The organism is Trebonia kvetii, assembly GCF_007827045.1.
In the GTDB taxonomy this organism is placed as follows: Bacteria; Actinomycetota; Actinomycetes; order Streptosporangiales; family Streptosporangiaceae; genus Trebonia; species Trebonia kvetii.
Genome location: NZ_RPFW01000003.1, coordinates 629,108 through 741,719 on the forward strand (window position 1 = coordinate 629,108; position 112,612 = coordinate 741,719).

General features: G+C 69.6%; 110 protein-coding genes, 2 tRNA genes and 2 pseudogenes (2 of these 114 cut by a window edge). 71 read left to right on the plus strand and 43 right to left on the minus strand.

Translation table 11 applies throughout. The features are described 5' to 3' along the window. The 3 genes from EAS64_RS17705 to EAS64_RS17715 form a co-directional block, all read right to left on the minus strand. Positions 1-124, minus strand: partial view of an anti-sigma factor family protein gene (locus EAS64_RS17705; protein ID WP_145854094.1) — the beginning only. Its footprint begins 542 nt before the window's first position; the window shows 124 of its 666 coding nt (coding positions 1-124); it begins with the start codon at positions 122-124; the stop codon falls past the left edge of the window. Next, complete coding sequence (locus EAS64_RS17710; RefSeq protein WP_246115735.1) at positions 121-627, minus strand: sigma-70 family RNA polymerase sigma factor; 507 nt, start codon at positions 625-627, stop codon at positions 121-123. The genes EAS64_RS17705 and EAS64_RS17710 overlap by 4 nt, the downstream gene beginning before the upstream one ends. Before the next feature lie 216 nt (positions 628-843). Then, the gene (locus EAS64_RS17715) at positions 844-1,437 is read right to left on the minus strand and encodes a hypothetical protein (protein ID WP_145854095.1); all 594 of its coding nucleotides are present in this window, start codon (positions 1,435-1,437) and stop codon (positions 844-846) included. Between the two features lie 278 nt (positions 1,438-1,715). Between EAS64_RS17715 and EAS64_RS17720 the strand changes: the two genes are divergently transcribed. From EAS64_RS17720 to EAS64_RS17730, 3 genes are read left to right on the plus strand one after another with little or no spacing between them, the layout of a single operon-like run. Further along, on the plus strand, positions 1,716-2,378 hold the full coding sequence (locus tag EAS64_RS17720; RefSeq protein WP_145854096.1) for a DUF1707 SHOCT-like domain-containing protein: 663 nt from the start codon (positions 1,716-1,718) through the stop codon (positions 2,376-2,378). A 24-nt stretch (positions 2,379-2,402) separates the two neighbouring features. Next, positions 2,403-2,648: a hypothetical protein gene (locus EAS64_RS17725; protein ID WP_145854097.1), complete on the plus strand. Its 246-nt coding sequence runs from the start codon at positions 2,403-2,405 to the stop codon at positions 2,646-2,648. Further along, positions 2,645-3,085: an SRPBCC family protein gene (locus EAS64_RS17730; protein WP_145854098.1), complete on the plus strand. Its 441-nt coding sequence runs from the start codon at positions 2,645-2,647 to the stop codon at positions 3,083-3,085. Before EAS64_RS17725 ends, EAS64_RS17730 begins: the two co-directional genes overlap by 4 nt. On the opposite strand, the gene EAS64_RS17735 is transcribed toward EAS64_RS17730, so the two are convergent. Further along, the gene (locus tag EAS64_RS17735; RefSeq protein ID WP_145854099.1) at positions 3,072-3,833 is read right to left on the minus strand and encodes an SDR family oxidoreductase; all 762 of its coding nucleotides are present in this window, start codon (positions 3,831-3,833) and stop codon (positions 3,072-3,074) included. The genes EAS64_RS17730 and EAS64_RS17735 overlap by 14 nt on opposite strands. Positions 3,834-3,946: 113 nt before the next feature. On the opposite strand from EAS64_RS17735, the gene EAS64_RS17740 reads away from it, so the two are divergent. Then, a complete protein-coding gene (locus EAS64_RS17740; RefSeq protein ID WP_145854100.1) occupies positions 3,947-4,783 on the plus strand; it encodes a helix-turn-helix transcriptional regulator in 837 nt (278 codons plus the stop codon). Positions 4,784-4,914: 131 nt separating this feature from the next. Here the strand turns inward: EAS64_RS17740 and EAS64_RS17745 are convergent, their stop codons facing one another. Next, complete coding sequence (locus EAS64_RS17745; protein WP_145854101.1) at positions 4,915-7,038, minus strand: MMPL family transporter; 2,124 nt, start codon at positions 7,036-7,038, stop codon at positions 4,915-4,917. A gap of 195 nt (positions 7,039-7,233) precedes the next feature. Further along, the gene (locus EAS64_RS17750) at positions 7,234-7,857 is read right to left on the minus strand and encodes a TetR/AcrR family transcriptional regulator (RefSeq protein WP_145854102.1); all 624 of its coding nucleotides are present in this window, start codon (positions 7,855-7,857) and stop codon (positions 7,234-7,236) included. 85 nt (positions 7,858-7,942) lie between these two features. Between EAS64_RS17750 and EAS64_RS17755 the strand changes: the two genes are divergently transcribed. Both EAS64_RS17755 and EAS64_RS17760 read left to right on the plus strand, forming a co-directional pair. Continuing rightward, complete coding sequence (locus EAS64_RS17755) at positions 7,943-8,857, plus strand: aldo/keto reductase (RefSeq protein WP_145854103.1); 915 nt, start codon at positions 7,943-7,945, stop codon at positions 8,855-8,857. A gap of 82 nt (positions 8,858-8,939) precedes the next feature. Further along, positions 8,940-9,338 (plus strand): annotated as a pseudogene (locus EAS64_RS17760) (nuclear transport factor 2 family protein); the annotation flags it as partial. A 45-nt stretch (positions 9,339-9,383) separates the two neighbouring features. Here EAS64_RS17760 and EAS64_RS17765 read toward each other — a convergent pair. The 4 genes from EAS64_RS17765 to EAS64_RS17780 form a co-directional block, all read right to left on the minus strand. After that, positions 9,384-11,171: an Ig-like domain-containing protein gene (locus tag EAS64_RS17765; protein WP_145854105.1), complete on the minus strand. Its 1,788-nt coding sequence runs from the start codon at positions 11,169-11,171 to the stop codon at positions 9,384-9,386. 106 nt (positions 11,172-11,277) lie between these two features. Then, positions 11,278-11,991, minus strand: a complete 714-nt coding sequence (locus tag EAS64_RS17770) for a class I SAM-dependent methyltransferase (protein ID WP_145854106.1) — start codon at positions 11,989-11,991, stop codon at positions 11,278-11,280. Between the two features lie 128 nt (positions 11,992-12,119). Then, positions 12,120-12,320 (minus strand): FBP domain-containing protein, encoded by a 201-nt coding sequence (locus tag EAS64_RS17775; protein ID WP_342782051.1) that lies wholly within the window; start codon positions 12,318-12,320, stop codon positions 12,120-12,122. Positions 12,321-12,413: 93 nt separating this feature from the next. Beyond that, on the minus strand, positions 12,414-12,950 hold the full coding sequence (locus EAS64_RS17780) for a MarR family winged helix-turn-helix transcriptional regulator (RefSeq protein WP_145854107.1): 537 nt from the start codon (positions 12,948-12,950) through the stop codon (positions 12,414-12,416). 51 nt (positions 12,951-13,001) lie between these two features. On the opposite strand from EAS64_RS17780, the gene EAS64_RS17785 reads away from it, so the two are divergent. Beyond that, on the plus strand, positions 13,002-13,751 hold the full coding sequence (locus tag EAS64_RS17785) for an SDR family NAD(P)-dependent oxidoreductase (protein WP_145854108.1): 750 nt from the start codon (positions 13,002-13,004) through the stop codon (positions 13,749-13,751). A gap of 229 nt (positions 13,752-13,980) precedes the next feature. On the opposite strand, the gene EAS64_RS17790 is transcribed toward EAS64_RS17785, so the two are convergent. From EAS64_RS17790 to EAS64_RS17800, 3 genes are all read right to left on the minus strand, one after another. Beyond that, positions 13,981-14,637 (minus strand): peroxiredoxin, encoded by a 657-nt coding sequence (locus tag EAS64_RS17790; protein ID WP_145854109.1) that lies wholly within the window; start codon positions 14,635-14,637, stop codon positions 13,981-13,983. A 103-nt stretch (positions 14,638-14,740) separates the two neighbouring features. Then, a complete protein-coding gene (locus EAS64_RS17795; RefSeq protein WP_222849383.1) occupies positions 14,741-16,672 on the minus strand; it encodes an ATP-binding protein in 1,932 nt (643 codons plus the stop codon). 193 nt (positions 16,673-16,865) lie between these two features. Further along, positions 16,866-16,937, minus strand: a tRNA-Arg gene (locus tag EAS64_RS17800). Between the two features lie 143 nt (positions 16,938-17,080). Here EAS64_RS17800 and EAS64_RS17805 point away from each other — a divergent pair. The 24 genes from EAS64_RS17805 to EAS64_RS17920 all read left to right on the plus strand — a co-directional run bounded on the left by EAS64_RS17805 (position 17,081) and on the right by EAS64_RS17920 (position 40,815). Beyond that, a complete protein-coding gene (locus tag EAS64_RS17805) occupies positions 17,081-17,455 on the plus strand; it encodes a response regulator transcription factor (RefSeq protein ID WP_145854866.1) in 375 nt (124 codons plus the stop codon). A gap of 76 nt (positions 17,456-17,531) precedes the next feature. After that, positions 17,532-18,665: a hypothetical protein gene (locus EAS64_RS17810; protein WP_145854111.1), complete on the plus strand. Its 1,134-nt coding sequence runs from the start codon at positions 17,532-17,534 to the stop codon at positions 18,663-18,665. Between the two features lie 26 nt (positions 18,666-18,691). Then, a complete protein-coding gene (locus EAS64_RS17815) occupies positions 18,692-19,762 on the plus strand; it encodes a DALR anticodon-binding domain-containing protein (protein WP_145854112.1) in 1,071 nt (356 codons plus the stop codon). 64 nt (positions 19,763-19,826) lie between these two features. Next, positions 19,827-21,215 carry a diaminopimelate decarboxylase gene (gene lysA / locus EAS64_RS17820; protein WP_145854113.1) on the plus strand — a complete coding sequence of 463 codons (1,389 nt, stop codon included), beginning with the start codon at positions 19,827-19,829 and terminating at the stop codon, positions 21,213-21,215. After that, positions 21,212-22,525 (plus strand): homoserine dehydrogenase, encoded by a 1,314-nt coding sequence (locus EAS64_RS17825; RefSeq protein WP_145854114.1) that lies wholly within the window; start codon positions 21,212-21,214, stop codon positions 22,523-22,525. The genes lysA and EAS64_RS17825 overlap by 4 nt, the downstream gene beginning before the upstream one ends. Next, on the plus strand, positions 22,522-23,607 hold the full coding sequence (gene thrC, locus EAS64_RS17830; protein WP_145854115.1) for a threonine synthase: 1,086 nt from the start codon (positions 22,522-22,524) through the stop codon (positions 23,605-23,607). Before EAS64_RS17825 ends, thrC begins: the two co-directional genes overlap by 4 nt. A 74-nt stretch (positions 23,608-23,681) precedes the next feature. Next, positions 23,682-24,662: a homoserine kinase gene (thrB, locus tag EAS64_RS17835; protein ID WP_145854116.1), complete on the plus strand. Its 981-nt coding sequence runs from the start codon at positions 23,682-23,684 to the stop codon at positions 24,660-24,662. Between the two features lie 415 nt (positions 24,663-25,077). After that, positions 25,078-27,168: a transcription termination factor Rho gene (rho, locus tag EAS64_RS17840; protein WP_145854117.1), complete on the plus strand. Its 2,091-nt coding sequence runs from the start codon at positions 25,078-25,080 to the stop codon at positions 27,166-27,168. A gap of 250 nt (positions 27,169-27,418) precedes the next feature. Continuing rightward, positions 27,419-27,661: a 50S ribosomal protein L31 gene (gene rpmE / locus EAS64_RS17845; RefSeq protein ID WP_145854118.1), complete on the plus strand. Its 243-nt coding sequence runs from the start codon at positions 27,419-27,421 to the stop codon at positions 27,659-27,661. Between the two features lie 124 nt (positions 27,662-27,785). Beyond that, positions 27,786-28,853, plus strand: coding sequence for a peptide chain release factor 1 (gene prfA / locus EAS64_RS17850; RefSeq protein ID WP_439333606.1), 1,068 nt, complete (start codon positions 27,786-27,788; stop codon positions 28,851-28,853). A gap of 3 nt (positions 28,854-28,856) precedes the next feature. Beyond that, positions 28,857-29,735, plus strand: coding sequence for a peptide chain release factor N(5)-glutamine methyltransferase (gene prmC, locus EAS64_RS17855; protein WP_145854119.1), 879 nt, complete (start codon positions 28,857-28,859; stop codon positions 29,733-29,735). Positions 29,736-29,745: 10 nt separating this feature from the next. Next, a complete protein-coding gene (locus tag EAS64_RS17860) occupies positions 29,746-30,597 on the plus strand; it encodes an L-threonylcarbamoyladenylate synthase (protein ID WP_145854120.1) in 852 nt (283 codons plus the stop codon). A gap of 12 nt (positions 30,598-30,609) precedes the next feature. Then, positions 30,610-32,268, plus strand: a complete 1,659-nt coding sequence (locus EAS64_RS17865; protein ID WP_222849386.1) for an MraY family glycosyltransferase — start codon at positions 30,610-30,612, stop codon at positions 32,266-32,268. Positions 32,269-32,450: 182 nt separating this feature from the next. Then, positions 32,451-32,855: a Cg1360 family ATP-synthase-associated protein gene (locus tag EAS64_RS17870; RefSeq protein ID WP_145854121.1), complete on the plus strand. Its 405-nt coding sequence runs from the start codon at positions 32,451-32,453 to the stop codon at positions 32,853-32,855. A 7-nt stretch (positions 32,856-32,862) separates the two neighbouring features. Further along, positions 32,863-33,159, plus strand: a complete 297-nt coding sequence (locus tag EAS64_RS17875; RefSeq protein ID WP_222849460.1) for a hypothetical protein — start codon at positions 32,863-32,865, stop codon at positions 33,157-33,159. Next, positions 33,156-33,956 carry a F0F1 ATP synthase subunit A gene (gene atpB, locus EAS64_RS17880; protein ID WP_145854123.1) on the plus strand — a complete coding sequence of 267 codons (801 nt, stop codon included), beginning with the start codon at positions 33,156-33,158 and terminating at the stop codon, positions 33,954-33,956. The genes EAS64_RS17875 and atpB overlap by 4 nt, the downstream gene beginning before the upstream one ends. Positions 33,957-34,055: 99 nt before the next feature. Next, positions 34,056-34,310 (plus strand): ATP synthase F0 subunit C, encoded by a 255-nt coding sequence (gene atpE, locus EAS64_RS17885; protein ID WP_145854124.1) that lies wholly within the window; start codon positions 34,056-34,058, stop codon positions 34,308-34,310. A gap of 40 nt (positions 34,311-34,350) precedes the next feature. After that, positions 34,351-34,884 (plus strand): F0F1 ATP synthase subunit B, encoded by a 534-nt coding sequence (locus tag EAS64_RS17890; protein ID WP_145854125.1) that lies wholly within the window; start codon positions 34,351-34,353, stop codon positions 34,882-34,884. Beyond that, complete coding sequence (locus tag EAS64_RS17895) at positions 34,884-35,693, plus strand: F0F1 ATP synthase subunit delta (RefSeq protein WP_145854126.1); 810 nt, start codon at positions 34,884-34,886, stop codon at positions 35,691-35,693. The genes EAS64_RS17890 and EAS64_RS17895 overlap by 1 nt, the downstream gene beginning before the upstream one ends. A 119-nt stretch (positions 35,694-35,812) precedes the next feature. Further along, on the plus strand, positions 35,813-37,471 hold the full coding sequence (atpA, locus tag EAS64_RS17900; RefSeq protein ID WP_145854127.1) for a F0F1 ATP synthase subunit alpha: 1,659 nt from the start codon (positions 35,813-35,815) through the stop codon (positions 37,469-37,471). A gap of 8 nt (positions 37,472-37,479) precedes the next feature. Continuing rightward, positions 37,480-38,391, plus strand: a complete 912-nt coding sequence (locus EAS64_RS17905; RefSeq protein ID WP_145854128.1) for a F0F1 ATP synthase subunit gamma — start codon at positions 37,480-37,482, stop codon at positions 38,389-38,391. Continuing rightward, positions 38,391-39,839: a F0F1 ATP synthase subunit beta gene (gene atpD / locus EAS64_RS17910; protein ID WP_145854129.1), complete on the plus strand. Its 1,449-nt coding sequence runs from the start codon at positions 38,391-38,393 to the stop codon at positions 39,837-39,839. The genes EAS64_RS17905 and atpD overlap by 1 nt, the downstream gene beginning before the upstream one ends. Continuing rightward, entirely contained in the window at positions 39,839-40,252 is a 414-nt protein-coding gene (locus EAS64_RS17915) for a F0F1 ATP synthase subunit epsilon (RefSeq protein ID WP_145854130.1), read from the plus strand. Before atpD ends, EAS64_RS17915 begins: the two co-directional genes overlap by 1 nt. 20 nt (positions 40,253-40,272) lie before the next feature. Further along, entirely contained in the window at positions 40,273-40,815 is a 543-nt protein-coding gene (locus EAS64_RS17920) for a DUF2550 domain-containing protein (RefSeq protein ID WP_145854131.1), read from the plus strand. A gap of 2 nt (positions 40,816-40,817) precedes the next feature. On the opposite strand, the gene EAS64_RS17925 is transcribed toward EAS64_RS17920, so the two are convergent. Further along, a complete protein-coding gene (locus EAS64_RS17925; protein ID WP_145854132.1) occupies positions 40,818-41,426 on the minus strand; it encodes a cob(I)yrinic acid a,c-diamide adenosyltransferase in 609 nt (202 codons plus the stop codon). A 212-nt stretch (positions 41,427-41,638) separates the two neighbouring features. Between EAS64_RS17925 and EAS64_RS17930 the strand changes: the two genes are divergently transcribed. Continuing rightward, positions 41,639-43,282 (plus strand): GMC family oxidoreductase, encoded by a 1,644-nt coding sequence (locus tag EAS64_RS17930; protein ID WP_145854133.1) that lies wholly within the window; start codon positions 41,639-41,641, stop codon positions 43,280-43,282. A gap of 22 nt (positions 43,283-43,304) precedes the next feature. Here EAS64_RS17930 and EAS64_RS17935 read toward each other — a convergent pair whose 3' ends face one another. Next, entirely contained in the window at positions 43,305-44,861 is a 1,557-nt protein-coding gene (locus EAS64_RS17935) for an aldehyde dehydrogenase family protein (RefSeq protein ID WP_145854134.1), read from the minus strand. A 142-nt stretch (positions 44,862-45,003) separates the two neighbouring features. Here EAS64_RS17935 and EAS64_RS17940 point away from each other — a divergent pair, with 142 nt between their 5' ends. Both EAS64_RS17940 and EAS64_RS17945 read left to right on the plus strand, forming a co-directional pair. Then, positions 45,004-45,684, plus strand: a complete 681-nt coding sequence (locus EAS64_RS17940) for a RibD family protein (RefSeq protein ID WP_246115737.1) — start codon at positions 45,004-45,006, stop codon at positions 45,682-45,684. A 127-nt stretch (positions 45,685-45,811) separates the two neighbouring features. Next, the gene (locus tag EAS64_RS17945; RefSeq protein WP_222849387.1) at positions 45,812-47,710 is read left to right on the plus strand and encodes an FHA domain-containing protein; all 1,899 of its coding nucleotides are present in this window, start codon (positions 45,812-45,814) and stop codon (positions 47,708-47,710) included. Between the two features lie 13 nt (positions 47,711-47,723). On the opposite strand, the gene EAS64_RS17950 is transcribed toward EAS64_RS17945, so the two are convergent. Together EAS64_RS17950 and EAS64_RS17955 are read right to left on the minus strand one after the other, a co-directional pair. Next, positions 47,724-48,431 carry an alpha/beta hydrolase gene (locus EAS64_RS17950; protein WP_145854874.1) on the minus strand — a complete coding sequence of 236 codons (708 nt, stop codon included), beginning with the start codon at positions 48,429-48,431 and terminating at the stop codon, positions 47,724-47,726. A 34-nt stretch (positions 48,432-48,465) separates the two neighbouring features. Then, on the minus strand, positions 48,466-48,738 hold the full coding sequence (locus tag EAS64_RS17955; protein ID WP_187365985.1) for an Rv1322 family protein: 273 nt from the start codon (positions 48,736-48,738) through the stop codon (positions 48,466-48,468). 89 nt (positions 48,739-48,827) lie between these two features. On the opposite strand from EAS64_RS17955, the gene nucS reads away from it, so the two are divergent. Continuing rightward, entirely contained in the window at positions 48,828-49,502 is a 675-nt protein-coding gene (gene nucS, locus EAS64_RS17960) for an endonuclease NucS (RefSeq protein ID WP_145854135.1), read from the plus strand. A gap of 118 nt (positions 49,503-49,620) precedes the next feature. On the opposite strand, the gene EAS64_RS17965 is transcribed toward nucS, so the two are convergent. Next, a complete protein-coding gene (locus EAS64_RS17965) occupies positions 49,621-50,949 on the minus strand; it encodes a DivIVA domain-containing protein (RefSeq protein WP_145854136.1) in 1,329 nt (442 codons plus the stop codon). A gap of 262 nt (positions 50,950-51,211) precedes the next feature. Then, complete coding sequence (gene mce / locus EAS64_RS17970; RefSeq protein WP_145854137.1) at positions 51,212-51,628, minus strand: methylmalonyl-CoA epimerase; 417 nt, start codon at positions 51,626-51,628, stop codon at positions 51,212-51,214. Between the two features lie 72 nt (positions 51,629-51,700). Here mce and EAS64_RS17975 point away from each other — a divergent pair, with 72 nt between their 5' ends. After that, entirely contained in the window at positions 51,701-52,882 is a 1,182-nt protein-coding gene (locus EAS64_RS17975) for an acetyl-CoA C-acetyltransferase (protein ID WP_145854138.1), read from the plus strand. Between the two features lie 59 nt (positions 52,883-52,941). Further along, the gene (gene meaB / locus EAS64_RS17980; RefSeq protein ID WP_222849444.1) at positions 52,942-53,871 is read left to right on the plus strand and encodes a methylmalonyl Co-A mutase-associated GTPase MeaB; all 930 of its coding nucleotides are present in this window, start codon (positions 52,942-52,944) and stop codon (positions 53,869-53,871) included. A gap of 11 nt (positions 53,872-53,882) precedes the next feature. On the opposite strand, the gene EAS64_RS17985 is transcribed toward meaB, so the two are convergent. Further along, positions 53,883-55,607, minus strand: coding sequence for a hypothetical protein (locus tag EAS64_RS17985; RefSeq protein WP_145854140.1), 1,725 nt, complete (start codon positions 55,605-55,607; stop codon positions 53,883-53,885). Positions 55,608-55,770: 163 nt separating this feature from the next. On the opposite strand from EAS64_RS17985, the gene EAS64_RS17990 reads away from it, so the two are divergent. Continuing rightward, positions 55,771-56,280, plus strand: coding sequence for a MarR family winged helix-turn-helix transcriptional regulator (locus EAS64_RS17990; protein ID WP_145854141.1), 510 nt, complete (start codon positions 55,771-55,773; stop codon positions 56,278-56,280). A gap of 14 nt (positions 56,281-56,294) precedes the next feature. On the opposite strand, the gene EAS64_RS17995 is transcribed toward EAS64_RS17990, so the two are convergent. Together EAS64_RS17995 and EAS64_RS18000 are read right to left on the minus strand one after the other, a co-directional pair. Then, positions 56,295-57,833: a beta propeller repeat protein gene (locus tag EAS64_RS17995; protein WP_145854142.1), complete on the minus strand. Its 1,539-nt coding sequence runs from the start codon at positions 57,831-57,833 to the stop codon at positions 56,295-56,297. After that, positions 57,823-58,557, minus strand: a complete 735-nt coding sequence (locus EAS64_RS18000) for an RNA polymerase sigma factor (protein ID WP_222849389.1) — start codon at positions 58,555-58,557, stop codon at positions 57,823-57,825. Before EAS64_RS18000 ends, EAS64_RS17995 begins: the two co-directional genes overlap by 11 nt. A gap of 349 nt (positions 58,558-58,906) precedes the next feature. Here EAS64_RS18000 and icmA point away from each other — a divergent pair, with 349 nt between their 5' ends. After that, positions 58,907-60,562: a coenzyme B12-dependent isobutyryl-CoA mutase large subunit gene (gene icmA, locus EAS64_RS18005; RefSeq protein ID WP_145854144.1), complete on the plus strand. Its 1,656-nt coding sequence runs from the start codon at positions 58,907-58,909 to the stop codon at positions 60,560-60,562. A gap of 170 nt (positions 60,563-60,732) precedes the next feature. Then, the gene (locus EAS64_RS18010) at positions 60,733-62,661 is read left to right on the plus strand and encodes a serine/threonine protein kinase (protein ID WP_145854145.1); all 1,929 of its coding nucleotides are present in this window, start codon (positions 60,733-60,735) and stop codon (positions 62,659-62,661) included. Between the two features lie 63 nt (positions 62,662-62,724). Here EAS64_RS18010 and EAS64_RS18015 read toward each other — a convergent pair whose 3' ends face one another. Next, entirely contained in the window at positions 62,725-63,117 is a 393-nt protein-coding gene (locus tag EAS64_RS18015) for a type II toxin-antitoxin system VapC family toxin (RefSeq protein ID WP_187365986.1), read from the minus strand. Next, positions 63,114-63,503, minus strand: coding sequence for a type II toxin-antitoxin system Phd/YefM family antitoxin (locus EAS64_RS18020; protein WP_145854147.1), 390 nt, complete (start codon positions 63,501-63,503; stop codon positions 63,114-63,116). The genes EAS64_RS18015 and EAS64_RS18020 overlap by 4 nt, the downstream gene beginning before the upstream one ends. A 126-nt stretch (positions 63,504-63,629) precedes the next feature. Between EAS64_RS18020 and EAS64_RS18025 the strand changes: the two genes are divergently transcribed. After that, positions 63,630-64,595 carry a tetratricopeptide repeat protein gene (locus tag EAS64_RS18025; protein WP_222849390.1) on the plus strand — a complete coding sequence of 322 codons (966 nt, stop codon included), beginning with the start codon at positions 63,630-63,632 and terminating at the stop codon, positions 64,593-64,595. 23 nt (positions 64,596-64,618) lie between these two features. Here EAS64_RS18025 and EAS64_RS18030 read toward each other — a convergent pair whose 3' ends face one another. Further along, a complete protein-coding gene (locus EAS64_RS18030) occupies positions 64,619-65,110 on the minus strand; it encodes a MarR family winged helix-turn-helix transcriptional regulator (protein ID WP_145854148.1) in 492 nt (163 codons plus the stop codon). A 222-nt stretch (positions 65,111-65,332) separates the two neighbouring features. Here EAS64_RS18030 and EAS64_RS18035 point away from each other — a divergent pair, with 222 nt between their 5' ends. The 5 genes from EAS64_RS18035 (at position 65,333) to EAS64_RS18055 (ending at position 70,555) form a co-directional block, all read left to right on the plus strand. Beyond that, positions 65,333-66,745 (plus strand): NAD-dependent malic enzyme, encoded by a 1,413-nt coding sequence (locus tag EAS64_RS18035; RefSeq protein ID WP_145854149.1) that lies wholly within the window; start codon positions 65,333-65,335, stop codon positions 66,743-66,745. A 69-nt stretch (positions 66,746-66,814) separates the two neighbouring features. Next, positions 66,815-67,555 carry a YqgE/AlgH family protein gene (locus tag EAS64_RS18040; RefSeq protein WP_439333607.1) on the plus strand — a complete coding sequence of 247 codons (741 nt, stop codon included), beginning with the start codon at positions 66,815-66,817 and terminating at the stop codon, positions 67,553-67,555. A 67-nt stretch (positions 67,556-67,622) separates the two neighbouring features. Then, positions 67,623-67,886, plus strand: a complete 264-nt coding sequence (locus EAS64_RS18045) for a DUF3039 domain-containing protein (RefSeq protein ID WP_145854150.1) — start codon at positions 67,623-67,625, stop codon at positions 67,884-67,886. Next, positions 67,886-69,706, plus strand: coding sequence for a DEAD/DEAH box helicase (locus EAS64_RS18050; protein ID WP_145854151.1), 1,821 nt, complete (start codon positions 67,886-67,888; stop codon positions 69,704-69,706). Before EAS64_RS18045 ends, EAS64_RS18050 begins: the two co-directional genes overlap by 1 nt. A 150-nt stretch (positions 69,707-69,856) precedes the next feature. Beyond that, positions 69,857-70,555 (plus strand): GPR1/FUN34/YaaH family transporter, encoded by a 699-nt coding sequence (locus EAS64_RS18055; RefSeq protein ID WP_145854152.1) that lies wholly within the window; start codon positions 69,857-69,859, stop codon positions 70,553-70,555. Positions 70,556-70,561: 6 nt separating this feature from the next. Here the strand turns inward: EAS64_RS18055 and EAS64_RS18060 are convergent, their stop codons facing one another. After that, positions 70,562-71,122, minus strand: coding sequence for an isochorismatase family protein (locus EAS64_RS18060; protein ID WP_145854153.1), 561 nt, complete (start codon positions 71,120-71,122; stop codon positions 70,562-70,564). 276 nt (positions 71,123-71,398) lie between these two features. Continuing rightward, complete coding sequence (locus EAS64_RS18065) at positions 71,399-72,703, minus strand: nicotinate phosphoribosyltransferase (RefSeq protein WP_246115770.1); 1,305 nt, start codon at positions 72,701-72,703, stop codon at positions 71,399-71,401. Between the two features lie 94 nt (positions 72,704-72,797). On the opposite strand from EAS64_RS18065, the gene clpS reads away from it, so the two are divergent. The 8 genes from clpS (at position 72,798) to rdgB (ending at position 77,835) form a co-directional block, all read left to right on the plus strand. Then, positions 72,798-73,088: an ATP-dependent Clp protease adapter ClpS gene (clpS, locus tag EAS64_RS18070; RefSeq protein WP_439333608.1), complete on the plus strand. Its 291-nt coding sequence runs from the start codon at positions 72,798-72,800 to the stop codon at positions 73,086-73,088. 5 nt (positions 73,089-73,093) lie between these two features. Continuing rightward, on the plus strand, positions 73,094-73,741 hold the full coding sequence (locus EAS64_RS18075; protein ID WP_145854156.1) for a DUF2017 domain-containing protein: 648 nt from the start codon (positions 73,094-73,096) through the stop codon (positions 73,739-73,741). A 25-nt stretch (positions 73,742-73,766) separates the two neighbouring features. Continuing rightward, on the plus strand, positions 73,767-74,174 hold the full coding sequence (locus EAS64_RS18080) for a M67 family metallopeptidase (protein ID WP_145854157.1): 408 nt from the start codon (positions 73,767-73,769) through the stop codon (positions 74,172-74,174). A 59-nt stretch (positions 74,175-74,233) separates the two neighbouring features. Then, on the plus strand, positions 74,234-74,506 hold the full coding sequence (locus EAS64_RS18085) for a MoaD/ThiS family protein (RefSeq protein WP_145854158.1): 273 nt from the start codon (positions 74,234-74,236) through the stop codon (positions 74,504-74,506). Between the two features lie 120 nt (positions 74,507-74,626). Further along, positions 74,627-75,574: a PLP-dependent cysteine synthase family protein gene (locus EAS64_RS18090; protein ID WP_145854159.1), complete on the plus strand. Its 948-nt coding sequence runs from the start codon at positions 74,627-74,629 to the stop codon at positions 75,572-75,574. A gap of 72 nt (positions 75,575-75,646) precedes the next feature. Continuing rightward, positions 75,647-76,396, plus strand: a complete 750-nt coding sequence (locus EAS64_RS18095; RefSeq protein WP_145854160.1) for an MBL fold metallo-hydrolase — start codon at positions 75,647-75,649, stop codon at positions 76,394-76,396. Between the two features lie 43 nt (positions 76,397-76,439). Continuing rightward, positions 76,440-77,174 (plus strand): ribonuclease PH, encoded by a 735-nt coding sequence (gene rph / locus EAS64_RS18100; protein ID WP_145854161.1) that lies wholly within the window; start codon positions 76,440-76,442, stop codon positions 77,172-77,174. Continuing rightward, positions 77,167-77,835 carry an RdgB/HAM1 family non-canonical purine NTP pyrophosphatase gene (gene rdgB, locus EAS64_RS18105; protein WP_246115738.1) on the plus strand — a complete coding sequence of 223 codons (669 nt, stop codon included), beginning with the start codon at positions 77,167-77,169 and terminating at the stop codon, positions 77,833-77,835. The genes rph and rdgB overlap by 8 nt, the downstream gene beginning before the upstream one ends. Before the next feature lie 117 nt (positions 77,836-77,952). On the opposite strand, the gene EAS64_RS18110 is transcribed toward rdgB, so the two are convergent. Further along, positions 77,953-78,855, minus strand: coding sequence for an SCO4651 family lipoprotein (locus EAS64_RS18110; RefSeq protein WP_145854162.1), 903 nt, complete (start codon positions 78,853-78,855; stop codon positions 77,953-77,955). A gap of 236 nt (positions 78,856-79,091) precedes the next feature. Here EAS64_RS18110 and bcp point away from each other — a divergent pair, with 236 nt between their 5' ends. Beyond that, positions 79,092-79,553 carry a thioredoxin-dependent thiol peroxidase gene (gene bcp / locus EAS64_RS18115; RefSeq protein ID WP_222849445.1) on the plus strand — a complete coding sequence of 154 codons (462 nt, stop codon included), beginning with the start codon at positions 79,092-79,094 and terminating at the stop codon, positions 79,551-79,553. Between the two features lie 74 nt (positions 79,554-79,627). Then, positions 79,628-79,710 (plus strand) — tRNA-Leu (locus tag EAS64_RS18120). Between the two features lie 353 nt (positions 79,711-80,063). Here EAS64_RS18120 and EAS64_RS18125 read toward each other — a convergent pair. From EAS64_RS18125 to EAS64_RS18135, 3 genes are all read right to left on the minus strand, one after another. Further along, on the minus strand, positions 80,064-81,563 hold the full coding sequence (locus EAS64_RS18125; RefSeq protein WP_145854164.1) for a potassium/proton antiporter: 1,500 nt from the start codon (positions 81,561-81,563) through the stop codon (positions 80,064-80,066). A 41-nt stretch (positions 81,564-81,604) separates the two neighbouring features. Continuing rightward, complete coding sequence (locus EAS64_RS18130; protein WP_145854165.1) at positions 81,605-82,705, minus strand: ABC transporter substrate-binding protein; 1,101 nt, start codon at positions 82,703-82,705, stop codon at positions 81,605-81,607. A 463-nt stretch (positions 82,706-83,168) separates the two neighbouring features. Then, positions 83,169-84,215, minus strand: coding sequence for an ABC transporter substrate-binding protein (locus tag EAS64_RS18135; RefSeq protein ID WP_187365987.1), 1,047 nt, complete (start codon positions 84,213-84,215; stop codon positions 83,169-83,171). 310 nt (positions 84,216-84,525) lie between these two features. Between EAS64_RS18135 and EAS64_RS18140 the strand changes: the two genes are divergently transcribed. Further along, positions 84,526-84,789 carry a DUF3618 domain-containing protein gene (locus tag EAS64_RS18140; protein ID WP_145854167.1) on the plus strand — a complete coding sequence of 88 codons (264 nt, stop codon included), beginning with the start codon at positions 84,526-84,528 and terminating at the stop codon, positions 84,787-84,789. Positions 84,790-84,856: 67 nt separating this feature from the next. Here EAS64_RS18140 and gcvH read toward each other — a convergent pair whose 3' ends face one another. Together gcvH and gcvT are read right to left on the minus strand one after the other, a co-directional pair. Then, on the minus strand, positions 84,857-85,246 hold the full coding sequence (gene gcvH / locus EAS64_RS18145) for a glycine cleavage system protein GcvH (RefSeq protein WP_145854168.1): 390 nt from the start codon (positions 85,244-85,246) through the stop codon (positions 84,857-84,859). A gap of 2 nt (positions 85,247-85,248) precedes the next feature. After that, positions 85,249-86,361 (minus strand): glycine cleavage system aminomethyltransferase GcvT, encoded by a 1,113-nt coding sequence (gene gcvT / locus EAS64_RS18150; RefSeq protein ID WP_145854882.1) that lies wholly within the window; start codon positions 86,359-86,361, stop codon positions 85,249-85,251. A gap of 27 nt (positions 86,362-86,388) precedes the next feature. Between gcvT and EAS64_RS18155 the strand changes: the two genes are divergently transcribed. From EAS64_RS18155 to ispG, 5 genes are all read left to right on the plus strand, one after another. After that, positions 86,389-86,667, plus strand: a complete 279-nt coding sequence (locus EAS64_RS18155) for a 4a-hydroxytetrahydrobiopterin dehydratase (RefSeq protein WP_145854169.1) — start codon at positions 86,389-86,391, stop codon at positions 86,665-86,667. 588 nt (positions 86,668-87,255) lie between these two features. After that, complete coding sequence (locus EAS64_RS18160) at positions 87,256-89,511, plus strand: hypothetical protein (RefSeq protein WP_145854170.1); 2,256 nt, start codon at positions 87,256-87,258, stop codon at positions 89,509-89,511. Between the two features lie 135 nt (positions 89,512-89,646). After that, positions 89,647-90,825 carry a 1-deoxy-D-xylulose-5-phosphate reductoisomerase gene (dxr, locus tag EAS64_RS18165; RefSeq protein ID WP_222849446.1) on the plus strand — a complete coding sequence of 393 codons (1,179 nt, stop codon included), beginning with the start codon at positions 89,647-89,649 and terminating at the stop codon, positions 90,823-90,825. Between the two features lie 31 nt (positions 90,826-90,856). Next, entirely contained in the window at positions 90,857-92,056 is a 1,200-nt protein-coding gene (locus tag EAS64_RS18170) for a M50 family metallopeptidase (protein ID WP_145854172.1), read from the plus strand. Positions 92,057-92,227: 171 nt separating this feature from the next. Then, a complete protein-coding gene (gene ispG, locus EAS64_RS18175; protein ID WP_145854173.1) occupies positions 92,228-93,388 on the plus strand; it encodes a flavodoxin-dependent (E)-4-hydroxy-3-methylbut-2-enyl-diphosphate synthase in 1,161 nt (386 codons plus the stop codon). 9 nt (positions 93,389-93,397) lie between these two features. Here ispG and EAS64_RS18180 read toward each other — a convergent pair whose 3' ends face one another. Next, positions 93,398-94,165 (minus strand): DeoR/GlpR family DNA-binding transcription regulator, encoded by a 768-nt coding sequence (locus EAS64_RS18180; RefSeq protein ID WP_145854174.1) that lies wholly within the window; start codon positions 94,163-94,165, stop codon positions 93,398-93,400. 327 nt (positions 94,166-94,492) lie between these two features. Here EAS64_RS18180 and EAS64_RS18185 point away from each other — a divergent pair, with 327 nt between their 5' ends. Continuing rightward, the gene (locus EAS64_RS18185) at positions 94,493-96,136 is read left to right on the plus strand and encodes an alpha/beta hydrolase (RefSeq protein ID WP_145854175.1); all 1,644 of its coding nucleotides are present in this window, start codon (positions 94,493-94,495) and stop codon (positions 96,134-96,136) included. Positions 96,137-96,191: 55 nt separating this feature from the next. Next, entirely contained in the window at positions 96,192-97,046 is an 855-nt protein-coding gene (locus EAS64_RS18190; protein ID WP_145854176.1) for a GNAT family N-acetyltransferase, read from the plus strand. A 105-nt stretch (positions 97,047-97,151) separates the two neighbouring features. On the opposite strand, the gene EAS64_RS18195 is transcribed toward EAS64_RS18190, so the two are convergent. Next, positions 97,152-97,655: a MarR family winged helix-turn-helix transcriptional regulator gene (locus EAS64_RS18195; protein WP_145854177.1), complete on the minus strand. Its 504-nt coding sequence runs from the start codon at positions 97,653-97,655 to the stop codon at positions 97,152-97,154. A gap of 97 nt (positions 97,656-97,752) precedes the next feature. Between EAS64_RS18195 and EAS64_RS45930 the strand changes: the two are divergent. Then, positions 97,753-98,895: pseudogene (locus EAS64_RS45930) on the plus strand (acyltransferase family protein); the annotation flags it as partial. Positions 98,896-98,963: 68 nt separating this feature from the next. On the opposite strand, the gene EAS64_RS18205 reads toward EAS64_RS45930, so the two are convergent. Continuing rightward, entirely contained in the window at positions 98,964-100,034 is a 1,071-nt protein-coding gene (locus tag EAS64_RS18205; RefSeq protein ID WP_145854179.1) for a LysR family transcriptional regulator, read from the minus strand. Positions 100,035-100,347: 313 nt separating this feature from the next. On the opposite strand from EAS64_RS18205, the gene EAS64_RS18210 reads away from it, so the two are divergent. Beyond that, positions 100,348-100,812, plus strand: coding sequence for an Lrp/AsnC family transcriptional regulator (locus EAS64_RS18210; RefSeq protein WP_145854180.1), 465 nt, complete (start codon positions 100,348-100,350; stop codon positions 100,810-100,812). A gap of 17 nt (positions 100,813-100,829) precedes the next feature. Further along, positions 100,830-101,015, plus strand: a complete 186-nt coding sequence (locus EAS64_RS18215; RefSeq protein WP_145854181.1) for a hypothetical protein — start codon at positions 100,830-100,832, stop codon at positions 101,013-101,015. A 75-nt stretch (positions 101,016-101,090) separates the two neighbouring features. On the opposite strand, the gene EAS64_RS18220 is transcribed toward EAS64_RS18215, so the two are convergent. Further along, entirely contained in the window at positions 101,091-102,086 is a 996-nt protein-coding gene (locus EAS64_RS18220) for a LacI family DNA-binding transcriptional regulator (RefSeq protein WP_145854182.1), read from the minus strand. A gap of 287 nt (positions 102,087-102,373) precedes the next feature. On the opposite strand from EAS64_RS18220, the gene EAS64_RS18225 reads away from it, so the two are divergent. Next, a complete protein-coding gene (locus EAS64_RS18225) occupies positions 102,374-103,084 on the plus strand; it encodes an SDR family NAD(P)-dependent oxidoreductase (protein ID WP_145854883.1) in 711 nt (236 codons plus the stop codon). Positions 103,085-103,106: 22 nt separating this feature from the next. Here EAS64_RS18225 and EAS64_RS18230 read toward each other — a convergent pair whose 3' ends face one another. The 3 genes from EAS64_RS18230 to EAS64_RS18240 all read right to left on the minus strand — a co-directional run bounded on the left by EAS64_RS18230 (position 103,107) and on the right by EAS64_RS18240 (position 107,088). Beyond that, positions 103,107-103,406, minus strand: coding sequence for a DUF3349 domain-containing protein (locus tag EAS64_RS18230; protein WP_145854183.1), 300 nt, complete (start codon positions 103,404-103,406; stop codon positions 103,107-103,109). Between the two features lie 59 nt (positions 103,407-103,465). Beyond that, positions 103,466-104,398, minus strand: a complete 933-nt coding sequence (locus EAS64_RS18235; RefSeq protein ID WP_145854184.1) for a response regulator — start codon at positions 104,396-104,398, stop codon at positions 103,466-103,468. Positions 104,399-104,526: 128 nt separating this feature from the next. Continuing rightward, on the minus strand, positions 104,527-107,088 hold the full coding sequence (locus EAS64_RS18240; RefSeq protein WP_145854185.1) for a sensor histidine kinase: 2,562 nt from the start codon (positions 107,086-107,088) through the stop codon (positions 104,527-104,529). A gap of 224 nt (positions 107,089-107,312) precedes the next feature. On the opposite strand from EAS64_RS18240, the gene EAS64_RS18245 reads away from it, so the two are divergent. Beyond that, positions 107,313-107,648, plus strand: coding sequence for an antibiotic biosynthesis monooxygenase family protein (locus EAS64_RS18245; protein WP_145854186.1), 336 nt, complete (start codon positions 107,313-107,315; stop codon positions 107,646-107,648). 13 nt (positions 107,649-107,661) lie between these two features. Next, positions 107,662-108,480 (plus strand): class I SAM-dependent methyltransferase, encoded by an 819-nt coding sequence (locus EAS64_RS18250; RefSeq protein ID WP_187365989.1) that lies wholly within the window; start codon positions 107,662-107,664, stop codon positions 108,478-108,480. Between the two features lie 38 nt (positions 108,481-108,518). Here the strand turns inward: EAS64_RS18250 and EAS64_RS18255 are convergent, their stop codons facing one another. Further along, positions 108,519-108,776, minus strand: coding sequence for a hypothetical protein (locus EAS64_RS18255; RefSeq protein WP_145854188.1), 258 nt, complete (start codon positions 108,774-108,776; stop codon positions 108,519-108,521). Continuing rightward, positions 108,769-109,689: a hypothetical protein gene (locus tag EAS64_RS18260; RefSeq protein ID WP_145854189.1), complete on the minus strand. Its 921-nt coding sequence runs from the start codon at positions 109,687-109,689 to the stop codon at positions 108,769-108,771. The genes EAS64_RS18255 and EAS64_RS18260 overlap by 8 nt, the downstream gene beginning before the upstream one ends. Positions 109,690-109,793: 104 nt before the next feature. Between EAS64_RS18260 and EAS64_RS18265 the strand changes: the two genes are divergently transcribed. Beyond that, positions 109,794-110,303: a GNAT family N-acetyltransferase gene (locus tag EAS64_RS18265; RefSeq protein ID WP_145854190.1), complete on the plus strand. Its 510-nt coding sequence runs from the start codon at positions 109,794-109,796 to the stop codon at positions 110,301-110,303. Between the two features lie 314 nt (positions 110,304-110,617). Here the strand turns inward: EAS64_RS18265 and EAS64_RS44815 are convergent, their stop codons facing one another. Then, positions 110,618-112,612: the 3' portion of a serine/threonine-protein kinase gene (locus EAS64_RS44815; RefSeq protein ID WP_222849392.1), read on the minus strand. The gene runs 3 nt beyond the window's last position; 1,995 of the gene's 1,998 nt are visible here — the last part of the coding sequence; its start codon lies off the right edge, out of view; its stop codon occupies positions 110,618-110,620.

The following is a 112,612-nucleotide window of genomic DNA, read 5'->3' on the forward strand; positions in this document are numbered from 1 at the left end:
CGAGCTCACCACGGCACGCGTCACAGGTCGCGAGGTGCGCTTCAAACGCCGCCCTGTCCTGGTCTTCCAGCAGGCCAAGGGCGTAGGCGCCCACATCTGTGTGTTCGCTGCTGATGGTCGTCATGCTAGCACGCCACGTTCCGAGAGAACCACGTGCAGCGCGCGCAGTGCGTAGTAGACACGGGACTTGACGGTGCCGACCGGCAGGCCGAGCACCTCGGCCGCCTGGTTGACCGTCCGGTCGTTCAGGATGGTCGCGTTGAGTATCTCGCGGTGCGCGGGAGACAGTTCGCGCATCGCGTCGGCGACCATCACGCGCAGGATCGTGGCCGATGTGTCGTCATCGACAGGCATCTCGGCGACCACGCCCTCCCCGGTCTCCGCCGGCCGCACCTGCCTTCTGCGATGCTCGTCGATCACGATCCGCCTGGCCACGGTGGCCAGCCAGGGCATGAGCGACGGACCGCTCAGGTCGAGGCGGCTGGCCTCGCGCCAGGCGCGAACCAGCGTCTCCTGAACCACGTCCTCGGCATGCTCCCGGTCGCCTGCCGTCAGCCTCAGCACGAAGCCGAGCAGCGGCTCACGGTAAGTACGGTAGAGCGCGCTGACGATCGCATCGTCATCCACGCCTACCCGCCCTATCCGGCTGGCGCCGGACTCCCCTCCTAAACGCGGCACGGCGACATTCAACCACGGTCTCCTTAGCCGATATAGAGTTACTTCTTAGTAACTTCTTAATTGCTGGTGAACGCGGCCAAGGCCGCCGGAACGCGCGAGCGCATTCCGGCGGCCTTGTTGCCTTATGGGCTTATTCCTCTTGTCTTGCTGTCGTTTTCTGGCGGGCTAGCGCGTGACCTTAGAAAGCGGTCCCTTATTAGCCGGGAAATTGGCGGTGTTGACCACCTGGATGCCGGCGTGCTGCTCGCCGTTGAACGGCGTCACGATAGGCGACTTGGCGGCGGGCTCGCAGCCGAGCTTGAACGGCAGCTTCGGGTCGTTGAACCAGACGCCGAGGTGGAACTGGTGGGTGGGCTTGAACGTCACGGTGCCGCCCGGCGACACCGAGAACGTCTCCTTGTCGAAGATGCCCTGGACGGTCGCGACGCCGGTGCCGCTCTTGTTGACGTTGATGTCCGACTGGTACCAGGAGACACCGAACGGCTTGTTGGGAGTCTGGATGACGAACAGGTCGAACTGGGCGTTGGCCGGCATGCCCCACAGCTGCACCTTCATGGTGTCGTTCAGCGAGTGCGGGGTGATCCAAGCCTGGCCGCGCGCCTTGGGCAGGCACTTGGCGATGCCCGGCGAGGCGATCAGCTTGAACGTGAAGGTGCCCGTGTACCGGGGGGCGGCGCTTGCGGCCGACAGGCCGTAGCCGGTGAGCCCGAGGGCTAGCGCCGAGCATGCCGCGATCGTCGCGGTGGTCCGCCTGGTCATGCGTCGGATTGGGAGCAGGGGTATGCGCATCGCTGGTTCTCCTTGCCTTGATGCTTTCCTTGCTTGCCTTGTCTTTGCCAGGGGGCGTCCAGGAGCACCTGGCCGCCCCCCGGTCGTTGACTCCCCGCCGGCTGGGTGCTGTCGTCCTGCTGTACGCGCGGTCGGCCGCGGAAGGTTCAATGGGCCGGCGTGTCGCCGGTTGGCCGGTGTGTCGCGTTGGTCGGCGCTCACCGCCGGCAGCTTGCGACATATCTCGTTTGGCGCTTACCATGTCGGGCATGAGCGAAGCACTCCACGAGCACCTGCCCGCGCGAGACACGCTGCGGGTCCGCGACAACGAGCGGTCTGACCTGCGGGCCTCGGACGCCGACAGGGACCAGGTGGCGGCCGTGCTCGGCGGGGCACTGGCCGTCGGCCGCCTGACGAGCACCGAGTACGCCGAACGGCTGGACGCCACCTATGCCGCGCGCACCGTGGGCGAGCTGGCGCCGCTCATCCGCGACCTGCCCGCCGACGAAGCCGGCGATGGCGGCCTCGCGGCAGCGGAGCGCGCGGTGGTGTCCGCGCGGTTCAGCAAGCTGATCCGCTCCGGCCGGTGGGTCGCCGGGCGGCGCACCCGGCTCACCGTGCGCTTCGGCGCGCTGATCATCAACCTCGCCGAGGCTGTGCTGCCCGGCCGCGAGGTCACCGTGGAGGTCGACGCCTTCTGCGGCAAGCTGATCATCGTCGTGCCGCCCGGCGCGCACGTGATCGACGAGGGCGGTGCGCTGTTCGCCAAGCGGGCCATCTACGGCCGCGACCCGGGCGACGCCGCGGACGGCCCGGTGATCAGGCTGGTGGGCGACGCGCGGTTCTCCAAGGTTGCCGTCTTCCGGGGCCGCATCGACCCGGCCGCCCCGTGGCAGCACCACCTGCAGCAGTGGCAGCACATGCGAGGCTAGCTCGTTATCTGGTACATTGGTAACATGGTAACAGTTGAGCGAGTGCAGACCGGACTCCGCATCGAGCGCAACACGCTGAAGGTGCTCAAGGGCCTGGCCGAGTACCTGGACCTGTCGCTCGGCGACCTGGTCGAGGGCATAGTGCTGCACTCATTCGAGGGCAAGGCGCCGTTCGGCGCGCCGACGCTGGCAAAGATCGGCCAGCTCAGAGAGGTCTACGGACTCGAACTGACCGCCGCCGACGCGCACAAGCTGGAGGAACGGCCGTGACCGAGACGCGGCGGCTCACCGGCCGCCTGCACGTCGGCCTGCCGCCCGCCGAGGCATTCCGGCTGTTCACCCCGCGCGGCGAGCAGGACTGGGCGCACGGCTGGCAGCCGCACTTCCCCGCGCCGGCACCCGACGACACCGAGCCGGGCACCGTCTTCGAGACATCGGCGCACGGGCAGCACACCATCTGGCTGGTGACCGAACGGGAGCGTGGCTGTCGCATTGGCTACACCAGAGTCACTCCGGGGCACCAGGCGGGAAGGGTGACCGTCCGTCTCACCGCCGCGGGCGACGGCAGCGAGGTTGAGGTCACCTACCAGCTCACCGCGCTCAGCGAAGCTGCCGGGCGGCACCTCGCCGACTTCGCCGACGGCTACGACGGCTACCTGCGGTCCTGGGAGGAAGCGATCGACGCGCTGCTCGCTACCAGGGGATGACCCCGTAGCCGCCCTCGCCCTCGCCGGCCCAGACGTAGCCCCAGTGGATGCCGCTTGGACCGTCGTCCGGCAGCGTGGCGAGGTAGACGCTTGGCTCGGCGCCGCCCGCCGCGGTGCGGAATCCGCGGTGGTCGTTGAAGTCGGTGTCGGTGAAGCCGGGGTTGGCCGCGTTGACCTTGACTTGGGTGTCCCGCAGTTCCTTCGCGTACATGACGGTGATCATGTTCAGCGCGGCCTTCGACGACGGATACTGCACCGAGGCGGGCATCTGGCCCAGCGGGTGGGACGGGTCGCTCTGCATCGCGATCGAGCCGACCTCGCTCGACACGTTGACGATCCGGGCCGCGGGAGAGCGGCGCAGCAGCGGCAGCATCGCGTTGGTCACCGCTACCACGCCGAAGACGTTGATCTCGTACACCGCCCGCATGTCGTCCAGCGAGGTCTGGCTGGCCGTCGCGCGTTGCCGGGACACGGTGGCGGTGCCCGCGTTGCTGACCAGGACGTCCAGGTGCCCGTACTCCTTGTCGATCCATTCCGCGGCGAGCTCGACGGACTTGCCGTCGGTGACGTCGAGTGACACGAACCGTGCGTCGGCGCCGCCGTCGCGCAGCGCGCGCTCCGCGTCGCGGCCGCGTTCCTCGTCCCGCGCGCCGACCAGGACGGTCATCCCCAGCGCGCCAAGCTGGCGGGCCGTCTCGAAGCCGATCCCCTTGTTGGCCCCGGTGATCAGGGCGATCTTCGTCGTCATAACCTCACGCTATGACGCGGCCAGCCGGACGGGGGAGAGACCGCCCGAGGCTGGGACTGGCGGTACCACCCTGGGCGGCCCTTGCTTCCGCTCGCCGGTGGCAAGCTTGAGTCATGACCACGGTGAACCGCCCGGACCTCGCGGCGTTCCTGCGGGCCAGGCGGGCACGGCTGACGCCGCGGGACGCCGGCCTCCCGGAGACCGGGAGGCGCCGCACACCCGGGCTGCGCCGCCAGGAGGTCGCGCAGCTCGCCGGCATGTCCGTCGACTACTACATCCGGCTCGAGCAGGGCCGCGGGCCGCGGCCGTCGCGGCAGGTGCTCTCCGCGCTGGCGCGGGCGCTGCTGCTCAACGGCGACGAGCGCGAGTACCTGTTCCTGACGGCGGGCGAGTCGCCGCCGCAGCCGGCCAGGCCGGGACGCCAGATAACCCCGGGCATCAGGCACCTGCTCGACGGAATGCCTGCCACTCCCGCCTACGTGGTGGACGCCGCCTACAACATCCTGGCCTGGAACCGGCTCGCCGTGCCCTTCATCGGCTATCACGCCGGGAGGGAGACGGACAGGAACATGATCCGCTGGATGTTCGGCCGTCCGGCTACCGACGCGATCTGGACCGACGCGGACTCTCTGCGCTTCACCAGGTCCACGGTCGCTGACCTGCGCGCCAGTTACGCCCGCTACCCGGGCGATCAGGAGATCGAGAGCCTGGTCGGCGAGATGCTCGCGCTGTCACCGCTGTTCGCGGAGATGTGGTCGACCTACGAGGTGGAGGTCCGCGGGCCGATGCTCAAGCGGATCAGGCATCCGCGACTTGGACTGCTCGAGTTCGAGTGCCAGGTGCTGCACATCGCGGAGACCGGCCAGCGGATCATCGTGTACTGCGCGGCACCAGGCTCGGCGACCGAGTCCGCGTTCATCGCGCTGGCCGGGCAGCCCGCGGGCGGCTAGCGCCGCGGGCTGCCGGCGCCGCGCGGGCGGCGTGGCCGATGACGAAGCCGCCCGCCCAGGCCATGACTGGCCTGGGCGGGCGGCTTGCGTGCGAGCCGGCCTGCGGCTGGCCGGCCCGCGTCTCGGCGGGATCAGGCGTTGCTTGGCACGCTCGGCCGCGCGGCGTCCCTGAAGTCCTCCAACTCGGGTGCGGGCTGGCGGGCGAGCCTGCCCGGCCACCAGACCCAGCGGCCCAGGTCGAGGTTGAGCGCCGTGACAAGCACCGAGCGCACGATGATCGTGTCGAGCAGCACGCCGAACGCGACCGCGAACCCGAGCTCGGTGAGGAAGGTGACCGGCAGCGTGCCGAGCGCCGCGAACGTGCCCGCCAGGACCGCGCCCGCGGAGGTGATCACCCCGCCGGTCGCGGCAAGGCCGGTGACCGCGCCGGACCTGGGGCCCTGCCGTTGCGCCTCCTCCCGCACCCTAGTCATCAGGAAGATGTTGTAGTCGATGCCGAGTGCGACGAGGAAGACGAACACGAACAGCGGGAACGACGTGTCTTCCGCGCCGAAGTTGAACACGTTGTTGAAGAACAGCGCGCTCACCCCGAGGGCGGCCGCGAAGGACAGCACCACGGTGGCGATCAGCATGACGGGCGCGACGAACGCTCGGAGCAGCAGCATCAGGATGACGAAGACCACGGCGAGGGTGATCGGGATGATCAGCGTCCTGTCGTGTGCCGCCGCCCGCTGGACGTCGAGGTTGATCGCGGTATTACCGCCGACGAGCGCGTGCGCGCCCGGGACGGCGTGCACCGCGGTGCGCGCCTTGTCGATGGTCGTGTAGGCGGCCGTGCTGTCCGGCGCGGTGGTGAGAGTGGCCTCGAGGTAGGCGTGGCCAGCGACCGTCGTCGGGGTAGTGACAGCGGTCAGTCCCGGCACCGACTTGAGTGCACTGGCGATCGCGGGGCCTGAACCTGGATTGCCGAATACCTGGACAGGCTGACCGGCGCCGGCGGGGAAGTGCGCGTCGATCACGGTCTGCCCGGTGACGGAGTCGGGCGTGCCGCGGAACGACTGCGCGCTGGTGAGCCCGCTCGCGTGCAGCCCCGCCAGCCCGGCCGCCATCGCGCCGAGGACGATCACGGTCCCGACCCACACGCCGCGCGGCCGCCGGCCGATGCGGCGCCCAAGCCGCGCCCAGAAACCGGTCGCGGTCGGCTCCGGCGTGCCGAACACGGGCTTGACCGGCCAGAACACCCACCGCCCAGTTGCCACGAGCAGCGCGGGCAGCAGGGTCATCATCGACGCGAGCGCGACCGCGACGCCGATCGCGAGCACCGGCCCCATGGACTTGGTGGAGTTGAGCGTGGCAAGGGAGAGGGTCAGCAGCGACACGATCACCGTTCCGGCGCTCGCCACGATCGCGGGGCCCGCCCGGCGTATCGCGACCGCCATCGCGGTATGCCGGTCCTCATGACGGCGCAGTTCTTCCCGGTACCGCGCGGTGAGCAGCAGCGCGTAGTCGGTTCCCGCGCCGAACACGAGCACGTCGAGGATGCCCGCGGACTGGGCGTTCACGGTCAGCCCCGCGTGCGCCGCGAGCAGGTAGATGACGGCTTGTGAGGTGGTCAGCGCCACGCCGGCGGAGACCACGGGGAGCAGCCAGGCGATCGGGCTGCGATAGGTGATCAGCAGCAGCACGATGACGACGCCGAGCGCCGAGAAAAGCAGCGTGCCGTCAATCCCCTTGAACGCGTTGCCGGAGTCGGCGGCGCTGCCAAGCGGCCCGGTGACGTGCACCGCCATGCCGTTCGCGCCGGACTCCCCGATGGATCTCATGTCGCTGGCGATGGGGCCCGCCGCGCTCCAGCCCTTGCTGCCCAGGTTGACCTGGACGATGGTCTCCATCGCGCGGTTGTCGTGGGCGATGATCGGGCCGGTGACCGTCCCCGGCACCGCGCCGTCCATCTTGGCCAGCTTCGCCGCGTCCGCGGTGGCCTTGGCCTTGTCCGCCGCCGTGACCCCGGAGGGCCGGTCGTAGACCAGGACACCCGGGTACACGTTCGGCGAGATCGCACTCGACCTCAGGTTCAGCACTTGCGTGGACTCAGCCGCTGGCGGCAGCCACGACGAGCTGTCGTTCTTCTCGGCCCCGGTGAGCTTTCCGGAGAGCGGCCCGGCGACCACCACGAGGATCAGCCAGAACAGCACTACAAGCCATTTGGTCCGGCGTCCTGCCGGAGCATAGAGAAACGCGCGTATCGCAGACATGTTCCCCGTTTTCCTTCCTGTCCCGTTACACAGGGGCAGACTCCCCGACGCGCCGTGAGTCATCGGAACGGCACGAAGCACTTATGCATGAGATATATCGCGTTCCTTGAAAGATTGGCAAGGCCTTTTCAGCGAACTCTCAGGAAACGCGGCGCCCATGAAGACTTGACGCCGCGGTCTCGGCACGGAAGGCGGTCAGCCGTTGCGGACCCTGATGGCGTCCATGAGCAGGTCGAACATCCGCTCAAGCTGCTCGCGGCCGCCCGCGATCGACGTGGCGGTGAAGATCCCCACGATCATCGCGACCACGTCCTGCGGCCTGACGCCCGCGCGCAGCGTCCCGTCCGCCGCGCCTGCGTCGAGTATGGCCTGCACGGCCTCGGCCAGTTCCTCCCTGGCCTGGGAGACCGTCACGGTGCCCGAGGCGAAGACGGCCCTGATCGCGTCCGCCATCTCTCGCTTCGCCGCCACGTAGTCGGCGAACCTGCTCATCCAGGCGCGCAGCGCGGCGTCGGGGGAGCGCGTCTTGAGCAGGTCGCCCGCGCTCGCGCACAGGTCGCCGAGCTCCTTCCGGTACAGGGCCTCGACCAGTGCCTCGCGGGTGGGGAAGTGCCGGTAGAGCGTGCCGATGCCGACACCCGCGTCCCTGGCGATCTGGTCGAGCGTGACCGTGTCCTGGCCGGACGCGAACGCCGCCCGCGCTGCGTCGAGCAGCCGGGTCCGGTTGCGCTCGGCGTCCGCGCGCGGACGCCTCGCCTGCGCGGGTTGCGCCGGCTGTGCGGGTTGCGCCGGCTGCGTTGCTTGCGTCGGGTCGGCCATAAAACCGGAGGATCCTCCGTTTTGTTTGCTACGCTGAACGAAGAACCGGAGGAAGCTCCGGTTCTTCTCCTCATGCTACGTCGGTATGACTCTAGACAGGAGGATCCACGATGACAGCAGCGAACCAGCAGACCGCTTCCGGCCCCCGGGCCCCAGTCTCCGCGCCGGGCGGCACCGCCGCGCTGGCCGGGCGGCCGGCCGGGACACCGCGCTCGCTATCCTGCGCCAGGCCGTTCGCGCGGGCGTCAACCACATCGACACCGCGCACTTCTACGGCGAAGCCAACGGCCTGATCCGCGACGCGCTCGCTCCCTACCCCGGCGATCTGGTGCTGGCGACCAAGGTGGGGGCGGACAGGGACGCGGGCGGCAAGCTGATTCCTGCGCAGCGGCCGGATGAGCTGCGCGCACAGGTCGACGCGAACCTCGCCGCCCTTGGCGTCGAGCAGGTGGGCGTGGTCAACCTGCGGCGCGTCGACGCACCCCCAGGCATCGTCGCCGCGGGCGAGCAGCGGGTAGACCTCGACGACCAGCTCGCCGAGCTCGCCGCGCTGCGCGACGCGGACAAGATTGGCGGCATTGGCCTGAGCAACGTCTCCGCCGGGCAGCTCGCCCAGGCGCTTCCTGCCGGGATCGCCTGCGTGCAGAACCTCTACAACATGCTGGACCGTACCGCCGAGTCTGTCCTCGAGGCATGCCGTCACCACGGCGTCGCCTGGGTCCCGTTCTTCCCGCTCGGCTCGGGGATGACGGGGCGGCCGAAGGTTTCTGACAACCCCGCCGTGCTCGCCATCGCCGCGGAACTCGGCGTCACCGCCGGACAGGTCGCTCTCGCCTGGCTGCTCGCCAGCTACGACGAGACCCTGCTGATCCCCGGCACGTCGTCCGCCGCCCACCTGGCGGAGAACCTCGCCGCGGGCGACGTCACCCTGCCGGAATCCGCGATCGCCACGCTCGACCGCCTCGCACCAGATGTTCCGCGGAAGGAATCTCAGCCATGAGCAGCGCAACGCCCAGCCCCGCCAGCCCGGCAAGCTCCGCCATCCCGGCCAGCCCGCGCCAGACCGTTGAGCGTTCCTCGCCGCCGTCGTCAGCCCGTCCCCCGGCGACATCGCCGACTGCTACGCCGACCGGGTCGTCATCGAGATGCCGTTCGCGGCGGGCATCGCGCCGGAGCGCACGGAGACCACCCGCGAGGAACTCCGCGCCCGCTTCGCGGCAGGCGCCGCCGCACGCCGATATACCGCGGTCCGCGACGTGCGCATCCACGACACAGCCGATCCGGACGTGATTGTGCTCGAATACCGCATCGACGGCACGCGGCTCGCCGACGGCGAGCAGTTCACCATGGGCTTCGTCATGGTGCTGACCTTCAGCGACGGCCTGATCGCCAACTCTCGCGACTACACCGACCCGATCGCCGGCGCCCGCGCCCTCGGCCGCCTGGCCGACCTCGCCGCCACCCTTGCCACGAAACCCTAACGAAACCGCCCAACCGCGTCGCCGCGATTCTCCGCTCGCCAGGGCCTAGTACGGCTCCCAGCGCCAGCCGTTGTTGTCCTCGCAGATGATCCGCTCCCCGTCGCCGGCGATTCCGGTCTTCCCGTGGTCGGCTGTGCGGCAGAACTCGCCCGGCTCGTAGCAGGTTCCCTCGTTGCTGAGCGGGTAGCAGGCCGGCTTCGGCGGCGGAGGCGAGGCCACCGTGAGGGACTTCTTCGCGGAAGTCGCGGAGCCGAAGTTGGCGCTGCCCGCGTAGCTGGCCACCAGCTTGTACTGGCCGGCCGCGAGTCGCTTCGCGGACAGCGTGAGGCTGCCCGTGCCCGACTTGAGCTTGATCACGGCGAGCGTGCTCCCGTTGGCCCTGACCGTCACCGTTCCGCCCGGCATCCCCGCGTACTGCGGTGCCACCCGCACCGAGATCTTCTCCGCTCCCTCGCTGCCGTAGGTCACCTTCGCCTTGGACAGGGTCAGCGTGGTCGTGGCCGCCGCCTTGACAATGCTCAGGGTTTTCGCCGCCGACGCCGACGGGTTAACGCCGCCGCTGCCGCTGTAGCTTGCGGTGATCTTGTAGCGCCCGGCGGCCAGCCTGGTTGCCGCGGGAGCGCAGGCGCCCTTGGCGGACTTCAGCGTGATCACGCAGAGCGTGGTCTTGCCGGCCCTGACCGTCACGTGCCCCGCCGGGATGCCGCCGAGGGCAGGCCTTACCGCCACCGAGAAGCGCTCGCGGTGCTCGGCTCCGTAGCTGACCTTCGCTGCGGACAGGAGCAGCGCGGTCTTCGACGATTCCCTGGCGATGGCCAGCTTCTTCGCCGCGGACGTCGAGCCGGCGAAGTCCGCGTCGCCCGAGTAGGAGGCGGTCAGCGTGACGGTTCCGCCGGCGAGGCTCGCGGCGGACAGCGTGTAGCCGCCCTTGCCCGCGGACAGCGCGATGACCCGGATCGTTTTACCGCCGGACTTGACCGTAACGTGCCCGGTCGGCGTGCCGCCGAAGGCGGGCTTGACCGTCACGGAGATGTGCTCGTGCTGCTCGGCTCCGTAGCTGACCTTTGCCGCGGACAGGGCCACGGCCGTTGCCGTCGGTTCCTTGGCGACCGTGAGCGGCGCGACGGCCGAGGCTGAGGCCGCAAAGGACGCGTCGCCCGGATAGGCGGCCGTGAGCTTGGCCGTGCCAGGCGGCAGCGCCGTGGCCTTGAGCACGCAGGACCCGGCGCCAGCCGCGAGGCCGATGGTGCAGATTGCGGCGGTGCCGGCCGAAACGGTGACCGTGCCGCCGGGAGTAGCTCCTCCGTCGCCGGGGGCGGCGACCGTCACCGAGATCGTTTCCGCCTGCTCGTCGCCGTAGCTGACGGCGGCCTTGGACAGCTGCATCGTGGTGGTCGTCGCCGGGGGCGGTGCCGGTGCGGGGCTCGTGACCTCGAGGCTGACGGCCGGCGAAACCGACGAAAGGAAGTCACCGTCGCCCGCGTAGGTGGCGGTGAGCATGACCTGGCCGATGGGGAACTCCTCGGCCGTCGGCGCGCAGTTGCCAGTGCCGCTGGCCAGGGCGATCGTGCAGACGGTGTCGGTTCCGTCGGAAATGGCCACCGTCCCGGTCGGCGTGCCGGCGGCACCGGAAACGGTAACCGTGAGCGTCTCGCCCTGTTCATCCCCGAAGGCAACGGTCGGCGCGGTCAGGGCCAGCGCCGTCTGCGACGCTCCCGCCACCGCAGGAGCGGGGCCGGGCGCCGGAGTCGCGGCCGACGCGACTCCGGCGCCCGCCGCGCAGAAGCTGGCGAGCAACGGCAGGGCGGCAAGCGCAAGGGTATAACGACGCAACAAAGGTCCCCCGGTCCTCAGATAGCGGAAATCGCGGCCAAGTATTGTGAAGCCGGCCGGAAAAAGCAACCTGAGCGCGTCCGCGCGAAATCCAGTGAGGTGGGAATTACGCTGTGCCCTTCTTGACGCAGGTATAGGTGCCGTAAAGCCGGCCCTCGAACTTCACCTCGGCGATGTCAAAGCCCGCCGCGTGGATGATCGGCTCGAACAGCCAGCGGTAGGTGCTGTGCTCGGTGCGGATGTGCACCGCGTAGTCCTCCGCGGTGTAGCCCTCGGCCGGGTCGTCGGCCGCGTTGGCGAACCAGCCGGCGAAGATCTCCGGCGCCTCCTCGGGCCCGAAGTCGTAGATCAGGTCGCGTAGCCGCAGCACTCCGCCTGGCCGGAGCATGCCGGCGATGCGGCGCAGCGCGATCGCCTTCCAGAAGTCGGGGATCTGGTGCAGCCCGTGCCTGGTGTACACACCGTCGACCGGGGCGGCGGGGGTGTAGCTGAGGAAGCCGCCGCGCACGCACTCCAGCCGGTTCGCCGCGGCACCGGGAGCCGCCGCGGCCTTGGCGCGGACTGCGGCGATCATCGCGGGCGACACGTCCACCGCGGTCACAAGGCCGAAGCGCCGTGCCGCCGGGATGGCGAACTGGCCCGTTCCGGTGGCGAAGTCGATGACGGTCGATGTGCCGTCTAGGCCGTGCGCCTCGAAGGCGAGGATGTCCGGTTCGGGGTCGGGGTATCCCTGCTTGCGGTCGTAGCCCGCGATGAAGTCCTCGTCGAGGTGCTCGTCACCCGCGTGCGCCAGTTCGTCGATCATCCACGTTTCGTCCACGCGTGCGATCGTCCGCCATCGACGTGGCCCGGGCAAGCCAATTAACCGGCGGACCGCCCGTCAGGCCGTGACCTTCGCCACGAAGGCGGTCAGGTTCGCCATCGTCCGCTCGACCTGCTCTTCCAGCGTCAGCGGTTCCTTGAACCGACCGCCGAGACCCACCACCGGCTTCTTTCCGCGCATGTACAGCGAGCAGGCTCCGCGACCAGGTAGGCCCGCTCGGGCGACTGCTGGTCTCGCCAGCCGAGGAAGTCCAGGTCCTCCCAGGGCAGCTCGGCCAGGTCGCGCGGCACGTTCAGCCGCTTGGCCTCGCCCTTGGTGCAGTTCACGAAGGCGGCACGGATCTCGGACTCGGTTAGCGGTCACGCCCGGCAGGGTAACCGGCCTGGTGCGGCAGCGGCAATCGGATAACAGCCCGGGTATCACCCGGTCAGCGCGCGTTCGAGTATGGCCAAAGAGCTAGCGAGTTCTGTCCGTTCTTGCTCGGGGAGCGCGGCCACCAAGTCCGCCTCGTGGTCGAGAAGCTGGCGCACCGTGGTCTCGATAAGCACGTGGCCCGCCTCGGTCAGCCGGACGGAGACGGCCCGTCGCGACCGCGACGACGGTGCCCGCGCCACCAGCCCGGCCAGCTCGGCGCGGGCCACCCGCTGGGAGACGGCGCCCGCGGTGATCAGCGTCCGGCGGGTAATCTCTCGCGTGGTGAGCTCGTACGGCGGCCCTGACCGCCTGATCACGCTGAGCAGGTCGAGGGTGGCGGAGTCGATGCCGAGCGCGGTGAGGGTGCGGCGGCGGTCATCGGCGAGCACCTTCGCGATCCGCCACAGCGGCGTGATGATCTCGATCGACTCGGTACGCACGCCGGGCAGTTCCCGCTGCCAGGACGCGGCGATGTCGGCCGCGGGCCAGCGGGCCGTCCCGTCTAGCGGGTAGTCATCCGTGGCGGGATCGTTCGACACCATCCGCCTCCTTCGCTACGTTTAGAGCTAAACATATCTGCGCGAGGAGGAGCCGTGAACCGTATCGTGCTGGTCACCGGGGGAGGAGCCGGGCTCGGCAAGGTCGTGGCCGCCCGGTTCCGTGCCGACGGGGACACCGTGATCATCACCGGTCGCAATGAAGCCAGGCTCGTGAGCGCCGCGGCGGAGATCGGCGCGCTGCCCATCACCTGCGACGCGACGGATCCAGGGCAGGTGGCGGCGATGGCCGCCGCGGCCGGGCCCGGCCTGGACGTCCTGGTCAACATGGCGGGCGGCAACACTGACTTCGCAAGGCCCCCGAGGCAGGACACGGAGCAAGGCCCCGTGCACGAGGGCGATCTTAAGGATGTCGCCGCCGCCTGGCGGGCGAACCTGGACGCCAACCTGCTCAGCGCCGTGCTCACCACCACCGCCGTGCTCGGCGGCCTGCGCGCCGGCGGGTCCATCATCAACGTCGGCTCCATTGGCGCCGAGTACGCGTCAACCTCATACGGCGCGGCCAAGGCGGCACTTGCCGCGTGGACCGCGGGCCTGTCCGCGGTGGTCGGCCCCCGGGGCCTGACCGCCAACGTGATCTCGCCCGGCTACATAGCGGGCACGGACTTCTTCCGCGGCAGGCTCACCGAGCAGCGGCTGACGACCCTGATCGGCGCCACCCATGACGGCCGCGCCGGCCAGCCGGGCGACATCGCGGAGACGGCCTGGTTCCTCGCCTCGCCGGGCGCCCGCCACATCACCGGCCAGACCCTGCACGTCAACGGCGGCGCCCACACCACCAGGTGAAAGGCCGAGAAGTCGAAACGGCCGGCTGCTTCGCATGATCGCGGAAGCAGCCGGCCGTTTTCGGCGAGCCACGTTCAGTAGGCTGTCCAGTCGCGGCCGAACCAGCGCCTGATCCGGCTGGTGCCGAATTCGGCCTTGTGGTCAGCTCGAGGCCGCCGAAGCCGGCGCCGAGAACGAGAATTCGCATTGCCTTCCGCACTCCGTAAAGTGATCCGTGAAGCGACCGGTGTCAGGACGGCTGCGGGACGATCCGGATGTACGGCTTCGGCTCGGCCCAGCTGCCGAAGATCTCCTTGGCCTGGTCGTTGGAGACCGAGCCGGCGATCACCACGTCCTCACCCTGCTTCCAGTTCACCGGCGTAGCGACCTTGTGCTTCGCGGTCAGCTGCAGGGAGTCGATCACCCGCAGGATCTCGTCGAAGTTGCGGCCGGTCGTCATCGGGTAGAGCATGATCATCTTGATCTTCTTGTCCGGGCCGATCACGAACACGCCGCGCACGGTCTGGTTGTCCGCCGCGGTGCGGTCGGCCGGGTCGCCGCTGACGTCGGCGCCGAGCATCCCGTAGGCCTTGGAGACGGTGAAGTCGGCGTCGCCGATCATCGGGTAGTTCGGGGCGGTGCCCTGGGTCTCCTCGATGTCCGCGGCCCAGGCGGCGTGCTTGTCGACCGGGTCGACCGACAGCGCCATGATCTTCACGCCGCGGCGGTCGAACTCCGGCTTGATCTTGGCCATGTAGCCAAGTTCGGTGGTGCAGATCGGGGTGAAGTCCTTGGGGTGCGAGAAGAGCACGGCCCAGGAGTCGCCGATCCACTCGTGGAAGCTGACCGGGCCGTCGGTGGTGGCGGCGATGAAGTCCGGTGCGGTGTCACCGATTGTCAGGCTCATTCTTAGTCTCCATTTCAGAGAAAGGGGCCGGCGCCCCTGTGGCGTCCGGCCTCGCTGTCATCACAGACGTTACGCACGCGGCGTTCCCTGAGCGTTCCCTCGGCTAATTCGCCGCACTCATTGCGCTCAGCTGAGCCGACGTCCGCTCGGCCCAGAAGGTGTGACCTGCCTTTTCATACAGCGCTATCGCGGAGCCGAACCGCTGCCGCGCCGCGGTCAGGTCACCGTCGGCGATCGCGGCGCTGGCTGCCGCCGACTCGGCCATCGCGCTCCACGCGGAGCTGGCGAAGGAGGCCGCGAGCTGCGCCGCGACCTCAGCGAGCGCCTGCGCGCCCTCGACGTGACCGACAAGGGCGAAGGCCTGCGCGCCGACCGGGTTGAGCAGCGCGCTGCAGGTCGGGCAGTCGCCGTAGCGGGCCGCCGCGCTCTGGGTGGCGCGCACCGAGCGGATGACCAGTTCCGGCTCGCCCCGTTCCATGGCGGCGAGCGCCGCGGTGGCGTGCAGCCGCGCCCACGCGTGCCGCGCCATGGGTGTCACGGTGGCAATCGCGGACGCTCGCTTCAGGTACGCCGCGGCCTCGTCGTGCGCGCCCACGCAGGCCGCGAGTTCCGCGCGCCGCAGCCACGGCAGCGCCACGGAGCGGCTGCCGAGCGGCGCGTAGAGTTCGCAGCTGCGTTCCAGGCAGGCGGCCGCCTCGTCCCACCGGGCGCGCACCAGCAGCGACTCGCCGAGCAGGCACCAGGCGAACGCCTGGGCGGGCACGGCGTCCGCCCGCTCGGCGACGGCCAGCGTCTGACGCGCGTAGTCCTCGACGTCGTCGGCCAGTCCGTCCCCGTAGAGCTGGTACTGCCCGAGGCAGTGATTGAAGTCACAGAAGCGCGCGACACGAAGCCCGAGGCCCACCCCGGCCAGGCCCTCGATCTGCGCCTGCAGCCCCGGCCGCCAGGCCCCCTGGACGTGGGCGATGAACGCGAGCGCCTCAAGCGCCGCCGCCACGTCGTCGGCGTCGCCCTCGGCGAGGGCGATCGCGTGCGCCTGCTCGGCGAGGCGGCGGGCAGCGACGAGATCCCCTCGTTCCCGGGCGAGGTTCGCCCGCAGGCAGGCGAGACGTCCCCTTTCCGCGGCGTCGGGCGACAGGCCCTCCGCGATTTCCAGGTGGGGTTCCGCCTCGTCCGCCATGTGCTGCATCAGCCAGGCGCCGGCCCGCTTGCGGTGGATCCGGCCGGTCACCTGCTCGGCAGCCGCGGTGGTGAGTGCCTGGCCGAACGCCTTCGCGGCGCCCGTCGGGTCGCCCGACTGCACGCGTAGATCGCCGACTCGCTCCCACAGGTCGCTGGTCAGCTCGGGCTCGGCGGTCTGGTCGCTGCTGATCTCCGCGAACTGGCGCTGGGTCGCGGGACTCGGCTCGACGCCCAGTTCGCCGGCGAGCGCCTCACGCAGCCGCGCGTACTGACGCCGCGCCTCGTCGCGACGGCCGGCGAGCGCGTACAGCCGCATCAGCCACGCGTGGTTCTCTTCCCCGAGCGGTTCCGCGGCTACCAGCCGCTGCACCGCACGGGCGGCGCTGTTCAGCTCGGCCCGCGCCTCAAGCAGCCCGGCGAACTCCCCGACGAGCGCCAGCCAGTCGGCCTGCAGTTCCTCGCGCAGTGCTGCCGCCCAGTCTTCGTAGCGGTCCTCGGGCAGCAGGCCGTCCTTGTAGACGTCGATCGCGCGGCTGTAGGTGCCCGCGTTGCCTGTCCTGCGGGCCGCGCGCACCAGCGACCAGTAGTCGTCGACATCGACCGTCAGTTCATCGGGCGGCAGGCAGACCAGGTCGCCTGCGGACACGATCAGTCCGGCGCCCTCGCCCCCGTCAAGGCTGCGCCTGGCCGAGTGCAGTGCCTTGCGCAGATTCGCCGCAGCCGCCTGCGGATCGAGTTCCGGCCACAGGGCATCCATCGCCTGCTCACGGCGAAGCCGATGCCCGGGAGCCAGCGCGAGCAGCTTGACAAGCGCGGCAGGCTTGCGCTGCGACCACGCCTTCGGCGCCACCACCCGGCCGTCAACCGTGACCCTGAACCCGCCAAACAAGTCAATACAAAGAGTCACTCAGCCGCCCCGCGAAGTCCCCGTCAGCTCCAAGCGCAAGCTATCACGGGCGGCTACGAAAGGGATCTTGCCGCCCGCCCGCGGGGCAAAAGACAAAACACCGCGAACCCGCTGCCTGTTCACGGTGTCATCAAACGGGTGCCCCCAGAAGGATTCGAACCTTCGCACCTGGCTCCGGAGGCCAGTGCTCTATCCCCTGAGCTATGGGGGCTCAGCAACGGAGCAAGGCTACCAGTCCGCGGCGGCTCTTGTGACAAGCGCACGCGGCCAGGCCCGGGTAACCCATCGCCGGAGGGGAGCTGGCTTAGCAACATACGCCGAAAGGCGGTAGCCTCACCGAGTGTGACGCAAGGTTTGGGCCGTGTACTCGTCGTGGATGACGATGAGGTGATCCGGCAGCTTATCGCGGTGAACCTCACGCTTGAGGGGTTCGACGTGGCGACCGCTGTCGACGGCCAGGACTGCCTCGACAAGGTTCGGGCCATCCAGCCGGACGTGATCACCCTCGACGTGATGATGCCGCGCCTCGACGGCTGGGAGACCGCGGTACAGCTCCGCAAGATGCCGGAGGCCGCGCACATCAAGGTCGTGCTGATTACGGCGCGCGCCCAGGAGGACGACATCGCCAGGGGGGCCAACGTCGGTGCCGACGCCTACCTGACCAAGCCCTTCGACCCGGGCGAGATGATCCGGGTCGTCCGCGAGCTGGCCGGCGTCAAACCCGCCTAACCGCGTCGGGAGCGCAACCGTTCCGCCGCGCCGTCGTCTTAGCAGACGTAGGGTCCGCCCACGGATTGCGGAAGAGATGACGGCCATGAAGCGCCTGCTGTCCCGGATCTGCGTAATCGCCGCGATCACCGGAATCACCGTCGCCGCCCTGGCCATCGTCGCGGGCACGCCAGGCCACGCAAGCTCGCCACAGAAGGCCAGCTCTCCAGCGGTGCACAAGCCCGCCTGGCATTTCATCTTCGCCATACCGAACGGCAACGCCACCACCCACTTCAACGCCTTCACCGCGGTCGTCGCCACGGGGAAGACCGCGGGCTGGGCGTTTATGGAGAACGCGCCCTACGCCTACGAGCGCACCGGACCCAGGACCTGGAAGAAGGTCCCGTTCCCCGGCAAGAACGGCAACGTCGCGCTCGCGGCGGTCGCGTCGGACGGCAGGGGCGCGGTATGGGCCGGCTACTTCACCGCCAGCGGCACGCAGCTCGACCGGTGGACTGGGACGAAATGGGAAGTGGCCAGGACCTTCCCCGGTTACCTCAGCGGCCTGACGGTCCTCGCCAGTGACGACGTGTGGGTATTCGGCGGTACCGGGCAGCAGCAAAGCCACGGCGTGTTCCACTACAACGGCCGCACCTGGACCGAGGTGGCAAGCACCCCGCAGGGCGGCGCCGCACTGAGCGACACGAACGTCTGGGCGTACAGCGGCCAGCTGATCGACCACTTCAACGGCAAGCGGTGGACGTCGGTGAACGTAGCGAAGCTCCTCCCGCCAAGGAACAGGCAGGCACTGGCAGGCGTCAAGCCGTTCCTGACCGGCATCAGGGCGCTGTCCGCCGCCGACGTCTACGCGACGGGCGAGGGCACCGATCCCCCGCACGGCGGCCCGCTGGTCTTGCTGCACTTCAACGGCCATGCCTGGAGCCGGGTCTTGCTCGCGAAAAACAACACAAGCCCCAGTGGGCAGCGCATCGTCCCGGACGGCAAAGGCGGCCTGTGGATCCCGGGCGGTGACGGTGCGCAAAACCCGGCTTTGCTGCACTACTCGAACGGCAAGCTGACCACGGTGACCCTCCCGGCCGAAGCCACCTGGGTGCCCACCATCGCCGACTCCCTCGCCCGCATCCCCGGCACCAGCGAAATGCTGGCGGGCGGCGTCCAGTACACAGACGGCAACAACAAGACGAACTCGGTGATTCTCCAGTACTCCTAACGGGAAGCGGCCCCTAGCCTGGGTGCGTGATCACCAGCGACCTGCGCCGGGCGCTGGCAGGCGCGGTCGCCGCGGCCGGCCTCCCGCCGGGAGCCGATCCTGGCCTGCGCCCGGTCGGCGGACCCGGTCGGCCAGGCCGGTACGCGGCGAGCGTCGCGCTGTCACTCGGCCCCGACCCCCGCGCGATCGCGCGCGCCCTGGCGGAAACGCTCGCCGTCGAGCCCTGGATCGAGAAGGCCGAGGTCACCGGCCCCGGCTACCTGACGATCACCGTCACAACGGAGGCGCTGGCCGGCCTCGCCGACCGCATCACCCGCGCCGGCCCCGCGTGCGCGACGAGCGAGGCGCTGGCCGGCCGGACCGTCGCCGCCCCGCCGCAAGGCGACCCGCTGGCCGCCGCCAGCTGGGAAAAGGCAAGGGCCGCACTAGCCGCGCAACTGACCGCCCGTCTCGCCGCCGCGGCGGGCGCGACGGTCACGGACTCCACTGACCCCGAACGGTTGCGTGTTCCACCCCCCGCGCGCAGCGACTCGGAACCGGGCGAAGCCCGCACCCGTTCGGACGATTCCCGGCAGGTACCCGGCGCGGACCCGCGGCGGCAGGAGACCCCGGCCACCGCCGTCTCGTTCGCGGGCCGCGACGCCGTCCTGTTTACGCTGGCCAGAGCCATCCCTGGCCGCCCGTTGGCGGTCGGGGAGCCGATAATCGCGAGGCATGTCCCCGGCAATCCCGCCTATGCTGTGAGGTATGCGCACGCCCGAGCCGCGTCCGGGGTGCGCTGGGGAGAGATTGCCGCCCTGCGGTGCCTGCCCGCTGACCCAGCGGAGCTTGCGCTGCTTGACGTGCTGTCGTGGCTACCGGAACGGGTCGCCACCGCCGCGCGCCGCGACCGGCCCGACGAGTTCGCCCGCTACCTGGAGGATCTGGCCAGCGTCACCATCGACGTCCTGACTACCCCGCGCAACCCCGGCTGTGCCGCAGACCCGGGGCGAGCGCCGGCTCCGGGAAGTGACAGACTTTCCCTGGCCAGCGCGGCGCGGACAGGTCTTGCCGCAGGACTTGGCCTGCTTGGAGTGAGCGCGCCTGACCGCCTATGAAGTGATGTCCCCCCGGACCGTGACCGGAGGGTTACGGGGGCTGGTCCCCCGGAAGGAGACAGCTGTGAGCCGTGTCGCCCACCCGGCTGGCCCTCGGCATGCGGACGTGCTGCCCGCCGACTATCCGCCGGTGCCTCCCGAGGACCTGAACGCGCTGCACCCGGCGATCTGGCCGCGCGGCGCGCACCGGTCAGGCGGCGCGCTCACGCTCGGCGGCATCGACGTCCGCGACCTGGCGGCCGAGTTCGGCACGCCGGCGATGATCATGGACGAGGCGGACGTGCGCAGCCGGGCGCGCGAGTACGTCGACGCGTTCGGCGAGGACGGGCAGGTCTATTACGCGTCCAAGGCCTTCTGCTCGCGTGCCGTGCTTCGCTGGGTCGCGGAAGAGGGTCTCGGCGTCGACGTCTGCACCGGCGGCGAGCTCGCGGTCGCCCTGTCGGCCGGGATCGACCCGTCGCTGATCACGCTGCACGGCAACAACAAGCTCGCCGCCGAGCTCGAGCAGGCGGTGGCCGCCCGCGTCGGGCACATCGTGGTCGACTCGTTCGAGGAGATCGCCAGGCTCGGCTACCACGCGGAGGCGGCTGGCACGCGGCCGCGGGTGCTCGTCCGGGTGACGACCGGGGTCGAGGCGCACACCCACGAGTTCATGGCTACCGCGCACGACGACCAGAAGTTCGGCTTCTCGCTCGCCTCCGGCGCCGCCGACGAGGCGGTCCGCCGTGTGCTCGGGCTGCCGCAGCTGGAGTTCGCCGGGCTGCACTCGCACATCGGCTCGCAGATCTTCGACACCGGCGGCTTCGAGGTGGCGGCCCACCGGGTGCTCGAGCTCGCCGCGCGCATCCATGCCGAGCACGGCGTGCACGTCGCGGAGCTCGACCTGGGCGGCGGGTTCGGCATCGCGTACGTGCCCGACGACGACGCGCCCGAGATCAAGACGCTCGCGTCCGGCCTGCGGTCCATTGTGGCGTCGCAGTGCCTGGCGTTCGGCATACCGCAGCCCAGGCTGACGATCGAGCCGGGCCGCGGCATCGTCGGCCCGTCCACGGTGACCCTCTACGAGGTCGGCACGATCAAGGACGTCGACGGGATCAGGACCTACGTCAGCGTCGACGGCGGGATGAGCGACAACGTGCGCACCGCGCTGTACGACGCCTCCTACACCTGCGTGCTCGCGTCGCGCGCCTCGTCGGCGCCGCCGATGCTGACCCGGGTGGTCGGCCGGCACTGCGAGAGCGGCGACATCGTTGTCAGGCACTGCTACCTGCCGTCCGACCTCGGGCCTGGCGACCTGCTGGCCGTCGCGGCGACCGGGGCGTACTGCCGGTCGCTCGCCTCGAACTACAACCATCTCCCGCGCCCCGGCGTGGTGGCGGTGCGGGACGGTGCGGCCCGCGAGATCGTCCGCCGCGAAACGCTTGATGACCTGCTGCGATTGGACGTCGGATGAGCGTAGTTGAAGACAAACCTGGCAAGGTCCTGCGAGTAGCGCTGCTCGGCTGCGGCGTCGTCGGCACCCAGGTCGCGCGGCTGCTCGCCGAGCAGGCCGATGACCTGGCGGTGCGCACCGGCGCGCGGCTTGAGCTGGCAGGCATCGCCGTGCGCAGGCTCGCGCACGCGCGGCCAGGCGTCGACCAGGCGCTGCTCACCACCGACGCGATGGCCCTGGCCACCAGGCCCGACGTGGACGTCGTCATCGAGGTGATCGGCGGCATCGAGCCCGCCCGTTCGCTGATCCTGGCCGCGATGGAGCACGGCAAGTCCGTGGTCACCGCCAACAAGGCGCTGCTCGCCGAGCACGGCGAGCAGGTCCACGCGGCGTCGCGTGCCTTCGGCGCCGACCTTTACTACGAGGCCGCGGTGGCGGGCGCCATCCCGATCCTCCGCCCGATGCGCGAGTCGCTGGCCGGCGACACGGTGCACCGGGTGCTCGGCATCGTCAACGGGACCACCAACTTCATCCTCGACCGGATGGACGGCTCGGGCGCGGACTTCGGCGACTCCCTCGAGGAGGCGCAGGCGCTCGGCTATGCGGAGGCCGACCCGACCGCCGACGTGGAGGCGTTCGACGCCGCCGCGAAGGCCGCGATCCTGGCCGGCCTCGCGTTCCACACCCGGGTTACCGCTGCCGACGTCTACCGCGAGGGCATCACCGAGGTGACCGCGGCCGACATCGCCTCGGCGAAGACACTCGGCCGGACCGTCAAGCTGCTGGCGATCTGCGAGCGGTCCGGTGACGGCGTCGCGGTGCGCGTCCACCCGGCGATGATCCCGCGGTCGCACCCGCTCGCCGCGGTCGGCGGCGCGTACAACGCGGTGTTCGTCGAGGCGCAGTCGGCGGGACGGCTGATGTTCTACGGCGCGGGCGCCGGCGGCACGCCTACCGCGGCCGCGGTGCTCGGCGACGTGGTGGCGGTCGCGCGCAACCGCCTGGCCGGCACCAGGGGACCAGAGCTTTCCACCTACGCGGAGCTGCCAGTGCGGCCCATGGGCGATACGCTGACCAGGTATCACGTCTCCCTAGACGTAGCGGACAAGCCGGGCGTGCTCGCCCCGGTCGCGGAGGCCTTCGCCAGCCACGGCGTCTCCATCCAGGCGGTGCGGCAGACGAGCAGGGGCGACGACGCGCTGCTCATCATCGTCACGCACGAGGCGCGCGACGCGGACCTCGCGGCGACCATCGCCGAACTCCAGGCGCTGCCGGTCGTCCGGGCGGTGGCGAGCGTGATGCGGGTCGAAGGAGAGGAAGACCAGTCATGAACACCGCTGCCGTCACGACCGGGGCGCGCGCGCCGTGGCGCGGCATCATCACCGAGTACACCGACCGGCTCCCGATCACCGCGGGCATGACCCCGGTCACGCTCCAGGAGGGCGGCACGCCGCTGGTGCCCGCGCCGGTGCTGTCCGCGCGCACCGGCTGCGACGTGTACCTGAAGGTGGAGGGCCTCAACCCGACCGGCTCGTTCAAGGACCGCGGCATGACGACCGCGATCACCGTGGCCGCCGCGCAGGGCGCGCAGGCCGTCATCTGTGCCTCGACGGGCAATACCTCCGCGTCCGCCGCGGCCTACGCGGCGCGGGCCGGCCTGACCTGCGCGGTGCTGGTGCCTAAGGGCAAGATCGCGATAGGCAAGCTGGCGCAGGCGCTAGTGCACGGCGCCAAGCTGTTGCAGGTGGACGGCTCCTTCGACGACTGCCTCGAGCTTGCCCGCAAGCTATCCGTCGACTACCCGGTGGCGCTGGTCAACTCGGTCAACCCGGACCGCATCCAGGGCCAGAAGACCGCCGCGTTCGAGATCGTCGACGCGCTCGGCGACGCGCCGGACATCCACTGCCTGCCCGTCGGCAACGCGGGCAACATCACCGCCTACTGGATGGGTTACCAGGAGTACTTCGGCCTCGGCCTGGCCACGAGGAAGCCCCGGATGTTCGGCTTCCAGGCCTCGGGGGCCGCGCCGATCGTGGACCGCGCGCCGGTGGCGCATCCGCAGACGATCGCGACCGCGATCAGGATCGGCAACCCGGCCTCGTGGACCCTGGCGGAGCAGGCGAGGGACGAATCGGGCGGCCTCATCGACAAGGTCACCGACAGGGAGATCCTCGCGGCCTACCGGACGATCGCCCGCGACGAGGCGGTGTTCGGCGAGCTCGGCTCGTCCGCCAGCGTGGCGGGCCTGCTCGCGGCGGCGGCGGACGGGCGGATACCCGCGGGCTCGCGGGTGGTCTGCACGATCACCGGCAACGGCCTCAAGGACCCGGACTGGGCCCTGTCCGGCGCCCCCGCCCCCACGACGGTCCCCGTCGACGCCGAGTCGGCGGCGGCCGCGCTCGGCCTCGCGTGATGGGGCCCTGCGTGATGGGGCACTGCGTGTGCCGGCCTGGGCTCGTGCTGCCCCGTGCAATGGAAGCAGCCTGAATGGGGCTCGCCGAGGGACCGGTGCTTGTCCGGGTGCCCGCCACGAGCGCGAACCTGGGGCCGGGATTCGACGCGCTCGGCCTGGCGCTCGCGCTGCACGACGAGATCGAGGTGCGGGTCGCAGGCTCGGGGCTGTCGCTTGAGGTGTCGGGCGAGAGCGCGGACGACGTCGTGGGCGCGGGGGAGCGGCACCTGATCGTCCGCGCGATGCGGGTCGCGTTCGACGCCCTGGACGTCGCGCAGCCCGCTGGCCTCGCGCTGCGCTGCGTGAACCGGATACCGCACGGACGCGGGCTCGGCTCGTCGGCGGCCGCGATCGTGGCGGGCCTGCTCGCCGCCCGCGCCCTCGCGGGCGCGAGCGTCGCGCCGGGCGACGTGCTGCCACTCGCCAGCGAGCTTGAGGGACATCCGGACAACGTGGCTCCGTGCCTGCTCGGCGGGCTGACGATCGCCTGGACGGCCGAGAGCAAGGACGAGGGGCTGGCCGAGGGCGCAACGCTTCCCCCGGTCCCTTGCGCGCGGGCCGTACGGCTCGAGCCGCTGCCCGAGGTGCGTCCCGTCGTGTTTGTCGCGCCCGAGTCGGTGTCCACCAAGGTCGCGCGCGGGCTGCTGCCCGCGGCCGTGCCGCACGGTGACGCGGCGCGCAACGCCGGCCGCGCCGCGCTGCTCGTCGCGGCCCTGACGAGCAGCCCTGGCGCGCTGCTCGACGCGACAGAGGACTGGCTGCACCAGGATTACCGCGCTCCGGCGATGCCGCAATCGCACGAACTCGTCATCCGGCTGCGGGCGGCCGGCGTGCCCGCGGTCATCTCCGGCGCGGGGCCGTCGGTTCTCGCGTTCCTCGCGGGGAATTCTGGTCGCGATGATGCGAGTCGGCTGGATTCAATCGCGGGAGAAACGGGTATCGACTGGCGCATAAGCCCGCTAGCCGTCGAGCGACGTGGCGCCAGCGTGGTACCCCGTGTTTCGAGTGCCCGGTGATGGTGAACATGCCTCGCCTGGCCGGTTAGTCCCCCTTTTCCGCAACATGGATGGCTGCAAAGGAATCCCGTGGGCGCTGTCGGTGTTAGGCTGTGTACAGCATCTATAGCCCCGCGTCGGGGCGGGTGCTGTTCATCCACGCGTCGCCTGGGCGGTAACGTATACCTGCCCAGGGATCGGGCTCTTGGCGTTTCCCCAGGAGAGCGGTACGTTCCTCTGAGCGCCACCCCGTGCACATCTTCACGCCGGCGGCCCCGTCGATGGCCCGCGAAATCGGACAAAAACGACATGCCGGCCGAGATGGCGAGTGTAGTTGCGAGTGTCATGCTCTCGTGAGGGTCTCGCGAGCGATACGGATCGGGTCTGGCTCAGGCGAACCGGGGTCGAGAAGACACCCAGGCGGCCGAGGATCATAATGGAAGGACCATTAGTGAGCGACACCACCGAAGTCCTCAGTGGCGCGGCCCCCGCGTCCGGGGAATCCCCCACCGGTCACCCGGCCGCCGACCCCGCCGGTGCCGCGCCACGGTCGTCGGGCCGTAGCGGCGGCGACCTGTCCAAGCTGCTCGTCTCCGACCTGCAGCGGATTGCCCAGGAGCTGGGCATATCCGGGACGGGGCGGATGCGGAAGGGGGACCTCGTCGCGGCCATCCAGGAGCGGACCGGCGGGTCGCGCCCAGCCGCGCGCGGTGCCGGCACTAGGGGACGTACTGAGAGCCTCGACCAATCAGCCACGCGGGGTACGTCTGCGGGAGCCGGCGCGCCTCGCCCCCTGAATCAGGACGCTATGGAAGCAGACACATCCGTCCGGCCTGGCATTGGCGAGGCCGCCCCCGTGACGGGCGGCGGCATCGGCGATGCGCCGGCGAGCGCCGGCCTGGCCGGCGTGGGTGAGGCCGTCCGCACGGCCACCGTGGCCGCACCCCAGACGGCATCCGCTGCCGTCTCCGCCGACCAGCCGTCCGCTGATGCGGGCGACGGGTCGTCCGCCCAGGACGTCCGCCGCGAGCGCAACCGCAACAGGCGCGAGCAGGGCAGCAACCAGCGCAGGGACAGCCGCGAGGGCCGAGACAGCCGCGAGACCCGTGAGCCCGCGGCGGCGAGCGCTGGCCGCAGCGGCCAGAACAGCCAGAATGGCCAGAGCGCCGGCCCGGGCGGCCAGGGCGGCAACAACCGCCAGGACAACCGCGCGGACAGCCGTCAGGACAACCGCCAGGACAGCCGTCAGGACAACCGCCAGGACAACCGCGCGGACGACGATGACGACCTGCGCGGCGGACGGCGCGGCCGTGACCGGTTCCGCAACCGCAACCGGCGCCGGGGCGAACGGCAGGGCGGCGAGCCCGAGGCGGTGATCGGCGAGGACGATGTGCTGATCCCGATCGCGGGCATCCTGGACGTGCTCGAGAACTACGCGTTCGTGCGGACGACGGGCTACCTGCCCGGGCCGAACGACGTCTACGTCTCGCTTTCCCAGGTTCGCAAGCACGGGCTGCGCAAGGGCGACATCGTCGAGGGCGCGGTGCGCCAGCCGCGGGACGGCGAGCGCAGGGAGAAGTTCAACGCGCTCGTCCGCCTGGACAAGGTGAACGGGCTCGACCCCGAGGCGTCGGTGGGCCGGCCGGAGTTCTCCAAGCTGGTGCCGCTGTACCCGCAGGACAGGCTGCGCCTGGAGACCGATCCGACCAACATGGTCACCAGGATCATCGACTTGATCTGCCCGATCGGCAAGGGGCAGCGCGGCCTGATCGTGTCGCCGCCCAAGGCCGGCAAGACGATGATCCTCCAGGCGATCGCCAACGCGATCACCAAGAACAACCCGGAGTGCCACCTCATGGTCGTCCTCGTGGACGAGCGTCCTGAGGAGGTCACCGACATGCAGCGCACGGTCAAGGGCGAGGTTATCCACTCGACGTTCGACCACCCGGCCGACGACCACACCACGGTCGCCGAACTGGCCATCGAGCGGGCCAAGCGCCTGGTCGAGATGGGCCACGACGTGGTCGTGCTGCTCGACTCCATCACCCGGCTCGGCCGCGCCTACAACCAGGCGGCGCCGGCCAGCGGCCGCATCCTGTCCGGTGGTGTCGACTCGACCGCGCTCTACCCGCCGAAGCGGTTCTTCGGCGCGGCGCGCAACATCGAGAACGGCGGCTCGCTGACCATCCTGGCCACGGCCCTCATCGAGACCGGGTCCCGGATGGACGAGGTCATCTTCGAGGAGTTCAAGGGCACGGGCAACATGGAGCTGCGGCTGCGCCGCGAGCTCGCCGACAAGCGCCTGTTCCCCGCGGTCGACGTGGACGCGTCGTCCACCCGTAAGGAAGAGATCCTGCTCGCGCCGGATGAGCTCAAGATCACCTGGCAGCTCCGCCGGGTGCTGCACGCCCTTGAGGCGCAGCAGGCGCTCGAACTGCTCATGGAGCAGCTGCGCAAGACCCGCAGCAACGCCGAGTTCCTGATGCAGGTCCAGAAGACCACCCTGGGCACCGAGCGCGACCGCTAGGCGCCGAATGCCTTGATGTGAGTACCGTTAGGCCGGCGAGAGCCGGCCTAACGGTACTCACATACCTAGCCCGCCTCGCATTCACCCGGGGAGCGGGCGGGAATGCAGGGCTGTCACATGTGGTTTCTTGCGTGTGGCAAACTTAAAGCCGCTTAGATGCGCGGTTCCGGTTCACGTCGAAGCCCCTCGCGGGCGCTCCACGGTGAGTGTGACGACCCGGCGGCCGCTTGAGGCAAGGAGCCAGCAGCAAATGAAGCCTGAGATTCACCCGGCCTACGAGGCGACCACCGTGACCTGCGGGTGCGGCGCCACGTTCGTGACCCGGTCCACCGCGAAGAACGGCGTCATCCACACCGACGTCTGCTCGAACTGCCACCCGTTCTACACCGGCAAGCAGAAGATCCTCGACACCGGAGGCCGCGTGGCCCGCTTCGAGGCCCGCTTCGGCAAGGGCAAGGTCGCGGGGACTGCCGGCAAGGCCGGCAAGAAGTAGCGATGCTCAAGCGCCCGCGTGCCCCGGACGGGGACGCGGGCGCTTCGCTATGTTGGCTAAGGGGATCAAACCCCTTGCGCGGGGGGTGCAGGGGTCGTCCCCCCGCGGGCAATACAGAGAGGTCTTGGTTCTTTTGTTCGAGAAGCTCGGCGATCTGGCCAGCGAGCATGCGGAGCTTGAGCGTGCACTCGCCGATCCCGGCGTGCACGCGGACCAGGATCAGGCGAGGACGCTCGCCAAGCGCTACTCGGAGCTGACCCCGGTCGTCAACGCCTTCCGTGAGTGGCAGCAGACGAGCGAGGACGAGCAGGCCGCCCGTGAGCTCGGGGAGGAGGACGCCGCCTTCGGCCAGGAGGCGGACGATCTGGCGAAGCAGCGCGAGGAGCTCGAGGAGCGGCTGCGCAAGATGCTCGTGCCCAAGGACCCGAACGACGACCGCGACACGATCGTGGAGGTCAAGGCGGGCGAGGGCGGCGAGGAGTCCGCGCTGTTCGCGGGCGACCTGCTGCGCATGTACCAGCGCTTCGCCGAGCGGCACGGCTGGAAGACGGAGATCATCGACTCCACGCTGACCGGCCTCGGCGGCGTCAAGGACGCCACGATGGCGGTCAAGGCGGGCAAGGGCGGCAACGGCGCCTGGTCGCGGCTGAAGTACGAGGGCGGCGTGCACCGGGTGCAGCGGGTGCCCGTCACCGAGAGCCAGGGCCGCATCCACACCTCGGCCGCGGGCGTGCTCGTGACCCCCGAGGCCGACCCGGTGGAGGTGCAGGTGAACGACAACGACCTGCGCATCGACGTTTACCGTTCCAGCGGCCCTGGCGGGCAGTCGGTCAACACCACCGACTCGGCGGTGCGCATCACGCATCTGCCGACCGGGATCGTGGTCTCCTGCCAGAACGAGAAGAGTCAGCTCCAGAACAAGGAGCAGGCGCTGCGCGTGCTGCGGTCGCGGCTGCTCGCCGCGGCCGAGGAAGAGGCGAACGCGAAGGCGAGCGCCGAGCGCAAGGCACAGGTCCGGACGGTGGACCGGTCCGAACGGGTGCGGACCTACAATTTCCCCGAGAACCGCATCTCCGACCACCGGGTGGGCTTCAAGGCCTACAACCTGGATCAGGTGATCGACGGTGACCTTGACGCGGTGATCGACGCCCTGGCCGCCGCCGACCTGGAAGCGAAACTGGCAGAACAGTAGGCCATGTCACTCCTGCTCGATGAGATAGCGATCGCCACGGCCCGGCTTGCCGAGGCGGGGGTGGACTCGCCGCGCACCGACGCCGAGCTCATCGCGGCGCACGTGCACAACGTCAGACGCGGCGAGCTGCACACGGTGCCCGATTCGGAGTTCGACGCGCGGTACTGGGCCGACATCGGCCGCAGGGAGAACCGCGAGCCGCTGCAGCACATCACGGGCAAGGCGTACTTCCGCTACCTGGAACTCGATGTCGGCCCCGGCGTGTTCGTGCCGCGGCCGGAGACCGAGGTGATGACCGGGTGGGTGATCGACCGGCTGCGGGCGATGAACGTGGCGGAGCCGGTCGCTGTCGACCTTGGCACCGGTTCCGGCGCGATCGCGCTGTCGATCGCCCAGGAGGTGCCGAGGGCCACCGTGCACGCCGTGGAGGGCGATCCGCTTGCCAGGTCCTGGGCGGAGCGGAACATCACCAGGTACGTGGACGGCTACACCGCGGGCCGGGTGCTGCTTCACGAGGGTGACTTCGTGTCGCCGGATCCGTCGGCCGGGCTCAAGGAGCTGGCCGGGCTGGCTGGCACCGTGGACGTGGTGGTCTCCAACCCGCCGTACATACCGCTCGGCGCGGTGGTGCCGCCCGAGGTGCGGGAGTACGACCCGCCGGCCGCGCTGTGGAGCGGCGGCGACGGGCTGGACGCGGTCCGGGCGGTCGAACGCGTTGCCCGCTGGCTGCTCCGGCCCGGCGGCCTCGTCGCCGTCGAGCACGGCGCACCCCAGGGCGCCGCCGTGTTCTGGGTATTTCCCGAGGAGGCCGGCTGGCGGGACACCGCCAACCACCGGGACCTCGCACGCAAGGACAGGTTCGTAACGGCCATGTGGCCCTAGGATGGAAGCGATGAGCGCTCGATACGACTGCGCCGACACGCAGCAGCGGGAAGAGGGCCTGGCCGCGGCGGTCGGCGCCGTGCAAGAGGGCCAGCTTGTGGTGCTCCCCACCGACACCGTCTACGGCGTCGGCGCGGACGCGTTCAACGCGGCCGCGGTCACCGCGCTGCTCGCCGCCAAGGGGCGGGGCAGGAACATGCCGCCGCCGGTGCTCGTCGGCAGCGTGGCGGCGGCGGCCGCGCTGACCGAGTCGCTCGGGCCGTTCGGCCAGGACCTGATCGACGAGTTCTGGCCAGGGCCGCTGACCCTGGTGTTCCATGCCAGCGCGACCCTGATGTGGGACCTGGGCGAGACGATGGGCACGGTCGCGGTCCGCATGCCGCTGCACCCGGTCGCACTCGACCTGCTGCGCCGCACCGGCCCGATGGCGGTGTCAAGCGCGAACAGGCACAGCCTGCCCGCCGCCACCACCGCCGCCGAGGCGGAGAACCAGCTCGGCGACGCCATCTCCGTCTACCTGGACGGCGGCGCGTGCGCGGACAACGTGCCCTCCACGATCCTCGACCTGACCGGCACCGTGCCGCGGATGCTGCGGGCCGGCGCGCTGTCCATCGATGAGCTGCGCAAGGTCGTCCCGGTGATCGACCTGCCCGTGCCGGAGCCGGAGCCGGAGCTGAGCCCCGCCGACCGCCGGGCCGCGGAGGCCATCGCCGCCGCGAAGGCGGCAATGACCGATACCGCCGCGAAGGCGGCATTGGCCGATACCACCGCGAAGGCGGCGGTAAACGAGACCGCCGCGGATACGTCCGCCGGCTCGCCCGCGGACGATCCGTCCCAGGACCCTGTTGGACCGGACGACTGACCGCCCGCTGCCATGCGCGAGTATCTTTACATCCTGATCATCGCAGCGGTGGTGACCTACCTACTCACCCCGCTGGTACGGCGGGGCGCGATTGCCATGCACGCGCAGCACGCGGCGCGCGGCCGGGATGTGCACAAGGAGCCGACCCCGCTGCTGGGCGGCCTGGCGATGTACGGCGGCCTGGTCGCGGGACTCCTTGTCGCATACCGGCTCAGCTACCTGGCGCAGGCCTTCCCCTCCGGGCGCACCGTCAATGGGCTGCTGCTCGCCGGGGGGCTGCTCGTCGTCATCGGCATCGTCGATGACCGGTGGGGGCTCGGCGCGGTCTCTAAGCTGGCCGGCCAGATCGCGGCGGGCGGCATCGTGGTGTGGTCCGGGGCATATCTGCCGTGGATTCCGTGGCCGGGCAGCGTGAAGACGATCTCGCTCGAGCCCGACCTGAGCTACACGATCACGATCCTGATCATCGTCGCCACGATCAACGCGGTGAACTTCATCGACGGCCTCGACGGCCTGGCCGCCGGCATCGTCGGGATCTCGGCGCTCGCCTACCTGGTGTACTCCTACACGCTGACCAACTCGATCGGCATTCCCTCGCAGTCGGTACCCGCCGTGGTGTCCGCGGTGCTGGCGGGCATCTGCATCGGCTTCCTGCCGCACAATTTCAATCCGGCGCGGATCTTCATGGGCGACACGGGCGCGATGCTGCTCGGCCTGCTGCTCGCATACATGCCGATCTCGTCCACCGCCTCGCTTGACCCCAACATCCTGGTCAGCTACGGAACCCTGCACCCGCTGAACCGGTTCCCGACGATCCTGCCGGTGCTGATCCCGGTGGCGATCTGGCTCATCCCGTACACCGACATGCTGCTCGCGGTGGTGCGCAGGACGATGCGCGGCATGTCACCGTTCGACGCCGACCGGCAGCACCTGCACCACCGGCTGCTCAACATGGGCCACTCGCACCGTCAGTCGGTGCTGCTGATGTACCTGTGGGCGGCGCTGTTCGCGGGCCTGGTGGTCGGCCTGTCCTCGGTGCGGATCAAGCTGATCTGGTTCGCGATCATCACCGTGGCGGCCATCGTGGCACTGCTGTTCGCGACGGCGCCGAAACTGCGCCTGTGGGTGAACAGGGGAAAGCGTGCGCGTGGCAGAGGAAGCCGCACCCGTTCTGCGGAAGCTGCCACCGTCACCCCCGATCTCGCCGTGCCGGCCAGCGGGACGGTACCCGGCGTCCTGCCCGCGCCTCCTGCCGACTTCCCCCGGGCTGCCGACTTCCCCCGGGCTGCCGACTTCCCCCGGGCTGACGACCTCCCCAGAGCTGGCGGCGACTTCCCCAGGAACGGCGACTTCTCCAGGAACGGCGACTTCCCCAGGACTGGCGATTTCCCACGGGCTGCTGACTTTCCGCAGGCCCCGGGCCTCGCCGAGCCCGACGGCCTGCCTCGGCCCGATTTCCCCGCGCCCGACGGTGTCCGCAGGCCCGCCGACTTCGAGGCACCGTCGCCGTGGCCCCGGGCCCCGAAGACACCGCCGCGCCGCGTGCAGGGCAAGAGTGGCGATCTGTGGTTATTCTGCTGTAACCTGCGGGAACACTGCCCCGTTAAGGGGCACCCCCCGAAGCGGTTCTTCGGGCTGGGTATGAGCCTTCTCGCCGGTGACGGTGCCTGAGCTTCAAGTTTGGGCCCCGGGACACCGATCGCAGGTTCTGGTTGGCGGCTGCCACACGTTCGCCGGGGGCCCCTCGTGGTCGCCGGCGATGGTCATGTAAAGTCGTCAATCAGGTAAAGTTAAAGTCAAGAAGTTTGTGATACGCTTCACAAGCGTTCAGCTAACCCGCAGGAGCCAAGTCGATGGGGACGCAGTATTCCCGCGTTGTGCGGTGGTCGGTGGCGATGACCAGTGTGGTCGCCGCCGTCGCCGTCCTCATCTGCGCTGTCATCGGCGGTGCCAAGGGCGCCTATGGCGCGCTGATCGGCGTGGGCGTCGTCACGGTGTTCTTCGGGCTCAGCATCCTGGTGGTCGGCAGGGCCGCACGGATCAGTCCGGCGGCCATGATGGTGGCAGCGCTGGGCACCTTCCTCGTGAAGATGGTCGCCTTCGCGATCGTGCTCGTCGCCATCGGCCATTCCACCGCCTTCAACGGCCGGATGCTCGGGTTCACCGCGCTTGCCTGCATTCTCGCCTGGTCCGCATCGCAGATCATCACGTCGATGCGGCTCAAGCTGCTCTATGTCGAGCCGGACGGGAAGAGCTGAGGACATCGTGATCACTGGGATGCGCAGCTCGCGACGGCCGGACAGGGCCGCCGCGCTCGGGCGGCTGACCGACCGGGCCGGTGAGCACATCACCGCGGGCACCGGCTGGAACGTCTTCAGCTACCTGATCGCCGGCATGCTCTGCTACGGCGGCATCGGCTGGCTGATCAGCCACTTTACGCATATTTCACTGTTTTTCCCGATCGGCATGCTGGTCGGGCTCGCGATCTCGGTCGGCTGGATCATCTACCGGTACGGCAGGCCATTCGAGCAGGGGAACCCCCCGAAGGGAGATGATCGGTGACCGGACACCTCGCGGCCGCCGCGGGAGGCTGCCACATTTTCACCGGGTGCGGCTATCCCGCGCCCGGCCTGGACAGTTTCGATTTCGCGCCGCTGTTCACCATCGGCTCGTTCAACTTCACCAAGCCCATGCTGCTGGCGATTCTGTCCGCGCTCGCGGTGATCGTGTTCTTCTGGGCGGCGTTCGCCAAGCCGAAGCTGATCCCGGGCCGGACACAATCGCTGGGCGAGATGGGCCTGCTCGCGGTGCGGGACCAGATCCTGCGCCCGGCGCTTGGCAAGAAGGGCGACACGTACCTGCCCTTCATCATCTCGCTGTTTTTCTACATCCTGGTCTGCAACCTGATGGAGCTGATACCGCTCCTTCAGTTCCCGGTGATGGCACGCATCGGCTTCGTGTGGCCGCTCGTCTTCATGATGTACGGGCTCTACTGGTACCTGGGCTTCAAGGCCAAGGGCTTCTTCGGCTACTTCAGGTCCTGGGTACCCGCGGCCCCGTGGCCGATCCTGATCATCCTGATCCCGGTCGAGATCCTGAAGTACGTCGTCGTCCAGCCGTTCACCCTGGGCGTCCGGCTCTTCGCGAACATGTTCGCCGGCCACCTGCTGCTGAGCATTTTCATGGTCGCGACCTGGTACCTGGCGAGCTTCTCGATCGGCCTGCTGTACGCCGCCGGCTCGCTGTTCATGGTGTTCTTCGTCTTCCTGCTCGAGCTTCTTGTCGACCTCCTGCAGGCGTTCATCTTCACGACGCTGATCTCCACCTACATCGCAGACTCGCTGGAGCACCAGCACTGAGCCCGGCAGGCTCACCACCTGACCACCCTTAGCCAGCACGTTTTACCAGCTAGCCAGCCCGGCGGCGCGACCGCCGGACCGACCGCAAAGGAAGAAAGAATGTCAGCTCTCGCCGCTATCGCCGCAAGCAGCCCGCAGATCCTGAGCATCAACATCGGCGCCGTCGGCTACGGCCTCGCGGCCATCGGCCCGGGCGTCGGCATCGGCTTGGTCTTCGGTCACGCGATCGAGGCCATGGCGCGGCAGCCGGAAGCCTCCGGCCGTATCTCGCTGTACATGTGGATCGGCTTCGCGCTGACCGAGGCGCTCGCGCTCATCGGCCTCGTCGCGCCGTTCATCTTCAAGTACAGCTGATCCAGGTACCACTTGGCCTTTAGAAGGAAGTGAGTACCTGATGGGCATTCTCGCTGCATCGCAGCAGAACCCGCTGCTGCCGTCCTGGCCCGAGTTCATCATCGGGACAATTGTTTTCATCATCGTGTTCGGCATCCTCGGCAAGATGCTCCTGCCGCGGATCCTGAAGACGCTCGCCGAGCGCGAGGACCAGATCGAGGGCGGCCTCAACCGTGCCGACGAGGCGCAGGCCGAGGCGGCCGCGGTGCTGCAGCAGTACCGCGCGCAACTCGAGGACGCCAAGCACGAGGCTTCGCGGCTCCGTGAGGAAGCCCGTGAGCAGGGCGCGCAGATCATCGCCGAGATGCGCGAGCGCGCCGAGGCGGAGGCGCGCCGGATCACCGAGGCCGCGCAGTCGCAGATCGAGGCGGAGCGGCAGCAGGCGCTGACCTCGCTGCGTGCCGAGGTCGGCACGCTGGCGACCGAGCTTGCCAGCCGCATCGTCGGCGAGTCGCTCACCGACCACGCACGGCAGTCGCGGATGGTCGACCGGTTCCTCGACGGTCTCGAGGCGCCGTCAGGGGCAGCACAGTAATGCGCGGCGCCAGCAGGGCGTCCTACGCCGAGCTCCGTGACCGGCTTGTCGCGCTCGCTCCCGACCCGGTGACCGCGCAGCAGATCGGCGACGAGCTGTTCGCCGTCGTCCGGCTGCTGGACGCGGAGCACGGGCTGCGCCGGGCACTGGCGGACGCGACCAAGCCGTCGGCGGAGAAGTCCGCGGTGGTCAGGCGGCTGCTGACCGGCAAGGTGTCGCGGGCGTCCGAGGACCTGGTCGCCGACGCCGCCGCGGCGCGCTGGGCGACGTCCGGCGACTTCGCCGACGCGCTCGAGCAGCTCGCCATGGAGGCGCTCACGCTTGCCGCGCAGTACGCCGGCACGCTTGACGACCTCGAGGACGACCTGTTCCGGTTCGGCCGCGTGGTCTCCGGTCAGCCGGGGCTGCGCGGGGCGCTGATCGGGCCCGCCCCGACCGCGGCGAAGTCGAACCTGCTGGCCAACCTGCTGTCACAGAAGGTCAGCGGGCCATCGCTGAGCCTGATAACCCAGGCGCTCACCCACCCGCGCGGCCGCTCCCCGCAGGCGGTGCTCGACCTGGCGGCCGGCATCGCCGCGCACCGTCGCGAGCAGCTCGTCGCGGTGGTCCGGGTCGCCACCGAGCTGTCTGCCGCGCAGCGGCAGCGGCTCCTGGCGGCGCTTACCGAGGCGTACGGCCAGGGAATTCACCTGAATGTGGTGCACGATCCGACGGTTGTCGGTGGTGTGTCCGTCCAGATCGGTGATGAGCTGATTGACGGGACGGCGGCCAGCCGTCTCGCCGCAGTCCGCCGGAGACTCGCGGGCTGACGACCGAACCTTATTCTTTTTGCCAAGCCCGCAAGGTTAACCGGACAGAACGATCAAAAAGAATAAGGTTCGCGTTCCCCGTAAACCGCGACTTATATTTCACGAACGGAATGAGGAAGATGGCGGAGCTGACAATCCGGCCGGATGAGATCCGCGAAGCGCTGGCACGGTTCGTCGAGGAGTACGAGCCAAGCGGCGTCGCGCGCGAAGAGGTCGGCACGGTCGTCGAATGTGGCGACGGCATCGCGCGTGTCGAGGGCCTGCCCTCGGCCATGGCGAACGAGCTTCTTGAGTTTGAGAACGGCGTCCGCGGCATCGCGCTGAACCTCGATGTGCGCGAGATCGGCGTCGTCATCCTCGGCGAGTACTCGGGCATCGAGGAGGGCCAGCGGGTCAAGCGAACCGGGGAGATCCTGTCTGTCCCGGTCGGCGACGCGTTCCTCGGCCGCATGGTCGGCGCGCTCGGTGAGCCGCTCGACGGCCTCGGTCCGATCGAGAGCACCACGGAACGCGCCCTGGAAATCCAGGCGCCCACGGTGGTCCAGCGGCAGCCGGTGTCCGAGCCGATGCAGACCGGCATCAAGGCCATCGACGCGATGACGCCGATCGGCCGCGGCCAGCGGCAGCTGATCATTGGTGACCGGCAGACCGGCAAGACCGCGATCGCGATCGACACGATCATCAACCAGAAGGCCAACTGGGAGTCGGGCGACCCGACCAGGCAGGTGCGCTGCGTCTACGTCGCGATCGGCCAGAAGGGCTCGACGATCGCCGGCCTGCGGCAGTCCCTTGAGGAGGCCGGCGCGCTCGAGTACACCACGATCGTGGCCGCGCCCGCGTCCGACCCGGCCGGCTACAAGTACATCGCCCCCTACACCGGCAGTGCCATCGGCCAGCACTGGATGTACGGCGGCAAGCACGTCCTGATCATCTTCGACGACCTGTCGAAGCAGGCCGAGGCCTACCGCGCCATCTCGCTGCTGCTGCGCCGCCCGCCGGGCCGCGAGGCGTACCCGGGTGACGTCTTCTACCTGCACTCGCGCCTCCTCGAGCGCTGCGCGAAGCTGTCGGACGAGCTCGGCGCCGGCTCGATGACCGGACTGCCGATCGTCGAGACCAAGGCCAACGACATCTCGGCCTACATCCCGACCAACGTCATCTCCATCACCGACGGGCAGATCTTCCTCGAGACGGACCTGTTCAACTCCGGTGTCCGCCCGGCCATCAACGTCGGCCTGTCGGTCTCCCGAGTCGGCGGCGCCGCCCAGATCAAGGCGATGAAGCGGGTCGCGGGCCAGCTCAAGCTTTCGCTCTCGCAGTTCCGTGACCTGGAGGCGTTCGCGGCGTTCGCGTCCGACCTGGACGCGGCGTCCCGCGCCCAGCTCGAGCGCGGCGCGCGGCTGGTCGAGCTGCTCAAGCAGCCGCAGTACTCGCCGTCCCCGGTCGAGGAGCAGGTCGTGTCGATCTGGGCGGGCACCACCGGCCAGCTCGACGACGTGCCCGTCGAGGACATCAAGCGGTTCGAGTCCGAGTTCCTCGACGACCTGCGCCGCAGTAACGCCGGGCTGCTCACGTCGATCAGGGAGACCAAGAACCTGACCGACGACGACATTACCGTGCTCAAGGACGCGATCGACCGGTTCCGCCGCACCTTCGAGGTGACCGGCGGGAAGCTGCTCGTCGCCGACGAGGACGAGGTCCCCGAGCTCACCGAGGGCGAGGTCGGCCAGGAATCCGTCGCCGTCTACGCACCGCCGGCCCCGGCCGAAGGGGAGTAGACAGCGCCATGGGAGCACAGCTTCGCGCGGTCCGGGCGCGGATCAGGGCGGTCAAGTCGATCGCCAAGATCACCCGCGCCCAGGAGCTGATCGCGTCGTCGCGGATCGTCAGGGCGCAGCAGCGCACGCGCGCGGCAGAGCCGTACGCGCGCGAGCTCACCCTGGCGGTCGAGGCGGTGGTGAGCAGGTCGACCAACGTCACTCACCCCATGATCACCGAACCGCAGAGCATGAAGCGGGCCGCGGTGCTCATCCTCACCAGCGACGGCGGGTTCTGCGGCGCATTCAACGCCAACACGCTGCGCGAAGCCAGCAGGCTCCGGCAGCGCAACACCGACGACGGCGTCGTCACGCTCAACTACGTCGCGGGGCGTAAGGGCATCGGCTGGCACCGCTTCCGCGAGCTGCCGCTTGAGGCCGAGTGGAGCGGGTTCTCCGCCCAGCCGACCTACGCGGCCGCTGAGCGGATCGCCTCCGCGCTGCTCGACGCGTTCGAGCTGGACACCGCGGACGGCGGCGTGGACGAGATCTACCTGGTCTCCACCGAATTCGTCTCGATGCTGACGCAGCGGCCGGCGGTTCGCCGTCTGCTGCCGATGCAGATCGAGGAGAAGGAGGGGGAGCGGCCGGGCGGCGCGCTACCGTCGTATGAGTTCGAGCCTTCCCCCGACGTGGTGCTCGACGCCCTGCTGCCGCAGTACGTGGCAAGCCGGATCTACTACGCCATGCTTGAGGCGGCGGCCTCCGAGCTCGCCGCACGGCGGCGGGCCATGAAGGCCGCCACGGACAACGCGAACGACCTCATCGACCGGCTCACCCGGGAAGCGAACAATGCCCGGCAGGCCGAGATCACCCAGGAAATCAGCGAAATCGTCGGCGGAGCGAACGCGCTCGCTGAGACGAACGCAGGGAGTGAATAATGACCGCGCCAGTAAATGACCTAGCAGAAAACGAGACCGCGACCGGGACTGGTCGCGTCGCCCGGGTCATCGGCCCGGTCGTCGACGTGGAGTTCCCGGCCGAGGCGATGCCGGAGATCTACTTCGCGCTGCACGTCGACGTCACCTACGGCGGCGAGACCAAGACCCTTACCCTCGAGGTCGAGCAGCACATCGGCGACAACATGGTGCGCGCGATCTCGATGCAGCCGACCGACGGCCTGGTCCGCGGCGCCGAGGTGGTCTCCACCGGCTCCCCGATCACGGTGCCGGTGGGCGACGTCTCCAAGGGGCACGTGTTCAACGCGCTCGGCGAGCCGCTCGACGTGCCCGCCTCCTCGCTTAAGGTCACCGAGCGCTGGCCGATCCACCGCCTGGCCCCGCCGCTCGACCAGCTCGAGTCCAAAACGGAGATGTTCGTCACCGGTATCAAGGTCCTCGACCTGCTCACCCCGTACGTGCGCGGTGGCAAGATCGGCCTGTTCGGCGGCGCCGGCGTCGGCAAGACGGTGCTCATCCAGGAGATGATCCGCCGTGTCGCGCAGAACTTCGGCGGCGTCTCCTGCTTCGCGGGCGTCGGCGAGCGGACCCGTGAGGGCAACGACCTGTTCCTTGAGATGACCGAGTCCGGCGTCATCAAGGACACCGCGCTGGTCTTCGGCCAGATGGACGAGCCGCCGGGCACCCGGCTGCGGGTCGCGCTGTCCGCCCTGACGATGGCGGAATACTTCCGCGACGTGCAGAAGCAGGACGTGCTGCTGTTCATCGACAACATCTTCCGGTTCACCCAGGCGGGCTCCGAGGTCTCCACGCTGCTCGGCCGCATGCCGTCCGCGGTGGGTTACCAGCCCACCCTGGCCGACGAGATGGGCCAGCTCCAGGAGCGGATCACCTCCACCCGCGGTCACTCGATCACCTCCATGCAGGCGATCTACGTGCCCGCGGACGACATCACCGACCCGGCCCCGCACACGGTGTTCGCGCACCTCGACGCCACCACGGTGCTGTCGCGGGCGATCACGGAGAAGGGCATCTACCCGGCCGTGGACCCGCTGGACTCCACCTCCCGGATCCTGGACGCCAAGTACATCGGCCAGACGCACTACGACGTCGCCCGGACCGTGCAGTCGATCCTGCAGCGCTACAAGGAACTCCAGGACATCATCGCGATCCTCGGCATCGACGAGCTGTCCCAGGAAGACCAGATCACCGTGCAGCGCGCGCGGCGCATCGAGCGCTTCCTGTCGCACCCGATGTACGTGGCCGAGCAGTTCACCGGCCAGCCCGGCGCGTTCGTCCCGCTCGAGGAGACCATCTCCTCGTTCAAGGCGATCTGCGAGGGCAAGTACGACCACGTTCCCGAGCAGGCGTTCTTCATGTGCGGCGGCATCGAGGATGTCGAGCGCAAGGCCAAGGAACTGGAGCGCTAGTGGCCACACTGCACGTCGAGCTGCTGATGCCGGACCGGTCTCTCTGGTCCGGCGAGGCAGGCATGGTCATCGCGAAGACCATTGACGGCGACATCGGCATCATGCCGGGGCACTCGCCGGTGTTCGGCATCCTGTCCCCCGGCAGCCTGGTCAGGATCCGCGAGGTGCCCGGGGATGACAGCCCGGGCGACGCGGTCCGCGCCGCGGTCAGGGACGGGTTCCTGTCCGTGACCAACGACCGGGTGTCGATCCTCACGTCGACCGGCCAGATCGCGGCCGACGTGGACGTCCCGGCGGCGAGGTCCGACCTGGACAGCGCCACTAACGCGGCCGGCGCGGCTGCGGCGGTGGAGGAGTCGGTGGACGTCAGGTACGCGCGCGCCCTGCTGCGCGCCGCGGACCAGCAGGCCTGACGGGCCGGCGGGGCGGCTAGGTGGGGAGAGCGATCACGGACGCGGTATGGATCTTCGCCGCCGTCCTCGCGCTCCTCGTCATCGCCGCCGCCGTCCTCGCCTCCCGCCGCTACTTGCTTGAGCGCACCGGCGGGACCGTGGAGTGCGCCGTGCGTCAGCCAGCGGAAAGCGGCACCTGGCGCCTTGGCGTGCTCTCTTACCAGAACGACGCGCTGTGCTGGTACGGCGCGCTGGGCGTGTTGCTGCGCCCGGAGCACATCTACACCAGGCGCGCGCTCAGCGTGGTGTCGCGCCGGGCCGCGCTCCCGTCGGAGGCGGTCGTACTCGGGGCGGACCGGATCGTGGTGGAACTTGCCACCGGGGCCGGGGCAGGCGGACCGGGCTTGCCCCCTGGCGGGGGCGCGCAGCGCGTCGAGCTCGCCATGACGGAGCAGGCCCTGACCGGCTTCCTCGCCTGGATCGAGGCCGCACCGCCCGGCTCGCACCTCGGCGAGATCTTAAGCCCCCATGGGCGTTCAGCGAGGGCCAGCGACCGCCGCACAGGGTCGGCGCATGCCGCATAAGGTCAGCGGTCGCCGCCGGGACGCCACAGCACGTCGCCGGTGCCCGCGTCGCCTTCGTTGGCTGCCCGGGCCAGGATGAACAGCAGGTCGGACAGCCGGTTCAGGTACCTGGCCGGCCAGGGGCTCATCGGGTCGCCCTGGTCGGCGACAGCGGCCCAGGCGGTCCGCTCGGCGCGCCGGACGACGGCCCGCGCCGTGTGCAGCAGCGCGGCGCCCGGTGTGCCGCCGGGCAGCACGAACGACCGCAGGACGGGCAGGTCCGCGTTCCACTCGTCGCAGGCCGACTCGAGCGCGGTCAGGTAGCTCTCGTCGATGCGCAGCTGCGGGTACTGCGGCGGCGTCTCCGGCAGGGGAGTGGCCAGGTCGGCGCCGCAGTCGAAGAGCTCGTTCTGGATCCTGCGCAGCAGCGTGACCATCTCGCCGGGTAGTGCGCCGAGGGTGACCGCGGCGCCGATGGCGCAGTTCGCCTCGTCCGTCTCGGCATAGGCGGCGAGGCGGCTGTCGGTCTTGGCGACCCGCGAGCCGTCGTTGAGTCCCGTGGTGCCCTCGTCGCCGGTCCTGGTGTAGATCCTGGAGAGCACGACCGGGGTGTCGCGGCTGTCGTCGGTCATGGAGCCACCGTAGCGTAGTTACGCTAAGTAATCTGAAGTCATGTGTGATCCCTGCATTTACCTGGGTATAGAGCCGGAGGTACATACAAGAGGGCAATGAAAGTGACACTCGGTAGTCACATGCGCCAACACCGGGGTCCGGCGGTTCTCGGGGGCCCGCCGGACTCCGGTTCTTCGCATAGGCCCTCGTTTCGCCCGATAGGGTTTCTTCTGTGTTCGACTACGTGATCGTCGGCGGCGGTAGCGCGGGCTGCGTGGTGGCCGCGCGGCTCGCCGAGGACCCGGGCACCCGGGTGCTGCTTCTCGAGGCCGGGCCGGAGGCCACCGCCATCGACGAGGTGCACATCCCCGCGGCCTACAGCCGGCTATTCCGCAGCCAGTACGACTGGAACTACGTGACGCTCCCGCAGGAGCGCGCGGACGGACGCCCGGTCTACTGGCCGCGCGGCAAGGTGCTCGGCGGTTCATCGGCGATGAACGCCATGATCTACATCCGGGGCAACCGGGCGGACTACGACACCTGGCGCGACGAGTACGGGTGCACCGGGTGGGGCTTCAGGGACCTGCTGCCCTACTTCCTGCGCGCGGAGGACAACGCACGCGGCGCGAGTGCCTATCACGGCACCGGCGGCCCGCTCGCGGTGCAGGACCTGCGGCACAAGTCGGCGCACGCCGAGAACTTCATCGAGGCGGCCACCAGGCGCGGCGCGCTGCGCAACGACGACTTCAACGGGCCGCAGCAGGACGGCGTCGGCTTCTACCAGGTGACGCAGCGGGACGGCAGGCGGTGCAGCGCGGCCGACGCCTACCTGGCCACCCGCCCGCAGAACCTGACCGTGATCACCGGCGCGTTCGTCACTGGTCTTGTCATCGAGGGTGGCCGGGCCGCGGGGGTGACCTACCGGCACGAGGGCCGGGAGGAGACGGCGCGCGCCGAGGCCGAGATCGTGCTGGCCGCGGGCGCGATCGGCACGCCGCAGCTGCTGATGCTCTCCGGCATCGGCCCGGCCGATCAGCTGCGCGAGCATGGCGTCTACGTGATCGACGACATGCCCTCGGTGGGCGCCAACCTGATCGACCACCCGGGCGTGCCCGTCCTGTGGTCCACACCGGGCGTCAAGGGGCTGTGGGAGTCGACGGGCAACGGCGGTGTCGCCCGCTGGAAGTTGACCCGCAAGGGGCCGCTCACCTCGAACATCGCCGAGGCCGGCGGCTTTGCCCGCAGCGACCCCCGGCTGTCCGCGCCCGACCTGCAGTGGCACGTGCTGCCGGTCGGCTACCGCGAGCAGGGGCTGACCGACCCGGCCCGGCGCGCGATGACGGTGCTTGTCACGCTGGTCGACGTGGCGAGCAGGGGGAGGATCAGGCTCGCGTCGCGCGACCCGCGGCACCGGCCGCTTATCGACCCCGGCTACCTGTCCGACGTACGCGATCTCAACGCGCTCGCGGTCGGCGTCCGGATGGCCCGCGACTACGGCACCGCCGCGCCGCTGTCCAAGATCTGCACGGCCGAGCTGGCGCCGGGCGACGGCGTGAACACCGACCACGAGATGCGCGACTACATCCGCGGCTCGGTGGTCACCGTCTATCACCCGGCGGGCACCTGCGCGATGGGCGGCGACGTGGCGAAGTCGGCGAGCGGCTACGACAGCGTGACCGACCCGCAGCTGCGCGTCCGCGGCATTAACGGCCTGCGCGTCGTCGACGCGTCGGTCATGCCGACCCTGCCGCGCGGCAACACCAACGCCCCGGTGATCGCGATCGCGGAGCGGGCGGCCGACCTCATCGCCGGCCGTGCCCCGCTTGCACCGCGAGACCCGGAGACAGTACCGGCGGCCCCGTCCGCCGCGGGCTAAGCAGCAACCGCTTATCCGCGCCTTACCCGCGCCGCCTCTTCGGCTGGTACAGGCGGCCGTGCAGCACGGTGACCAGCTTGACGATCCGGTCCATGTCGTCCGATGTCCGGCGGAAGCTGGTGGTGAGCACCACCGGCTTCATCCACTGCCTGGTGATCGACTTGGCCCGGGAGAACTCGCGCAGGCCGTCGGCGCCGTGGATCCGGCCGAACCCGGACTCGCCGCTGCCGCCGAACGGCAGTGCGGGCACCGCGGCGAACGAGATCACCGAGTTGACCGAGGTCATGCCCGACCGCAGGGCGCGCGCGGCGCGCAGCCCGGCCCGGCGCCCCTTGGTGAACACCGAGGACCCGAGCGCGTACGGCGATGCGTTGGCGAGCCGCACGGCGTCGTTCAGCGACGCCACCGGGGTGACGGTAACCACCGGCCCGAAGGTCTCCTCGCGCTGCGCTGCGCTCTCCTCTGGCACGTCCACGAGCACCACCGGCGTGACGTACGGCGCGCGCACCGAGTCGAGCCCGCCGTACAGTGCGCGGCCCCCGCGTGCCGTCGCGTCGGCCAGGTGCCGTTCCACCACGTCGACCTGCCCGGGCAGCGTCATCGGCCCGTAGGTGGCGGACGCGTCGTCGCCGGGCCGCAGCTTCGACACCCGGTCGGACAGCTTGTCGAGGAACGCGTGGTACACCGACTCGACCACGTAGACCCGCTCCACGCCGACGCAGGTCTGCCCGGCGTTGGACATGGCTCCCCAGGCCGCGGCGTCCGCGGCGGCGTCCAGGTCGGCGTCGGCCGCGACGAGCAGCGCGTCCTTGCCGCCGCACTCGGCGAGCACCGGGGTCAGGGTCTCCGCGGCGGCGGCGAGCACCTTGCGCGCGGTGGGCGCGGACCCGGTGAACGCCAGCTTGTTCACGCCCGACTTGGCCAGCTCCGCGCCAGTGGCGCCGAGCCCGGTGACGAGCTGCAGCACCGGCTCGGTGTCGCCGAACACCTCGGAGAGCACCTCGCCGAACGACTGCACCAGCCATTGCCCGACACCGGTGGTCAGCTCCGACGGCTTGAACACCACGGCGTTGCCCGCGGCGAGCGCGTACCCGATCGAGCCCATCGGGGTGAACACCGGGTAGTTCCACGGCCCGATCACGCCGACCACGCCGAGCGGCTGGTATTCCACGGAAGCCGACTGGTTGAGCATGGCGATCCCGGTGGACACTCGACGGGGCTTGAGCACGGACCGCGCGTGCTTGGCGGCCCAGTCCAGGTGCAGGATCGTGTTGACGATCTCCAGCGTGGCGTCGTCCAGCGGCTTGCCCGTCTCGTCGTGCACCAGCTGCGCCAGACGCCCCATGTACCGGGTGAGGTGCGACTTCCACGCCAGCAGCCGCAGCCGCCGGTCCGCGTAGGACAGCCCGCCCCACCAGGCCGCCGCCGACCGGGCGCGGCGCACCGCGAGGGCGACCTCACGTTCACCGTCTATCCCGTAGGTGGCGAGAACCTCGCCGGTCGCCGGGTTTACCGACTCGAACGTCTCACGCACCGTGCCCCACGACGGAACCGTGGGCGAAACCGCAGAACCTGCCATGTCCCCAGTATCTCCCGGGGGACGACCCCCCGTACCCCCCGCTGTTCACCCGAGCGGGGCCGATCGCAACAAACGCGAGTGTATCGGCCCCGCCCGGGCGAACAAGAGCAGCTCGTGGGACGCCCGGAGTACCGTAAGGACCGTGCCCGACCGCCCGTACACGATCGTGAGCTGCGCCGTTTCCGTCGACGGCTGCCTGGACGACGGATCGCCAGAGCGGCTGATCCTGTCCGGCCCGGAGGACCTCGACGAGGTGGACGAACTGCGCGCCCGCGCCGATGCGATCCTGATCGGCGCCGGCACGATCCGCGCCGACAACCCGCGACTGCTGGTCCGCGACCCCGCGCGGGTGGCCGCACGGGAGCGGGCGGGCAGGCCGCCGCACCCGCTGCGCGTCACGCTGACCACGACCGGCGACATCGACCCGGCCGCCCGCTTCTTCGCCGGCCCAGGCACTCCCCTCGTCTACGCCGCGTCCGCCGCCGTGCCGGCGGCGAAGCGGAATCTCGGCGGTGCGGCGGTCGTCATCGACGCGGGCGCGGAGCCGTCCGTCGCCGCCGTCTTGGCCGATCTTCATTCCGAACGGTTGGTGGCTACTCTCCTCGCGGAACCCGGCGCCATAATGGCGCGCGACCTGCTGGCGGGAAACTTGGCCGACGAACTCCGGCTGGCGATCGCCCCATTCCTCGTCGGCGACAAAACGGCACCGCGATTCGCCATGCCCGCACATTATCCGCAGAATCCCGACGCTCCGATGACCCTGGAAGACGTCCGCCGCCTCGGCGATCTCGTGATCATTCGCTACCGGATAATGCGCGCGTAACAGGGTGTTCGACGGCGGGATATTGACGCGGAAACGAGACATCGTAAGCATGGAGACGGGCGGACGCGGGCGATACCGTACCGGCGGGAAATATCGGGCGTGCTAACCGGCGGACGGGAGATGCGCGGTGAAAGCTACTGTCGTTGGAATCCATGGCGATCTTGCCGGACAGCGATTTCCTGTCGGCGACTCGCCGGTCACCTTCGGGCGCGGCGAGGATAACGACATCGTCATCTCCGATCCCGCGGTCTCCCGGGTGCACGCGGAACTGCGCCAGGAGGCCGACGGCTTCGTGGTCGCCGACCGCGGCAGCGCCAACGGCACCCGGGTGAATGGCGTGCTCATCACCGGCGCTGAGCGGCTGCGGCCCGGCGATGAGATCGAGATCGCGCACCACCGGTTCACCTTCGAGGCGATCGACGCGGGCGCGGTGACCGTGGCGGCGAACACCAAGCGGATCACCGAGGCGGTCAAGTCGGAGCCTGTCCTGCGGGTCACGGTCAGCGGCGGCGGGCCTGTCGGCCTGGCCTTCGCGCTGATCCTCGCCGACCTCATGGGTCCCAAGGTGGCGATCAGGATATACAACGGCCGCTGGAAGCGGGACGGCCGCAAGGTGGTATGGAAGGGTCACGACGAGGGCAACGTCCGCCGCATGCAGGTGGTGACCATCCAGAGCCGCCAGTTCCTCAAGATGCCGCAGGAAATGCAGGACTGCCTGTTCACCCCGGGCAACTACACCGAGATGTGGCCGTCGGGGCCGGACTCGGTCAACAATGTCGGCCCGCGCAACATCCGCATCGCCTACATCGAGGACCAGCTGCTCGAGCTCGCCAACAAGAAGCGCGGCCAGATCGAGCTCATCCCCGAGCCCTACGACGCGGAGTCGGCCGCCAGCGAGACGGTCAAGCAGCACGTCCTGGCGATCTGCGAGGGCAGCAGGTCGCGGACGTTCTCCTACTACAAGCCCAAGTTCGGCGCGGCCGACTTCAGCCTGTACGGGCTTGACGGCGAGCAGCTGTCCGACATGGTCCTCGGCCTGCGGGTGAAGTCGCTGCTGCCCGACCCGATGGCGGTGCTGCTCACCGTGTCGCAGAACCGGTTCCTGCTCAACTCGCTGAACGGCGAGGGCTTCCTGAACATGCGGCTCACCGACCAGGAGGCGAACGAGGCGGTCGGCATCAACCCCATCAAGCAGACGTTCAGCGGCTGCATTCAGTCGGAGCCCTGCCTGCTCGAGCTCGGCCCGCGCGGCGACTTCATGTGCGGCACGCACCACACGCTGTTCCTGCCCGCCCTGCTGCGCGGGTCCGCGTTCTGGTCGCGGGTGCAGGAGGGTCTCGCCCTGTTCGGCGTCCCGCCGGAGAACCTGACCGCGGTGACCGGCTTCCAGCTGAACATGGTGCAGCGGCCGAGGTTCTCCGTCCGGCTGTACCCGCCGACCGCCACGACGCCTGGCACGTTCGGCTTCCTGCTCGGCGACGCGGCCAATGCGATCCACTTCTGGCCGGGCCGCGGCCTGAACAGCGGGCTGGCCTCGGCGATCTCGCTGGCACGGTGCCTGGCCAGGCCGCGGCGCGGCACGACGCTGCGGGAGGCCGACTTCACCAGGCACGAGGCGGTGATGTCCATGCTGCAGTACCGGCACAAGAGCCGGGCGTGGCTGCAGATGGTCACCGCGGACGAAGACGGCAACTTCCGCGCGATCAAGGACATCATCGCCCAGGGCATCACCGAGGGCGACGAGGGTCACTTCGACCCGGAGGCCGATCTCGAGGAGCTGCTGCTCCGGGTAACCCAGATCAGGGACCGGCTCGCGTCCCGCATCGACGGCCTGCCCGATGACGCCACCCTCCGCACTCACCTGGAGTCACTGGCCGCCCCGCTGCTGCACACCCTGGTCGCCAGCGGCCCGTGGGACACCGTGAACGTCGGCGGCGAAGAGGTAGAGATCGACTGGCTGCTCGAGGATCCCCAGCCCACTCAGCCCCCCGCGCCGCCCAAGCTAGCCGCCACCCCGGCCCGCTGACCCGCCTGGCCGTCTACTCCCCGTCCCAGGTGGTCGGCAGCGTCCCGCCGTGCAGGGCGGCGGGGTTGACGGTGCGGACGATCTCGCTGAGCACGATGCGGACGTAGTTCTCGCCCACCCACAGGTGCTTGGCGCCGTCCACCCCGATCACGGTAGCCTTGGGCACCCGGGCGAAGCGCTGCCGTGCCTCGTCGGGGCGCAGGTAGTCGTCGAACTCGGGCACCAGTGCGGTCAGCGGCCTGCCCGAGGCGGCCCAGCGGTCCAGGTCCTCGTCGGTGGCCCGGCGCAGCGGCGGTGACAGCAGGATGCCGCCGGTGACACCGGGCAGCAGGCCCCACTTGAGCGTCAGTTCGGTACCGAAGGACCAGCCGAGCAGCCAGACGTCCGGCAGGCCCGCGGCGACCGCGTAGCCGACCGCGGCCTCGACGTCCAGCCGCTCGGTCTCGCCGCCGCCGAACTCCCCCTCGCTCCTGCCCTGGTCCGAGATGGTGCCCCTGGTATTGAAGCGGAGCACGGCCAGGTCCGCCAGCGCGGGCAGGCGCGCCGCCGCCTTGCGGTACACGTGGCTGTCCATCATGCCGCCGTGCGTGGGCAGCGGGTGCAGGCAGACCAGCGTGCCCGCCGGGTCGCGGTCCGCGGGCAGCGCCAGCTCGCCGATCAGCCGCAGGCCGTCCGCCGTGGTCAGCGTGATGGGTGCCCGCCTGGCGGGCAGCACCGTCATGGCCCTGATGTCGGTCACCGAATCTCCCGTTGTCTCATCCTGGTCTGCGCTGCAGGCGGCGCTGCCAGCACACCGTATGCCAGTGCCGCCGCGCCGTCGCGCCCGAGTGGGTCGGCCACACCACGACGTGCGCAACCCCGGGGTAGAGCTCCTGGTCGCAGCCCGGGCAGCGGTACGGCTTGGTCGCGGCGGCGCCGGGCACCGGACGCACGATCCAGTCGCCGTCCGGCCAGTCCTCGATCCGTTCCGGGCCGAGGGGCGCGGACGGGACGGCGGGCCGGACTTTCCGGGTCTTGCGCGGGCTCACGGCGATACAGCCTATCCAGCTATGCGGGGGCAATGGTCTGCTAGTGGCAACGCATCGCGAGCGGCCGCTAGTCCCACTAAAGTGCCTGTGTGCGACTCGTCATCGCGCGGTGCAGCGTCGATTACGACGGCAGGCTCACCGCCCACCTCCCGTCCGCCCTCCGGCTCCTCATCGTGAAGGCCGACGGGTCCGTGCTCGTCCATTCCGACGGCGGTTCCTACAAGCCGCTCAACTGGATGTCGCCGCCCTGCCGGCTGACCGAGCACCCGGCGGCCGGCGACGAGCCCGGCAAGTGGACGGTGACCAACAAGGCAGGCGAGACGCTGACGATCACCATCACGGAGACCGTCTCCGACACCTCCGTCGACCTGGGCATCGACCCGGGCCTGGTCAAGGACGGCGTCGAGGCCCACCTGCAGGAGCTGCTCGCCGAGCAGCTGCACCTGCTCGGCGACGGCTGGCGGCTGATCCGCCGCGAGTACCCCACGCCCATCGGCCCCGTCGACATCATGTGCCGCGACGACTCGGGCGCGCACGTCGCCATCGAGATGAAGCGCCACGCGGGCATCGACGCGGTGGAGCAGCTCACCAGGTACCTGGAGCTGCTGAACAGGGACCCGCTGCTTTCGCCGGTGCAGGGCGTGCTCGCCGCGCAGACGATCAAGCTGCAGGCGCGCACGCTCGCCGAGGATCGCGGCATCCGGTGCGTGGTGCTGGACTACGACGCGATGCGCGGCATCGTGCGCGAGGGAACGCTCTTCTAGCCGCTTGTCGCAACGCTGCCCGAACCAAGGGCGGCGACCGGAGCCAGGAAAGCGTTGAGGCCCCCGGCTGAAACAGCCGGGGGCCTCAACTAGCCCTCAAGTCCCGTCTTGGGTGACGTTACTCGGTCCACCAGTCCTCTTCGCTCTTGCCGTCGCCGTTCGCCGCGGTGGGATGGGCGGCGGCAGGGGCGCCGTTGCCGGCCGGCCGGGCGATCGGCGCGGAGGCCGCGCCGTTGCCGACGGGCGCGCTCTCCACGGCCGGCTTGACCGGGGCGGCGGTGACGGCCGGGTCGGCAGGCAGCTGGATGCCGAGCTGTCCGCCGAGCAGCTGCCGCACCTGGGCGAGGTGGGTGGTGATGTTGTCCTTCTGGCGGGTGAGTTCCTCGACCTCGCGCTGTGCGGTGAGCCTGCGGCGCTCGGCCTCGGTCTTGGCCTCGCTGATTGCCGCATCAGCCTGTGCCTTGGACTGGGCGACGATCTGGTCGGCGTTCTTCTTCGCGTTCGACACGAGCTGACGCGCGTGCTGGTCGGCGTCGCGGCGGGTCTGGTCGGCCTGCGCGGAGGCCTTGGCGGCCCGCTGCTCGGCGGTGGACGCGCGCTGCTCGGCCTCGGAGACCAGCTTCTGCGTTGCGGCCTGCGCGGCGGAGAGCCGCTCGGCCTCCTGGCGCTCGGACTCTTCGCGGCGGGCGGCGAGCTGGATCTCGAACTCCGCCTCGGCCTGCGCCCGCTGCGCCTCGCTCTCCTCGAGGATGCGCTGCGCCTGGGACCGCATCTCATCGGCCTGGCGCTTGGAGGTGGTGAGGATCTCGTCCCGCTCCCGCTTGGCCGCCGCCTTGAGCTGTGCCACCTCGCGCTCGGTGGTGGTGCGCAGCTTGGCGATGTCCCGCTCGGTGGAGGCGCGCTTCTCCGCCACCTCGTGGTCCGCGGTGGCGCGCAGCTTGGCGACCTCCCGCTCGGTGGTGGAGGTCAGCTCGTCGGACTCGCGCCGCGCGGTGGTGCGGATCGAGTCGGCCTCGCGCTCCGCGGCACCGCGCACGTCGTCGGTCTCGCGCTTGGCGTTGGCGCGCAGCTCCGCGGCCTCGTTCTCGGCCGCGGCCCGCAGCTCGGCGCCGTCAACCTTGGCGGCCGCCTTGATCTCGTTGGCCTCGGAGCGGGCAGCCTGCACAAGCTCGGTGGCCTGCTCCTCGGCGAGCCGCAGGAGCTGCTCAATGCGTGCGCCAAGACCGGAATAGGTCGGCCGCTCCTGCTCCTGGATCTGCCGCTGCGCGTCCTGAAGGTCACGCCGCGCGCCAAGTGCGTCCTCCTGGTGCCGCCGCACCTCGTTGGCGAGCTGACGGATGTGTTCGTCGACCTGGTGCGGATCGTAACCGCGCATGACCTTGGCGAAATCACGCGGCGGGGTCTCTTCGAAGAAGCTGGTCAGCTGAGCGTCGATGTCCGATTGCATATGGGCCTAATCCAAGCTAGACGGGGACGGCAGGCAAGGCCGGAGGGCGGGGTGCTGGTCTCGCCGATGAAAGGCAATCTACTCCGCCTTCGCGGGGGTCTGCGGGTGCTTCGATGGACTGCTCAGGCAGAATCCCGGCTGGCGGCTTTGATGTCACCTAGCATAAAAGTTTAGGCGTCACATGCCCCTCTTGGGCCACTTGATCCAGTCCGGAAGATCACGTTTCACGCACCTCACAAGACCGGCGAAGTCCCCCAAGATGTCACGAATCCGCCCGAGGCTGGACCAGCTCGGTCAGAACACCGCCCAGATCGGCCGGGTGCAAGAACGCGATTGACGCCCCCATCGAGCCGTGCCGGGGCCGCGAATCGATGAGCCGGACGCCGGTCGCGCCGATCTCCGCGAGTGCCTCCGTCACATCCGCGACCGCGTATCCGACGTGGTGCATTCCCTCGCCGCGCCGCTCGACGAATTTCCCGACGGTGGTGCCTGGCGACAGCGGCTCGAGCAGCTGAACGTACGAGGTACCCGACTCGGTGGCGAGCATCGCCTCGCGGACGCCCTGCTCCTCGTTGGTCTCTTCCGCCACCACCGTGAGCCCGAACACGTTCGTGTACCGCTCGATGGCGGCCTCGAGCGACCGGCAGGCGATGCCCACATGATCGATTCGCAACAGCATGATGGGTATGTTGACATAGAGATGGACGCATGCAGTAACGCAGGTACGCATTTCCGGATGGCAGGAGGCCCCATGGGCGACCGTGACCCAGTGATCATCGGCGGAGCGCGGACGGGGATCGGGCGCCTGCTCGGCAGCCTCGCCGGGTTCAGCGCCGCCGACCTCGGCGGGTTCGCCATCAAGGGCGCATTGGACCGCGCGAACGTCAGTCCGGAGCTGGTCGAGTACGTGATCATGGGCCATGTGCTGCAGGCGGGCGCCGGGCAGATCACCTCACGGCAGGCCGCGGTGAAGGCGGGCATCCCGATGACGGTTCCCGCCACCACGGTCAACAAGGTCTGCCTTTCCGGTCTTGACGCGATTGCCCAGGCGGCGGACCTGATCAGGCTCGGCGAGTTCGACGTGATCGTCGCGGGCGGCATGGAAAGCATGACCAACGCGCCGCACGTGCTGAAGAACTCGCGCAAGGGCTACAAGTACGGCGCGGTCGAGATGCTCGACTCGATGGCCGTCGACGGCCTGACCGACGTGTTCGACGGCCTGTCGATGGGCGAGTCGACCGAGCGCTTCAACGGCAAGCTGGACATCAGCCGCGCGGAGCAGGACGAGTTCGCCGCCCGGTCGCAGCAGCGGGCCGCGCGGGCCGCCAAGGACGGCCTGATGGATGACGAGATCGTCCCCGTCGAGATCAAGTCGCGCAAGGAGACGACCGTCTTCAAGTCCGACGAGGGCATCCGCGGCGACACCACCGCCGAGTCCCTCGCGAAGCTGCCCGCGGCCTTCGGCAAGGAAGGCACGATCACCGCCGGCTCCTCGTCGCAGATCTCCGACGGCGCCGCCGCGGTCATCGTGACCAGCCGCAAGAAGGCCGAGGAACTTGGCGCGACGATCCTCGCCGAGGTCGGCGCGTTCGGCACGGTCGCCGGGCCGGACAACAGCCTGCACCACCAGCCGTCCGGCGCGATCGCCAAGGCCCTCGGCAAGGCGGGCCTCGCGGTCAGCGACCTGAGCCTGATCGAGATCAACGAGGCGTTCGCCGCGGTCGGCATCGCCTCCATGCGCGAGCTCGGCGTCAGCCCGGACATCGTGAACGTGAACGGCGGCGCGATCGCGGTCGGCCACCCGCTCGGCGCGTCGGGCACGCGGATCGCGCTCACGCTCATCAACGAGCTGCGCCGCCGCGGCGGCGGCCTCGGCGCGGCGGCGCTGTGCGGCGGCGGCGGCCAGGGCTCCGCCCTGCTGCTCAAGGTCTGAGCGAGCCCCCAGTGAGCCAAAGCGTTCAGCGCGCGGCGGCGAACGGGAAGAGTACTGCCCTGAACGCAGGCGACATCCCGGGCCTGGTTCAGGCCGGGGACAGGCGCGCGCTCGCCCGGGTGATCTCGTGGGTGGAGAACGGGGACCCACGTACCCGTTCGGTGCTGCGGGACCTTAAGCCGCCGGCGACTGCGAGCCGCGTGATCGGCCTCACTGGCGCGCCGGGTGCGGGAAAGTCCACGGTGACAAGCGCGCTCGTGCGCGCGTTCCGCGCCAGGGGCGCCACCACGGCGGTGCTCGCCGTCGACCCGTCATCGCCGTTCACCGGCGGCGCGCTGCTCGGCGACCGCATCCGGATGCAGGAGCACGCCACCGACGACGGTGTGTTCATCAGGTCGATGGGCAGCCGCGGTCAGCTCGGCGGCCTCGCCGCCGCGACGCCGCAGTCGATCAGGGTGCTCGCCGCGGCCGGCTTCGAGGTGATCCTGGTGGAGACCGTCGGCGTCGGCCAGGCCGAGGTGGAGATCGCCTCGGCGGCCGACAGCACCGTGCTGCTCGTCGTGCCAGGGATGGGCGACTCGATCCAGGCCGCCAAGGCGGGCGTGCTCGAAGTCGCCGACGTGCTCGTGGTGAACAAGGCGGACCGCCCGGACACCCAGGCGACCCTGCGCGACCTGCGGGCGGCGGTGGCGCTCGCGCCGGGGGAATGGAAGCCGCCGATCGTGCCCACGGTGGCCACCGCGGGCGACGGCGTCGAGGACCTGGTCGCGGCGCTCGACAAGCACGACGCCTGGCTCGACGCGAGCGGCGAACGGGCGAGGCGGCGGCTCGCCAGGGCGCGCGACGAGGTGACAGCGCTCGCGTTCGGCGTGGTCGCCCGTCGGCTGACGGTCCCCGACGAGCTGGCCGCCCGGGTGGCGGACGGCAGTTCCGACCCGCTGACCGCCGCCGAGGAGCTGCTGGCAGCTGCCGGTTTCGCTATGGATTGACCCGCTTACTGTCAATCCTCCAGGGTCACCCCGACCATCGGCCCGACCGTCGCGAGGTGCTTCGCGTCGCCGAGGTACTCCGTCGACCAGGTGGCGGTCACCGGGTCGGCGAACGTCGCGGAGAATCCGCCGGAGTCTCCCGTCTTTACCTTGACGATCCAGTACCAGCCGCTGCTGCCGTGTGGCTTCAGGATGATCTGCACCATTTGGTGCGCCAGCGGCCGCCACTTGCCGCCGGTATAGGTCTCGAGCTTCCCCGTTACGGTCAGCTTCCCGCCCTTGGGCACGCGGTGCGGGGTGAATTTCACCTGGTCGAAGCGGTCCGCGTACTTCCAGGCCAGTTTGGTCGCGCTGAGCGAGGACAGGAACGCGGTGGCCGGGTCGTGGCTGGTCACGCCGTCCTTGCTGCTGGTGGAGCCGCCGAAGCTCGCCCGGTAATACGCGTAGTTGCGCAGCGCGGTGAACGTCGCGCTGAACGTCCTGCCGCCGTTGCCGCACAGGGAGCTCTTCTGCGCGGGAACCGCGCCGAGCGCGTGCCATGGTCCGTGCGGTCCCGGGGAGTACTGGATCACCAGGCCCTCCAGCGACGGCAGGTAGCCGGGCGTCTTCGGCGCGAGCCCGAGGCAGCCGCGGACGGTGACCTGCCAGAGCGGGTTCAGTGTGGCACTGAAGCCGGTGATGGCCGTGGGCAGCTCGACGGTCATCGGCAGCCTGACAGTCACGCTGGTGAGGAACTGGCCACCGCCTGCCTGGACGGTCCAGTTCGTGCTCGCCGCCAGTTTTGGCAGCGCGGCGGTGAAGTGGCCTGACTTGTCGGTGCTGGTGCTGAGGGGCGGATGTCCGCTGCTTGCGGAAATGTGCACCCGCTGGCCGGCCAGCGGCACCACGGTGTGACCCGACGCGTAGCCGACGGTGCCCGAGACGGTGACCTTGGCGCCGTACCTGACCTTCGCGGCGGACAGCCTGGCGGACAGCCGCAGCTGGCTTGGCTGCGCGGTCAGCGTCACCGGGGCCGCGGCGGCGCCCTTGGTCGCGGGCGTGGCGAGGATTTCGGCGGTGATCGTTTCCCCGGCGGCCGGGTGCGCCAGGGTGGCGCTGTAGCCGCCGGCCGCGGTAGTGGTCAGGTGGATGTCGCCCTCAACCGGGTCGTGCAGCACCAGCGGGCCGGTGTACGGCGTGGCCTGGGTGGCGCCTGGCGCCAGTTCGGTGACGGTGCCCGCGATGACCGGATGCTGGTTGGTGTAGCTGAGGACGGTGCTGACCTGGCCGGGCGTGATCTGCGGGGTGACCTGGAAGGGCAGCGTGCCGGCGGGGACGCCGGTGACCGAGGTCCCGCCCGCGTCGGCGGCGTCCACGGTGATGAAGTAGCTGCCGAGCGGCAGGGTCGCCGTGCTGAGCGTGCCGCTCGTCCAGATGCTCGAGCCAGGCTGCGCCCCGCCGGCCGGCCCGGTCATGGTCAGGTCGAGGGTATCTGTTCCGGTCGTGGCGTCGTCGAGGTGCACCTTCATCGACGCGAGCGCCGTGGTGGAGTTCGCGGTCACCGCGAGCGTCTCGCCGCCCTGGCCGCCGAGTGCGGTCACCGTGGCCGGGCTGGTGATGGTGATCGTGTCACTCGGCGTCGGCAGGTCGGTCGGCGCCGCGTCCGCCCTGGCCGGCCCGCCCGTCAGGGCGAACGCGCACACGACAGCGACCGTCGTGGCGGCACCCACGACGCTGACGCGTGACCGGGAGTCCATGGCAGCTCCAAGCAGGGGTGCAGACGCCCCACAGCCATTGTGGGTGAACGGTCGGGTGGTGACCAGTGCGGCACGTCACCAGGTTGATCACGGATTGGGGTCGATCACGGATTGCGCATGCGCGGCTGGTCGTAGCTGCGGAAACAACCGTAGTGTGTCCGGTGTGTCCAGAGAGCTTGGCCTGCCCTTCGATCCGATCGATCGCGCGGCGCGGATATGGGAGCGCCGGTTCGGCCCGTCGTCGGCGATGGCGGCGGTCACCTCGATCATGCGCGCACAGCAGCTGCTGCTCGCCGACCTGGACACGATCCTGCGGCCGTACGGGCTTACCTTCGCCAGGTACGAGGCCCTGGTGCTGCTCTCCTTCAGCCGGGAGGGCGCGCTGCCGCTGCGGGTGATGGGGGAGCGCCTGATGGTGCACCCCACCTCGGTGACCAACACGATCGACCGCCTCGAGGCGGCGGGCATGGTGGTACGCAAGCCCAACCCGGCCGACGGGCGCGGCCGCCTCGCCGAGATCACGGCGCGCGGCCGGGACGCGGTCGCGGTGGCGACCCGCGACCTGATGGCGGCGGACTTCGGCCTGGCCGGGTACTCGGAGCCGGACCGCGAGGCACTGTTCACCCTGCTGCGCGGCCTGCGGCTGTCCGCCGGCGATTTCACGGACTCCTGACCCCGTTCCGTCGGTCAGCTGCCGGGCTTGATCGCGCGGAACTGCCACGTCTGGCCGCCGTTGACGGTCATCCAGATTCCGTACGGATCCGGGGCCGGCTGGTTGGGCGCGGCGGCGGGATCGGCGATCGCGACCCCCTGCGTGTCGTTGGTCATGCCCACGTAGTTGAAACCGTATGGCGGCGCCGCGGAACCGCTGAGTGCGGCCTTCTGCCACTGGCTCGCACCGGGGGGCAGCCGGTAGATGCCCCTCTGCGTCGCGAGTATCAGGCCGCCGTTGCTGGTGGCGGTGAGTGACAGGGCCTTGCCGATCCACGAGACGCCCGCCTGCCCGACGCCGGTCCGCTCCGTCCAGTTGGACCCGTTGTCAGTGGAGATCCACACAGTGCTGCTGAAGCCCTGGGGGAGTGCCTTCACCTCGCACGCGACCGCCAGGCTCGGCGTGCCGCCCTTCGCCCAGTAGGACGCGAGCAGCACCTGCAGCGACTGGCCGTACAGCCCCTCGACCAGCCAGCTGGGGTTGCAGGGCAGGCTGGCGGACGCCCGGTGCCAGGTGCTCGCGGACCCGTCCTTCGGCAGCGATCCCACGTACAGCGAGCCGTCGGGCGCGATCAGGTAGCCGTTGTTTCCTGCGAGCTGGAAGCTCGCCGAGCCCGGGGTCTGGGCGCTGCCGGTGCTTGCCGCGGCCAGGTTCTGGGGAACGCCGCTGACCGGCGTCCAGACGTCCTGGCCCGCCGGGGTGGACATGAGCGTGTAGGAGAAGCATTCGGCCGCGTTGGTGCAGCTGGCCCACAGCGCGTAGGCCCGGTGGTTGACCGTTTCCAGGTCGGTGACCTGCAGATTTCCGGTTCTCACCTGGTTCCAGTGAAGGCCGCTGTCGTGCGTGGCCCACAGTTCGGGCCCGAACGCCCAGCCGTTCACCCCGTCGAGGAACCGAAGCCCGCTGACGCCGGTCAGGCTGCTCGCGGCCCCGGTGACCGGCGCGGGCACGCCCGCCCAGGTCTGGCCCGAATCGTGGGTGACCGCGATCGAGGTGCAGATGTCGGAGTTCTGCTGCGCGCCGCACTTACCCGAGGTCCCGGCCTGGCCCATGACGTAGCCGGTTGTTTGCGAGACCCAGGTGACCGTGGCCGGTATGAACTTGTCCGGCAGCCAGCCGGGCGAAGTCGGCCCGAGCGTAGTGCCCGATCCCGATCCCGCCGGGGTGGGCAGCGCGCTCGATGACGCCGAACCGCTTGCCGTGGGCTCGTTGGTGGCATTGCCGAGCGTCCGCTGTGTCCCTGTGCTGCTCGGACTGGCGGCACTGCCGCTTGCCGCGATGACGCTCTTGCCCGGCCCCGACGTCCCGAGGCCGCCGGCGAGCCCGAGCGTCGCCGTCACTGCCACCGCCACGGCGACAACGGCGCCCGACGCGACGGAGATCGCGGCGTGGCGTACCTTCCGCCGCCGCGCCCGCTTGGTGATCTGCTCGAACGCGCCGTCCGGCGGCGCCATCGGCCAGACCTGCTGGTTCAGCCAGCGGTCGACCGGGTCGAGGTCGTTGTCAGTCGGCATTGGTCCTCCTCAAGCCCCGGCGGGTGCCGCGGCCCTTCTTCGCGGAAGCGTCCCCGGCCGTTCCTATTTCGTCGACGTATGTCCCTGCCGCGTCCCCCGGCGTCCCCGCGGCGATCCCGCCCGATCCCGGCGCGTTCCCTGGCCGCTGGGCGGGGACCTGCCTCCCCCGAGGCACGGCGCCGCGCTCCGCGAGCGCCTCCTTCAGCCGCGCCCTGGCGTGGAAGAGGTCGGCCTTGATCGTGCCCTCGGGCTTCTTGAGCTGTGCCGCGATCTCCCTGATGCCGAACCCCGCGTAGTAGTGCAGCAGGAACGGCTCGCGCAGCCGGTCGGGGAGCGCGGCGAGCAGTTCCCGGACGTCAACGTCCTGCGACGGGTCGGAGAACGGCTCGGGATCCATGCCCGCGGCCGCCCGGCTGAAGGCGCGGCGCTCGCGCTCCATCTTGCGCCAGTGGTCGCGGACCAGGTTGGTGGCGATCATGTAAAGGTAGCTCTGCGGGCTTTCCAGCTTGTCGGGGCTGGTCCACTTCGACAGCAGCCGGACGAAGGCCTCCGACGCGATCTCGTGCGCCGTCTCGTCGTCGTCCACCAGGCGCCGCACCCAGCCTGCCAGCTTCGGGTAGTGAGCGGTGAACAGTTCCTCCGCGACCACCTGCCGTGAGCGACTGCCCGATTCCCTGGTGAGGATGCCGTATGGACCGGTCTCCGCTCCCGCGTCCGCGCCCAACGGACCTCCCTCTCGCCGCGCCGTTCGTGGTGCCCCTACCGCAAAGGCGGCGGCTAGGCCCGAATCGGCCGTCGCCGAACCTGCCCGCACCGCACCGGCGCCCCCATTGAACATGATGTCACCAAATGGGGACGCGGCGAGAGTATTTGTCGGGTGCATCAGTGAATCCCACACTTTCGCGCGGTGGCAGGCTGCTGGTACGTGCTAGCCGTTCCTAAGACGCCGCACCAGGGGAGCCGGTTGCGGGAAAGTTGAGCGGGCCTTTGCTGATTGAGTAACACCCCGCTGACTGGCAGTTACTAGGACGTCCTACTATATTGCTAGGGCGTCCTAGTAAACGGGGGTAAAGATGGGTGCGACCGGACGCGAGCGCTGGCGGCGCGACTACGACGCCGCCGCCAAGCGCGACGCCGACTTCAGCACGCTGTCCGGCATTGAGGTCCAGCCGGCCTACGGTCCGCCGGACGGCGCCGAGCCGCCTGACGCGATCGGCTGGCCGGGTGAGTTCCCGTTCACCCGGGGCCTTTACCCGACCGGCTACCGCGGCAAGCCGTGGACGATCAGGCAGTTCTCCGGCTTCGGCAATGTCAGGCAGACGAACGAGCGGTACAAGATGCTCATCAAGTCGGGCGGCGACGGCCTGTCCGTCGCATTCGACATGCCGACGCTGATGGGCCGGGACTCCGACGATCCGCGCTCGCTCGGCGAGGTGGGCCACTGCGGCGTCGCCATCGACTCGGCGGCCGACATGGACGTGCTGTTCGACGGCATCCCGCTGGACCAGACGACCACGTCAATGACGATCAGCGGCCCCGCCGTCCCGGTCTTTTGCATGTACCTGGTGGCCGCGGAGCGCCAGGGCATCGACCCGAGCACGCTCGACGGCACGCTGCAGACCGACATATTCAAGGAGTACATCGCGCAGAAGGAGTGGCTGTTCTCCCCGCAACCGCACCTGCGGCTCATCGGCGACCTGATGGAGTACTGCGCGCGGCGCATTCCGCGGTACAAGCCGCTGTCGGTGTCCGGCTACCACATCAGGGAGGCCGGCTCGACGGCCGCCCAGGAGCTCGCGTTCACCCTGGCCGACGGCTTCGGCTACGTCGAGCTCGGCATCAGCCGGGGCCTCGACGTGGACCAGTTCGCCCCCGGCCTTTCGTTCTTCTTCGACGCGCACATCGACTTCTTCGAGGAGATCGCGAAGTTCCGCGCCGCCCGCCGGATCTGGGCCCGCTGGCTGCGCGACGTCTACGGCGCCAAGACCGCCCGGGCCCAGTGGCTGCGCTTCCACACCCAGACCGCCGGGGTGTCGCTGACCGCGCAGCAGCCGGTGAACAACGTGGTGAGAACCGCCGTCGAGGCGCTCGCCGCCGTGCTCGGCGGCACCAACTCGCTGCACACCAACGCCCTGGACGAGGTGCTCGCGCTGCCGAGCGCGGCGGCCGCGGAGACGGCGCTGCGCACCCAGCAGGTGATCATGGAGGAGACCGAGGTCACCAACGTCGCCGACCCGCTCGGCGGCTCCTGGTACGTGGAGGCGCTGACCGACAGGATGGAGGCGGAGGCCGAGGACATCTTCGACCGCATCCGGGCCATGTCCCCTGACGGCTCGATGACCGGCGGCATCCTGCGCGGCATCGAGAACGGCTGGTTCACCGGCGAGATCGCCGACGCCGCCTTCGAGTACCAGCAGAAGCTGGAGAAGGGCGACAAGCGCATCGTCGGCATGACGACGCACACCGGGACGGTCGGAGGCGAGCTGGAGATCCTGCGGATCAGCCCCGAGGTGGAGCGCGCCCAGGTCGCCGAGCTGACGGCCCGCCGCGCCGCCCGTGACGACGCCGTGGTGGAGCGCACACTCGCCGCGCTGACCGCGGCCGCCAATACCGACGAGAACCTGGTCGAGCCCATGCTCGCCGCCGCCCGCGCCGAGGCCACACTCGGCGAGATCTGCGACGCCCTCCGCGCCGTCTGGGGCACCTACACCGAGCCACCCGCCTTCTAGTCGTCGCGCCGCCTCCTATTCTCAATAGTCCGGCCGGGTTATTGAAAAGTTACTTTTCTGAACCCAAGGATTCTGTCATTAACTCACAGTGTCAATAATTCCAGCCGTTGCCGGTTAGCACTCCATAAGGTAGGCCTGACATCTATCTTCTGTGCGGCATTGGGGGCGGCGTGGGTAATTTCGACGGTCGCTATCAGATGATTGGCCGGCTCGGCGAGGGCGGCATGGGAGAAGTCTGGCTCGCCCACGACGAACAGCTGGACAACCGGCCGGTCGCGATCAAGATCATGCGCGCGCAGTTGCTTTCTTCCGCAGAGGATGCAGCCCGATTCGACCGTGAGATGCGGCTGGCCGCCCAGATGCAGCACCCGAACATCGTGACTGTCTTCACCACGGGAACCTTCGGCGGTGCCCCGTACATGGTGATGGAGTACCTGGAAGGTCATGACCTTAGCCGGGTGCCGCCCGCGGGCGGGGTCGACCAGGCCGTCGCTATTGGCCGGGAGACGTGCGGCGCGCTTGCCTATGCACACGAGCGGAATGTGATCCACAGGGACATCAAGCCGGGCAACTTGTTCCTGTGCAAGACGGGCCAGACAAAGGTCACCGACTTCGGCATCGCCAAGGCGATGACGGGCACCAAGCTCAGCTCGTCAGGAGTCTTGATTGGCACCTTCGCCTATATGGCGCCGGAACTGTGGCTCGGCGAGCCCGCCGCGTTCAGCAATGACATCTGGGCGGCCGGCTGCGCGCTCTATGGGTTTCTCTCCGGCCGGCTGCCCCGCGAATGCGCCACGGTCGGCGAGTACGCGTCCGCCGCGGTTCGCAGGGAACCTATTCCCGACGTACGGAGCGTCGCCAGGATTCCGGACTGGCTCGGCGGCGCGGTCATGGCCATGCTCGAGCCAGACCCGCGCAACCGCCCCACGGCGGCCCAGAGCCTGCAGTTGCTGTCCGGGTCGCCGTCCGGCTCGTGGCAGGCCGGGCAGGCGGGGCCGGGCTATACGAGCCGGGCAACAGGGCCGGCGGTCGTCGACGCGCCTCCCTGGTGGGGCAACGGGTTTTCCGACCCGGGCCGGCCGAGCGGCCCCACACCGCCGCCCGGCTACCCGTCGGCGGACGGCGGCGGACGGGGAAGCGGGCCAGTGCGGCGGCGTAAGCGGGGGCGGCTGATCGCCGCGCTCGCCGGGATGGCCGTCCTGCTTGTCGCGGGGCTCTACGTCGCACGTGGAGCCATCCTGGGATCGTCGGGAGCGAACACGGCAGCTGGCAACGGGTCGACTCCGAAGGTGAGCACGAAGGCCACGCGGAAGAGTTCGCACGCCACGTCGCCTGGCTCAGGCGCGTCGGCGTCGGCGTCAGCCTCGGCGCTGGCCTCCTCGTCGGTTACCGCCTCAGGCGACGCCACGCAGTCGACCTCCGCCCCGCCCGTCACCGGCAGCGCGACGCTCACCGGTGTCACGACGCAGGTTGACGCTGGCTCGGCGCCGTCGTTCACGTTCAGCGTTCAGGACCTCGGCTCGGGCGAGTCAACCGTGCTGCAGCGGACCTTCGGGCAGACGTTCGAGGATGTGCAGACGCTCACCGGCGCGACTGGGTCCGTGACGCCGCCGAAGCTGAACGCGATGGGCAAGTACTCGTTCCGCATAGCCATCGAGAGCGGCGGCGCGGTTGTCGGCGTCAGCGCCGCTGTCGCGGTGACGGCCTACGGTGATGTGCCGCTTGTCCCGTTCAACAACGGCAGCGGGACGGTGCAGGTCGGAAACCGGCTGTTCAGCTATACCGACCAGGAGGGGACCTACCAGTACCCGCAGTACGAGCAGAACCAGGTGTGGAGCGCGTCGACATGCCGGTCGATAACCGTGCAGTTCACCCAGAGCCAGGGCGGACAGCAGGCCGGCTCGACCGGCTACCTTGAGTTCGTCCAGACATCGAGCGACCCGGCCTACGCGTCCGCGCACGCCGGGATCGTGAAATCCATCACCGTCCCGCTCGACGGCGGACCGCTCTACATCAACACCTCGTCAACCGGCGGCTATCAGATCGACCTGGTGGCCACCGGCTCCTGCTACACCCCGTCGGGCCAGACCCAGACCTGACCGCGTCTGGCGGGGCGGCAGGCCGCAGCCAGCCTGGGCAGAACCGTCCGCGAACGCGGATGCCTAGGCCGGGCTCGCGACGGGAAGTCCGGCGGCCTCGGCGGCGTCGCTGAGGGTCTTGTCGTAGCACACGAAGGCGGTCAGGTCCCGCTTGATCGCCAGCGCCGAGGCCAGGTGGATCGCGGCGGACGTGGGCAGGTGGCCGGGTTGCACGGTGGCGGCGTTGTCGAGCAGGTCGTGGCTGAGCGCGACGAGCGAGACCCGGCGGATGATTCGCTGCGCGCGGGGCAGCGCCCCCGGCTCCGCGCGCCAGATGGCGCGCAGCACCTCGGCGCGGTGCAGCGTGCTCGACACAAGGGCGGCGTCGGGGTGGCTGGCGATGAAGGCGGTGAGCGCGGCGGACTCGGGCTCGGTGAGGGCGAGCTTGACCAGCGCCGAAGAATCCAGGTAAATCACGATGACTCCCCGGCGCCGCGCAGTCGTTCCAGCGCCTGGCTCGCGGTCTGCTGCCCGGCGGCCGGCGCGCCCTGGTACGGCTCGATCTCGAGCACGCTGCCCTCGTCCTCCGCGCGCTCGATGACACCCTTGGCGATCCAGCGCTCGAGCGGGCTCTCCGGGTCGCGGACCGGGATCATCTGGGCGACGAGACGTCCGCGGTTGGTGATGTCGACGGTATAGCCGCGCTCAACGAGGTCGACGTAGACGCTGGCGTGCTGCCGGAGTTCCCTGATGCCGATCCGCTGCTGAGGCAGGTTCGACGTCGAGTGATGCACGGGGTCGCCTGCGTACCCGAGGTTCGGGTTGAGCGGCTTGCCGCGTCGCCGGTCGCCCTTCTGTGCCATGGGGCGACGGTAGCACATGAAATGCTACAAGCGGCCTGTTTTGGCAACGAGTTGCCAGTGTCGCGCCGGCCTGTCGCGACCGACAATGGTCACGATCACGCCAAGATTTGGGGCAGGATAGATGGTATGACTCAGCCGCGGGACTTCTCTATGTACGGTGCCGTCGACCTTGGTGCGCGGCAGGCCGCCGCGCAGCGCAGGCAGCAGCAGGCGGCGCGGGCCGCCTCGGCCAGCGGCGCTGCCGACGGCACGCCCTCGGCCGGATCTGAATCGGCGTTTGTGTTCGACGTGACGGAAGAGACCTTCAACGACGACGTCGCGCTCCGGTCGAGGACCACGCCGGTGATCGTGGACCTGTGGGCGGACTGGTGCGGTCCGTGCAAGCAGCTCAGCCCGGTGCTCGAAAAGCTGGCGGGCGAGGCCAACGGCGCGTGGGTCCTCGCCAAGATCGACGTGGACGCGAACCCGCGACTCGCCCAGGCCTTCCAGGCGCAGTCCATCCCGATGGTGGTCGCGATCATTGGCGGCCAGATGGTGGACGCGTTCCTCGGCGCGATGCCCGAGGCACAGATCAAGCAGTGGCTCGCTCAGGTGCTGTCGGTGGCCGACCAGCTCGGTGTAGCGCCCGCCGGCGCGGGTGCGGACTCGGGCTCGGGATCAGGTGACGCTTTCGATGACCTGCCGCCCGCGCTGTCCGAGGCCAGGGACGCGATGGAGACGGGCGACCTCGATGGCGCCGCGCAGGCGCTTGAGAAGGCGCTCGCCGACGTCCCTGCCGACCCGCTCGCCAAGAGCTGGCTCGCCCAGGTGAACCTGATGCGCCGGGTGTCTTCCGTCGAGCCCGCGGACGCCGCGCGGGACGCCGCCGAGCGGCCCGACGACGTCGAGGCGCAGCTGCTGCTCGCCGACTTCGAGATGGCGAGCGGCGACGCGGAGCAGGCATTCGACCGGGTGCTCGCCGTCATCAAGCGGACCTCGGGCGCCGAGCGGAACACGGCGCGGCTGCGCCTGCTCGACCTGTTCGAGGTGCTGCCGCCGGACGACGAGCGGCTCAAGAAGGCAAGGACTCAGCTCACCCTGCTGCTGTTCTAGCCGGGCAAACCAGGCGCAAAGTGTTACCTGGCAGGCCGCGGCAGCGGTGTCTCAGGTTCAGCGAGCGCCTCGAGGGCGGGCAGCGCCGCCGCGAGTGCGGCCCGCTGCCCCGCCGTGAGCAGCTTCAGCGACTCAGTGAGCATGACGGTCCCCTCCTCGCGCAGCCGCTCAAGAGTTTCGTGCCCGCGAGTCGTGATCGCGAGCGTGGACGCCCGCGCGTCCGTGGGGTCAGCGTCGCGGCGCACATAGCCGAGTTCCTCGAGGACCGCCACCATCCGGGTGAGCGTCGAGGGGGCGATGCCCTCCGCGGCGGCCAGGTCGCCGAGCCGCAGCGGCCCGGCGCGTTCCACCGTGGACAGCGCGGCGAGCTGCGTCGGCGTCAGCCCGGCGAGCGCGTGCCTGCGCATGCGACGGGACAGCCGGGCGAGGGCCACGCGCAGCCGGGTGACGTCGATCACGTCGGCTTCTGTCTGGAAGCCGGCGGCCGACGGGCTCATCGTTGTATCCCGCGCCATGCATGAAGATTACGCGGTGCAGCAAGCAGCACCTACTCTGAAACGTCCGGGCCGTTCAATGCGAGCCGCAGCCGCTGCCTGCCGCGCGGTAATCTTCCTGCGTCGGCGGAGTTTCCGGCACCCCGCCGGAGGGCCGGAAAGCCGGAAGGCAAAGGGAAGCCAGAAGGCGTGAAAGCCGGACGGTCATGAAAGACCGGCGGGCCGTAGAAAGGCGGAAGCGACATGACCATGGCGCCGAGCGTGTCGTATTCCATCACGGCACGCCTTGAGGTGGCCTCGCACGGTCGTGCGGTCAGCGAGATCACGCGTGCCGTGGAGCACGCGGGTGGCGTGGTCACCGCGCTCGACGTCAACTCGGGTAACCGCGGCAAGCTCCGCGTCGACGTGACCTGCGCCGCCACCGACACCGCGCACGCCGAGTCGCTGGTGGCCGCGATGGCCGAGGTCCCGGGCGTGGCCGTGCACAAGGTCAGCGACCGCACCTTCCTCATGCACCTCGGCGGCAAGATCGAGATGCGGTCGAAGGTACCGCTGCGTAACCGCGACGACCTGTCCATGGCCTACACCCCCGGTGTGGCCAGGGTCTCCCTCGCGCTGGCGGCGAAGCCCGAAGACGCGAGAAGGCTGACCATCAAGCGCAATAGCGTCGCGGTGGTGACCGACGGCTCCGCGGTGCTCGGCCTCGGCAACGTCGGCCCGTACGCGGCGCTGCCGGTGATGGAGGGCAAGGCGGCGCTGTTCAAGCGGTTCGCCAATATCGATGCCTGGCCGATCTGCCTGGACACCCAGGACCTCGACCAGATCGTCGCGACGGTCGCGGCCATCGCACCGGGGTTCGGCGGCATCAACCTGGAGGACATCTCCGCACCCCGGTGCTTCGAGGTGGAACGCAGGCTGCGCGCGATGCTCGACATCCCGGTGTTCCACGACGACCAGCACGGAACCGCGATCGTCGTGCTCGCCGCGCTGACCAACGCGCTGCGCGTCGTCGGCAAGGAACTCGCCGAGGTCAAGATCGTGATGGCGGGCGCGGGAGCGGCGGGCACCGCCGTGCTCAAGCTGCTGCTCAACGCCGGCGCGCGGCACGTGATCTCCTGCGACATCAGCGGCGCTGTGTACCGGGGCAGGGCAGACATGAACGAGAACCTCACCTGGATCGCGGAGCACACCAACAGTGAGTGCTACGCGGGCGACCTCAAGGGGGCCGTCGCGGGTGCCGACGTGTTCATCGGTGTCTCCGCGCCGAACGTGCTGACCGGCCAGGACGTCAAGACGATGAACGCTGGCGCGATTGTGTTCGCGCTCGCCAACCCCGACCCCGAGGTCGACCCGGACGAGGCCCGGGACTACGCGGCCGTGGTGGCGACCGGCCGCAGCGACTACCCGAACCAGATCAACAACGTGCTCGCCTTCCCTGGTGTCTTCCGCGGCCTGCTCGACGCGCAGTCGACCACGATCACGGACACGCTGCTGCTCGCCGCGGCCCGCGCGCTCGCCGACGTGGTTCCCGTCGAGGATCTCGCCCCCGACTACATCATCCCGTCGGTGTTCCACCCCGACGTCGCCTCCGGCGTGGCCGCCGCGGTGCGCGAGGCCGCCCTCGCCGAGTCGGGCAAGGCCGCGCCGGCAGAGTAAGAGCTGGCAAGCAGAGGAAGACCGGGCCGACGGACGAAGGCCGTCCGAGTCATGGGCCATGATGGTTACATGGACCACATGGGGTCGGATCCGAAGGCTGGTCGGCTACTCGTAGCGACTCCGCTGCTCGGTGATCCGAACTTCAAGCGCGCCGTGGTGCTCGTCGTGGAGCACGAGGAAGTCGAGGGAACGCTGGGCGTCGTGTTGAACCGGCCCACCGCGATCGGCGTGGGCCAGGTGCTTGAGCAGTGGACGGAATTGACCACCGAGCCCTCTGTGGTCTTTCGCGGCGGCCCGGTGGCGCCGAACAGCGCGCTCGCGCTGGCACTGATCCCCGGCAAGGACGAACCAGTCGGCTGGCGGGCGCTCGACGGGGCACCATCACTTGCCAGGCTCGGCCTGCTTGACCTCGACACGCCGCCCGGCCTGCTGACCACCGCGATCACCAGCATGCGCGTGTACGCGGGCTACGCCGGCTGGTCGCCCGGCCAGCTCGAGGCGGAGATCGAGGAGGGCGCCTGGTACGTTCTCGGCGCCGAGCCAGGCGACGTCTTCGCCCCCGACCCCAGCCTGCTCTGGCGCCAGGTGCTCCGCCGCCAGGACGGCGACCTGGCGTTCGTCGCCACGTATCCCGACGACCCGACGCTCAATTTATCCCCCGGGGGACGACCCCCGTACCCCCCGATGCCCCTCTGCCCGGGCCTGATCGCAAAAATCGCGATCGTATCAGGCCCGCGCAGCCGGGCAAGAGCTGGCAGCTCCGCACGCTTATCCCGAACGGGTTCGGCCTACTCAGACGGCGATCCATGAACCTGATTGCCCGAGATGCCGTGGCGCGGGCGGCGCGGGCACGCCAGGAGACGGTAAACTCGGGTACGTGGAGACCGAAGTAATCCCAGACAGCGACCTGAAGGTTCACGAAGACCTCAAGGTCGATACGTCGCATGGCGATCACGAGCGGTTCGCGCATTACGTCGACAAGAACGACATGATGCAGGCCGCTGTCTTCGGCACGCCCATCAAGGCGTTGTGCGGCAAGGTCTGGGTGCCCAGCCGGGATCCGCAGAAGTTCCCCGTCTGCCCGGAGTGCAAGGAAATCTACGAGTCCCTGCCTCCCGGCGACGGCGACGACGACGAGTAGTGGCGGCCGCTCCCGAGTCAGCCGCCCCCGTTTCGGATTCGGAAGTTCCACTTCTCCGCGGCTGGCAGAAAGCTGCTTACGCAGAGTACTTTCGCGTAGCTAAGCGTGATTTCCTCCTCGTCGCGACCCCTGGTGCGGGCAAGACGACCTATGCGCTGACCGTAGCCAAGGAGCTGCTTGTCAGGCGCGAGATCGTCGCGGTGACGATCGTCACGCCCACCGAGCACCTCAAGTACCAGTGGGCGCAGGCGGCGAAAAGGTTCGGGATCGCGATCGACCCGTCCTACCGGAACGCCCAGGGCAGGGCCGGCGCCGACTTCCAGGGCGTCGCGGTCACCTACGCGCAGGTCGCGGCGCATCCCGCGCTGCACAGGGCGCGCACGGAGAACCGCAAGAGCCTGATCATCTTCGACGAGGTCCACCACGCCGGCGACGCGCTGTCCTGGGGCGACGCCGTGAAGGAGGCCTTCGATCCGGCGCGGCGGAGGCTAGCGCTGACCGGGACGCCGTTCCGGTCAGACGCCAACCCGATCCCTTTTGTCACGTACGTCCCCGAGGCGGACGGGTCCAAGCGGTCCGCCTCCGATTACGTGTACGGCTACGGGCCGGCGCTGGCGGACGGCGTGGTGCGCCCGGTGATCTTCCTCGCCTACTCCGGCGAGATGCACTGGCGGACCCGCGCGGGCGACGAGATCACCACGACCCTCGGCACGCCGATGACCAGGGACCAGATCGCGCAGGCATGGCGGACCGCACTCGACCCGAGCGGCGAGTGGATCGGCCGGGTACTCGAGGCGGCGGACAAGCGGCTCACCGAGGTCCGGCGGGGAATGCCGGACGCGGGCGGCCTGGTCATCGCCAGCGACCACGAGACGGCGCGCGCCTACGCGGCCCAGCTGCGCAGGATCAGCGGCGAGCGGCCCGCCGTGGTGCTTTCCGACGACCCGACGGCGAGCAGGAAGATCTCCGCCTTCGCCGCGTCGCAGGCCCGCTGGATGGTCGCGGTGCGGATGGTGTCGGAGGGCGTCGACGTGCCGCGGCTCGCGGTGGGTGTCTACGCGACGAGCGTGAGCACGCCGCTGTTCTTCGCCCAGGCGGTCGGCCGCTTCGTCCGCGCTCGCAAGCGCGGCGAGACCGCGTCGGTGTTCGTGCCGTCGGTGCCGACGCTGCTCGGCTTCGCCGCCGAGCTCGAGGCGGAGCGGGACCACGTGGTCCGCGCGCTCGACAGGGACCCGGAAGCCGAGCTCGAAGAGGCGCAGCGGGAACGGAAGACCCCGGACGACTTCGAGCTCGTCGGCCGGTCGATCGAGGTACTCAAGGCGTCGGCGACGTTCGACAGGGTGCTGTTCGACGGCGGCGAGTTCGGCACCGCGACCGAGGCGGGATCGCCCGAGGAGGAGGACTTCCTCGGCCTGCCAGGGCTGCTCGAACCCGAGCAGGTGACCACGCTGCTGCGCAAGCGCCAGGCGGCGCAGCTGGCCGCCCGCTCGGCCGCGGCCGCGGCGAAGGACGACGACCGGGACGGCGCCCTGTTCGCCGCGCCGACGCTGGTCAACGGCACGGTCAACGGCGTCGGCAACGGCCGGGCTCAGGCCGCGAAGGACGCGCGGCCCACCGTCAGCCGCGAGCAGCTCGCGGCGCTCCGCAAGGAGCTGAACGGCCTGGTTGGCGCCTGGTCGCACCGCACCGGGCAGCCGCACGGGGTGATCCACAATGAGCTGCGCGGCGCCTGCGGCGGCCCCGCGCTGCCGCAGGCCTCGGCCGACCAGGTCAAGGCGCGGATCGACAAGATACGCCAGTGGGCCCTATCGCGCCGCTGACCAGGCAATTTACCTGATCGCCTGGTCGCCGGACGGGGTTGACGGTGACCACTGGTTCAAAGTGAGAACACGCGCGCGCGTTTCCTGGCGTACCGATGCATTAACCCCTGACGGGGGTCGCTCAACCCGGCCTACGCAAAGGAGTAACCGATGAGCGCTGATGCATCCGCCTCCAGCTATGTTCCGGCCCAGGCCCCTGCTCAGGAGCCGACCGTCGCGCCAGAGCCTGTCGTTGAGGCGCCCGCGGCCGTCTACTGGCTCGGTAACCCCGCGGCACTGGGACTTCCTTGCTTCATCGCCGGCTCAGTTGCGCTCGGCCTGGCGTTCGTAGGCGTCGTCCCGTTGACTGCACTCGGCGCTGCGGTGCCGATCGTCCTCACGGCCACCTCAATCGGCCTGTTCCTGGCGACCATCTGGGCCGCCGCGGTCGGCCAGACGGCGGTAGCGAGCGTGTTCGGCATCTTCGGGGGCTTCTGGCTCAGCTACGCGGTACTGTCCCTCGGCCTGAACCACAACTGGTTCGGTATTCCGCTCACCTCGACGCGGTCCACGCTAGAACTGTTCCTGGTCTCCTGGCTGGTCGTGATGGTCATGCTCACGCTGGCCACACTGCGGCTGCCGTTGGCGTTCACGTTGGTCTTCCTCCTCGTGGACGTGGCGCTGGTGCTGCTGTTCGCTGGATTCAACGCGATACCGGCCTCGACGGGCCTGCTGCAGGCCGCCGGATGGGTGATCCTGGGGTTCGCGGCCGTGGGCGCCTACCTGTACTACGACACTGTGTCGCAGGCCACGGGCGGCTCATCGCTCCCGCTCGGCAGGCCGACGATCCGTCAGGCCGCGGACCGCTAGGAGAGGTCAGGCGCGGGTGATATCGACGCCCGCGCCGCGCAGCAGCGCGACCGCCTCGGCGGTGGTGGTCGGGTCCACGCCCGCCGTCAGGCCGAGCAGCACCCGCGCGCTGAAGCCGTTGGCGGCCGCGTCGGCCGCGGTGGCGCGGACGCAGTAGTCGGTCGCGATGCCGACCACGTCGACCTGGTCCACGTCGCGCTCCCGCAGCCAGGTAGCGAGCGGCGTGCCGTCGCCGTCGGCGCCCTCGAACCCGCTGTAGGCCGCCGCGTGCGCGCCCTTGCGGAACACCGCCTCGATCGGCTCGGTGATCAGGTCGGGGTGGAACTGGGCGCCGGCGGTCCCCGCAACGCAGTGCGGTGGCCAGGAACGCACGTAGTCGGGCTCGCTCGCGAAGTGGCCGCCCGGGTCGATGTGATAGTCGAGAGTGGCCACGATGTGGTCGTAGCCGTGGTTGCCCGAGGTCAGCAGCGTGCTGATGGACCGGGCGACCGCGGCGCCGCCGGCGACCGCGAGCGAGCCGCCTTCGCAGAAGTCGTTCTGCACGTCAACGATGATGAGGCAACGCACGGGCCTACCTTATGCGGGGGGACGCCCCCCTGCACGCTGTATTGCCCGCGGGGGGACGACCCTCCGCACCCCCCCGCGCATGGGGGGCCTGCGCGGCCCCCCATAGCCCCACGCGGTGAGGGCGGCGCAGAAGGCGCGCCGCCCTCACACGGTGGTTGCTGTTAAGGCCTTGTGGCTGCGGTCGGGGGGCGGCGCAGAAACCGCGCCGCCCCCCGCGCGGTGGCTGAGGTTAAGGCCTTGTGGTTGCGGTCGCAGGCAGCGCGAAGACCGCGCTGCCTAGGCTCGATCGCCGTCGCGGCCGAAGATGGTGGGGATGGCGGGGTAGCCGCGGGACAGCTGGAGCGCGTAGCCGGGCAGTTCGCCGAGTGCCGCGATGTGCCGGGCCCTGGCGTCGGCGAGCGGCTCGCGCCCGGTGATCTTGCCGTCGCGGACCAGCTCGCGCAGCAGCACCCGGTCGGCCGGGCCGAGGCCCGACGGCGGTGCGAGCAAGATCCGCTCGGTCATCGCCTCGCCCGACTCGGCCCGCTCGCGCACCGCCCACTTGCGGCCGCCGCGGCCAGGCTTGCCCACCGACCGCTTGGCGACCGGCCGCAGCGCGTCGAGTTCCGCGGGCTCGCCGTCGGGGAGCGGCGCGTCCGAGCGTGCCACCAGCTTGTAGACAAGCGCCGCGGTCGGCGCGCCTGACCCGGTGACGAGCGAGGTTCCGACGCCGTATCCGTTGACGGGCGCGACCGCGAGCCCGGCGATCGAGTACTCGTCGAGGTCTCCGGTGAGGATGATCCGCGTCTCCGTGGCGCCGAGCGAGTCGAGCAGCGCCCGCACCGAGACCGCGTGCGCAGGCAGGTCGCCGCTGTCGATCCGCACCGCGCCGAGCCGCGGTCCCGCCGCCTCGACGGCGGCCCGCACCGCCTGCTCTACGTTGAACGTGTCGACGAGCAGGGTGGTGCCCGGCCCTAGCGAGGCGAGCTGGGCGGCGAATGACTCCTTCTCGCTGTCGTGCACCAGCGTGAAGGCGTGCGCCGAGGTTCCGCCGGACGGCACGCCGTAGGTGAACCGCGCCTGCAGGTTCGACGTGGACGCGAAGCCCGCGATGTAGGCGGCGCGCGCCGCGGCGATCGCCGCGGCCTCATGGGTGCGCCGCGAGCCCATCTCGATCAGCGGCCTGCCGGCCTGGCCGGGCCCGCCCGCCGCGGTCACCATCCTGGACGCCGCGGAGGCGATCGCGCAGTCGTGGTTGAGTATCGACAGCGCCAGGGTTTCAAGGAGAACCGACTCCGCGAATGTGCCCTCGACGACAAGAATCGGAGATCCGGGGAAGTACATGTCCCCTTCGGGGTAACCCCAGATGTTTCCGGAAAACCGATACGATGACAGATACCGGAGTGTGGCCTCGTCCACGATCCGGTTTTCCCGCAAGAAGGACAGCTCGTCCGGCCCGAAGCGGAATTGCTCGAGCGCGTCGAGCAGCCGTCCGGTGCCGGCGACGACGCCGTAGCGACGGCCATGCGGCAGGTGGCGGGCGAAGACTTCGAAGACCGCGCGTCGCGAGGCCGCACCGCTGCGCAGCGCTGCTTGGAGCATGGTGAGTTCGTAATGGTCAGTCAGCAGCGCGGTTGTCCCGCTGTTCGCCGTGTTGGTCACAGGTGGAAGACTAGGCGCAGGGAGGTGCGTGCGAGTGAGCGTGGCGCCCGCTGAGCTCGATCAGCCACGGTCAGCGGATGAGGTTACGCCGGACAGGCCATGGCTGACGATCGTGTGGAACGACCCGGTCAATCTGATGTCTTATGTAACCTACGTCTTCGAGCACGTATTCGGTTATCCCCGTCCGAAGGCCGAGAAGCTGATGCTCGACGTCCACCACAAGGGCAAGGCGATAGTTGCGAGCGGCACCCGCGAGGCGATGGAGCGCAACGTCGAGGTGCTGCATGGTTACGGCCTGTGGGCGACGGTCCGCCAGGATACCTAGGAGCCATGGAGATGTTCCGGCCCACCAAGGGCGGCGGCGTGAGCGTTTGGCTGTCCGCCGGCGAGGCGACGCTGCTGCGTACGCTTGTCGTCCCCGTGCTTGACCTGCTCAACGACCCCGACAGGCCCGCCCAGTCGTGGGGTGCGGAGCCGTCTGGTGCGGAGCCGTCAGCAGCCGGGCCGTCCGGTGCGGGGCAACCGGCTCCGGACGGGACCGACGGGCCAGGCGATCTGTTCGCGGACCTCGAGAAGATGTTCAGCGAGACGTCGGCGCCGCCGCCGGAGCGGCCCGTCGACCCGGTGCTCGCCCGGCTGCTGCCCGACGCCTACAACGACGATCCGGAGGCAGCGGGCGAGTTCCGCAAGTACACCGAGTCTTCGCTCCGTGAGGCGAAGAAGTACTTCGCGCAGACACTGCTTGAGACGCTGCCGCCGGGCGGCGGGCGGGTGAAGCTCTCCGCCGAGCAGGCAAGGGACTGGATGCGGGCGCTGAACGACGTGCGGCTGATGTTCGGCGTCCGTCTGGAGGTCACCGAGGACTTCGAGGAGCAGCTGGCGGCCCTCGATCCCCAGGACCCGAGGCTCGCCGCGTTCGAGGTCTACGGCTGGCTCGGCGCTGTCCAGGAGTCCCTGGTCCGCGCGATAACCAGGTAACGGCGACCGGGTAATCTCGGCCATTGTGCTGACCATCTCCCGCGACCTTCACGACAAGATCGTCGAACACGCACGCAAGGACCACCCGGACGAGGCCTGCGGCGTAATCGCCGGCCCGGCGGGCAGCGACACCCCGGTGCGGTACATCCCGATGCAGAACGCCGAGCGGTCACCCACGTTCTACCGGTTCGACTCCCGCGAGCAGCTCCAGGTGTGGCGTGCGATGGACGACAACGACGAGGAGGCCGTGGTGATCTACCACTCGCACACGGCCACCGAGGCGTACCCGTCGCGCACCGACATCTCGTACGCCAGCGAGCCGCAGGCCCATTACGTCCTAGTATCGACCAGGGATGAGACGGAAGCGGAGTTCCGTTCCTACCGGATCATCGACGGCCAGGTGACCGAGGAACCGGTCACAATTTCGGAATGATCGCGACCCGATCCGGGTTGTCTACCACGGCGTAGGAAATTAACTACAGGAGCTTTGACATGGCCATTGAGGTTCGCATCCCCACGATTCTGCGCAGCTACACCGGCGGCGCCAAGGCGGTCGAGGGTTCCGGCGCCACGCTGGACGAGCTGCTGAGCAACCTGGACGCGGCCCACGGCGGCCTTCGCGAGCGGCTAGTGGACGGCGAGAAGCTGCGCCGCTTCGTCAACGTGTACCTCAACGACGAGGATGTCCGCTTCCTCGGCGCGCTTGAGACCCCGGTGAAGGACGGCGACACCGTCACGATCCTTCCCGCGGTCGCCGGCGGCTAGGCCGCGCGCCCGATGGCAAAGACCGCCATCGTATCGGGCGCGCAGCCCAGCTCATCTCCCGGGGGGACGCCCCCCGTAGCCCCCGCGGACAAAAATCATCGTTCTGAACGGATTCGTGCGATGCGTTACGACTCACTGCTTGCCTCTCTCGGCAACACCCCGCTGGTGGGGCTGCCCAGGCTGTCACCGTCGGACGATGTCCGGCTGTGGGCCAAGCTCGAGGACCGTAACCCGACCGGATCCGTGAAGGACCGCGCGGCGTTCTTCATGGTTGAGCAGGCCGAGAAGGATGGCCTGCTCCGCCCCGGTTCGACGATCCTCGAGCCGACCTCGGGCAACACCGGGATCTCGCTGGCGATGGTCGCGAAGCTCCGCGGCTACCAGCTGATCGTGGTGATGCCGGAGAACACGAGCGAGGAGCGCCGTCAGATCCTGCGCATGTACGGTGCGGAGATCTTCACCTCACCGGCGGCCGGCGGCTCCAACGAGGCGGTCCGGGTGGCGAAGCGGCTGGCCGCGGACCACCCGGACTGGGTAATGCTCTACCAGTACGGCAACGAGGCGAACGCCCGCGCCCACTACGAGACGACCGGGCCGGAGATCCTCACCGACCTTCCGTCGGTCACGCACTTCGTGGCCGGCCTCGGCACCACCGGCACGCTGATGGGGACCGGCCGGTTCCTGCGCGAGCACGTGCCTGGCATCAAGATCGTCGCGGCCGAGCCGAGGTACGGCGAGCTCGTCTACGGCCTGCGCAACGTCGATGAGGGCTTCGTGCCCGAGCTCTACGACGAGTCCGTGCTGACCACCAGGTACTCGGTGTCCTCCGAGGACGCCCTGCGCCGCACCCGTGACCTGCTGTCCAAGGAGGGCATCTTCGCGGGCATCTCCGCGGGCTGCGCGCTGCACGCTGCCCTCGGCATGGCGGCTGCCGCGGCCAAGGCGAAGGAGCGCGCCGACATCGTGGTGCTCGTCGCCGACGGTGGCTGGAAGTACCTGTCGACCGGCGCCTACAGCGGCACCCTTGACGAGGCCGAGCAAAAGCTCGAGGGCCAGCTCTGGGCCTGATCCCGGTCATCCGTGCCCGAATACGTCTTATGCCGTAGGTTGCCAGAGCCAGCTCAGAGGCATAATGGCCGCATGTTCCTTACGGTGGTGGGCTGTTCCGGTAGCTTTCCCGGCCCGGACAGCGCGGCATCCTGCTATCTGCTCGAGGCTGACGGCTTCCGCCTGGTGATCGACTTCGGCAATGGCTCGCTCGGCGCGCTGCAGCGGCACATCGGGCTGTTTGACGTGGACGCGGTCTGCCTCAGCCACCTGCACGCCGACCACTGCGTCGACCTGTACTCCTACTCGATCGCCCGGGCGTACTCGCCCACGGGACCGCAGCCGCCGATCCCGGTCTACGGGCCGGCCGGCACCGAGGAGCGAATCGGCCTCATCCACGGGCCTAAGGGCGACGAGACCCTGCGCGACCGCTTCGGCTTCGTGACGCTGGAGCCAGGCAGGCGGGAGATCGGGCCGTTCGCGGTGGAACTCGTGCACATGAACCACCCGGTGGAGACGTTCGGCTTTCGCTTCTCCCATGGCGGCAAGACCCTCGGCTACACCGGCGACACGGGGGAGACGGACGCGGTGACCGCGGTGGCGCGCGACGCGGACGTGTTCCTGTCGGAGGCGGCGTTCCTCGAGGGCCCCGGCCTGCCGCCCGATCTGCATCTCACCGCCCGCCAGGCGGGGGCCCACGCGAGCCGCGCCGGAGCCGGCCAGCTCGTGCTGACCCACATTCAGCCCTGGACGTCCCCCGATGCCGCCCGCGAGGAGGCGGCAGCCGCCTTCGGCGGCCCGCTTGACGTGGCCGTCGCCGGCCAGCGGATCGCCCTCGGCTAGCACCGCCCCTGAACCTGGTGCCAGCGCCGGTAAGGTGTTGCGCATGACTCGACCAGACGGAAGGGCCGCGGACGCGCTGCGGCCGGTGCGGTTTACCCGCGGATGGCTGGACCACGCCGAGGGATCGGTGCTCGTGGAATTCGGTCGCACCCGTGTGCTGTGCGCGGCAAGCGCCACCGAGGATGTTCCGCGCTGGCGGCGCGGCAGCGGGCTCGGCTGGGTCACCGCCGAGTACTCGATGCTGCCGAGGGCGACCAACACCCGCAACGACAGGGAGTCGGTGAAGGGCCGCATCGGCGGCCGCACTCACGAGATCTCCCGGCTCGTCGGCAGGTCGCTGCGCGCCTGCGTGGACTACAAAGCGCTCGGCGAGAACACGATCGTCATCGACTGCGACGTGCTGCAGGCCGACGGCGGCACCAGGACCGCGGCGGTGACCGGCGGCTATGTGGCGCTCGCCGACGCGATCGACTGGCTGCGCAAGCGCGGCAAGCTGAAGGGCAACCCGCTCGTCACCTCGGTCGCCGCGGTTTCCGTCGGCATCGTCAGCGGCGAGCCGCGGCTTGACCTGTGCTACGAGGAGGACTCGGCCGCGGAGACCGACATGAACGTGGTCTGCACCGGCGCCGGAGACTTCGTGGAGGTGCAGGGCACGGCCGAGGGCGAGCCGTTTTCCCGCGCGATGCTCGGCAGCCTGCTCGACCTGGGCACGGCGGGCTGCGCGGACCTGACCAGGTTGCAGCAGGCCGCACTCGCGGCGGATCGCGCCAGTGGCTGACGCTACTGTGCCGAGCGGCATCGGGGCGGACGCCCCGCACCGCGTCGTCCTCGCGACGCGCAACGCGCACAAGATCGCCGAGCTCAACCGGATACTCGCCGATGCCGGGTTCGGGGGTGAGCTTGTCGGGCTCGACGAGTTTCCCGGCGCGCCAGACGTCCCGGAGACCGGCCTTACCTTCGCAGACAACGCGCTGCTCAAGGCCCGCGCGATCGCCGAGTACACCGGCCTGCCCGCGGTCGCGGACGACTCGGGGCTGACGGTGGACGCGCTCAACGGCATGCCGGGCATCCTGTCGGCACGCTGGGCGGGCAAGCACGGCGACGACCGCGCAAACCTGGAGCTGGTGCTCGGCCAGCTCGCCGACGCGAGCATGCGGGGCGGCGCGTTCGTCTGCGTCGCGGCCCTTGTCGTGCCGGGCGGGGCGGGCGAGCAGGCCGAAGAGCGGGTCGCCGGCGAGTGGACGACCACCGGCGTGCTGCCGGGCAGCATCATCCGCGAGCCGCGCGGCAGCAACGGCTTCGGCTACGACCCGATCTTCGTCCCGGCCGGCCTGGACAAGACCACGGCAGAGCTGGCGCCGGAGGAGAAGGACGCGATCAGCCACCGCGGCCGCGCGTTCCGCGCCATCGCGGTGCTCATCACCGCGCACGCGTCCTAGCGGCACATCATGATGGACGTCTGGGCGCACTCCCGTGTGCCCAGACGTCCCCTGTCTATAAAGACCGCGCTTTAGCGACCGCGCCAGCGCCGTCGCGGCTACCAGCGCCGGTCGCGGCTAGATGCCGGTGCCCGAGCTGAGCGCCGAGGACGGCATCGGGCTGGTCTGGCTGGCCGGCGGGATCGTGATGTTCACCGGCTGGTTGATGCTGGTGACCGTCGTGGTGATGACCTCGGTGACCGACTTACCGGACTCCGTGACCACGGACTTGCGTACCAGGTGCTGGCCGTCGATCCAGACGGTGAACTTCGCCGTGCTGATCCCGGCCGCTGCCATCGCCTGCTTGACCTGCGCCTTGACGCTGCCGGACAGGTAACCGATCCCCTTGTCGATCGGCAGCGTGCCGCTGTACTCGGTGACCGCGACGCCGTCGATGGTGCCGGTGCCGACCTGGTGCACCGATGTCGCGCCGCCGAGCAGCCGGGTCTCGGTCAGCGGCCCGCTGCTCTGCAGCTGGCTGAAGATCTGGCCGAGGTTGACGCCGCTCTTCTGGCTTACCGAGGACAGCGGTATCGCCAGCCACGGCTTGCTCAGGTGCAGTGACGAGGTGAGGAAGCTCCACTTCATGTACAGCGTGCTCGGCGTGAGGATCTCGCTGAGGCCGCCGGGGAGCGACTGGCCGGCCGCGCTGAGCGTGCCGATGTTGACGCTGGCAAGCAGCGAGGGATGCATCTGCTCCGCGAACGTCGCCGATATGCTCACGTCACCGAGGGCGCCGGTCCCGGAGGCGGCCGAGCTGCCCGGCTTCGCGGTCATCTGCATGTTCATCGTCCCGGTGAACGAGTTCGCGCTTGTCGCGGTCTTGGCAGCGAGCTGCACCGCGGCGAGCGGGCTTGCCGTGGCGGCCGAGGAACCGGCCGAACCGGAACCACCGGAACCGCTGCACCCGGCCAGTGCCACCGTGGCGGCCAGCACAAGCCCCGCACTGAGAAATGGCAGACGAGCATCAATACCGCGCACCGTGAACCTCCGAGATCCGACCCCTGTAACCAGTTCTACTGGAGGAAACCACCCACTGTTGTGCTGCCCACGGAAAAAAACGGCAAACTCCCCCATTTTTCGCCTCGGTCGCGCGTCCGGCAGGGGGCCGGCGGCTGGTGCAGCGTCCGCATCGTACCGGCCGAGCGGCACCGGGCGCTGGCCCGGCATGCGATAACGTTTGGTGTCGATCGTGCAAGGAGGGGACAGTGACCGGAATACGGCTCGCGCCAGGAGACGAGGCGCCTGATTTCACCCTGCCGGACGCCGACGGCAACCCGGTGACCCTGTCGAAGCTGCGCGGCCAGCGGGTGATCGTCTACTTCTACCCGGCCGCGATGACCCCCGGCTGCACGAAGCAGGCATGCGATTTCACCGCCGCCATGCCTGGCCTGACCGCCGAGGGCGTCACGGTCCTCGGCATCTCGCCCGACGCCCCGGCGAAGCTCGCCAAGTTCCGCGAGAAGGAGCACCTCACCTTCCCGCTGCTGTCCGACTCGGACAAGAGCGTGCTGACCGCCTACGGCGCGTACGGCGAGAAGATGAACTACGGCAAGACCATCATGGGCGTCATCCGCTCCACCTTCGTCATCGACGCCGACGGCAAGATCGAGAAGGCGCTGTACGCGGTTAAGGCAACCGGGCATGTGGACCGGCTCCGCAAGGACCTCGGAATATGAGAAAACAAGTATCATTCCGAACGGATGCGGCCTGCTAAGCCGCACCCACCCGCCTGACCACTGCGGCCAGGCACGCGGGCGTGGCGAAATGGCAGACGCGGCAGGTTTAGGTCCTGTTGGTGGCAACACCGTGGGGGTTCAAGTCCCTTCGCCCGCACTGGGTCGCGCGCCCGATACGATGGCGGTTTTGCCATCGGGCGCGCGACCCAGTGATGTCTTCCGGGGGAACGACCCCCCGTACCCCCCGAGGTCCTCACGCGGCGACGCGGCAAGGCGTGGGGTTTCTCCGGCACTCGCCGGGGAACGCCTCCCCATTTTCATCTCTGCTTAGCCGGGCGTGGCACATAGCGGACATAACGGTCAGATTTTGGTCGCCGAGTAAGCAAAGACGCGTCCTCGTGGCCACCGGGTAAGCAAAGTGCGGTCTCCCGGTAAGCAAAGGCGCGGCGGCCCTGCCGAATCCAAGTGATAACAGCAAGAAGTTGACCTTGCCGGGCGGCGCGGATCAGGTTAGGTGGTTTCGGGGGCGGGGGTGTCGCCTGGCGGGGTAGCGGGGGTGGTGAAGCAGCGGGCCAGCGTGGCGGCCTCGCCGGGGTCGGCGAGGATGAGGACGTCGTCGCCGGCCTGGAGGGTGGTGTCGCCTGCGACGGGGAGCAGGGTGCCGTTCCTGACGACCAGGGAGACCCAGGCGCCCTCGCCGCAGGGGAGGTCCCCGATGGTGCTTCCGTCGGCGGCGGCGCCCGCCGCGACCTCGTAGCGGTGCAGGCCCTCGGGCTCCTCGCTGAACCGGACGCCGAGCGACCACGGCTCGGGCTCGATGGAGCGCAGCGGTATGCGCAGCCGGCGGGCCAGGGCGGGCACCGTGCCGCCCTGCACGGTCACCGAGAAGCCGACGATGACGAAGATGACCTGATACGCCCGTGCCGCCCCCGGGGTGCCCGAGCCGACGATCGCCATGCCGAGCAGGATCGGCACGGCCCCCTTGAGGCCGGTCCACAGGAAGAACGTCCGTTCCGGCACCGACAGCCGGACCGGCAGCGTCACCAGGCCGACGAGGACCGGCCGGATCACGAAGGCCAGCAGCGCGGCGAGCGCTAGCCCGTCGGCCCAGACGGACCCGCTCTCCAGGTCGGACAGCCGCATGGTCAGGCCGAGCATGACGAACGCGACGATCTCCCCGAGCGACGCGAGCGAGGAGTGGAACCGCTGGATCTCCCGCTTGTACGGTGCGGACTCGTCGCCGATGAGGATGCCCGCGACCAGGACCGCGAGGAAGCCTGAGCCGTGGGCCACCGTGGCGGCGCCGAAGATGACGAGCACGCCGGACAGCACCCGGAGTGAGTAGAGGCCCTCGCTCGGCAGCGGTACCCGGCGCATGAACGCGAGCAGTGCGAGGCCGCCGCCCACGCCGACGGCCACCCCGACCGCCATCTGCTCCGCGAAACCCGCGACCACCTGCCAGGCGATGCTCGTCGCACCGCCGTGCGCCGCGAGCAGCGCGGACAGCAGCGCGATGCCCACCGGGTCATTGGCGCCCGACTCGCCCTCGAGCAGCACGCCGGTGCGTCCCGCGATCTCCCTGCGGCCGAACACGGAGAACACGACCGCGGGATCGGTCGCCGCCACCGCGGTCCCGACGAGCAGGGCCAGATGCCAGCTCATGCCCGTGACGAAGCGCGCGGCGACCGCGGTGCCCGCGGCGGTGACCAGCGTGCCCGCCACGCCGGTCCAGATGATGGCGCCCGCGGCGGTGCGGAACCTGCGCCGCCCGATGTGCATGCCGCCGTCGAACAAGATGATCGCGAGCGCCACCGTGACGACCAGTTCCACCGACTTCACCGGCAGCGCGGCGGCGCCATGCCAGAACTGCGCCGCGATGACGGCCGCCACGAGGAAGAACGCGGGAGCCGGCACCCGGAGCCGCGCGCTGAGCCGGTTCGACAGCACGGCTGCGGTCATGGCCAGCCCCACCACCAGAACGATGAGGCCGAACTGGGTCTCCCCGCTCATCGGCGCGTGCGGGAGGTGGTCACCTCCCGCACTTTACCTGCTCAGGATGCTGCCGAAGAGAACTGGGAGAAGTTGAAGAACGACTTCGGCAGCAGCATGTTCGACACGTTGAACGTCGACGGAAGCAGATTGAACTGGAACATGACGTTCGCGACGCGCTGGAGCCTGGTCGCGTCGACACCGATCGGGTAGGTGTCGAGCGCCATCACCGCGCCGATGCCCTTTGTGACCTGGCCGTCCTGCGGCTTGTCGATCGATTCGAACGCCGTCTCAACGGCGGACCGGTCGGTGTCGGCGATCTCCTGGCCGGTCTCGAGGGCGGCGAGGAAGCGCTTGAGCGTGTTCGGGTACTTCGCGGCCCAGGCCTTGGTGGCCACGTACCCCTCGATCGGGAAGTCCGAGGTGGCGCCCTGGTTGAGGTCGGCCAGCGGAACCGCGCCGTACTCCTGCTCCGCCTGGCTGGCGAACGGCTCGGGCATGATGGCGGCGGAGATCTTGCCGCTGGCGAGATCGCCGGCCATGAAGGGGAACGGGATGGCCCCGCCGGTGGCGGAGAACGCCTTCATCGTGGCGTTGGGGAAATTGACGCTCTTGGGGTCGACGCCGTTCTCGGAAAGCACCGAAACGCCGAGCAGGTAGTCGATGTTGCCGGGCGCGTTCACGCCGACCAGGTGCCCCTTGAGCTGCCCGATGGTCTTGATCTTGGAGTCCGGCATGGTGAAGATCGTCTGCGCGCCCTGCTGCATGATCGATCCCTCGGCGACCACCTCGATGGGCTGGTGGTTCAGCGCCGCCTCGTTGATGTACGAGACGTAGTTACCGCCTGAGATGTCGAGCTGGCCCTTGAGTTGCTCCGCGACCGCGGTCTCCGAGCTGATCGCGGGGGTGTACTTGATCGTCAGCCCCTCCTTGGCGAACAGCCCGTCGTGCATCGCGATGAAGAACCCCGCCGAGTCCATCGCGGGCACCACCGCGACGTTAAGCTCGGTCTTCTCCGGCGCGCCGAAGTTCGTGGGGAGGGATGCCTCGAGTGAGGCGTTGCCGCTCCCTGAAGAAGCTGAAGAACAGCCCGCCGCCAGAGCGGCAGTCGCCGCCAGCGCCACCGCGGACGCCGCGCGCGCCCACTTACCCCTGCTGGTCATGGAACCTCTCACCGAGCCAACGCAGTCGCCGTGCCCACGAAGGATAGACCAGCATCAACGAAGAAGGTTGTTGATTTACGAAAAATCGGACTAACCGCCGACGAGTCCGGGTTCCCGCTGGATCATCCGGGACACCTGGTACGGCGCCCGTGTCCTGCAGCGAGCCCTGGTCGAAGTCGCCGACCATCACCTCGCCGACGTCCTTCGCCGTGTTGAGCCCGATCTTGGCGTGCGCCCGCGCCAGCTAGGCCAGCGTCTGGTACTTGGAGTGCGGAACTTGTGCTCCCAGAGCCCGAGCAGCCGGCCAGTGCGCCCGCCGCCGCGATTCCCGACACAATGGTGCATACAAATGTCTGCTTCAGGGCCATTGCTTGAATTGGCGGCATAGGGGCGACATAAGAAAACGGCCCGGTTCGGTGCCGGAACCGGGCCGTTGCCGAGCGGTGCGCCGCGCGGCGGCGCGCTACTTCATGATCTCGCCCTGCTCCGGCTGGATCATGGTGGCGATTTTGAACGGCTTGCTGAGGACGCGGAACTCGTACATCGCGTCCGCCACCCGCTGCATCACGGGAACGTCCATGACGAGCGGGTAGGTGTCGAGCGTCATCGTCGCGGCGATCTCCTTCGTCACACCGGTGTGCGCGACGAGCGCGGCCTCCACGGCGGCGCGGTCGGTGTCGGCGACCTGCTGGCCCTCGTTGTAGGCGCGCAGGAACGCCGCGACCGTGTTCGGGTGCGACTGCACCCAGGAGGCGGTGCCCGCAATCGTGCCGATCGGGAAGTTCTGCAGCGACCCCTGGTTGAAGTCGGCCACCTGTATCGCACCGTACTCCTGCTGCGCCTCGGTGCCGAACGGCTCGGGCAGCCACGCGGCGCGGATCTTGTGCTGGTCGAGCAGCTGCGGCATCAGCGGCAGGATCTCCGGCACCTGCGTGAGCGCGTCGACCTTGAACCCGTTGGCGGTGAGCAGCGACCCGAGCAGCACGGAGCCGATGTTGTGCAGCGAGTTGACGCCGACCTTGACGTGGTGCTTGACCAGGTCCCGCACGGTCTTATACGGCGAGCTAGGCAGCACGTAGAGCGCCTGGTTGCCCGCCTGCATCTGCGACGAGTCGGCGATGAGCCGCATGTTGATGGGCTTGACCGGCTCGACCTGCGTGGGATTCGTCGGGTTGGGCGCCGCGAACTTCCCCGCAGCCTGGGCGAGGATGAACGAGACGTAGTTGCCCTCGATGAGCTGCGCATTGCCGGTCTGCAGGTCGCCCAGTCCGTATTCGCCGCCGTTGATGCGGTCGATCGTGACCTTCAGCCCCTGCTTGGCGAAGTAGCCGTTGTCCTGGGCGATGTAAAGGCCGGCCGCGTCCGCCGTCGGCACCGCGTCGATGATGATGGACGACACCTCGGGCGGCGGCCCGGTCTGCACCCCGTCGCTTCCGCTTGAGCAGGCGGCGAGCGCGATCGCGGGAATGGCCGCCACCAGGCAGTATCTAAGTCTGTTTACAAGCCGCATGATCATTCTCCCATCATCACAGGGGAGCGTAATCAGGCATTAACACCTATGCATCGTTTTTGCCACAAATAACACATACCAGATCTTGCTCAATATAGGCACATGTCGATAAGGAACTGATGCCCGAAACCTTTTCGGGGCCCCATTGTCCGCTGCTCGGCAAAAGCTGTGACAGGTGATGCCAAAGGAATGAAAAGAATCTATTGATACGAAAGCTGTCGCTGACGGCCCGACGCTGGCCCCGACGCGCTCATCCGGGGTTCGCACCCCGGAATGAGTGCCGCCGCCCCGGAATGAGTACAGTACGAACATGGCTGACACCGAGATCGAGACCAGGGATGAGCCGGCGCGTCCGCCGAAGGAACTGGTCGGTGAGATCGAGCGCACTCGCGCCAACCTGGCCAAGACGATCGACGAGATCGCCGACCGGGTGTCCCCCGCCAACGTGGCGAAGCGCACCGCCGACGGCGTCAAGGTGCGCCTCAGCCAGATCGATCCCCTTATCGGGGGTGCGGTCGCTCTCGGCGTCGTCAGCGTGACCTGCTACCTCGTCTGGCGCAAGCTGCGCAAGTAACGGTCACGGCAGCGTCGGGAGATATCTGGCTAGCGCGCGATACGATGGCGCCTTTTGCCATCGCTCGCTAGCCAGCTGATTTGGTCAGTGCGTCGTACTCGGTGGGGGACAGCAGGCCGGTGCCGGCGGCCTGGCCGTCGGTGACCCGGACCCGGAACATCCAGCCGAGGCCGTACGGCTCGGCGTTGATCAGGCCTGGGTCGTCGTCGAGTTCCTCGTTGATCTCGACGACCTCGCCGTCCACCGGCGAGTACAGGTCGCTGACCGATTTCGTCGACTCGACTTCGCCGCACGGCTCGCCCGACGTCACGGCCGCGCCGACCGCGGGCAGCGACACGTAGACGACATCGCCGAGCGCCTGGGTCGCGTAGTCCGTGATGCCGATCGTGGCGGTGCCGCCGTCGATCGCGACCCACTCGTGCTCGGGCGTGTACAGCAGTTCCGCGGGAACGCTCATCGTCACATTCTCCTGGTGTAAAACGGAAGTTCGGTCTTCTCTGCTGGTTCTGACTTACCGCGGACATCGATCGCGAACGGTCCGGTCGCGTCCCGCTCAACGTAGGCCATCGCTATCGGTATGCCTAGCGTCGGCGACGGTGCGCCGCTTGTCACCAGACCGACCGGGACTGCCTCGCCGGACGGTGTGTCCGACAGGACTGCGTACCCGTGCCGCGGCACCCGCCGCGACCTGGCAAGCAGTCCGATGAGCGTACGCCGCGGCGGCTCGGCCGCCCGGACCGCGAGCGCTTCCCTGCCGACGAAATCGCCCGGCTTGTCCAGCCGCACCACCCGCCCGAGCCCGGCCTCATAAGGGGTGACGTCCGGGCCGAGTTCGTTGCCGTACAGCGGCATGCCCGCCTCGAGCCTGAGCGTATCGCGGGCCGCGAGTCCAGCCGCGGGGAACGCGTCGCCGAAGCCCGCGGCGAGCGCGGCCCAGACCGCCTCGCAGTCGTCTGGGTCGAGGAAGATCTCGAACCCGTCCTCGCCGGTGTACCCGGTCCGCGCGATCCACGCCGTGCGTCCCGCGACGGTCCCGTAGGCGCCCGCGTAGTACGGCATGCCGTCGAGCGGAATGTCGGTGACTGAGGAGAGCATGCCGCAACCGTTCGGACCCTGGATGGAGATCAGCCCGGTGGCCGCGGACTCGTCGGTGACCACCGCGCCACCGGAGCACCGTTCGGTCAGTTCCGCGAGGACCACGGTCGCGTTGGCCGCGTTGGCGACGACCAGGAACCGCTCCGCCGCCTGCCGGTAGACGATCAGGTCGTCGAGTATGCCGCCGTCCGGCGCGCAGAGCATGGTGTACCTGGCCCGGCCGACGGCCAGCCCGGACGGCCAGCCGCACACGGCGTAGTCGAGCGCCGCGCCCGCACCGGGCCCGGTCACCGCGATCTCCCCCATGTGGCACAGGTCGAAGAGGGCGGCGCCGGTCCTGACCGCGTTATGCTCGGCCGTCTCGCTGCCGTAGCGCAGCGGCATCAGCCAGCCGGCGAACTCGGTCATCGTCGCGCCGAGCCGCTCATGCACCTTTCGCAGCGGGGTGTCCCGCACAGTCGAGGTCACCCGCCTGATCCTAGCGGTGCTGGGTATGGACGTGACATGGCGACACTTACCCCTGAGCAGGTGACCGCTGAGCTCGCGGCGACAGAAGGCTGGCAGGCCGCCGACGGAGAGCTCACGCGCGTGGTGACCCGCGAGAACTTCCGCGACGCGCTGCTGTTCGTCAACGCGGTGGGCTACCTGGCGGAGCGGGCCAATCATCACCCGGACATTTCAATCGCATGGAACAAGGTGACCCTCACGCTGAGCACCCACTCGGAGGGCGGGCTCACCGGCAAGGACTTCGCGCTCGCGCGCCTGATCAGCGACCTGGGCTGACAGTCAGCCGGACCATCGCCTGACAGTCAGCTGACTGGCAGCCGGGGGTCAGTGGCGGGAGCCGGCCGCCCCGGTGGCGCGCCGGTAGAGCGCGGGCGCCCCCGCCGCTGTCTCCCGCGGTTATCCCGCACTCAGTCCGCCCATGCCCGCGGCCGCCGCCATCATGACCGGCGCGCGGAGCGCGAGCGAGCCCGCGAGCGTGGCGACAAGACGGTTACAGAGGGTGATCGTCATCGGCACGGTGAATGGTACTCGGTCACAATTGGTAAGCGCAGCGGAATGACCGCCAATTAGCAAGCGGAAGTTTTCTCATTGGACACGCGACAGACGCTTTTCCCGCTAATCGGTCCATGCCATCGTGGCACCGGGAGGCATTCAATGAAACTAGTGAAGCTCAGGAAACCAGCCCGCTCACCGCGGCGAATCACCGCCATCGCGGGCTCTGTCGCCCTGCTCGCGGGTGCCTGCACCGCCGCCGTCGCCGGGGCTGCGGGCGCCGCACCGTCAGCTTCCGCCGCGAAGGCGGAAATATCGGATATAAGCAGTTCGTGCCATCTAGGTAGTGGCGTCACCCACGTCGTAAAAATCATGTTCGACAATGTACATTTCTTCCGTGATAACCCCAATGTCCCGTCAGACCTTGAGCTGATGCCGAACCTGCTCAACTTCTTCAAGGACAACGGCACGATCCTGTCGAATAACCACACCCCGCTGATCGCGCACACCGCGGCCGACATCCTGTCCACCTACACCGGCCTGTACGGCGACCGGAACGGCGTGGGGATCTCCAACAGCTACCGGACGTACAACACCGACGGCACCGGCGGGACGTTCAAAACCACGGACCCGGCGACCGCCTTCACCTACTGGACGGCGCCGATTCAGGACACCCTGAGCACGCCCAACGCGGCGCACGACACCAACCCGAACATGGTGTACTCACCGGTCCCGCCGGCCACTGCCAGCACCCCGGTAGCCCCGAACACCGTCACCCCGGCGCCCTGGGTGCCTTACACCCGGGCGGGCTGCGACTGGGGCGCGGTCGCGACCGCTAACGTCGAGCTGGAGAACACCAAGATCGACATGCCGACGGTCTTCGGCGCCAACTCGCCGGAGGTACAGCAGCTCAACGCCGACCCGGACAGCTTCAAGGACCAGGAGAGCGCGGACTACGTCGGCGTCGCGGTGCACTGCGCCCAGGGCGCGGCGCTCTGCGCCGACGCCACCGCGAACCGCGGCAACCAGACGACGCCGTCCCTGTCCGCCCAGCCGGACCTGCTGCCGAACGAGCCAGGCGGCTACACCGGCTTCCAGGGCCTGTTCGGGCACAAGTACGTGGCCCCCGTGCTCGGCGCGGGCACCCCGAACGTCACGAATGACGGCTACGCGGTGACGAACGCCGCGGGCAACCTGGTAGACCTGAACGGCAACCAGCTGAACGGCGCGTTCCTGAGCACTCCCGGTTTCCCTGGCTTCAGCTCGATCAACGCGTCGCAGACCCTGGCCTACATGGCCGACATGCTGGAGTCGGGCGTCCCCGTGGTCAACGGGTACATCTCTGACATCCACGGCAACGAGCACATCCCTGGCGTAACCGCTTGCAACGGCGCCCCGGCCGCGCTCGGCTCCGGCTCCGCCTGCTACATCGCCCAGGCGCAGTACTACAACACCGCGTTCGGCGCGTTCTTCCAGCGCCTGGCCGCGGAGGGCATCACCCCGGCCAACACGGAGTTCATACTCAACGTCGACGAGGGTGACCACGAGGCGGGCGCGAACGTCGGCCGCGCGATCCAGCCGACCCCGGCGAACTGCGACGGCGCGACCGTATCCGGAAGTGTCGTGACTCAGGACGTGCCGTGCACCTACCCGGCCGGCAGCTTCGGCGAGCTGGCGGGCAACCTCACCGGCTTGCTCGCTACCCAGAAGGGCAACACCACGCCGTTCACGGTGGAGGCCGATACCGCGCCCGAGTTCTACCTGACTGGCAATCCCGGCCCGAACGACCTGGTCACCCGCCAGTTCGAGAAGGACGTGGCCGGGCTGACCGCGGCCAACCCCTACACGGGGACCACGCAGCCGATCGCCAACTTCATCGCTGATCCGATGGAAGAGGGCATCCTGCACATGGTGGACGCCGACCCGGCGCGCACCCCCACCTTCGCGCTGTTCGCCAAGCCGGACTACTTCCTGTCTACCGGCGCGGCCAACTGCAACATCCCCTGCGTCGCCCAGACCACCGGCTTCGCCTGGGATCACGGTGACTACGCCGCCGAGATCAACAGCGACTACGCCGCGTTCGCCGGACCCGGCGTGAAGAACCTCGGCATCGACGGCTTCACTCCGGCACAAGGCCCCAGCTCGGCGGGCGCGAACAGCGGCCAGACCGAGGTGGTCGACGTACACAACCCTGGCACCTGGACCGACACCACCGACATCCGGCAGACCGAGCTGTACCTGACCGGCCTGAGGGACGACTACACGGGCGACGGCCAGGTCATCGCCCCGATACTCGCCGACCCCAACCACGCACTGCGGAATCCTGAGACCCAGCGGCTTGGTGCCTGCTACAAGCAGCTGGACTCCAGCGTCGGCCAGTTCGGCGCGGCCACCCTGGTCGCGTCCACCAAGGCGGTCGAGTCAACCTCCGCCAACGACAAGACCTACACCAACGTCAACACGGCCCTGTTCGCCCTGGAGAAGGCGAGGGACGCGCTGGCCGGCAAGATCAAGGCCGAGTTCCAGGCGGCGGCGTTCCAGGACAAGCAGGTCCCGGCCGCCGGCGCACAGCTCGTCGCCTGCGACGCGATAATCGCCGGCGCGAAGCTGCTCGCGGCAGTCAGTTAGTAGGGCGGTTGTTCCCCCGGGGGTAGCATTCGGGGAACATGGCTGGGGCAGAATGTCTAGGTGACTTCTGCCCCAGCCACTCCGTCCTCCGGGGGGCGCACCCCCCAAACCTCCCAGGGAACCCGGCGGGATGTGGTGATCCTCGGCTCGACCGGCTCGATCGGCACCCAGGCGCTCGACATCGTCCGCCGCAACCCCGATCGCTTCCGGGTGGTCGCGCTCGCCGCCGGCGGCGGCAGCCCGGCGCTGCTCGCCAGCCAGGCGGTCGAGTTCCGCGTGCCGGTGGTCGCGGTCGCCGACGAGGCCGCGGCGCCGTCGGTTGCCGAGGCGATCAAGTCAGAGTCATCCAGAACGGTTGCGGCTGACTCTCCCAGGCCCCAGGTCCCGGAAATCCAGGCAGGCGAGGACGCGGTGTGCCAGCTCGCGGCGCTGCCGTGCGACGTCGTGCTGAACGGCGTGACCGGCGCGGCGGGCCTTCGCGCCACGCTCGCCGCGCTCGACGCCGGCCGGACCCTGGCGCTCGCCAACAAGGAGTCGCTGATCATCGGCGGCCCGCTGGTGACGAGCCGAGCCAAGCCCGGCCAGATCGTGCCGGTGGACTCCGAGCATTCCACGATCGCCCAGTGCCTCAGGGCCGGGGCGAACTCCGAGGTCAGGCGGCTGGTGCTGACCGCGAGCGGCGGCCCGTTCCGCGGCTGGCCGAAGGAGCGGCTTGCCGGGGTCACCCCGGAGCAGGCGCTCGCGCACCCGACCTGGCGGATGGGTCCGCTGGTCACCACGAACTCGGCGACCCTGGTGAACAAGGGCCTTGAGGTGATCGAGGCGCACCTGCTGTTCGGCTTCGGCCTGGACAGGATCGACGTGGTGGTGCACCCGCAGTCGATCGTTCACTCGATGGTCGAGTTCACCGACGGCGCGACCGTCGTCATGGCGAGCCCGCCGGACATGCGCATCCCGATCGCGCTCGGCATGGCCTGGCCGGACCGGGTGCCGGAGGCGGCGCCCGGCCTGGACTGGAGCACCGCCGCGACCTGGACCTTCGAGCCGCTCGACGACGAGGCGTTCCCGGCGGTGGCGCTTGCCAGGGAGGCCGCGAGGCTGGGGGGGACCGCGCCAGCCGTCTACAACGCCGCCAATGAGGCATGCGTGGCCGATTTCCTCGCGGGAAGGATTCCGTTCACCCGGATCGTTGACACTGTGTCTCGCGTAGTCTCAGAGGGCAACACGTCGCGTACGGGTGCGACCACGCTCGACGACGTGCTCGCGGTGGACTCCTGGGCGCGGGTACGCGCACGGGAGCTGACCCGGGCGTAACGAGGCGCGGTATCCGCCGGGTATTGGAGGATTGGCGAAGTTGGATGCGCTTGGCTGGCTTATCTTCCTTGTCGCCCTGCTTGTCTCGGTGATGCTGCACGAGACCGGGCACTTCGTGATGGCCAAGCGGTTCGGCATGAAGTGCACCAGGTACTTCGTGGGGTTCGGCCCGACGCTGTGGTCAACCCAGCGCGGCGAGACCGAGTACGGCATCAAGGCGCTGCCGGTCGGCGGTTTCGTCAAGATCGTCGGGATGACCTCGATGGACGAGGTGGACCCGGAGGACGAGGCGCGGTCCTTTCGCCGCGCGCCCGGCTGGCAGCGGCTGATCGTGCTCGCCGCCGGGTCGTTCATGCACTTCGTGATCGCCGCCGTCCTCATCTTCGGCCTGGCGCTCGGCATCGGGATCGAGAACGGCAGCACCACGCAGCTCGGCACGGTCGCGTCGTGCGTCCCGTCGAGCCAGAAGGCGCTCACCGACGGTGCCGCATGCTCGGCGGGCGAGGCTAAGTCGCCCGCGGCGCTCGCCGGGCTGAAGGTCGGCGACAAGGTGACGTCGCTCAATGGCGTCCCCGTTGCCACCTGGACGCAACTCACCGACGAGATTCTCAAGGTCAAGGCCGGCGGCCCGGTCACGCTGACCGTCCAGCGGGACGGGAAGACGCTGACCCTGCACACCACGCTCGCCACGGTGCCGCACCACGGCAACTACCTGGGCATCGCCGGGGCGTACGTGATCCAGCGGCAGAGCCCGCTCGACGCGGTCAGGTACGTGGGCACCGGGTTCTCCCAGGTGATCACCGGCTCCGTGAGCGCGCTGGCCCAGTTGCCCGCTGCCGTGCCCACGCTGTTCAGCAAGGACCGCTCCACCAGCGCCGGCGCCAACGTGACGAGCGTGGTCGGTGCGGCAAACGAGACTGGTCAGGCCGTCGCGGCGAACGTGGGCTGGGAGTACAAGGTCAGCTTCGTGCTGCTGCTGATCGCGTCGCTGAACATCTTCGTCGGCGTGTTCAACATGCTGCCGCTGCTGCCGATGGACGGCGGGCACGTCGCCGTGGTGATCTGGGAGCGGATCAGGGCCTGGTTCGCCAGGCTGCGGCGCCAACCGGATCCAGGTCTCGTCGACTACCGCAAGCTCGTCCCGGTCAGCTTCAGCATCTTCCTTGTGCTTGTCGTCTTCGGGATGATGCTGATCCTGGCTGACATCGTTAACCCGGTGAGCATCAGGTAGTGGTGGTAAACGCCGGGTGACTGGCCAGTGACATATCATCGTTAGGCTGACGCGGGGGTCAGGTTAGGCGGCCGAATGGCCGAGCGACTGGGCGAGAATAGGGTGTGGTCACTGGGGGAGGACCCCGGGACCCCTGAAAGTGGGCCGACGATCCCGACGGGATGGAAACCAATGAGCGTTGACCTTGGCATGCCAGCTACGCCTCCCGCGCCGCTTGCGGAGCGCCGCAAGTCGCGTCAGCTGATGGTGGGAAACGTGCCAGTCGGCGGGGGTGCGCCGGTAAGCGTGCAGTCGATGTGCACCACGCTGACCGCGGACGTCAACGCCACGCTGCAGCAGATCGCCGAGCTGACCGCCTCCGGCTGCCAGATCGTCCGGGTCGCGGTGCCGTCGCAGGACGACGCGGAGGCGTTGCCCGCGATCGCGAAGAAGTCGCAGATCCCGGTGATCGCCGACATCCACTTCCAGCCGAAGTACGTGTTCGCCGCGATCGACGCCGGCTGCGCGGCAGTCCGGGTCAACCCGGGCAACATCAAGGAGTTCGACGACAAGGTCAAGGAGATCGCGAAGGCGGCCGCCGCGGCGGGCACCCCGATCAGGATCGGCGTCAACGCGGGGTCGCTGGACAAGCGGCTGCTCGCCAAGTACGGCAAGGCGACGCCCGAGGCGCTGGTCGAGTCCGCGCTCTGGGAGTGCTCGCTGTTCGAGGAGCACGGCTTCCGCGACATCAAGATCTCGGTGAAGCACCACGACCCGGTCGTGATGATCCAGGCCTACCGGCTGCTCGCCGCCAAGTGCGACTACCCGCTGCACCTCGGCGTGACCGAGGCGGGCCCGGCGTTCCAGGGCACGATCAAGTCCGCGACCGCGTTCGGCGCGCTGCTCTCGCAGGGCATCGGCGACACGATCCGGGTGTCGCTCTCTGCGCCGCCGGTCGAAGAGGTCAAGGTCGGCATCGGCATCCTCGAGTCGATGGGGATGCGGCAGCGCGGCCTCGAGATCGTCTCCTGCCCGTCCTGCGGGCGCGCCCAGGTGGACGTGTACAAGCTGGCGGAAGAGGTGACCGCGGGGCTGACCGGCCTTGAGGTGCCGCTCCGCGTCGCCGTCATGGGCTGCGTGGTTAACGGTCCCGGCGAGGCCCGCGAGGCGGATCTCGGCGTGGCTTCCGGCAACGGCAAGGGCCAGATCTTCGTCAAGGGCAAGGTGGTCGCCACCGTGCCCGAGTCGAAGATCGTGGAGACCCTTATCGACGAGGCGATGCGGCTGGCGGAGGAGGCCACTGGGGGCGCGCAGGAGGCCGCCTCCGGCCAGCCGATCGTCACGGCGTACTGACGACCACCGCTACACGAGGACCTCGCCGACCCTCCCGGCAAGCAGCGCATGCGCCTCTGCCGGGAGTAGGGCGTCCGATACCAGGACGCTGATCTTGTCGATCGTGGCGAAGGACGCCAGGCTGACCACCCCCCACTTCGAGTGATCCGCTAGCACGACTACACGCCGTGCCCGGTTGATGAGCGCCCGGTTCGTCTCCGCTTCGGCCAGGTTCGGCGTCGTCAGGCCCACCTCGGGGTCGAGCCCGGTGCAGCCGAGGAACAGCGTGTCGAAGTGGAGTGACCCGATCGTCAGGTCGGCCACCGGCCCGACGAGCGCGTCCGATGCGGTGCGCATGCCGCCGGTCAGCACCACGGAGGCGCTTTCCGGCCCGCGCGGAGTGCCGAACAGGCCGGCGATCCGCAGTGAATTGGTGACGATCGTCAGCCCGGGTACGTCCGTCAGGCACTGCGCGAGCGCGAACGTGGTGGTACCCGAGGCGATCGCCACCGCGGTTCCTGGCCTGACCAGGGACGCGGCGGCGCGGGCGATCGTATTCTTCTCCGGGCGCTCGAGGACGAGCTTGTCCTCGAAGCCGGGCTCATGGCCACTATGCGAGCCCGGCAGCACCGCGCCGCCATGGACCTTCTCAACGAGTCCGTCCTTGGCCAGCACCTCGAGATCGCGTCTGATCGTCATGTCAGAGACGCCGAGTTGCTGCGTGAGATCACTGACCCTCGCGCTGCCGTCGTTTCTGACGGCTTGGAGAATCAGCGACTGGCGATGTCTAGCCAGCATTCACTACCCCCTCAATAGTGTCCGAACACTTAAAAGTATGACGCCTGTCGGGCATGTTCGGTTACGACCAACAGTGTCGGAAATTTCCTCATAACGCTAGAAAAAATTCGGCGCTGTGTGCCCCATGCCGAATCTCGTTGCGGAAAAGGCCAAAGTGCAACGATGGGCATCGAATTAATGTCAGCGCGTATCGAAATGGTGGCACGCTGTCATCGCGCGTGACGGCGACCGTGGGTGACGATGCGGACTGCGATCGTCGCGTTTCGTGACGCTCCCGGGGGTCACGACGGGCCGTCCCGGTCAGCCCGATGGGGCAGGATGGGTGGCATGCTGATTTCCCGCACGACGAGGACCGCGACCGCCGCGGTGGTGGCCGCGGTGGTGGCGGGCCTGTCCGCGTGCACCGCTGGCGGGTCCTCGTCCGTTAGCGCTCCGCCCGGCGGCAACACCACCGGGGCGTCCGGGGGGTCCGGGGGGTCGGGGGGGTCTAGTGCTCCCACGGCCGCGAGTCATGCGACGACGGCCGCACCGGGGTCGTCCGCGATCGTGCCGCAGGCGTCGGGGCTGCACTGGACGCCCTGCACCGGCCTGCTCGCCGGCATAGAGTGCGCCTCGCTCACGGTGCCGCTGAACTACGCGGACCCCGGCGGCAGGAAGATCACGCTCGCTCTCTCAATGGTCCCCGCCACCGCGCCCGCCGCGCAGCAGCAGGGCGTCATGCTGGTTAACCCCGGCGGACCTGGTGAGCCTGGCCGCTCGCTGGCCGGCGCGGTCGCCGCGGGGATCGACCCGAAGGTGGCGGCGACCTACGACATCGTCGGCTTCGACCCGCGCGGCGTCGGGGCGTCCACCCCCGCGCTCAGCTGCGACCCGGGCTTCTTCAAGGGCGTGCGCCCGGACTACATCCCGGCGAGCGCCACGGCGGAGCAGGTGCTTATCGCCCGGGCGAAGTCGTATGCCACGGGCTGCGAGAAGCGGTACGGCTGGTTCCTGCCCTACGAGACGACGGTGAACAGCGCGCGGGACATGGACCAGATCAGGCAGGCCTTCGGTGTCAGCCAGCTCAGCTATTACGGGTTCTCCTACGGCACCTACCTCGGTCAGGTGTACGGGACGATGTTCCCGGACCGGGTCCGCCGGATGGTGCTCGATTCCACGGTCGACCCGACGGGTGCCTGGTACGCGGACAACATCAGCCAGGACTACGCCTTCCAGGGCCGGATTCAGGCGTTCTTCGCATGGATCGCCAAATACGACTCCACCTACCACCTGGGCAGCACCGCGGCGCAGGTCCAGGCCGCGTACCAGCGGGCGCGCGCGCAGCTGGCGCGCGCCCCGCTTATCGGCCCTGACGGCCCGATGATCGGGCCCGACGAGCTCGACGACACGATCCTGATCGGCGGGTACCTGAACGCGGTGTGGCCCGATTTCGCGCAGGCGCTTTCCGAATACCTCAACAACGGCAGCAGCGGCGCCCTGGTCTCCCAGTACGAGGAATGGGGCAGGCAGAGCGAGAACACCTTCGCGGTCTACAACGCGGTCGAGTGCGCCGACGTGAACTGGCCGCGGAACTGGGCGAAGTGGCAGGCGGACACCGAGCGGGTATACAAGACCGCGCCGTTCCAGGCATGGGACAACGCCTGGTTCAACGCCGCCTGCGCGTTCTGGCCGGTCAAGGGCGCGAGCGAGCCCTTCAAGGTGGACGGGGCGAAGCTGCCCCCGGTCCTCATGCTGCAGGGCACGCTGGACGCGGCCACCCCGTACCAGGGCGCGCAGACCGCCCACAAGCTGCTGCCCACCGCGCGCATGGTCGTGGTGGAGGGCGGCGGCAACCACGGCCAGTCCCTCGAGTCGCCCGCCAACAACTGCGTGCAGAATTACGTCAACGGCTACCTCGACGCCGGCACCGTGCCTGACAAGGCGGGGCTGGTGAACGCCACCTGCAGCCCGACCCTCGACCCGGCGCCATGATCTCTTGAGGCCATGCTGTGCGGCTACGCCGGGCAGATGCGGCTAGTCTGGCAATATGTTGCGCGTTAGGCAGCGGTCGGAGCAGGCGCGGCTGCTGGACGACCGCGACCGGGCGGCGGCTCTCGAGCTGTGCGCCGCGGACCCGGTAGCGAACGTGTTCGTGGAGTCGAGGATTAGGGCGTTCGGACTGGACCCTGGCCGGCTCGGCGCCCAGATGTGGGGCTTCGAGCAGGGCGGGCGGCTGATCTCGCTCTGCTATGGTGGCGCCAACCTGGTCCCGGTGCAGGCCACCGGGCCGGCAATCGGCGCGTTCGCCGACCGGGCGCTGCGCCAGGGCAGACGCTGCTCGTCCATCGTCGGCGATTCCGCGGTCGTCACCGAGCTGTGGGGATATCTGCGGCCGCACTGGGGACCCGCCCGTGACGTGCGTGCCGCCCAGCCGCTGATGGCGATCGATGGCCCGTCGCCTGTCGCGCCCGACCCTGATGTGCGCCGGGTCCGCATGGACGAGATCGATGTGCTGCTGCCCGCCTCCATCGCCATGTTCACCGAGGAGGTGGGCATCTCGCCGCTGAACGGCGACGGCGGCGCTTCCTACCGGGCCCGGGTCGCCGAGCTTGTCAGGTCGGGCCGCGCGTTCGCGCGGTTCGAGGACGGCCGCGTCGTCTTCAAGGCCGAGGTTGGCGCGGCGACTCCGCAGGCCTGTCAGGTCCAGGGCGTCTGGGTCGCACCCGACCGCCGCGGCCGCGGCCTCGCCGCCCCTGGCATGGCCGCGGTCGTCGAACTAGCCAGGGCGTCGATCTCGCCGGTGGTCTCGCTGTACGTCAACGACTTCAACACCCCGGGCCGCGCCACCTACCGGCGGGCCGGCTTCCGCGAGGTCGGCGAGTTCATGTCGGTGCTGTTCTAGCCGGGCCTAGCGGAACCGCCAGCCGGCCGCCTCGCAGCCGCGCGTCGCGCGCCTGCTGATGCTGTATTGCGGCGCGGCCCAATTAACGTTAATTCAGTACCTGAATTAATCGCGGTCGCGAGTGAGGCGGAGCCTTTCCAGTAGCGGCTCGCAGGCGCTGGCGAGCGCGGCGAGTTCCGCGGAATCGAGCAGGTCGATGAAATGCTCACGCACGCTCGCCACGTGAAAGGGCGCGACCTGCTCGATGGTGGCCGCGCCGCGGGCGGTAAGCACCGCGAACGTGCCGCGCTTGTCGCCGTCGCAGCCCTCCCTGCTGACCAGGCCCCTGTTCTCCATCCGGTTGATCTGGTGGGAGAGCCTGCTGCGGGACTGCGCGGTCCGCTCGGCGAGCTCCGTCATCCGCATGCGGCTGAGCGGCGCCTCGGAAAGCTCGACGAGGATCTCATAGTCGTGCATGGACAGCTCGTAGGGGTGCAGATCCCTGTCGAGCTGGCGCATCAGCAGCTGTGCCAGGCGGATGTACGCACGCCAGGCGCGCTGTTCCTCGTCGCTGAGCCAGCGCGGCGGGCCGGTTCGCGGATCACCGTCAGTCAGGGATTGCGTCGGCATAGGAGTAACCTACCCGTCGCTCTTGGTGGCGGCTACCGGGGTGCCGGACCTGGCGGCGTGGCGCCGCCCGCGATGCGGGTGCGGTAACGTCGACCAGATGTCGGAGAGCAGGCAACGGCTGGCGTGGCTCGACGCCCTGCGCGGGTTCGCCGCGCTGTGCGTCGTCTTCGACCATGGGTCGACGCTGCTGCTGATGCCTGTCCGGTCATACCTGTACCACTGGCTCAACCTCGGCCAGTACGGCGTCTTCGTGTTCTTCCTGGTCAGCGGCTACATTGTGCCGGCCTCGCTGGAGCGCAAGGGGTCTATACGCGGGTTCTGGATCAGCCGCGCGTTCCGGCTCTACCCGATGTTCCTGATCGTTATCGCGCTGTCCGCGATGTCCTACCTGACCGGGCACGGCACCGTCGCGAACGCGGGCAGGCACCCGCTGACCGCGCTGCTCGGCTGGCTGTTCATGCTGCAGAACCTGGTCGCGGGCATCAACCTGCCTGTCGTGATCTGGACGCTGTCCTATGAGATGGTCTTCTATCTGCTGCTCGCCGCGCTGTTCAGCTGGGGGATTCACCGGCGCAGCGGCTGGTACGCCTCGGCCTTCGCGGCCGGCGCGCTGCTGTTCGGCGGCGTGCTGCCGATGGCGGCGCTCGGCCACTGGTCAAACGGGCCAAACCACGCCGCGCTCGTACTGAACCTGACGGTGGACGCCCTGGTCCTGGCCGGGCTCGCCGCCTCGCTCTCCGCGCGCTCCGGCGTGGCACGGGCGGGCACGACGCTCGCCGGACTTGTCGCCTTCGTCCTCGTCATGGTCAACCAGCACTATCCCTATCCGTGGTCCGGCTGCGTGATCCTCGCGCTGATGTTCACCGGCACGCTGATCTACCGCGCCGAGCAGGGCCAGGCGGGCAAGTGGACCGCCGCCGCGATCGTCGCGACCGTGCTCGCGCTGACCACGGTCGCGGGGGTCTGGCACGGCGCGCGGCACCACGATCACCACTGGCAGGTCACCTGGGCGACGTCGGTGCTGCTCGCGGGCGCCACGTTCGGCATCGGGCTCGCGGTCAGGCGCTGGCGGGTGCCGCGCTGGTGCGCCTGGCTCGGCATGGTCAGCTACTCGGTTTACCTGCTGCACCCGCTGGTCTTCGACGCGTACCGCTCGGTGCCCGAGCTGCACCGCAAGCACACGCTGGCGGGCCAGGCGCTGTACTTCGCCGCCCTCATCGCGGTGATCGTCGGGCTGAGCGCGCTCGCCTACTACCTGGTCGAGAAGCCGATGCAGGGGCTCGGGCGGCGGGTGGCGGCCCGGTTCGGCTACGCCACGGGCACCGCGTCCGGCGCCGGCGCTCCCGGTGACAGCCTGCCCGGAGCGGGTGCTCCGGGCAGGAGTGCCGCCGACGGAGATGCGCCGGCCGCGGCCAGCCGCAGCGCCTCGAGCAGCACAGCGGTCGCGGGCGGGTCGGGCGGCTCGCCGTAGCGGACGGCCACCACCGACCGCCGCGTGCCGCGGAGCCTGGCGGTGCGCACCCCCGGGTTGCGTGCCGCGCGCAGCGCCAGATCGGGCAGTAGCGTGACGCCAAGGCCCGCGGTCACCAGGGCCTGCGCCGCGACGAAGTCGTCGGTGGTGAATGAGATTCGCGGCGTGAACCCGGCCGAGGCGCACTGCTGCAGCAGGTGCTCGCGGCACCGGTCGCAGCCGGCGATCCAGCGGTGGTCCGCCAGCCGGGCCAGGTCGGCCGCCCACAGCTCGGTCACGGCGGGGGCAAGCGGCGGCTCACCGCCGAGCAGTGTCGTGTCCGGCATGATCAGGTGCACCGCCTCGGAAAGCAGCAGCTGCTCCCTGACGTCCTCGTGCTCCATGGCGGCGACCGGGTCGTCCTCGTCCTCGCCCGCCGCGATGTCTAGCGCCCCGATCCTTGTCCCGTCGGCTGTCTCGTGCCGGAAGATCAGCGCCACATCGACGTACCCGGCGCGGAGCATGCGCAGCGCCTCGGGCGGCTCCGCCTCGGTCAGCCGCAGGTCCACGCTCGGGTGCCGCTCGTGCAGTATCGCCGCGGCGGCGGGCACGATGGTGCCGAGCGCGGAGGGAAAGACCGCGAGCCGCAGCCGCCCGGCGCGCAGGCCGGCGAACACCGCGAGCTCGTTCTCTGCCGCGTCCAGGCGGCCGAGCACTTCGACGGCCCGCTCGGCGAGCAGCCGGCCCGCGTCGGTCAGCCGGATGCCGCGGCCTGCTCGCTGGACGAGCTTAGTGCCGGTCTCCGCCTCGAGCCTGGCCAGGTGATGACTGACCGACGGCTGCGCGTAGTTCAGCGCGTGGGCCGCCGCGGTCACCGACCCATGCCTGGCCACGGCGACGAGCACGCGCAGCCTGGTTACATCCAGCATGGTCCGACTATAGACGCTATTGATCGGTCCGCCCAGACTCTCATATCAGGCTAATTCGTGCAGGTCACGGCCTTATTGAAAGACAGCCCAAGTTTTTCTCCCGGCCGGGTAAACCAGTCAGCCGGCCGCTGCGTCCTACATGTGAGGCTCGGTGAAAGCGGGACACCGAGCCTCAGTCACGTCTGCCGGGGGGCGCTCCGCGCGGGCCGCCCATAGCGGGAGCGGCCCGCGCGGACCGGAAGCCAGCGGACCGGGGACCCGCGGCGCCGGCGTGCCGTACCGCGTGGCCTGCCGCGTGCCATGATGGTGGACGATGAGCCTGGATGAGATTGACGCGCGCATTGTTACCGCGCTGATCGCCGATGCCCGTGCCAGCTACGCCGTGATCGGGAACCAGGTCGGCCTTTCCGCGCCCGCCGTTAAGCGGCGGGTGGACCGGCTCCGCGCCACCGGCGCGATCACCGGGTTCTCCGCGCGGGTCGATCCCGCGGCACTCGGCTGGACGACGGAGGCCTACGTGGAGCTGTTCTGCGGCGGGTCGACCACGCCTGAGGAGATCGGGGCGGCCGTGCGGCGGCACCCGGAGGTGACGGATGCCTGCACCGTCACCGGCGACGCGGACGCGCTCATCCACATCAGGGCCTCGGACATCAGGCATTTCGAGCAGGTGGTGGAGCGGATCGCCGCGGAGCCCTTTGTCCATCGGACACGGAGCGTAATCGTACTATCGAGGCTGGTGGAACGCGCGGACGCTATTGCCCCGCATACCCGCTCGTAAGCGGGTAGTGTCTGGGCATGCCAGAAACAGACAGTGACGCAAGTGCGGACACCGCCCGCTTCCAGGCGTTCAAGGACCGCAGCGACGAACTTCCCTCCCCGTGGCGGATGCGGGCATCGGGGTCCAAGATCGGCATCCTCTCCCTCATCGTGATCGTGGTCGCCATCTTCGCCGCGCTCATCGGGAGCCTGCTCGTCGGCTGAGCCCATGGCTGATCCCCCGGCGGCCGCTGACTCGTGGCAGCCTGCCTGATTGCCCGGTTACCCTGATTGCCCGGTTTACCCGGTCAATGGGTGCTCGACGAGCCGGACCGGGACCTCGATACGGCGCGGCGGCGTTTCCTCCCCGGCCACCCGGCGGATGAGCAGCTCGCCGGCCGTGCGCCCGATGAGCACCGGGTCGTATTTGAGCACGGAGACCGGCGGCGAGACTAGGTCGGCGAACTCGAAGTCGCCGAACCCGACGACCGCCACCCGGTTGTGCTCGTCGCCAAGCGCCCGCAGCGCGGCCGTGGTCAGCCCCTGATCGGCGCAGAGCACCGCGGTCACCGGCGCGCCGGACAGCGTTCCCGGCTCAAGCGCTGCCCAGCCGGGATCGGCGGCGATCCCGGCCGCGGTCATCGCCTCGGCGTACCCGGCGCGGAACTGCCGCGACCGGTACGAGCCCGGCTCGGCAAGCAGCAGGCCGATCTCCCGGTGGCCGCGCGCGATCAGGTGCGCGGTCCCGGCCCGCGCGCCGCCCCGCTCGTCGGGCAGCACCGCGTCGGCTTGCACCAGTTCCGGCGGGCGCAGCGCGAACACGGTGGCCACGCCGGCCTCGATCTCCGAGACCAGGTAGTCGTGCGAACCTGGCGTGGGAATGATCACGAGCCCGTCGACGCGGCGCGCGCACATGGCGAGCGCCAACCGCTCCTCGCGATCGGGATCCCGGTCCGTCGAGCCCGTGAACAGCAGGTAGCCCTGCTCCCGCGCGATGCTCTCCAGGCCCCGGTATACGGCGGCCTGATCCGGGTCGGTCCACGTGTCGGCGATGAACCCCAGCGTGGCGGTGCGCCCGGTGCGCAGCAGCCGCGCGGACTCGTTCCTGCGGAAACCAAGGTCCTCGATCGCGCCCTGCACCCGCCTTGCCGTCTCCGGCGTCACGCCAGGCTCCCCGTTCACCACCCGCGAGACGGTCTTCAGCGCCACGCCCGCCCGGGACGCGACATCCTTCATGGTCGGCCGCCCGCCGCCGGCGGAGATGCTGCCGCGCATGGCGTGTACCTGATTACTCATTTGTTCCCCCCGCCTACATTTTGCTCATCGTCCCCGGAACGGAAACGGCCGCAACCGTTCGGCGTCATATCGGGACCGTGACCACCGGCCGGCGGGAGAGTGCAGCTGACCGTCGCGGCGGACTTGCCGCTCTTTCCTTTTTGACGCGCGGCCGGCGGTGCCCGTTCCCGGCGATATCCGCAGTTAGCCGGCACATCGCCCGCGCCGGGCCGCGCCGGCACCGTTACCGGTGGCAAGATAGGCGGGGTGGGTTTTCCTCGCGGAGCTAGGGCGGTGACGTCGTGACCATGCCGGCGCGCTCGCAGCTGCCGGTTGCCGTGGTCACCGGCGCCAGCCAGGGCGTCGGACTCGAGGTGTGCCGGCAGCTCGCCGCCCTCGGGTACGCGGTGGTGCTCGGCTCACGCGACCTGCGGCGCGCGGAGTCCGCGGCCAAGGAGCTCGACGCCGACGGCGAGCGGGTCACCCCCGCGCACATCGAGGTCGACAACTCGGTCAACGTCGGCCAGCTCGCGACCTGGATTCAGCAGCGCTTCGGCCGGGTGGACGCGATCGTGAACAACGCCGCGACCCAGCCCGACCGGTGGGCGACGGCAGGGACCAGTGATCTTTCCCCGGTGGCGGAGGCGCTCGACGTGAACCTGTTCGGCGCCTGGCGGGTGATCCAGGCGCTGCTGCCGCTGCTGCGCCGCTCGCCGCGGCCGCGGATCGTGAACGTGTCAAGCGAGGCCGGTTCCATCGCGCTGATGAGCGGCGGCCGGCCGGCCTACAGCATTTCCAAGGCGGCGCTCAACGCGCTGACCCGCAGCCTGGCCGGCGAGCTGTACCGGGACGGCATCCTGGTCAACGCCGTGGACCCGGGTTCCGTAACCGGCGAAGGCGCCCGGGGCGGCGGGAGATCCGCTGCCCAGGCCGCCGCGAGCGTCGTCTGGGCGGTGAGCCTGCCGAATGGCGGCCCGACCGGGACATTCACCAGGGACGGCAGGGAACTGCCCTGGTAATCGCGTTAGTCGCTGGCCGTCCCTAGTCTCGCGTCGGATCGGCCAGCGGCCAGCCGCCGGCCGCGAGGTGGGCGCGGACCCGGTTGATGTCGGACTCGTGCACCTCGGGGTCGTGGGTGATCGCGCTGATCGCTGCCTTCATCGCATCCGCCGACTCGGGGTCGGCGGAGAACGACAGCTCGTTGACGATGAGGGTGACCTCGTCGTTGGTCAGCTGGCTGCCGAGCAGGGCGAAGAGCGGAAGGTAGTCGTGCTCGGGTACGCCCTCCGGGTAGCTCCGCCGATGAGCGCGTGCGATGAACGCAAACGCCACATACGCCACGTCAGCACCCTGCGTAAAGTACTCACGTATTGCGAATCTCTTTTTACTCTGCGTTGCGGTCAGGAGGACCGTTCGCCGCCCGCGCTTGGCGGCTGATAGCGGTACCCCATGCCGGGCTCCGTGATCAGCCAGCGCGGCCGCGCGGGGTCCGGCTCAAGCTTGCGGCGCAGCTGCGCCATGTAAAGCCGCAGGTTGCCGCCCGCGTTGTCGTACCCGGGGCCCCACACGTCGTGCAGCAGCTGCCGGTGGCTGAGCAGCTTGCCAGGGTTCCGCAGCAGCACCTCGAGCAGGTGCCATTCGGTCGGCGTCAGCCTGATGTCGCCGTCCGGCTGCGGGTCCGCGTCGCCCGCCGCTTCCCCCGCCTCCGAACGGGTGCGGCTTACACCGGCGAGCGCCACCTTCCCCTCATCGCCGTGGCGGGCATCCCGCAACCGGGCTTCGTCCCTCGGCCCGCCGTTGTTCGGCCCGCCGTCGTTCGGTCCGCCGTCGTTCGGCCGGCTGGCCCTGTCCCGAGAGCGCACAGCGTCGTTGGACCTAGGCGGGTCGTCCTCCGCCGCCTGCCTGATGACCCGCTTCGCCGCCAGGTCGATGGTGAGATCGCCGAGCTGCACCCGGGGCGGCGCCTCCGCGGCAGGGGTGCGCCGCACGGCGGCGCGCATCCGGGCGAGCAGCTCGTCCATGCCGAACGGCTTAGTCACGTAGTCGTCGGCGCCCGCGTCGAGCGCCTCCACCTTGTCGGCGGAATCGGCCCGCCCCGACAGCACGATGATCGGCACGGCCGTCCAGCCGCGCAGCCCGCCGATCACCTCCACCCCGTCCATGTCGGGCAGCCCAAGGTCGAGGATGACCAGGTCCGGCGGATGCGCCCCGGCGTACTCAAGCGCCTGCGCCCCGGTGGCCGCCGTCGCCACCTCGTACTGCCGTGCCCGCAGGTTGATCCGTAGCGCCCGCAGGATCTGCGGCTCGTCATCGACCACAAGAACCCGCGTCATGCGCCTGTCACCCCTTTCGCCCTCATCCCCCTGCATGTTCTGCCCACACCCGCCAGCCGACTATCCACGGCCCGCCGACCACTCCTACCCCATCAGGCACTTTGGTCACACTGGTCTTTCTGAGCCCGTTAGTCACCAGGGGCTGCCGGGAGGCTGATCGTCATCGTGAGCCCGCCGCCCGGGGTGTCCTCGGCGGTGAGCGTGCCCCCCATGGCCTCGGTCAGGCCGCGCGACAGCGCGAGCCCGAGCCCGACCCCCGTCGTGTTGTCGGTGTCGCCGAGCCGCTGGAACGGCACGAACATCTGCTCCCTGTCCTGCTCGGGGATGCCAGGGCCGCGGTCGACCACCCGCAGCTCCACCCGGTCGCCGAGTGCCGAGGCGGCGAGCAGCGGCGCCTTGCCCGCGGGTGAGTAGCGCAGCGCGTTCTCCGTTAGGTTCACCACCACCCGTTCGAGGATGGCCGGGTCTACCCGGACGGCGGGCAGCGTCTCGGGTATCTCGACGGTGATCTCCCGCCCGGCCGGACCGAGGTCGTCGAGGGCGAGCGCGACGATTTCATCGAGGCCGGACGGGCGCGGGAACAGGGAGAGCGCACCCGCCTGCAGCCTGGACATGTCCAGCAGGTTGCCGACAAGGCGGGTGAGCTTGTCGAGTGACTCGTCGGCGGTGGCGAGCAGTTCGGCGGTGTCTGTCTCGTTCCAGCGCATGTCGCGCGCGCGCAGCGAGGTGACCGCGGCCTTGGCGGAGGCGAGCGGGCTGCGCAGGTCATGGCTGACGGCGGCGAGCAGCGCGGTGCGCATCCGGTCGGCGGCGGCGATCGGCTTGGCGGCCTCCGCCTCGGCGGCGAGCCGCTGCTGCTCAAGCGCGACGGCGGCGTAGGCGGCGAACGCGCCGAGCACGCGCCGGTCGCTGGCCGGCAGCGGCCGGCCGGCCAGGGCGAGCGTGAGCGTGTCGGAGACGGGAATGTCCACGTCGGCGTCGTCCGGCCGGGTCACCGGTGCGTCGCCCGAGCAGGCGGCGACGCGCCACTCAGCGGACGGCCCGCGCCCCGCGGTGACCTGCTGGTCTTGCCGTTCGAGCAGGCTGGCCGAGCGCATGCCGAAGGCTTCCCTTGCCCGTTCGAGCAGCGCGTCGAGCGCGCCCTGGCCGCGCAGGATGGACCCGGCCGTGGTCACGAGCAGCTCGGACTCGGCGTTGGCGCGCGCCGCCTGCTTGGACCGGCGAGCTGTCATGTCCACAATCCAGCTCACCACGAGCCCCACGGCGACGAACACGCCGAGCGCGAGCGCGTTGTTCGCCTCGGCGATCGTGAACTTGTACAGCGGCGGCGTGAAGTAGTAGTTCAGCAGCAGCGACGCCGCGATGGCCTCCGCCACGGCGGGCAGGAACCCGCCGACGACCGCGACGGCGATCACCGCAACAAGGAACGCGAGCACATCGCTCGTCAGGTTGATGCCTGACCGGTTGATGGCGAGCCCGAGCGTCACGAGCGGTGCGAGCACCACGGCGAGAATCCATCCGGCGGCCTGCCGCTGCCTGGTGATTCCGCCGCGGTAGCGGGGGAGGATGCCCCAGCGGCTGCCGGCGTGCGAGTGGGTGACCATGTGCACGTCGATAGCGCCCGAGTCGCGGATGGTCCGCGCCCCGATCCCCGGGCCGGTGAGCATGGCGAGCAGCCAGGACCGGCGGCTGGCGCCGATCACCAGCTGCGTGGCGTTCTCGGCTTTCGCGAACGTGAGGAGCGCCTCGGCGATGTCGTCGCCGACGACCTGGTGGTAGGTGCCGCCGAGCGACTCCACGAGCTGCCGCTGCCTGGCCAGGTTGGCCGGGTTGGCGCCGGTGAGCCCGTCGGACTTGGTGACGTGCACGGCGAGCAGGTCGCCGCCGGAGACCCGGGCGGCGATCCGCGCCGCCCGCCTGATCAGCGTGTCGCCCTCGGGGCCGCCGGTGAGAGCGACGACGACCCGTTCCCGCGCCTCCCAGGTGGAGGTGATGTCGTGCTCGTGCCGGTAGCGCTGCAGTCCCTCGTCGACCTTGTCGGCCAGCCAGAGCAGCGCGAGTTCGCGCAGCGCGGTCAGGTTCCCGGCGCGGAAGTAGTTGGTGAGCGCCGCGTCGATCTTCTCCGGCGGGTAGATGTTCCCGTGCGCCATCCGGCGGCGCAGCGCCTCGGCAGTCATGTCGACAAGCTCGACCTGGTCCGCGGCCCGCACCACGGCGTCGGGCACGGTCTCCCGCTGCGGCACCCCGGTGATCTGCTCGACCACGTCGGTCACGGACTCGAGGTGCTGGATGTTGACCGCGGAGATCACGTCGATGCCCGCGTCGAGCAGCTCGGCGACGTCCTGCCAGCGCTTGGCGTTCCGCGAGCCTGGCACGTTGGTGTGCGCGAGCTCGTCGACAAGCGCGATCTGCGGATGGCGGGCGAGCACCGCGTCGACGTCCATCTCTTCCCACTCGCTGCCCCGGTAGGCCAGCTTCTTGCGGGGGACAATCTCAAGCCCGTCGAGCAGCGCTATGGTCTGCGGCCGCTGGTGCGGCTCGGCGAACGCGACAACCACGTCCGCTCCGCGCTCCGCCCGGCGGTGCCCCTCGGAGAGCAAGGCGAACGTCTTCCCGACTCCGGCAGCGGCCCCAAGGTAGATCCGCAATTGCCCCCGCGGCACGACGCGGCCTTCGCCATATCCGGCCATACTTCCAATTCTGCGGCAACGCCGCAGGTCCCTCATGCCGGCCTAACGACATCCATGCAACCTTCCGGCACGGTCAGGTTCCGTCATCTCCACCCAATTCCCCGGCCCCCGCCGCCTGCCGGCAGCCCTTCCCGCCAGCCTCCCTTCCACCCCGCTCAGTCCTGCTGGCCCTCCCCTTCCTCCCTCCTGCCGCTGCCCTCGTGCCGGACTGGCATGATCGGTTCATGAGTGTCGTGAAGATCAACGCCATCACCGTCCCCGCCGACAGCGGCGACGAGCTCGCGCACCGCTTCGCCGCACGGGCGGGCGCGGTCGATAGCCAGGCGGGATTCGAAGGCTTCGAGCTGCTCAAGCCGACCGATGACCGCACGACGTGGCTGGTGGTGACCCGCTGGCGGGACGAGGAGTCTTTCCAGGCGTGGCTGAGCTCCCCGTCCTTCGGGCATGGCCACCGGTCCGCCGCCGAACGCGCTGGCGGCGAGGCGCCCAAGCCGGTCTCGGTGCACAGCGAGCTGTGGTCCTACGAGGTGGCGGGCGGCTCGGCGGGCCAGGCCAACTGACCGGCCGCGCCCCATGCCCCCCGACCCGTGGGCCGACGGCCTCTACCTGCGCTCGGTGCAGTACAAGACCGATGCGAACCTGTCCGCTCGCCAGTCCATCTACGCCTTCCAGCACCCGACCGTCGACCTCCCCGCACGCGTGCTCGACCTGGCAGCTCCGGCCGCGTCGGACACCGTCGCGGACATCGGCTGCGGCAACGGCAGGTACCTGGCCGACCTCGCCAGGCGCGGCTTCACTGGCCGCGTGCTAGGCGCCGACCTGTCCCTCGGCATGCTCCGGGCGGCCCGCGATCACCTGAACACCGCCACCGCCGCAGATGCGACTTGCTCCTCCTCCATCGCCCTGATCAGCGCCGACGCGGCCGCGTTGCCGCTCCGCGAGGACGCTGCAGACGTCACTCTCGCCAGCCACATGCTGTACCACGTACCCGAGCCCGCCGCCGCGCTCAGCGAACTGCGCCGCGTCACCCGTCCCGGCGGCCGGGTCCTCATCGTCCTCAACGGCGCCGCCCACCTCCGCCAGCTCCGCGCCGCTCTCGCGGCCGCACGGGGTCAGGACCCGGCGACCCTCGCCGAGCGCGTCACCCTCGACGACGGCGAGGCACTCGCGAGATCCTTCTTCCCCCGGGTAACCAGGCACGACTTCCCCGCAGAACTCCGCATCCCGGACCCCGCCCCGATCGCGGACTACATCCGCTCGATGCCAGGCACCCACGACCACGCCGACCCCGACGCCCTCATCGAGGCCGCCCTTTCAGCCCTCCCCGTGACCCCCACTGGCCACCGCACCATCACCACTCACGCAGGTTGCCTAATCGCCGAGTTCGACTGACTCCGCCCCGCTGCAATCGCGAATCGCGCGAACAATGGCTACTCGCCCACTTCGGCCCTTGCGCGCATCCGGTTGACAATCTGGTTGGCTTCCTCAGTGCTGATGGGAGTGAAATCGTACATGGTATCGCCGCGTTCCGCAGAATAGAGGAGAGGGGAGAACTCCCATCTCAGATTCCGAGAAAACACCTCGTCGGTCTGTCCCTCATCGGTCTTAACGCGGCGGAACACGCCCAGCGGCCGTTCCGGGCTGCTGTCCGCATCGAAAATCGCGTAGTAGGTTGTCTGCTCACCCATGTCTCTTTGGGAACTCCTCGATCTCGGCGGCGCCAGGGGGTGTGGCGACCAGTTCGTTTACCTGCTTCTGGTATGCCTCAAGTTCCGCCCGTTCTGCCTGCGAAATCCCAGAGCGCCGGAGTCGCTCGTAGGCGCCGTGGGTCAGTTCTTTGGCCGCAAGACTTTCCGGCGTATGGAACTGGATCTCAAAGCGGAGTCCGGTATCTGGGTTGCGCCACTGGCTGTTGATTCCCTTGTACTGTTCCTTTTCCCATAGGTTCTTGAGCTTGACGAGCTCGAACCCTTCTTCCTTAACACGCTGTACGTCAGAGATAACTCCTTCAGCGTAGTATTCCTGACTGTACCTGAGAGTGAACCTCACGGCGTCTGGAATCTTTGCCAAGGCCTGGCCTGTGGTGAGGTCTGGCTCCACGAGCAAAACATTCGCGGCTTTCTCCTTCAGGCGGTCTTCGCCCTTGAGCAGGTGGTCCAGGCCCGCCAGGTACCGCTGGGGATCGGCAGCCTCGATTCGCTGCATCGCGGGGAAGATGACCTCCTTGCCCTGCTGGCGGATCTCCGCGCAGACCTGGGTGGCCTCGGCGTTCTGTTCGGCGGTGAGCATCCGGTCCGTGTCTGTGCCCCACGACCCGTCCGGCCGGGTACCGGGAACTACGCGTTCCTGCTCCGGGTACCTGTCGAGGTGCTCCTCCCACGCCGCGCGCAGCTTAGGAACGGCAGTCGCCCACGAGCCGCCGTCGGAGGTGCGTGACTGGTCCGCGATGGCGTGGTAGCGGCGGGACTCGGCTGCGCGGAGTTCGGGATCGGTGAGCATGACCTGGTCCGCACCTGGTGCGGGGCGGGAATCGAGGTCCGCGCTATCCAGGTCGTGGACGTGCAGGGGAGGGTCGCCTTCGTCGGTCCGGTCGACCGCCACCGCCCATCACCTCACCGCGCGAAGGTTGCCCGCGTCGTGCGCCTCATGGTGAGGAACGGATATGTCCGACATTGGGTTCGCCTGCCCTTCGCTAGGCTCCTGCCATGGCCGAGCAAGAGGGGCTGACGTTCCGTCACCCGGTTCCCGAAGACCAGCCCGCGGTGCTGGCCGTCCTTGACGAGTGGTGGGGCGGGCAGGGCGGCGCGGCCCGAGCCGCGGAGCGCGCGTCGCTGCTGCCCCTGCTGTTCTTCCAGCACTTCACCGACACCAGCTTCGTGGCCGAGCGCGATGGTCGTCTGGCCGGCTTCCTGATCGGCTTCCTGTCTCAGTCCCGGCCAGACGAGAGCTACATCCACTTCGTCGGGGTATCGCCTGACCTGCGGGGAGAGGGCCTTGGCCGCCTGCTGTACGAGCGGTTCTTCGAGCTCAGCCGGTCCCGCGGGCGCAGCAGGGTGCGGTCGATCACCTCGCCGTCCAACAGCGGCTCCTACCGCTTTCATCTGCGGATGGGCTTCGCCGCGGAGCCAGGTCCCCGGTCGTTCGACGGGCGGCCGGTGCATCCCGACTACGACGGCCCAGGGCTCGACCGGGTGCTGTTCACCCGGGGCATCTGACGCTTCGTCCGTGATTGTGGGCCATGATGGGGCAGGACCATATCAAGCCGGTCGATCCGCCCTGTATGTCCTAGTTTGCAGAACCCGTCGCCGCGCCATTCCAAGGATCGTGGGTCGGAAACGGCGCATATCGCCGCAGATGGCTCACGCTGATCCCAATGCCCGGTTTTAGGCGTCAGAGAAACGGTCAAAGCGGGCATTTCTTTGCGTCTGGCGCTGCGTTAAACGCTTCTGGCCCACAATCGCAGCGCAGCCTCCGCATGCAGGCGCATGCAAGAGCAGGGGCCGAAGCGCTCCGCGCGGCTCTTCCCCTGTTAGCGCTTGCGCCAGGCGTAGAAGAAGTCGCGGGCGTGCTGCGACCACAGCGGTATGGTCGCGGCCAAGCCGAGCGCCCAGACCACGAGGGTGGTGAAGCGGGCGCCGGGATCGTTGTGCGTGCTCACGCACACGAGCAGCAAGACGAAGGTGTAGAGGCCGAGGAGCACCGTGGCGGCGATCCGGGTCCAGCCCCGGCCGCGGCGGCTGGCGACGGCGAGCACGGCCCAGCAGACCAGGCCGATGACGGCGGCGACCACCGCGATCACCGTCGCGCCGGCCATCTGGTTCTGGGCCTGCTGGATGGCCTGGTAATGGGCGGCTACGCGCGTCAGGCCGTCCAACCTAGCCGCGTTCGCCGTGGTCTTGGCCCCGGTGGCGGCGTGGGTGTAGCGGCCGAGCACCATGAGGCTGGCCACCAGGGCGGCGCAGGTCGCGGCGAACCCGGCGTACATCAGCCGGATCGCGATAAGCACCGCCTCGGGAACCTCGTTAGTCATCGGCTTGCGGCTGCCGAGCCGGTACTGGGACAGCGCGTCGGCTCCGGCGGGCCAGGGCGTCGCGCCGCCCTGCTGCGGCGGCCACGATGTCGGTCCCGCCTGGTTCGGGTAGGGCGTGGTGCCGCCCGACTGACCGTACGGGGTCGAGCCATACGGCGTCTGCCCGCCGGAACCGGGCCCCGACCCGATCCCGGGCCCGCCGGCGCCCGAGTACTGCTGGCCGCCGCTGTAGGCCTGGCCGCCCGGGTACGCATGGCCACCCGCGGGCGGCTGCTGCCCGCCGGGTGTGTACCCGGTCTGCGGCTGTCCCGCATAGGACTGCGGCGCCGGCGACACCGGCGGTATGACCGGGCCTGGGGTCATCGGGTTCTGCGCCCACGGCTGGGCGGCCGCCGCGTAGTAGCCGTCGGAAATCATCGGCGCGTGCCCGGTCGGGCTCCCGCCGCCCTGCCCCTGGGCCGGCATCGCCAGCGCCGTCGGTTGCCGCTCGGCCGGCCCAGGCGAAGCAGGCGAGACAGGCGGAACAGCCGAAGCCGCCCTGGCTGGCCCGGCCGTCTCCGTCGGCCCCCAGGCCAGCCCGCCCGCCGCCTGCGCCGGCGGCGTCAGCCCGGCCGGGGTCTGGCTGGCCTGCTCGGTGGCGATGACGCGAGCCACCGACTCCGGCCAAAAGGACCCGAGCGTCGCCGCCGTGGCCGGGCCGACGGAGAAGATCATGGAGATCAGCTGTGACGTGCCAGGCCGCTGCGCGGGATCCTTCTTCAGGCACGCCTCGATGACCTGGCGCAGCGCCGGGGAAACGGCACTGAGGTCGGGCTCGGTGGTGACGACCCGGTACAGGATGGACGCCGCGGCACCGGTGCCGAACGGGGGGTTACCCGTCGCGGTGTAGGCAAGCACGCAGCCGAGCGAGAAGATGTCGCTCTCCGGTCCCGCCGTCTCGCTCTCCGCCTGTTCCGGCGACATGTAGCCGGGGGTGCCGATCACCATCCCCGCCGAGGTCAGCTGGGTGCCCTGGAACGCGCGGGAGATGCCGAAGTCGATCACGTGCGGCCCGTCGTCGGCCAGCAGCACGTTGGCGGGCTTGAGGTCGCGGTGCACGAGGCCCGCGGCGTGCACCGCGCGCAGCGCCTCGGCGAGCCCGGCGGCGAGCCGCCAGGTGGCGGCCTCGGGCAGCGGGCCGTGCCTGGCGACGACGGCGGCGAGCGGCGGCCCAGGCACGTAGGCCGTGGCCAGCCACGGCGGGTCGTCGCTGAGCCCGGAGGCGACAACGGGTGCGGTGTACATGCCGCTCACCGAGCCGGCCGCGGCGACCTCACGGCTGAATCGCTGCAGGAACTCCTGGTCCCTGGCGAACTGCCCGTGCACCACCTTGATCGCCACCGCGCGCCCGGCGGGGGAGAACCCGAGGTAGACCTGGCCCATGCCGCCCGCGCCGAGCCGGGCATGCAGCCGGAACTCGCCGATTGTGCGAGGGTCGTTCGCGGATAGCGGTTC

Bases quoted from the DNA above. Each gene is read 5' to 3' on its own strand.
- EAS64_RS18140 (WP_145854167.1), top strand. From the start codon at position 84,526: ATGGCTGACACCGAGATCGAGACCAGGGATGAGCCGGCGCGTCCGCCG.
- EAS64_RS18195 (WP_145854177.1), bottom strand. From the start codon at position 97,655: ATGCCGACGCAATCCCTGACTGACGGTGATCCGCGAACCGGCCCGCCG.
- EAS64_RS17725 (WP_145854097.1), top strand. From the start codon at position 2,403: ATGGTAACAGTTGAGCGAGTGCAGACCGGACTCCGCATCGAGCGCAAC.
- EAS64_RS18095 (WP_145854160.1), top strand. From the start codon at position 75,647: ATGTTCCTTACGGTGGTGGGCTGTTCCGGTAGCTTTCCCGGCCCGGAC.
- EAS64_RS17925 (WP_145854132.1), bottom strand. From the start codon at position 41,426: ATGACCGACGACAGCCGCGACACCCCGGTCGTGCTCTCCAGGATCTAC.
- rpmE (WP_145854118.1), top strand. From the start codon at position 27,419: ATGAAGCCTGAGATTCACCCGGCCTACGAGGCGACCACCGTGACCTGC.
- EAS64_RS17995 (WP_145854142.1), bottom strand. From the start codon at position 57,833: ATGCCGACTGACAACGACCTCGACCCGGTCGACCGCTGGCTGAACCAG.
- EAS64_RS18190 (WP_145854176.1), top strand. From the start codon at position 96,192: ATGTTGCGCGTTAGGCAGCGGTCGGAGCAGGCGCGGCTGCTGGACGAC.
- EAS64_RS18215 (WP_145854181.1), top strand. From the start codon at position 100,830: ATGCCAGAAACAGACAGTGACGCAAGTGCGGACACCGCCCGCTTCCAG.
- EAS64_RS18040 (WP_439333607.1), top strand. From the start codon at position 66,815: ATGGACCACATGGGGTCGGATCCGAAGGCTGGTCGGCTACTCGTAGCG.
- EAS64_RS17975 (WP_145854138.1), top strand. From the start codon at position 51,701: ATGGGCGACCGTGACCCAGTGATCATCGGCGGAGCGCGGACGGGGATC.
- atpD (WP_145854129.1), top strand. From the start codon at position 38,391: ATGACCGCGCCAGTAAATGACCTAGCAGAAAACGAGACCGCGACCGGG.
- EAS64_RS18020 (WP_145854147.1), bottom strand. From the start codon at position 63,503: ATGGCACAGAAGGGCGACCGGCGACGCGGCAAGCCGCTCAACCCGAAC.
- EAS64_RS17965 (WP_145854136.1), bottom strand. From the start codon at position 50,949: ATGCAATCGGACATCGACGCTCAGCTGACCAGCTTCTTCGAAGAGACC.
- mce (WP_145854137.1), bottom strand. From the start codon at position 51,628: ATGCTGTTGCGAATCGATCATGTGGGCATCGCCTGCCGGTCGCTCGAG.
- EAS64_RS18065 (WP_246115770.1), bottom strand. From the start codon at position 72,703: ATGCTCCAAGCAGCGCTGCGCAGCGGTGCGGCCTCGCGACGCGCGGTC.
- prmC (WP_145854119.1), top strand. From the start codon at position 28,857: ATGTCACTCCTGCTCGATGAGATAGCGATCGCCACGGCCCGGCTTGCC.
- EAS64_RS17780 (WP_145854107.1), bottom strand. From the start codon at position 12,950: ATGGTGTCGAACGATCCCGCCACGGATGACTACCCGCTAGACGGGACG.
- EAS64_RS18210 (WP_145854180.1), top strand. From the start codon at position 100,348: ATGAGCCTGGATGAGATTGACGCGCGCATTGTTACCGCGCTGATCGCC.
- EAS64_RS18075 (WP_145854156.1), top strand. From the start codon at position 73,094: ATGGAGATGTTCCGGCCCACCAAGGGCGGCGGCGTGAGCGTTTGGCTG.
- EAS64_RS17735 (WP_145854099.1), bottom strand. From the start codon at position 3,833: ATGACGACGAAGATCGCCCTGATCACCGGGGCCAACAAGGGGATCGGC.
- EAS64_RS17825 (WP_145854114.1), top strand. From the start codon at position 21,212: ATGAGCGTAGTTGAAGACAAACCTGGCAAGGTCCTGCGAGTAGCGCTG.
- EAS64_RS18135 (WP_187365987.1), bottom strand. From the start codon at position 84,215: ATGCGGCTTGTAAACAGACTTAGATACTGCCTGGTGGCGGCCATTCCC.
- ispG (WP_145854173.1), top strand. From the start codon at position 92,228: ATGAGCGTTGACCTTGGCATGCCAGCTACGCCTCCCGCGCCGCTTGCG.
- EAS64_RS18160 (WP_145854170.1), top strand. From the start codon at position 87,256: ATGTTCGACAATGTACATTTCTTCCGTGATAACCCCAATGTCCCGTCA.
- EAS64_RS18180 (WP_145854174.1), bottom strand. From the start codon at position 94,165: ATGCTGGCTAGACATCGCCAGTCGCTGATTCTCCAAGCCGTCAGAAAC.
- EAS64_RS17870 (WP_145854121.1), top strand. From the start codon at position 32,451: ATGGGGACGCAGTATTCCCGCGTTGTGCGGTGGTCGGTGGCGATGACC.
- EAS64_RS17905 (WP_145854128.1), top strand. From the start codon at position 37,480: ATGGGAGCACAGCTTCGCGCGGTCCGGGCGCGGATCAGGGCGGTCAAG.
- EAS64_RS18155 (WP_145854169.1), top strand. From the start codon at position 86,389: ATGGCGACACTTACCCCTGAGCAGGTGACCGCTGAGCTCGCGGCGACA.
- EAS64_RS18250 (WP_187365989.1), top strand. From the start codon at position 107,662: ATGCCCCCCGACCCGTGGGCCGACGGCCTCTACCTGCGCTCGGTGCAG.
- EAS64_RS18225 (WP_145854883.1), top strand. From the start codon at position 102,374: ATGCCGGCGCGCTCGCAGCTGCCGGTTGCCGTGGTCACCGGCGCCAGC.
- EAS64_RS18240 (WP_145854185.1), bottom strand. From the start codon at position 107,088: ATGGCCGGATATGGCGAAGGCCGCGTCGTGCCGCGGGGGCAATTGCGG.
- EAS64_RS17860 (WP_145854120.1), top strand. From the start codon at position 29,746: ATGAGCGCTCGATACGACTGCGCCGACACGCAGCAGCGGGAAGAGGGC.
- atpE (WP_145854124.1), top strand. From the start codon at position 34,056: ATGTCAGCTCTCGCCGCTATCGCCGCAAGCAGCCCGCAGATCCTGAGC.
- thrB (WP_145854116.1), top strand. From the start codon at position 23,682: ATGGGGCTCGCCGAGGGACCGGTGCTTGTCCGGGTGCCCGCCACGAGC.
- EAS64_RS17950 (WP_145854874.1), bottom strand. From the start codon at position 48,431: ATGACGGTGCTGCCCGCCAGGCGGGCACCCATCACGCTGACCACGGCG.
- EAS64_RS18220 (WP_145854182.1), bottom strand. From the start codon at position 102,086: ATGAGTAATCAGGTACACGCCATGCGCGGCAGCATCTCCGCCGGCGGC.
- EAS64_RS17750 (WP_145854102.1), bottom strand. From the start codon at position 7,857: ATGGCCGACCCGACGCAAGCAACGCAGCCGGCGCAACCCGCACAGCCG.
- EAS64_RS18265 (WP_145854190.1), top strand. From the start codon at position 109,794: ATGGCCGAGCAAGAGGGGCTGACGTTCCGTCACCCGGTTCCCGAAGAC.
- EAS64_RS18085 (WP_145854158.1), top strand. From the start codon at position 74,234: ATGGCCATTGAGGTTCGCATCCCCACGATTCTGCGCAGCTACACCGGC.
- EAS64_RS18255 (WP_145854188.1), bottom strand. From the start codon at position 108,776: ATGGGTGAGCAGACAACCTACTACGCGATTTTCGATGCGGACAGCAGC.
- EAS64_RS18090 (WP_145854159.1), top strand. From the start codon at position 74,627: ATGCGTTACGACTCACTGCTTGCCTCTCTCGGCAACACCCCGCTGGTG.
- rph (WP_145854161.1), top strand. From the start codon at position 76,440: ATGACTCGACCAGACGGAAGGGCCGCGGACGCGCTGCGGCCGGTGCGG.
- EAS64_RS18055 (WP_145854152.1), top strand. From the start codon at position 69,857: ATGAGCGCTGATGCATCCGCCTCCAGCTATGTTCCGGCCCAGGCCCCT.
- EAS64_RS17745 (WP_145854101.1), bottom strand. From the start codon at position 7,038: ATGTCTGCGATACGCGCGTTTCTCTATGCTCCGGCAGGACGCCGGACC.
- EAS64_RS18235 (WP_145854184.1), bottom strand. From the start codon at position 104,398: ATGACGCGGGTTCTTGTGGTCGATGACGAGCCGCAGATCCTGCGGGCG.
- EAS64_RS17865 (WP_222849386.1), top strand. From the start codon at position 30,610: ATGCGCGAGTATCTTTACATCCTGATCATCGCAGCGGTGGTGACCTAC.
- atpA (WP_145854127.1), top strand. From the start codon at position 35,813: ATGGCGGAGCTGACAATCCGGCCGGATGAGATCCGCGAAGCGCTGGCA.
- EAS64_RS18130 (WP_145854165.1), bottom strand. From the start codon at position 82,705: ATGACCAGCAGGGGTAAGTGGGCGCGCGCGGCGTCCGCGGTGGCGCTG.
- EAS64_RS17720 (WP_145854096.1), top strand. From the start codon at position 1,716: ATGAGCGAAGCACTCCACGAGCACCTGCCCGCGCGAGACACGCTGCGG.
- EAS64_RS17790 (WP_145854109.1), bottom strand. From the start codon at position 14,637: ATGAGCCTGACAATCGGTGACACCGCACCGGACTTCATCGCCGCCACC.
- EAS64_RS18185 (WP_145854175.1), top strand. From the start codon at position 94,493: ATGCTGATTTCCCGCACGACGAGGACCGCGACCGCCGCGGTGGTGGCC.
- EAS64_RS17755 (WP_145854103.1), top strand. From the start codon at position 7,943: ATGACTCTAGACAGGAGGATCCACGATGACAGCAGCGAACCAGCAGAC.
- icmA (WP_145854144.1), top strand. From the start codon at position 58,907: ATGGGTGCGACCGGACGCGAGCGCTGGCGGCGCGACTACGACGCCGCC.
- EAS64_RS18030 (WP_145854148.1), bottom strand. From the start codon at position 65,110: ATGGCGCGGGATACAACGATGAGCCCGTCGGCCGCCGGCTTCCAGACA.
- thrC (WP_145854115.1), top strand. From the start codon at position 22,522: ATGAACACCGCTGCCGTCACGACCGGGGCGCGCGCGCCGTGGCGCGGC.
- EAS64_RS18205 (WP_145854179.1), bottom strand. From the start codon at position 100,034: ATGCTGGATGTAACCAGGCTGCGCGTGCTCGTCGCCGTGGCCAGGCAT.
- EAS64_RS18025 (WP_222849390.1), top strand. From the start codon at position 63,630: ATGACTCAGCCGCGGGACTTCTCTATGTACGGTGCCGTCGACCTTGGT.
- rho (WP_145854117.1), top strand. From the start codon at position 25,078: ATGGAAGGACCATTAGTGAGCGACACCACCGAAGTCCTCAGTGGCGCG.
- EAS64_RS17810 (WP_145854111.1), top strand. From the start codon at position 17,532: ATGACGGCCATGAAGCGCCTGCTGTCCCGGATCTGCGTAATCGCCGCG.
- EAS64_RS17985 (WP_145854140.1), bottom strand. From the start codon at position 55,607: ATGGACTCCCGGTCACGCGTCAGCGTCGTGGGTGCCGCCACGACGGTC.
- EAS64_RS18125 (WP_145854164.1), bottom strand. From the start codon at position 81,563: ATGAGCGGGGAGACCCAGTTCGGCCTCATCGTTCTGGTGGTGGGGCTG.
- EAS64_RS17890 (WP_145854125.1), top strand. From the start codon at position 34,351: ATGGGCATTCTCGCTGCATCGCAGCAGAACCCGCTGCTGCCGTCCTGG.
- EAS64_RS17715 (WP_145854095.1), bottom strand. From the start codon at position 1,437: ATGACCAGGCGGACCACCGCGACGATCGCGGCATGCTCGGCGCTAGCC.
- EAS64_RS18245 (WP_145854186.1), top strand. From the start codon at position 107,313: ATGAGTGTCGTGAAGATCAACGCCATCACCGTCCCCGCCGACAGCGGC.
- EAS64_RS17895 (WP_145854126.1), top strand. From the start codon at position 34,884: ATGCGCGGCGCCAGCAGGGCGTCCTACGCCGAGCTCCGTGACCGGCTT.
- EAS64_RS18035 (WP_145854149.1), top strand. From the start codon at position 65,333: ATGACCATGGCGCCGAGCGTGTCGTATTCCATCACGGCACGCCTTGAG.
- gcvH (WP_145854168.1), bottom strand. From the start codon at position 85,246: ATGAGCGTTCCCGCGGAACTGCTGTACACGCCCGAGCACGAGTGGGTC.
- EAS64_RS17935 (WP_145854134.1), bottom strand. From the start codon at position 44,861: ATGGCAGGTTCTGCGGTTTCGCCCACGGTTCCGTCGTGGGGCACGGTG.
- EAS64_RS17740 (WP_145854100.1), top strand. From the start codon at position 3,947: ATGACCACGGTGAACCGCCCGGACCTCGCGGCGTTCCTGCGGGCCAGG.